Source organism: Christensenellaceae bacterium 44-20 (assembly GCA_041223705.1).
In the GTDB taxonomy this organism is placed as follows: domain Bacteria; phylum Bacillota; class Clostridia; order Christensenellales; family Christensenellaceae; genus QANA01.
The window spans coordinates 53,392-165,427 of the sequence record JBCLQU010000002.1 but is presented as its reverse complement, the minus strand read 5'-3'; the positions used below and the strand labels follow the sequence as shown (position 1 = coordinate 165,427).

At 56.6% G+C, this 112,036-nt stretch carries 111 protein-coding genes, 2 tRNA genes, 3 rRNA genes, 1 other RNA gene and 1 riboswitch; of the genes, 32 read left to right on the top strand and 85 right to left on the bottom strand.

Features of this window, described 5'->3' with window-relative positions; translation table 11 throughout:
• Nucleotides 1-17: 17 nt before the first annotated feature.
• Nucleotides 18-974: a hypothetical protein gene (locus AALG83_07755; protein ID MEY8383049.1), complete on the bottom strand. Its 957-nt coding sequence runs from the start codon at nt 972-974 to the stop codon at nt 18-20.
• Between the two features lie 189 nt (nt 975-1,163).
• Here AALG83_07755 and pepT point away from each other — a divergent pair, with 189 nt between their 5' ends.
• From pepT to AALG83_07725, 6 genes are read left to right on the top strand one after another with little or no spacing between them, the layout of a single operon-like run.
• A complete protein-coding gene (gene pepT / locus AALG83_07750) occupies nt 1,164-2,384 on the top strand; it encodes a peptidase T (GenBank protein MEY8383048.1) in 1,221 nt (406 codons plus the stop codon).
• Between the two features lie 5 nt (nt 2,385-2,389).
• Nucleotides 2,390-2,767: an MmcQ/YjbR family DNA-binding protein gene (locus AALG83_07745; protein MEY8383047.1), complete on the top strand. Its 378-nt coding sequence runs from the start codon at nt 2,390-2,392 to the stop codon at nt 2,765-2,767.
• Between the two features lie 2 nt (nt 2,768-2,769).
• Nucleotides 2,770-3,186, top strand: a complete 417-nt coding sequence (locus AALG83_07740; GenBank protein ID MEY8383046.1) for a C-GCAxxG-C-C family protein — start codon at nt 2,770-2,772, stop codon at nt 3,184-3,186.
• 1 nt (nt 3,187) lies between these two features.
• Nucleotides 3,188-3,685, top strand: a complete 498-nt coding sequence (locus tag AALG83_07735) for an SAM-dependent methyltransferase (protein ID MEY8383045.1) — start codon at nt 3,188-3,190, stop codon at nt 3,683-3,685.
• Nucleotides 3,686-3,705: 20 nt separating this feature from the next.
• Nucleotides 3,706-4,119 carry an EamA family transporter gene (locus tag AALG83_07730; protein ID MEY8383044.1) on the top strand — a complete coding sequence of 138 codons (414 nt, stop codon included), beginning with the start codon at nt 3,706-3,708 and terminating at the stop codon, nt 4,117-4,119.
• Nucleotides 4,120-4,131: 12 nt separating this feature from the next.
• A complete protein-coding gene (locus AALG83_07725) occupies nt 4,132-4,833 on the top strand; it encodes a DNA alkylation repair protein (protein MEY8383043.1) in 702 nt (233 codons plus the stop codon).
• A gap of 312 nt (nt 4,834-5,145) precedes the next feature.
• Here AALG83_07725 and AALG83_07720 read toward each other — a convergent pair whose 3' ends face one another.
• Both AALG83_07720 and AALG83_07715 read right to left on the bottom strand, forming a co-directional pair.
• A complete protein-coding gene (locus AALG83_07720) occupies nt 5,146-5,724 on the bottom strand; it encodes a phosphate propanoyltransferase (protein ID MEY8383042.1) in 579 nt (192 codons plus the stop codon).
• A 62-nt stretch (nt 5,725-5,786) separates the two neighbouring features.
• Nucleotides 5,787-6,668, bottom strand: a complete 882-nt coding sequence (locus AALG83_07715) for a LysR substrate-binding domain-containing protein (GenBank protein ID MEY8383041.1) — start codon at nt 6,666-6,668, stop codon at nt 5,787-5,789.
• Nucleotides 6,669-6,815: 147 nt separating this feature from the next.
• Here AALG83_07715 and AALG83_07710 point away from each other — a divergent pair, with 147 nt between their 5' ends.
• The 3 genes from AALG83_07710 (at nt 6,816) to AALG83_07700 (ending at nt 8,794) form a co-directional block, all read left to right on the top strand.
• Nucleotides 6,816-7,700 carry a DMT family transporter gene (locus tag AALG83_07710; GenBank protein MEY8383040.1) on the top strand — a complete coding sequence of 295 codons (885 nt, stop codon included), beginning with the start codon at nt 6,816-6,818 and terminating at the stop codon, nt 7,698-7,700.
• 101 nt (nt 7,701-7,801) lie between these two features.
• Nucleotides 7,802-8,143 (top strand): DUF2752 domain-containing protein, encoded by a 342-nt coding sequence (locus AALG83_07705; protein ID MEY8383039.1) that lies wholly within the window; start codon nt 7,802-7,804, stop codon nt 8,141-8,143.
• Nucleotides 8,144-8,329: 186 nt separating this feature from the next.
• Nucleotides 8,330-8,794, top strand: coding sequence for a TM2 domain-containing protein (locus AALG83_07700; protein ID MEY8383038.1), 465 nt, complete (start codon nt 8,330-8,332; stop codon nt 8,792-8,794).
• Between the two features lie 51 nt (nt 8,795-8,845).
• On the opposite strand, the gene AALG83_07695 is transcribed toward AALG83_07700, so the two are convergent.
• From AALG83_07695 to AALG83_07685, 3 genes are all read right to left on the bottom strand, one after another.
• Nucleotides 8,846-9,328 carry a dihydrofolate reductase gene (locus AALG83_07695; GenBank protein ID MEY8383037.1) on the bottom strand — a complete coding sequence of 161 codons (483 nt, stop codon included), beginning with the start codon at nt 9,326-9,328 and terminating at the stop codon, nt 8,846-8,848.
• 1 nt (nt 9,329) lies between these two features.
• A complete protein-coding gene (gene thyA, locus AALG83_07690; protein MEY8383036.1) occupies nt 9,330-10,160 on the bottom strand; it encodes a thymidylate synthase in 831 nt (276 codons plus the stop codon).
• A gap of 129 nt (nt 10,161-10,289) precedes the next feature.
• The gene (locus AALG83_07685; protein MEY8383035.1) at nt 10,290-10,904 is read right to left on the bottom strand and encodes a cytidylate kinase-like family protein; all 615 of its coding nucleotides are present in this window, start codon (nt 10,902-10,904) and stop codon (nt 10,290-10,292) included.
• A gap of 213 nt (nt 10,905-11,117) precedes the next feature.
• On the opposite strand from AALG83_07685, the gene AALG83_07680 reads away from it, so the two are divergent.
• Both AALG83_07680 and nifJ read left to right on the top strand, forming a co-directional pair.
• Nucleotides 11,118-12,527: a polysaccharide deacetylase family protein gene (locus AALG83_07680; protein MEY8383034.1), complete on the top strand. Its 1,410-nt coding sequence runs from the start codon at nt 11,118-11,120 to the stop codon at nt 12,525-12,527.
• Between the two features lie 362 nt (nt 12,528-12,889).
• A complete protein-coding gene (gene nifJ, locus AALG83_07675; GenBank protein ID MEY8383033.1) occupies nt 12,890-16,414 on the top strand; it encodes a pyruvate:ferredoxin (flavodoxin) oxidoreductase in 3,525 nt (1,174 codons plus the stop codon).
• 326 nt (nt 16,415-16,740) lie between these two features.
• Here the strand turns inward: nifJ and AALG83_07670 are convergent, their stop codons facing one another.
• The 7 genes from AALG83_07670 to AALG83_07640 all read right to left on the bottom strand — a co-directional run bounded on the left by AALG83_07670 (nt 16,741) and on the right by AALG83_07640 (nt 25,530).
• Nucleotides 16,741-17,934, bottom strand: a complete 1,194-nt coding sequence (locus AALG83_07670) for an MFS transporter (protein ID MEY8383032.1) — start codon at nt 17,932-17,934, stop codon at nt 16,741-16,743.
• 171 nt (nt 17,935-18,105) lie between these two features.
• The gene (locus AALG83_07665; GenBank protein MEY8383031.1) at nt 18,106-18,939 is read right to left on the bottom strand and encodes a uridylate kinase; all 834 of its coding nucleotides are present in this window, start codon (nt 18,937-18,939) and stop codon (nt 18,106-18,108) included.
• Nucleotides 18,940-19,441: 502 nt separating this feature from the next.
• Entirely contained in the window at nt 19,442-21,175 is a 1,734-nt protein-coding gene (locus AALG83_07660; protein MEY8383030.1) for a hypothetical protein, read from the bottom strand.
• Between the two features lie 154 nt (nt 21,176-21,329).
• The gene (locus AALG83_07655) at nt 21,330-22,397 is read right to left on the bottom strand and encodes a branched-chain amino acid aminotransferase (GenBank protein MEY8383029.1); all 1,068 of its coding nucleotides are present in this window, start codon (nt 22,395-22,397) and stop codon (nt 21,330-21,332) included.
• Between the two features lie 56 nt (nt 22,398-22,453).
• Nucleotides 22,454-23,095, bottom strand: coding sequence for a YigZ family protein (locus AALG83_07650; protein MEY8383028.1), 642 nt, complete (start codon nt 23,093-23,095; stop codon nt 22,454-22,456).
• Between the two features lie 27 nt (nt 23,096-23,122).
• Complete coding sequence (gene tyrS, locus AALG83_07645) at nt 23,123-24,343, bottom strand: tyrosine--tRNA ligase (GenBank protein MEY8383027.1); 1,221 nt, start codon at nt 24,341-24,343, stop codon at nt 23,123-23,125.
• Nucleotides 24,340-25,530 carry a PLP-dependent aminotransferase family protein gene (locus AALG83_07640; GenBank protein ID MEY8383026.1) on the bottom strand — a complete coding sequence of 397 codons (1,191 nt, stop codon included), beginning with the start codon at nt 25,528-25,530 and terminating at the stop codon, nt 24,340-24,342. Before AALG83_07640 ends, tyrS begins: the two co-directional genes overlap by 4 nt.
• Between AALG83_07640 and AALG83_07635 the strand changes: the two genes are divergently transcribed.
• The 4 genes from AALG83_07635 (at nt 25,529) to AALG83_07620 (ending at nt 27,985) form a co-directional block, all read left to right on the top strand.
• Entirely contained in the window at nt 25,529-25,729 is a 201-nt protein-coding gene (locus tag AALG83_07635; protein MEY8383025.1) for a hypothetical protein, read from the top strand. The two genes, AALG83_07640 and AALG83_07635, sit on opposite strands and share 2 nt — an antisense overlap.
• A 69-nt stretch (nt 25,730-25,798) precedes the next feature.
• Complete coding sequence (locus AALG83_07630; protein MEY8383024.1) at nt 25,799-26,491, top strand: iron-sulfur cluster assembly scaffold protein; 693 nt, start codon at nt 25,799-25,801, stop codon at nt 26,489-26,491.
• 11 nt (nt 26,492-26,502) lie between these two features.
• Entirely contained in the window at nt 26,503-27,501 is a 999-nt protein-coding gene (locus tag AALG83_07625) for a GGGtGRT protein (GenBank protein MEY8383023.1), read from the top strand.
• A gap of 109 nt (nt 27,502-27,610) precedes the next feature.
• Nucleotides 27,611-27,985, top strand: a complete 375-nt coding sequence (locus AALG83_07620; protein ID MEY8383022.1) for a DUF2007 domain-containing protein — start codon at nt 27,611-27,613, stop codon at nt 27,983-27,985.
• A gap of 58 nt (nt 27,986-28,043) precedes the next feature.
• On the opposite strand, the gene AALG83_07615 is transcribed toward AALG83_07620, so the two are convergent.
• From AALG83_07615 to rho, 28 genes are all read right to left on the bottom strand, one after another.
• Nucleotides 28,044-28,775, bottom strand: coding sequence for a class I SAM-dependent methyltransferase (locus AALG83_07615; GenBank protein MEY8383021.1), 732 nt, complete (start codon nt 28,773-28,775; stop codon nt 28,044-28,046).
• Nucleotides 28,776-28,810: 35 nt separating this feature from the next.
• Complete coding sequence (locus tag AALG83_07610) at nt 28,811-29,398, bottom strand: GrpB family protein (protein MEY8383020.1); 588 nt, start codon at nt 29,396-29,398, stop codon at nt 28,811-28,813.
• A 60-nt stretch (nt 29,399-29,458) separates the two neighbouring features.
• Nucleotides 29,459-29,722: signal recognition particle sRNA large type (ffs, locus tag AALG83_07605), an RNA gene on the bottom strand.
• A gap of 93 nt (nt 29,723-29,815) precedes the next feature.
• Nucleotides 29,816-30,538, bottom strand: a complete 723-nt coding sequence (locus AALG83_07600; GenBank protein ID MEY8383019.1) for an NAD(P)H-dependent oxidoreductase — start codon at nt 30,536-30,538, stop codon at nt 29,816-29,818.
• A 3-nt stretch (nt 30,539-30,541) separates the two neighbouring features.
• Nucleotides 30,542-31,114, bottom strand: a complete 573-nt coding sequence (locus AALG83_07595) for a TetR/AcrR family transcriptional regulator (GenBank protein MEY8383018.1) — start codon at nt 31,112-31,114, stop codon at nt 30,542-30,544.
• Between the two features lie 203 nt (nt 31,115-31,317).
• On the bottom strand, nt 31,318-31,938 hold the full coding sequence (locus tag AALG83_07590) for a redox-sensing transcriptional repressor Rex (GenBank protein ID MEY8383017.1): 621 nt from the start codon (nt 31,936-31,938) through the stop codon (nt 31,318-31,320).
• A gap of 40 nt (nt 31,939-31,978) precedes the next feature.
• The gene (locus AALG83_07585; protein ID MEY8383016.1) at nt 31,979-32,299 is read right to left on the bottom strand and encodes a hypothetical protein; all 321 of its coding nucleotides are present in this window, start codon (nt 32,297-32,299) and stop codon (nt 31,979-31,981) included.
• Between the two features lie 19 nt (nt 32,300-32,318).
• On the bottom strand, nt 32,319-33,914 hold the full coding sequence (locus tag AALG83_07580; protein ID MEY8383015.1) for an FAD-binding protein: 1,596 nt from the start codon (nt 33,912-33,914) through the stop codon (nt 32,319-32,321).
• 14 nt (nt 33,915-33,928) lie between these two features.
• On the bottom strand, nt 33,929-34,603 hold the full coding sequence (locus AALG83_07575) for a 4Fe-4S dicluster domain-containing protein (protein ID MEY8383014.1): 675 nt from the start codon (nt 34,601-34,603) through the stop codon (nt 33,929-33,931).
• A gap of 16 nt (nt 34,604-34,619) precedes the next feature.
• The gene (locus tag AALG83_07570) at nt 34,620-35,453 is read right to left on the bottom strand and encodes an FAD/NAD(P)-binding protein (protein MEY8383013.1); all 834 of its coding nucleotides are present in this window, start codon (nt 35,451-35,453) and stop codon (nt 34,620-34,622) included.
• Nucleotides 35,446-36,471 (bottom strand): 4Fe-4S dicluster domain-containing protein, encoded by a 1,026-nt coding sequence (locus AALG83_07565; GenBank protein MEY8383012.1) that lies wholly within the window; start codon nt 36,469-36,471, stop codon nt 35,446-35,448. Before AALG83_07565 ends, AALG83_07570 begins: the two co-directional genes overlap by 8 nt.
• On the bottom strand, nt 36,464-37,456 hold the full coding sequence (locus AALG83_07560) for a 4Fe-4S dicluster domain-containing protein (GenBank protein ID MEY8383011.1): 993 nt from the start codon (nt 37,454-37,456) through the stop codon (nt 36,464-36,466). Before AALG83_07560 ends, AALG83_07565 begins: the two co-directional genes overlap by 8 nt.
• On the bottom strand, nt 37,444-37,878 hold the full coding sequence (locus tag AALG83_07555) for a hydrogenase iron-sulfur subunit (protein MEY8383010.1): 435 nt from the start codon (nt 37,876-37,878) through the stop codon (nt 37,444-37,446). The genes AALG83_07560 and AALG83_07555 overlap by 13 nt, the downstream gene beginning before the upstream one ends.
• Entirely contained in the window at nt 37,869-39,863 is a 1,995-nt protein-coding gene (locus AALG83_07550) for a CoB--CoM heterodisulfide reductase iron-sulfur subunit A family protein (protein MEY8383009.1), read from the bottom strand. The genes AALG83_07555 and AALG83_07550 overlap by 10 nt, the downstream gene beginning before the upstream one ends.
• A gap of 15 nt (nt 39,864-39,878) precedes the next feature.
• Nucleotides 39,879-40,271, bottom strand: coding sequence for a 4Fe-4S dicluster domain-containing protein (locus tag AALG83_07545; protein MEY8383008.1), 393 nt, complete (start codon nt 40,269-40,271; stop codon nt 39,879-39,881).
• Nucleotides 40,261-41,067, bottom strand: a complete 807-nt coding sequence (locus tag AALG83_07540) for a CoB--CoM heterodisulfide reductase iron-sulfur subunit B family protein (GenBank protein ID MEY8383007.1) — start codon at nt 41,065-41,067, stop codon at nt 40,261-40,263. Before AALG83_07540 ends, AALG83_07545 begins: the two co-directional genes overlap by 11 nt.
• 25 nt (nt 41,068-41,092) lie before the next feature.
• Nucleotides 41,093-42,469, bottom strand: coding sequence for a class II fumarate hydratase (gene fumC / locus AALG83_07535; protein ID MEY8383006.1), 1,377 nt, complete (start codon nt 42,467-42,469; stop codon nt 41,093-41,095).
• Nucleotides 42,470-42,784: 315 nt separating this feature from the next.
• Nucleotides 42,785-44,068, bottom strand: coding sequence for an adenylosuccinate synthase (locus tag AALG83_07530; protein MEY8383005.1), 1,284 nt, complete (start codon nt 44,066-44,068; stop codon nt 42,785-42,787).
• A 135-nt stretch (nt 44,069-44,203) separates the two neighbouring features.
• On the bottom strand, nt 44,204-44,833 hold the full coding sequence (gene upp, locus AALG83_07525; protein MEY8383004.1) for a uracil phosphoribosyltransferase: 630 nt from the start codon (nt 44,831-44,833) through the stop codon (nt 44,204-44,206).
• A gap of 2 nt (nt 44,834-44,835) precedes the next feature.
• The gene (gene rpiB, locus AALG83_07520; protein ID MEY8383003.1) at nt 44,836-45,300 is read right to left on the bottom strand and encodes a ribose 5-phosphate isomerase B; all 465 of its coding nucleotides are present in this window, start codon (nt 45,298-45,300) and stop codon (nt 44,836-44,838) included.
• Nucleotides 45,301-45,314: 14 nt separating this feature from the next.
• A complete protein-coding gene (locus AALG83_07515; GenBank protein MEY8383002.1) occupies nt 45,315-45,764 on the bottom strand; it encodes a low molecular weight protein arginine phosphatase in 450 nt (149 codons plus the stop codon).
• The gene (locus tag AALG83_07510; GenBank protein ID MEY8383001.1) at nt 45,761-46,801 is read right to left on the bottom strand and encodes an L-threonylcarbamoyladenylate synthase; all 1,041 of its coding nucleotides are present in this window, start codon (nt 46,799-46,801) and stop codon (nt 45,761-45,763) included. Before AALG83_07510 ends, AALG83_07515 begins: the two co-directional genes overlap by 4 nt.
• Nucleotides 46,801-47,868, bottom strand: a complete 1,068-nt coding sequence (prfA, locus tag AALG83_07505; GenBank protein MEY8383000.1) for a peptide chain release factor 1 — start codon at nt 47,866-47,868, stop codon at nt 46,801-46,803. Before prfA ends, AALG83_07510 begins: the two co-directional genes overlap by 1 nt.
• 6 nt (nt 47,869-47,874) lie before the next feature.
• Nucleotides 47,875-48,720 (bottom strand): peptide chain release factor N(5)-glutamine methyltransferase, encoded by an 846-nt coding sequence (gene prmC, locus AALG83_07500; protein ID MEY8382999.1) that lies wholly within the window; start codon nt 48,718-48,720, stop codon nt 47,875-47,877.
• Nucleotides 48,717-49,718, bottom strand: coding sequence for a DUF1385 domain-containing protein (locus tag AALG83_07495; protein MEY8382998.1), 1,002 nt, complete (start codon nt 49,716-49,718; stop codon nt 48,717-48,719). The genes prmC and AALG83_07495 overlap by 4 nt, the downstream gene beginning before the upstream one ends.
• Before the next feature lie 85 nt (nt 49,719-49,803).
• Nucleotides 49,804-50,004 carry a 50S ribosomal protein L31 gene (rpmE, locus tag AALG83_07490; protein ID MEY8382997.1) on the bottom strand — a complete coding sequence of 67 codons (201 nt, stop codon included), beginning with the start codon at nt 50,002-50,004 and terminating at the stop codon, nt 49,804-49,806.
• Nucleotides 50,005-50,074: 70 nt separating this feature from the next.
• On the bottom strand, nt 50,075-50,542 hold the full coding sequence (locus tag AALG83_07485; GenBank protein ID MEY8382996.1) for a GNAT family protein: 468 nt from the start codon (nt 50,540-50,542) through the stop codon (nt 50,075-50,077).
• 26 nt (nt 50,543-50,568) lie between these two features.
• Complete coding sequence (rho, locus tag AALG83_07480; GenBank protein MEY8382995.1) at nt 50,569-52,104, bottom strand: transcription termination factor Rho; 1,536 nt, start codon at nt 52,102-52,104, stop codon at nt 50,569-50,571.
• A gap of 323 nt (nt 52,105-52,427) precedes the next feature.
• On the opposite strand from rho, the gene AALG83_07475 reads away from it, so the two are divergent.
• Nucleotides 52,428-52,844 (top strand): pyridoxamine 5'-phosphate oxidase family protein, encoded by a 417-nt coding sequence (locus AALG83_07475; protein ID MEY8382994.1) that lies wholly within the window; start codon nt 52,428-52,430, stop codon nt 52,842-52,844.
• Between the two features lie 10 nt (nt 52,845-52,854).
• The gene (locus AALG83_07470) at nt 52,855-53,277 is read left to right on the top strand and encodes a GNAT family N-acetyltransferase (protein ID MEY8382993.1); all 423 of its coding nucleotides are present in this window, start codon (nt 52,855-52,857) and stop codon (nt 53,275-53,277) included.
• Between the two features lie 54 nt (nt 53,278-53,331).
• Here the strand turns inward: AALG83_07470 and AALG83_07465 are convergent, their stop codons facing one another.
• The 9 genes from AALG83_07465 to AALG83_07425 all read right to left on the bottom strand — a co-directional run bounded on the left by AALG83_07465 (nt 53,332) and on the right by AALG83_07425 (nt 62,285).
• On the bottom strand, nt 53,332-54,945 hold the full coding sequence (locus tag AALG83_07465) for a CTP synthase (GenBank protein ID MEY8382992.1): 1,614 nt from the start codon (nt 54,943-54,945) through the stop codon (nt 53,332-53,334).
• Between the two features lie 40 nt (nt 54,946-54,985).
• Nucleotides 54,986-55,642 (bottom strand): MBL fold metallo-hydrolase, encoded by a 657-nt coding sequence (locus tag AALG83_07460; protein ID MEY8382991.1) that lies wholly within the window; start codon nt 55,640-55,642, stop codon nt 54,986-54,988.
• An 18-nt stretch (nt 55,643-55,660) separates the two neighbouring features.
• On the bottom strand, nt 55,661-56,062 hold the full coding sequence (locus AALG83_07455) for a DUF1934 domain-containing protein (protein MEY8382990.1): 402 nt from the start codon (nt 56,060-56,062) through the stop codon (nt 55,661-55,663).
• A 206-nt stretch (nt 56,063-56,268) separates the two neighbouring features.
• Nucleotides 56,269-57,573, bottom strand: coding sequence for a PepSY1/2 domain-containing protein (locus AALG83_07450; protein ID MEY8382989.1), 1,305 nt, complete (start codon nt 57,571-57,573; stop codon nt 56,269-56,271).
• Nucleotides 57,574-57,600: 27 nt separating this feature from the next.
• Nucleotides 57,601-58,254 carry a spore cortex-lytic enzyme gene (gene sleB / locus AALG83_07445; protein ID MEY8382988.1) on the bottom strand — a complete coding sequence of 218 codons (654 nt, stop codon included), beginning with the start codon at nt 58,252-58,254 and terminating at the stop codon, nt 57,601-57,603.
• Complete coding sequence (gene spoIIR, locus AALG83_07440; GenBank protein ID MEY8382987.1) at nt 58,235-58,789, bottom strand: stage II sporulation protein R; 555 nt, start codon at nt 58,787-58,789, stop codon at nt 58,235-58,237. The genes sleB and spoIIR overlap by 20 nt, the downstream gene beginning before the upstream one ends.
• Nucleotides 58,790-58,883: 94 nt before the next feature.
• Nucleotides 58,884-59,768, bottom strand: coding sequence for a phosphatidylglycerol lysyltransferase domain-containing protein (locus tag AALG83_07435; GenBank protein MEY8382986.1), 885 nt, complete (start codon nt 59,766-59,768; stop codon nt 58,884-58,886).
• A gap of 818 nt (nt 59,769-60,586) precedes the next feature.
• The gene (locus AALG83_07430; GenBank protein ID MEY8382985.1) at nt 60,587-60,751 is read right to left on the bottom strand and encodes a zinc-ribbon domain-containing protein; all 165 of its coding nucleotides are present in this window, start codon (nt 60,749-60,751) and stop codon (nt 60,587-60,589) included.
• 25 nt (nt 60,752-60,776) lie between these two features.
• The gene (locus AALG83_07425) at nt 60,777-62,285 is read right to left on the bottom strand and encodes a serine hydrolase (GenBank protein ID MEY8382984.1); all 1,509 of its coding nucleotides are present in this window, start codon (nt 62,283-62,285) and stop codon (nt 60,777-60,779) included.
• A gap of 197 nt (nt 62,286-62,482) precedes the next feature.
• On the opposite strand from AALG83_07425, the gene AALG83_07420 reads away from it, so the two are divergent.
• Entirely contained in the window at nt 62,483-64,366 is a 1,884-nt protein-coding gene (locus AALG83_07420; GenBank protein MEY8382983.1) for a peptidoglycan-binding protein, read from the top strand.
• Between the two features lie 134 nt (nt 64,367-64,500).
• Entirely contained in the window at nt 64,501-65,004 is a 504-nt protein-coding gene (locus tag AALG83_07415) for a DUF6882 domain-containing protein (protein MEY8382982.1), read from the top strand.
• A gap of 58 nt (nt 65,005-65,062) precedes the next feature.
• On the opposite strand, the gene AALG83_07410 is transcribed toward AALG83_07415, so the two are convergent.
• The 5 genes from AALG83_07410 to AALG83_07390 all read right to left on the bottom strand — a co-directional run bounded on the left by AALG83_07410 (nt 65,063) and on the right by AALG83_07390 (nt 69,645).
• Entirely contained in the window at nt 65,063-66,937 is a 1,875-nt protein-coding gene (locus AALG83_07410) for a HAMP domain-containing sensor histidine kinase (GenBank protein ID MEY8382981.1), read from the bottom strand.
• Nucleotides 66,934-67,635 carry a response regulator transcription factor gene (locus AALG83_07405; GenBank protein ID MEY8382980.1) on the bottom strand — a complete coding sequence of 234 codons (702 nt, stop codon included), beginning with the start codon at nt 67,633-67,635 and terminating at the stop codon, nt 66,934-66,936. The genes AALG83_07410 and AALG83_07405 overlap by 4 nt, the downstream gene beginning before the upstream one ends.
• 81 nt (nt 67,636-67,716) lie before the next feature.
• Nucleotides 67,717-68,295 (bottom strand): DUF3267 domain-containing protein, encoded by a 579-nt coding sequence (locus tag AALG83_07400; GenBank protein ID MEY8382979.1) that lies wholly within the window; start codon nt 68,293-68,295, stop codon nt 67,717-67,719.
• A 68-nt stretch (nt 68,296-68,363) separates the two neighbouring features.
• Nucleotides 68,364-68,495 carry a hypothetical protein gene (locus tag AALG83_07395; GenBank protein ID MEY8382978.1) on the bottom strand — a complete coding sequence of 44 codons (132 nt, stop codon included), beginning with the start codon at nt 68,493-68,495 and terminating at the stop codon, nt 68,364-68,366.
• Between the two features lie 19 nt (nt 68,496-68,514).
• Nucleotides 68,515-69,645 (bottom strand): sodium ion-translocating decarboxylase subunit beta, encoded by a 1,131-nt coding sequence (locus tag AALG83_07390; protein ID MEY8382977.1) that lies wholly within the window; start codon nt 69,643-69,645, stop codon nt 68,515-68,517.
• Nucleotides 69,646-69,820: 175 nt separating this feature from the next.
• Here AALG83_07390 and AALG83_07385 point away from each other — a divergent pair, with 175 nt between their 5' ends.
• Entirely contained in the window at nt 69,821-70,663 is an 843-nt protein-coding gene (locus AALG83_07385) for a transporter substrate-binding domain-containing protein (protein ID MEY8382976.1), read from the top strand.
• A gap of 48 nt (nt 70,664-70,711) precedes the next feature.
• Here AALG83_07385 and AALG83_07380 read toward each other — a convergent pair whose 3' ends face one another.
• The 5 genes from AALG83_07380 to AALG83_07360 are packed head-to-tail and all read right to left on the bottom strand — an operon-like array spanning nt 70,712 to nt 75,019.
• A complete protein-coding gene (locus AALG83_07380; GenBank protein MEY8382975.1) occupies nt 70,712-71,668 on the bottom strand; it encodes an RluA family pseudouridine synthase in 957 nt (318 codons plus the stop codon).
• 16 nt (nt 71,669-71,684) lie between these two features.
• Nucleotides 71,685-72,173: a GNAT family N-acetyltransferase gene (locus tag AALG83_07375; GenBank protein MEY8382974.1), complete on the bottom strand. Its 489-nt coding sequence runs from the start codon at nt 72,171-72,173 to the stop codon at nt 71,685-71,687.
• 3 nt (nt 72,174-72,176) lie between these two features.
• A complete protein-coding gene (gene dnaB / locus AALG83_07370) occupies nt 72,177-73,514 on the bottom strand; it encodes a replicative DNA helicase (protein MEY8382973.1) in 1,338 nt (445 codons plus the stop codon).
• 10 nt (nt 73,515-73,524) lie between these two features.
• Nucleotides 73,525-73,971 carry a 50S ribosomal protein L9 gene (gene rplI / locus AALG83_07365; GenBank protein MEY8382972.1) on the bottom strand — a complete coding sequence of 149 codons (447 nt, stop codon included), beginning with the start codon at nt 73,969-73,971 and terminating at the stop codon, nt 73,525-73,527.
• Nucleotides 73,972-73,999: 28 nt separating this feature from the next.
• Nucleotides 74,000-75,019, bottom strand: coding sequence for a DUF2232 domain-containing protein (locus AALG83_07360; protein ID MEY8382971.1), 1,020 nt, complete (start codon nt 75,017-75,019; stop codon nt 74,000-74,002).
• Between the two features lie 213 nt (nt 75,020-75,232).
• On the opposite strand from AALG83_07360, the gene AALG83_07355 reads away from it, so the two are divergent.
• A complete protein-coding gene (locus tag AALG83_07355; GenBank protein MEY8382970.1) occupies nt 75,233-76,015 on the top strand; it encodes an N-acyl homoserine lactonase family protein in 783 nt (260 codons plus the stop codon).
• 44 nt (nt 76,016-76,059) lie between these two features.
• Here AALG83_07355 and AALG83_07350 read toward each other — a convergent pair whose 3' ends face one another.
• The 6 genes from AALG83_07350 to rbr all read right to left on the bottom strand — a co-directional run bounded on the left by AALG83_07350 (nt 76,060) and on the right by rbr (nt 83,304).
• Complete coding sequence (locus AALG83_07350) at nt 76,060-77,307, bottom strand: hypothetical protein (GenBank protein MEY8382969.1); 1,248 nt, start codon at nt 77,305-77,307, stop codon at nt 76,060-76,062.
• 32 nt (nt 77,308-77,339) lie between these two features.
• Nucleotides 77,340-78,563, bottom strand: coding sequence for a hypothetical protein (locus AALG83_07345; protein ID MEY8382968.1), 1,224 nt, complete (start codon nt 78,561-78,563; stop codon nt 77,340-77,342).
• 69 nt (nt 78,564-78,632) lie between these two features.
• Nucleotides 78,633-79,895, bottom strand: a complete 1,263-nt coding sequence (locus tag AALG83_07340; GenBank protein ID MEY8382967.1) for a hypothetical protein — start codon at nt 79,893-79,895, stop codon at nt 78,633-78,635.
• 70 nt (nt 79,896-79,965) lie between these two features.
• Nucleotides 79,966-81,195 (bottom strand): hypothetical protein, encoded by a 1,230-nt coding sequence (locus AALG83_07335; GenBank protein MEY8382966.1) that lies wholly within the window; start codon nt 81,193-81,195, stop codon nt 79,966-79,968.
• A gap of 232 nt (nt 81,196-81,427) precedes the next feature.
• The gene (locus tag AALG83_07330) at nt 81,428-82,657 is read right to left on the bottom strand and encodes a hypothetical protein (GenBank protein MEY8382965.1); all 1,230 of its coding nucleotides are present in this window, start codon (nt 82,655-82,657) and stop codon (nt 81,428-81,430) included.
• 110 nt (nt 82,658-82,767) lie between these two features.
• On the bottom strand, nt 82,768-83,304 hold the full coding sequence (rbr, locus tag AALG83_07325; protein ID MEY8382964.1) for a rubrerythrin: 537 nt from the start codon (nt 83,302-83,304) through the stop codon (nt 82,768-82,770).
• A 109-nt stretch (nt 83,305-83,413) separates the two neighbouring features.
• On the opposite strand from rbr, the gene AALG83_07320 reads away from it, so the two are divergent.
• The 6 genes from AALG83_07320 (at nt 83,414) to AALG83_07295 (ending at nt 87,959) form a co-directional block, all read left to right on the top strand.
• Nucleotides 83,414-84,823 carry a spore germination protein gene (locus tag AALG83_07320; protein ID MEY8382963.1) on the top strand — a complete coding sequence of 470 codons (1,410 nt, stop codon included), beginning with the start codon at nt 83,414-83,416 and terminating at the stop codon, nt 84,821-84,823.
• Nucleotides 84,824-84,947: 124 nt separating this feature from the next.
• Complete coding sequence (locus tag AALG83_07315) at nt 84,948-85,208, top strand: ferrous iron transport protein A (protein MEY8382962.1); 261 nt, start codon at nt 84,948-84,950, stop codon at nt 85,206-85,208.
• A complete protein-coding gene (gene feoB / locus AALG83_07310; GenBank protein MEY8382961.1) occupies nt 85,205-87,211 on the top strand; it encodes a ferrous iron transport protein B in 2,007 nt (668 codons plus the stop codon). Before AALG83_07315 ends, feoB begins: the two co-directional genes overlap by 4 nt.
• A gap of 19 nt (nt 87,212-87,230) precedes the next feature.
• Complete coding sequence (locus AALG83_07305) at nt 87,231-87,401, top strand: FeoB-associated Cys-rich membrane protein (protein MEY8382960.1); 171 nt, start codon at nt 87,231-87,233, stop codon at nt 87,399-87,401.
• Between the two features lie 7 nt (nt 87,402-87,408).
• On the top strand, nt 87,409-87,531 hold the full coding sequence (locus AALG83_07300; GenBank protein ID MEY8382959.1) for a hypothetical protein: 123 nt from the start codon (nt 87,409-87,411) through the stop codon (nt 87,529-87,531).
• A 26-nt stretch (nt 87,532-87,557) separates the two neighbouring features.
• Entirely contained in the window at nt 87,558-87,959 is a 402-nt protein-coding gene (locus tag AALG83_07295) for a helix-turn-helix transcriptional regulator (GenBank protein MEY8382958.1), read from the top strand.
• A gap of 66 nt (nt 87,960-88,025) precedes the next feature.
• Here AALG83_07295 and AALG83_07290 read toward each other — a convergent pair whose 3' ends face one another.
• Nucleotides 88,026-88,895: a patatin family protein gene (locus tag AALG83_07290; GenBank protein ID MEY8382957.1), complete on the bottom strand. Its 870-nt coding sequence runs from the start codon at nt 88,893-88,895 to the stop codon at nt 88,026-88,028.
• Nucleotides 88,896-89,021: 126 nt separating this feature from the next.
• Nucleotides 89,022-90,416 (bottom strand): G5 domain-containing protein, encoded by a 1,395-nt coding sequence (locus tag AALG83_07285; GenBank protein MEY8382956.1) that lies wholly within the window; start codon nt 90,414-90,416, stop codon nt 89,022-89,024.
• A 212-nt stretch (nt 90,417-90,628) separates the two neighbouring features.
• On the opposite strand from AALG83_07285, the gene AALG83_07280 reads away from it, so the two are divergent.
• Nucleotides 90,629-92,692 carry a penicillin-binding transpeptidase domain-containing protein gene (locus AALG83_07280; protein MEY8382955.1) on the top strand — a complete coding sequence of 688 codons (2,064 nt, stop codon included), beginning with the start codon at nt 90,629-90,631 and terminating at the stop codon, nt 92,690-92,692.
• Nucleotides 92,693-92,859: 167 nt separating this feature from the next.
• Nucleotides 92,860-93,246 (top strand): hypothetical protein, encoded by a 387-nt coding sequence (locus tag AALG83_07275; protein ID MEY8382954.1) that lies wholly within the window; start codon nt 92,860-92,862, stop codon nt 93,244-93,246.
• Nucleotides 93,247-93,403: 157 nt separating this feature from the next.
• Here the strand turns inward: AALG83_07275 and AALG83_07270 are convergent, their stop codons facing one another.
• The 4 genes from AALG83_07270 to AALG83_07255 form a co-directional block, all read right to left on the bottom strand.
• A complete protein-coding gene (locus AALG83_07270; GenBank protein ID MEY8382953.1) occupies nt 93,404-94,171 on the bottom strand; it encodes a TatD family hydrolase in 768 nt (255 codons plus the stop codon).
• A 4-nt stretch (nt 94,172-94,175) separates the two neighbouring features.
• Nucleotides 94,176-96,122, bottom strand: coding sequence for a methionine--tRNA ligase (metG, locus tag AALG83_07265; GenBank protein MEY8382952.1), 1,947 nt, complete (start codon nt 96,120-96,122; stop codon nt 94,176-94,178).
• Between the two features lie 189 nt (nt 96,123-96,311).
• Nucleotides 96,312-96,836, bottom strand: a complete 525-nt coding sequence (locus AALG83_07260; protein MEY8382951.1) for a nucleoside recognition domain-containing protein — start codon at nt 96,834-96,836, stop codon at nt 96,312-96,314.
• Nucleotides 96,833-97,414 carry a nucleoside recognition protein gene (locus AALG83_07255; GenBank protein MEY8382950.1) on the bottom strand — a complete coding sequence of 194 codons (582 nt, stop codon included), beginning with the start codon at nt 97,412-97,414 and terminating at the stop codon, nt 96,833-96,835. The genes AALG83_07260 and AALG83_07255 overlap by 4 nt, the downstream gene beginning before the upstream one ends.
• 162 nt (nt 97,415-97,576) lie before the next feature.
• On the opposite strand from AALG83_07255, the gene AALG83_07250 reads away from it, so the two are divergent.
• The gene (locus AALG83_07250) at nt 97,577-97,819 is read left to right on the top strand and encodes an AbrB/MazE/SpoVT family DNA-binding domain-containing protein (protein ID MEY8382949.1); all 243 of its coding nucleotides are present in this window, start codon (nt 97,577-97,579) and stop codon (nt 97,817-97,819) included.
• Here AALG83_07250 and rsmI read toward each other — a convergent pair.
• From rsmI to AALG83_07215, 7 genes are all read right to left on the bottom strand, one after another.
• Complete coding sequence (gene rsmI, locus AALG83_07245; GenBank protein MEY8382948.1) at nt 97,816-98,649, bottom strand: 16S rRNA (cytidine(1402)-2'-O)-methyltransferase; 834 nt, start codon at nt 98,647-98,649, stop codon at nt 97,816-97,818. The genes AALG83_07250 and rsmI overlap by 4 nt on opposite strands.
• Before the next feature lies 1 nt (nt 98,650).
• Entirely contained in the window at nt 98,651-99,361 is a 711-nt protein-coding gene (locus AALG83_07240; GenBank protein ID MEY8382947.1) for a methyltransferase, read from the bottom strand.
• Between the two features lie 60 nt (nt 99,362-99,421).
• Nucleotides 99,422-99,592 carry a 4Fe-4S binding protein gene (locus tag AALG83_07235; protein MEY8382946.1) on the bottom strand — a complete coding sequence of 57 codons (171 nt, stop codon included), beginning with the start codon at nt 99,590-99,592 and terminating at the stop codon, nt 99,422-99,424.
• Nucleotides 99,593-99,669: 77 nt separating this feature from the next.
• Entirely contained in the window at nt 99,670-100,683 is a 1,014-nt protein-coding gene (locus AALG83_07230) for a stage 0 sporulation family protein (protein MEY8382945.1), read from the bottom strand.
• Nucleotides 100,676-101,644 carry a DNA polymerase III subunit delta' C-terminal domain-containing protein gene (locus tag AALG83_07225; protein ID MEY8382944.1) on the bottom strand — a complete coding sequence of 323 codons (969 nt, stop codon included), beginning with the start codon at nt 101,642-101,644 and terminating at the stop codon, nt 100,676-100,678. Before AALG83_07225 ends, AALG83_07230 begins: the two co-directional genes overlap by 8 nt.
• A complete protein-coding gene (gene tmk / locus AALG83_07220) occupies nt 101,629-102,267 on the bottom strand; it encodes a dTMP kinase (protein MEY8382943.1) in 639 nt (212 codons plus the stop codon). The genes AALG83_07225 and tmk overlap by 16 nt, the downstream gene beginning before the upstream one ends.
• Before the next feature lie 135 nt (nt 102,268-102,402).
• Nucleotides 102,403-103,248 (bottom strand): MerR family transcriptional regulator, encoded by an 846-nt coding sequence (locus AALG83_07215; protein ID MEY8382942.1) that lies wholly within the window; start codon nt 103,246-103,248, stop codon nt 102,403-102,405.
• Nucleotides 103,249-103,341: 93 nt separating this feature from the next.
• Here AALG83_07215 and AALG83_07210 point away from each other — a divergent pair, with 93 nt between their 5' ends.
• Complete coding sequence (locus AALG83_07210; GenBank protein MEY8382941.1) at nt 103,342-103,992, top strand: GNAT family N-acetyltransferase; 651 nt, start codon at nt 103,342-103,344, stop codon at nt 103,990-103,992.
• Nucleotides 103,993-104,211: 219 nt separating this feature from the next.
• On the opposite strand, the gene AALG83_07205 is transcribed toward AALG83_07210, so the two are convergent.
• From AALG83_07205 to AALG83_07180, 6 genes are all read right to left on the bottom strand, one after another.
• The gene (locus tag AALG83_07205; protein ID MEY8382940.1) at nt 104,212-105,294 is read right to left on the bottom strand and encodes a hypothetical protein; all 1,083 of its coding nucleotides are present in this window, start codon (nt 105,292-105,294) and stop codon (nt 104,212-104,214) included.
• Nucleotides 105,295-105,447: 153 nt separating this feature from the next.
• Nucleotides 105,448-105,564: ribosomal RNA gene (rrf, locus tag AALG83_07200) — 5S ribosomal RNA — on the bottom strand.
• Nucleotides 105,565-105,679: 115 nt separating this feature from the next.
• A 23S ribosomal RNA gene (locus tag AALG83_07195) occupies nt 105,680-108,591 on the bottom strand.
• A gap of 147 nt (nt 108,592-108,738) precedes the next feature.
• Nucleotides 108,739-108,815: transfer RNA gene (locus tag AALG83_07190), tRNA-Ile, on the bottom strand.
• Nucleotides 108,816-108,819: 4 nt separating this feature from the next.
• Nucleotides 108,820-108,895, bottom strand: a tRNA-Ala gene (locus AALG83_07185).
• A 100-nt stretch (nt 108,896-108,995) separates the two neighbouring features.
• Nucleotides 108,996-110,528 (bottom strand): 16S ribosomal RNA (locus AALG83_07180).
• Together the 16S, 23S and 5S rRNA genes with 2 tRNA genes alongside form the textbook arrangement of a ribosomal RNA operon.
• Before the next feature lie 364 nt (nt 110,529-110,892).
• A riboswitch (TPP riboswitch) is annotated at nt 110,893-110,982 on the top strand.
• Between the two features lie 78 nt (nt 110,983-111,060).
• Between AALG83_07180 and thiT the strand changes: the two genes are divergently transcribed.
• Complete coding sequence (gene thiT / locus AALG83_07175; protein ID MEY8382939.1) at nt 111,061-111,861, top strand: energy-coupled thiamine transporter ThiT; 801 nt, start codon at nt 111,061-111,063, stop codon at nt 111,859-111,861.
• Nucleotides 111,862-112,036 lie beyond the last annotated feature (175 nt).

Genomic DNA, 112,036 nt, shown 5'->3' with positions numbered 1-112,036 from the left:
CTGCCCTGCTTTTTGCTTTAGTTGCGGTCCAGAACCGTCATCTTGCCGGATGCCATATCCACTTCCTGCTTGGTCTGCGCAAACACGCCCCAAAGCCCAGCCAAAGCGAAGACCAGACCCAGCACCAAGTTGAGCAGGAAGGGCGTGAGCACTTCGGGCTCGGTCAGAATCAGCTGCGTCGTGATGCTGGTGAGCTCCCCAAAGCTGAAGAAATAGCCGTCCAGCTCGATGGCGACCTGAATCCAAACATCCACATACTGCGCCAAAACCACGCCTAAGACTGAGCAGACGATGAGCGCCACTAGCTTGGGGCGGCCCAGCTTGCCCCGGAACAGCTCGTAGCCCTTTTTGGCACAAAGACCAATTAAAAAGCCCGCGATGCTGGCGAAATATCCCATCCGGGCGATCAGCACCCAGGGAATCAGGCCGACCAGCGTGCCCAGAACCGCGCCCAGCAGACCCATCCAGTAGTTATTGCCGCTGTGGCTCTGCTGCTGAACGGCTTCCCGCTGTTCATCTGCCAGAGCCGTAATGCATGCTTCGTGCATCAGCTGCGCCTTGCCGTCCCGCAGGACGATTTTCTCGGTTCCATCTGTGGCTCCCCCGCATCTGCTGCAGCAGGCCGTTCCGACGAACCCATCCTGCGCCAGCGCGCCTAGAAGCTGGGGCAGCAGCGCCCGCAGGCTCGCCATGCCCTTGCCCGTGCCGCGGAAGCTCATCTGAACGCCATCGCTGAAAACATTGTAGCCGAGCACATTGCCCTGCGCCTTCGCCGATGCCAGAAACGCATCCAGCCGGCCCCTTCTCTCGTTTTCCTCCGGAACATCCGCGCCTGCCCTATAGTTGAGATACAGGCTGCGGAGATTATCCTGATTGGAAAGCGTGACGAGAAACCCGCCCAGCTCTCCGTAAGCACAGCCTTTCGCCATCTTCATCCCATTTTCGGCTGCAAACCGTTTGAGTGCTGCATCCATAAAAATTCCTCCGTGATTTGTGCAATTTTCTCCTCCCTAGTATAACGCAAATGCGGGTGGCTTCCAAGCAAAATTTACAGTCTTTGACATTTACTTTGCCCCGCCGCCTGCAAAATTGTATCCGCGCCCGCTTTCTCTTCCCTTCTTGCTATGCTATAATGAAGAAAGAAATTCCAGGAGGGATAACAGATGCACGTATTAGATCGTTTTTTGAAATATGTCTCTTTCGATACAGGCTCCGACGCCGCTTCTCCCGCCATCCCCAGCACGGAAAAGCAGAAGGCTTTGGGGCAGTTTCTCGTTTCGGAGATGCTGCAAATGGGCATCTCGGATGCGCATATGGATGAGCAGGGCTATGTCTACGGGAGCATCCCGGCCAACACGCAGAAGCCCGCGCCCAAAATCGGCCTGATCGCCCATATGGATACGGTCTCGGACGTCCCCTGCGGCAACATCAAGGCGCGGGTTGTGGAGCAGTATGACGGCGGCGATATTCTGCTGAACGCGGAAAAAAATATTCTGCTCAGCCCGAATCAATACCCGGATCTGCTCAAATACAAAGGGGATAGCCTGGTCGTTACCGACGGTACGACGCTGCTGGGCGCAGACGATAAAGCCGGCATCGCGGAAATTCTCTCCGCCGCCGAGGCGCTGCTCGAGGGCGATGCGCCGCACGGCGAAGTGAAGCTGGCCTTCACGCCGGATGAGGAGATTGGCCGCGGGCCGGATGCCTTCCGCGTCCCGCATTTCGGCGCAGATTACGCCTACACTGTGGACGGCGGCGAGCTGGGCGAGCTGGAGTATGAAAACTTCAACGGCGCAGATGCCAAAGTGCTGGTGCATGGGCGCAATATTCACCCGGGCGTGGCCAAGGGCCAGATGAAAAATGCCATGCTGATGGCCATGGAGTTTAACGCCATGCTGCCCTCCTTCGAGATTCCCGCCAATACCGAAGGCTATGAGGGCTTCTATCACCTGACGGATATGCGCGGCGATGTCGAGCAGGCAGAGCTTCTCTATATCATCCGGGATCACGATGCGCAGAAATACCAGCAGAAGAAACAGCTCTTCTGCTCCATTGGGGCATTTTTGAATGAAAAGTACGGCCAGGGCACGTTTGAAGTGACCGTTACAGATCGATATGCTAATATGAAAGAGAAAATCCTCCCGCATATGGAGATCATAGATCGCGCCAAGGCCGCCATGCAAAAGGCCGGCGTTCAGCCGAAGATTCAGCCCATCCGCGGGGGTACAGACGGCGCGACGCTCTCCTTCATGGGCCTTCCCTGCCCCAATCTCTGCACAGGCGGGCACAACTTCCATGGGCGCTATGAGTATATCTCCGTGCAGAGCATGGAGAAGATCACGCAGATTCTGCTCAACCTCGTCTATGGCGCGCTGGAGGAGTAACGCATATGGAGCAAATAGATAAACTCATCGAAGCTCGCTGCCTTGCCCAAAAGGGCACACAGCAGGATTATAAAGAGGAGTGGCATGCCTGGCGCTATCTCGTGGGCGGAAAGATGTATGCCATGCGCGGCGGCGATAAAGAGGGCCGCCCGATTCTGACGCTCAAGCTGCCCCCAGAGCAGGGATATGCTCTGCGGGAGCAATATGCCGGCATCATCGTGCCCGGCTACTATATGAACAAAGAGCATTGGAATTCCGTCTATCTTTTTGGCGGCATGCCTGAAGATACGCTTCGCAAACTGATTGAAACTGCATATCAAACCGTCCTGCGCTCGCTTTCCAAAAAAGCACAGGCGGAAATTTTAGAAAAAGAGGAGAAATAAAAATGGATAAAGTTCAACTGGCGGTAGAAAATTTCGCGAAGAAAAAGTATAACTGCACGCAGGCCGTCGTCTGCGCATTCTGCGAGGATTTCGGCCTTTCTGAAGTGGATGGCTTCCGGGTCGCCGAGGCATTTGGCGGCGGCATGGGCAAGATGGGCGGCGTCTGCGGCGCGGTAACAGGCGCTTATATCATCATGGGCTTGGCCAACTGCGCGGCGGACCTGCAAAACCCCACCAAATCCAAAATGGAGACGTATGCCGATGTCCGCGAGCTGACCAAAAAATTCGAGGAGATGAACACCTCCGTGCTCTGCCGGGAGCTTAAGTGTGAAAAGCCTCTGCGCAGCTGCCCGGGATGCGTGGAAGATGCGGCCAAACTGCTGACCGAGTATCTGGAAATGCGCAAACAGCGCCAATAGTATGCAGCTCCGCGTTTATCCCATCGGCGAGATTGCCCGGTGCGGAGGCAAAGTTGCCGCGCGGTTTTATCCAGCTTATGCGCCAGGCATTGCCGGCCTTTGTGCGTATAGCCATTTGCAGCTGATCTGGTGGTTTTCCGGCGCAGATGACGCCAAGAGCCGCGGCCAGGTGTACGCGCGCTGCCCTTATCTTGGGGCACCCGAAAAACTGGGCGTTTTTGCGACGCGCTCGCCGCGCCGCCCCAACCCCATCGCGCTGACCTGCTGCCGCATTCTGGCGCTGGATGCGGATGCCGGCCTCATCTGGCTGGAAAACTGCGATGCGGAGGATGGATCGCCCATCCTGGACATCAAGCCCTATGCGCCAAGCTCGGATCGCGTGGAACATCCGGCCGGCCCGGCCTGGTCTGCCCACTGGCCAAAAAGCCTGGAGGAATCCGCGGCATACGATTGGGAGCGCGAGGCAGACCCCTCTTTTGAGGAGCAGAGAGGAACATGAAACACATCGGAGGAAACCATATGTGGGCTGTCTACGCACTGCTCTCGGCGCTGTTTGCCGCGCTGACTTCCATTCTCGCAAAGCTGGGCATCCAGCAGCTCAATTCCAATCTCGCCACGGCCATCCGCACGGCTGTCGTGCTGGTTATGGCCTGGGCAATTGTGCTTTTTACGGGCAAGCAGGCAGAGATCCCGCATATCACGGGGAAAAGCTGGGTCTTTCTCGTCTTATCCGGCATCGCCACCGGGCTGTCCTGGCTCTGCTACTATAGGGCCCTGCAAATCGGCGAGGCCAGCAAGGTCATCCCGGTAGATAAGTTCAGCGTCGTCATCAGCATAGCCCTCTCCTTTTTGATTTTAAAGGAGAAGCTGGATTGGAAGGCTCTGCTGGGCGGCGGCTTTATCACTGCCGGAACCTTTCTCTTGATTTTATAGTTTGGAGGAGAGATGGAGTTTGTTCGCCAGATAAGAGAGCGGCTTTTTGCGCTCAGTGAGCCGGAGTTCCAGAAATTTTCCGCGGCGCTCATCCCGGGCGAAGAGCGCATGCTGGGCGTGCGCCTGCCGGCCCTGCGGGCGCTGGCAAAGGAGATTGCCCGCTCGGATGGCTGGGCGGATTACCTGGCCGCCGCGCCCCGGGATTATTTCGAGGAGATCATGCTGCGCGGCATGATCATCGGCGCGGTTCAGATCAGCCCGGAAGAGCGCATTTCCCGCATCCAGGCTTTCATCCCTGAAATCGATAGTTGGTCCATCTGCGATAGTTTCTGCGCCGGGCTCAAGTTTTCTGCAAAAAATAGGGAGATGGTCTTTTCCTTTGTGCGGCCCTACTGCGGCAGCCAAAAGGAATTCGAGGCGCGGTTTGGCTATGTCATGCTGCTGGATTTCTTCTTGACGGAGGAGTATATTGATGCCGTGCTTTCGCTCGTCTCCTCCTTTTCGCACCCCGCCTACTATGCGAAAATGGCCGTTGCCTGGCTTCTTGCCACGGCGCTGGCCAAATTCCCATCCCAGGCCATGCGCTGCCTGAAAACCGCCCCGCTGGACGATTTCACCTATCGCAAAACCATCCAAAAGGCGCTGGAATCCTTCCGGGTTTCGCCGGCTCTCAAGCAGGAACTGCGCGAGCTCCGGGCACAAAACGCAAAATAGCAGGCACACTGCGCAAAAAAAGAGCTGGGCAAATGCCCGGCTCTTTTTTCTAGGAAAAAGGAGCTGCCGGCTGTGGCAGCCCCTACCCTAAGAGGAAAGAAAGGAAAAATGATGATGAAGAATTTTTGTGCTTGCTTCTTCTTTACAGTCTCTATTCTACCAAGGAAATAAGTCCATTTTTCAGCCAATTTAAATATAAACTGTGAACAATCCCTCTGTTTTCCTCATTTTTTAAAGTTTTTTGCCGGCTGGCAGGCGCAGAGTTTGCCCGCAAAAAAAGCCGGGAAACTTCCCGGCTTCATTCTGGCCCTCTTATTTGACGATTTCGCCCTGGCAGCCATTTCTGGCAATGAGGGAGGCGTTGGCTTCGTCTGTATCCACATGCATGGCCAGCGCAAATTTCGGGCTGACGCGCACAACGCAGTCTCCGAAGATCACCGGGCGATCCGTATCCACCTTCACCTGGACGATCTCCTTATCCTGCACGCCCAGACGCTCTGCATCTTCCGGCGTCATATGGATATGCCGCTTTGCCACGATCAGGCCCTCGGAAAGCTCCACTTCGCCTGCCGGCCCTTTGAGCTTGATGGGGGCACTGCCCGCCAAATCGCCGCTCTCGCGCACCGGCCCGATGGCGCCCAGCGTGAAGCAGTCCGTCAGGGAGACCTCAACCTGGCTGGCCGGGCGGGTCGGCCCTAAAATGACGACATTGGCGATCGAGCGCTTGGGCCCGACGATCTCCACGCGCTCTTCGCAGACAAACTGCCCCGGCTGGGAAAGATCGCGGACATATGTGAGCGTCTTACCTGCGCCAAAGAGCTTTTCAACATCTTCCTGGGTCAGGTGCACATGACGCGCCGACACTTCAACTAAAAAAGATTTTTCGGACATAGTTTCCTCCTTATGTGACATCCCTTTTGATAATTTTATTGTCTTACACCCACCCGGATTTGTCAACTATATTCTCGTTGCAGCTGCTCTGCCGCCGCCTCCAAAAAGCGCCGCGCCGCCGGGGAGAGCTGCTCGCCCTGCCGGGCGGCGATGCCCAAAACCCGGCAGTGCTCCTGCTCCAACGGGCGAATCTGCACCTCCGCCCGGGTTTTTTCCGCCAGCAGACGCGACATGAGCGTTACCCCAAGTCCGGCCTCCACCATGGAAAAAATCGTCTCGTCGCCTTTGATGCGATAGCGGATCTGCGGCTGGCTTAGCCCTTCCTCTCTGATGACCCGCTCCACTTCCTCATCCGCGCCTTCGCAGGGGCTTATGAACGGCTCTTTGATGAGACGTTTCGCAGGGATTTTTTCCAATTTGCACAGCGGGTGGTTTTCAGGCAGAACCGCCATGACGGGATCCTCCGCAATGGGGAAAAAATCAAACCCTTCGGGCACCGGCGCAGAGAAAAAGCCCAGATCGATCTCTCCCTGCACCAGCCAGCGCCAGACTTCCCCGCGGTTGCCTTCCGAGAGCTGAATGGAGATGCCGGGATATGCCTGGGAAAAGCGCCCGATCACCCTGGGCAGCCAATGCATGGAAACGCTGTAAAAAGCTCCGATGCGCACGGCGCCCTCTTCCGCTCCGGAAATTTTGGCGGCCAGCTCCAAAACACTGCGCTCGCCCCGCTCGATCTGCCGCAGATAGGGCAGAAGCTTTTCCGCATTCTCCGTGGGCAAAACCGCATCCTTGCCCCGCCGCAGCAGCCCAAAGCCAAACTCCTGCTCCAGGGCGCGGATCATATGGCTGATGCCTGGCTGGGAATAGCCCAGCGTTTTAGCGGCTTTGGTCAGGCTGCCTTGGGCGATGGTCTCCAGCAGTGCTCTATATTTTATCGTATCCATGCTCTGCTCCTATCATTCATAATTAGAATGCAGTCTATTCGACACATTCAGTTTACTTATTTTTTTTCTCATTGTATAATAATCTCATTGCCGCTGCAAGCCCGGGCGCAAAAGCCGCTTGCAAGCCCAAAATGATAGGAGAACAACATGAATCCATATAAAAAGAGCTTGATTTATTTGCATCTGGGGACGTTTCTCTGCGCGCTTTCCGGCGTTTTCGGAAAGCTGCTGGCCCTGCCTTCCCTGATCATCACGCTGGGGCGCGTTTTCTTTTCCTCGCTGGCACTTCTGCTCATCCTGCTGGCCGGGCGCAAGCGCATCCGCCTGGACGGCGGGAAGGATTTTCTCAGCCTGGCGGCGCTGGGCGTGCTGCTGGCTGTGCACTGGGCCTCCTTTTACGAGGCAATCCAGCTCTCGACAGTTGCGCTGGGTCTGCTGGCTTTTTCCACGTTCCCCGTATTCGTTACCTTCCTGGAGCCGCTCTTTTTCCGGCAGAAACTGCGGCTGGAAAACGTAATCATTGCGCTGGTTGTCTTTGCGGGGATTGCCGTGGTCGTCCCGGAATTCAAGCTAGAAAACCAGGCCACCAAGGGAATCCTGCTGGGCATTTTCTCCGGCTTCACCTATGCCATCTTGGCGCTTTGCAACAAGCGCTTTACCGGGAAATATTCGGGCACGCAGATCAGTCTCTATGAACACCTGTTTGCCTGCATCTCGCTGCTGCCTTTCCTCTTCGTCTGCCGCCCGGCCCTGACGCTGAGGGATATCGGCCTTTTGGCGCTGCTGGGCGTGGTTTTCACCGGCATCGCCCAAAGCCTTTACGTCTCCTCCCTGCGCCATGTCTCTGCCCGGATGGCCGGCATCGTCAGCTGCCTTGAGCCCATTTACAGCACGCTCTTCGCCTTCCTCTTTTTGCACGAAGCACCTGCCCTGCGCGACTACATTGGCGCGGCCATCATCCTGGGGGCTGTGGTCTACTCGACACTGCGGGCAAACAAGGCCCAGGCAGAGCCCCTCGAGGCCAACGCGTAGCTTCTCTTTTCCCCGGCGGGCAGGCGTGATACAATAAAGCCAGGCGGCGCAGAGCACGGCTGCCCTGCACCGCTGGCTTTTTTGATCGAGGAGGAGACGCGGTGAAAGCTCTTGCAAAACGCTATGCACATAAATGGATGATTCTGGGGCTATGCGCCGCGCTCGTGGCTGTCTTTGCGCTCTCCGGCATCGGCTGCCCGTTCTACCGCATATTCGGCATCCCCTGCCCGGGCTGCGGAATGACCCGGGCATTCCTGGCCTGCCTGCGCCTGGATTTTGCCGCCGCCTGGCGGTATCATCCGATGGTCTTTTCCCTGCCCTATCTGCTGGCTCTCTTTTGGAAGGATGGGGCGGTTTTCCCAGAGAAGCGCTGGAATGCGGGTATTCTGGCGCTGGTCTGCCTGGGCTTTTTGGCGCAGTATCTCTGCCGGCTGTTTGGCTAATCTATTGTTTCCTATCCGAGCCGTCTTTTTCTGAAGGCGGCTCTTTTTTTATGCGCATGAATCATCTCCTTGCATTCGCTTCTTCCATTTTTTAGCATATTTTACATTTTTTATTTACAATGGGCATTTTTGTAACTATAATGGGATTAAATTTAAAGTAAGTATTTTACAAGGAGGATCAGCGTGATGTTTTGCAGAAACTGTGGCCAGCCCATGGACGACATGGCGGCTTTTTGCACACACTGCGGCGCAGGCAAGGGAACGGGAAGCGCCTATTGCCCAAACTGCGGGAGCACAGTCGATCCCAATGCCGTCGTCTGCGTCAAATGCGGCGTAGCTCTTGGCAGCATGGGCTATCAGAATCACCAGAATCAGGGAAACTACAACCCCTATCAGCAGAACTATAATCCCAATTTCAATCAGTCCGGGCAGCCCTTAAAATCCAAGCTGGCCGCCGGCCTTCTGGGCATTTTCCTTGGGGGCTTTGGCGTGCACAGCTTTTATCTTGGCTATGCGGGCAAGGGCGTTGCGCAGATTATCGTTTCGCTGGTTACCTGCGGCGTCGGTTCGCTTTGGGGATTTATCGAGGGGATTCTCATCCTGACGGGCAGTATTTCCCAGGATGCCAACGGCAATCCGCTTGCCGATTAGCTTTTGCGGCCAATAAAAAAGGAGCGCGGGTGCGCTCCTTTTTATTTGCTTCTAATTCTGCTTTCTCCGATACTCGCAGAAAGTAAACCCCAGCCCGCCGCTCTCCTGGCGCGGGCTTTGCTCTGCCAGGAAAAACTCCCCAGAGGCGTCTAGGTTGGGGAAGAAGGTATCTGCCTCCAAAACCGCATCCCATCTGGTAACCAAAATCCGGTCGGTATAGGGCAGCAGCAGCCGGTAGATCTCCCCGCCGCCGATGACGAACGCATCCTCCTTCTGCCCGCCCAGCAGGGCAAACAGCGCGGCAACATCCACTGCGGTTTCGACCCCTGGCGCGCAGAACCCGCCGCGGGAAAGCACGATATTGCGCCGCCCGGGCAATGCGCCGGGCAGGGATTCGAACGTCTTTCTGCCCATCACGACCGCATGGCCCCGGGTGGTTTCCCGGAAAAATTTCATATCTTCGCTGACCCGAACCAGCAGGCCGCCGTCTTTTCCGATGCCCCAGTTTTGATCTGCCGATAAAATCGCCTGCATACTACACCGCCACCGGGATTTTCCCCACGCCGCCGCAGTTCTGATACTCCTCCAGCCAGACGTTTTCCGTATTGAACGCGTAAAAATCGGTGATATCTTCCCCCATGCAAAGCTTTGGCGCGGCGTATCCTTCCCGCTCCATCAGCTTTTCTACGATGGGCACATGCCGGTCGTAAATATGTGCATCCGCAATGACATGCACAAGCTCCCCAGCCTTCAGGCCGCTGACCTTCGCGATCATCGCCAGCAGCGCCGCATATTGGCAGACATTCCAGCTGTTCGCCGTGAGCATATCCTGCGAGCGCTGGTTTAAAATGGCGTTGAGCGTATTGCCGCTGACGTTGAACGTCATGCTATAGGCGCAGGGATAGAGGTTCATCTCGTGCAGATCGGCAAACGTATAGAGACTGGTCATGATCCTTCTGCTGTGCGGGTTGTGCTTTAAATCATACAGCACGCGGTCTACCTGATCGAACTGCCCCTCGGCATACTGATGCTTGACGCCCAGCTGATAGCCATATGCCTTGCCGATGCTGCCCTGTTCATCTGCCCAGGAATCCCAGATATGGCTGGAAAGATCGCGGATATTATTGGATTTTTTCTGCCAGATCCAGAAAATCTCATCCAGCGCCGCCTTGAAATTGATCTTGCGGATGGTTTGGATGGGGAACTCTTCCTGGAGGTTATAGCGGTTGACGATGCCAAACAGCTTGATGGTATGCGCAGGCGCGCCATCCTCCCACTTTGGGCGCACCGGGCCATCCGTATCCCATACTCCGTTTTGCAAGATATCCTTGCAGTTCTGCAAAAAAATCTGATCTGCTCTGCTCATACCTGACACCTCTGTCGCATGTTTTTTTCAGTATAGCAGATCGCCGGCCCGTAAGCAAACCTTTCCTTATTTCCTGATTTTTCCTTTCCCGGCACGGAAAAAGGCGGCCTGCGCCGCCTTTGCCTTCTGCTATTTCGCCAGCAGTTTCTGCTTCCTCTCCGCGTATTGCAGAATCACTTCCACCGCGCCGTCTGCCCCGATTTTCGAGCTGTCCAACGCCAGGTCGTAGTTGCGCATATCGTTCCAATCCTGATCCGTATAGAAATTATAATAGCTGGCTCTTTGCTTATCCGTGCGCGCCAGGACGCCCTTGACATGCTTTTCGGGGACATCATACAGCCGAACCGCCCGATCCATGCGGTATTCCATGCTGGCATGAATAAACACATTGACGACATTTTTCATATGCCGCAGTGAATAGTCTGCGCATCGGCCGACGATGACGCACGGCCCGTTTTGCGCGATCTTTTTGATGGTCTCGAACTGCGCCATAAAGATGGTGTGGTTGAGCGGCGGGCGATTCGCATAGCTGCTGCCCATGGCCAGGGCATAGAGCAGGCTGTTGGTGGGCTTTTCATCGCTCTGCTCGAAAAGCTCCTTGCTGATGCCGCTCTGCTTTGCCGCCTCGCTCAGCAGCTCTTTATCATAAAAAGGCACGCCCATGCGCTCGGCCAGCTTTCTGCCGATCTCCCTGCCCCCGCTGCCAAACTGCCTGCCGATTGTGATAATCATATTGGTATTCATTGCCATCCTCCTGTCATAAACTCTCTATGGGAATTCCGCTTTTTTAATATATTCCCCGGGGCCGCTCCAAAACCCTTTTTCTTTTGGGCGGCAGAGCAGGCATAGTATTTGTATCAGCTTTACAAACAATTCACAATTTGCTTTACTCTGCCCCGGCAAAGGTATATCATATTTTCAGAAACCCACATTAATTTACATTTTTCGAGGTGCACTATGAGCTACAGATCCAGGCTGCGCCGCAGGGAGCGCAGGCGCAAGCATATCATAATTGCCGCATGCAGTGTTTTGGCAGCCGCGGTTGTCGTCGTCGCGGGCATTTTCATCATCAAGGCCGTGAAAAAGACTCCGGATAAGGAAGGGGACGCGAAACCCGTTGCCTCAGTTCTGACCTCTGCGGATGAGCTCATGCAAAGCGGAGATTTCGACGGTGCCCTGGCTCTGCTGGCCGCCACGCCGGAAGACAACGAAAACCACGCAGCCGCCATGGAGAAGATTGCCGACCTCTGCATCCAAAGAGCAGATGCCCTTTACGCCGAGGATGAGACGGCCTACGACGCCTCTATCGCCGTCTTGAATCAGGGGCTTTCCTATACGCAGAGCGAGCGGCTCAGCGCGGCGCTGGAAAAATACCAGGGAATCAAGCAGTCCAAGGAAGTCAAGCTGGTGGAGTATACAGGCATCGTGGAGCACTGGTTCACGCACGCGCTCATCGCGTTCCCGGAGATCACAGTAGAGACAAACACAGAGTATTATTGGAAGGACTGCATCACGCCCTATGAGTTCAAGCATTTCCTCCAGGCGCTCTACGACTACGGCTTTATTCTGGTCGACCCCGCCATCTGCATCGAAAACCCCAGCGGCGACGGCAAGACGTTCGCCTGGGCCGACAAGCTGATGCTGCCCGAGGGCAAAAAGCCGCTCATCATGTCGTTTGACGACGTGGTCTACGATTCGCGCAAAATGCACTGCGGCATGGTGGATAAGATCATCGTGGATGAAAACGGCGAACTGGCCTCCTACACCAAGCACTTAAACGGCGAGGAAGTCATCAGCTACGACAACGAGTTCATCCCCATCATCGAGCAGTTCTGCAAGGAGCACCCGGATTTCAGCCACAACGGCGCCAAGGGCGTCATCGCGCTGACGGGCTTTGCCGGCGTGCTGGGCTACCGGACCAACCGGCAGAGCGAAAACAGAGAATCGGAAATTGAGGAGGCCAAGAAGGTTGTGGCCGTCTTAAAAGAGCACGGCTGGACGTTTGCAAGCCACAGCTACAGCCACACCAACTTCGCCAACGCCTCGCTGGAAAAAGTGCAGGACGACACGCAGAAGTGGCAGAACGAAGTGCAGAACATCGTCGGGGAGACGCCGGTCTTCATCTGGCCCTTCGGCGCGCGCATTCCCAACGAGGATCCGCGCATCGAGGTGCTCAAAAATGCCGGCTTCAAGCTCTTCTGCGGCGTTGGCTCTAAAAACGCCATCAACTGGGAGATGAAGGACGGCACGCTGCTCATGGACCGCCGCACGATGGATGGCACGGCACTGAATGAGTATCGGGAAATTTACAAGCCATTCTTGGATGTTACCGCGGCGCGCGATCCCTTGCGCCCGGCTGGGCATTAAACCGAAAACAGAAGCGGGGCAGGCTGCCCCGCTTTTTTGCTGCCTCGGCTCATCTTTCCCCCTCCCCTGCTCAAAAACAGCTCTTTCTTTTCTTGCCGCTCCGCCCTTTTCTGCCCGCCCTCTCCGGGTTTGCGGGCCGCTTTCCCGGGCTGCCGGCCCCGCAGAAAAGCCCCTTTTTTTCCTATTTTACAGGCTTTTTCCGCCCCGTTATCCCTTGACGAAAAACCGCCGGATAAGCTATAATAAAGATGCTGATCAAAACGCAGCTTCTTTTTTGATGCAACGCGTTTTTTAGCTGTTATGTACAGGCTGCCGGGGCATCCGGCAATTTCCAAATATTCCAAATTGGAGGGCTATAATCAATGGCACAAAAATTAACGATTGATGGTAACACAGCGGCCGCGCATGTTGCTTATGCGTTTTCCGATGTCGGCGCCATCTACCCCATCACGCCTTCTTCGCCCATGGCGGAGGCATGCGATGAATGGGCTGCTCAGGGAAGAAAAAACATCTTCGGCCAGAGAATGAAGATGTCTGAGCTGCAGAGCGAGGCGGGCGCTTCGGGCGCTGTGCACGGTTCGCTGGCTGCCGGCGCATTCACTTCCACCTTCACGGCTTCTCAGGGCCTGCTGCTCATGATCCCCAACATGTACAAAATCTCCGGCGAGCTTTTGCCCTGCGTGTTCCATGTTTCCGCAAGAGCGCTGGCTGCTCACGCGCTGAGCATTTTTGGCGATCATGCAGACGTTATGGCCGCGCGCCAGACCGGCTTTGCCATGATCTGCGGCAACTCCGTGCAGGAAGTTATGGATATGGCCGCGATTGCGCACCTTTCCACGCTCAAGGCGAAAGTTCCGTTCGTCAACTTCTTCGATGGTTTCAGAACCTCCCACGAGGTTTCCAAGATCGAGATGCTGGACTATGACGATCTCGCTTCCATGATCGATTGGGATGCCGTCAAGGAATTCCGCGCCCGGGCGCTCAACCCCGAGCATCCGCATCAGCAGGGCACGGCGCAGAACCCGGATATCTACTTCCAGAACCGCGAAGCTGCAAATAAATACTACCTGGCGACGCCCGAGATCGTCCAGAACACGATGGATGAGTTCGCCAAGAAATTCGGCCGCGCTTATCACCTGTTCGACTATGTCGGCGCACCGGATGCCGAGAGAGTCATCGTGCTGATGGGCTCCGGCGCAGAGGCTGCGGAAGAGGCTGTCAACTACATGAACGCACGCGGCGAGAAGGTCGGCATGGTGAAGGTTCACCTCTACCGCCCCTTCAGCGCAAAGGCATTCGTGGATGCGATCCCGGCCAGCGTCAAATCCGTTACCGTTCTCGACAGAACCAAAGAGCCCGGCTCCCTGGGCGAGCCGCTGTATGAAGATGTCATCGCAGCGCTGTTCGAGCAGGGCCGTATGCTCAAAGTTCTGGGCGGCCGGTATGGCCTGGGCTCCAAAGAGTTCACGCCCACCATGGTCAAGGCTGTTTACGACAACATGGCCGCGGCAGAGCCCAAGAACCACTTCACCGTCGGCATCGTAGACGACGTTACGGGCACTTCCCTGGAAATTCACGAGCAGATCGACGCCGCTCCCGAAGGCTGCTTCCGCGCGAAGTTCTTCGGCCTTGGCTCGGACGGTACGGTCGGCGCCAACAAGAACACCATTAAGATCATCGGCGACCACACGGATATGTATGCCCAGGGCTACTTCAGCTACGACTCCAAGAAGTCCGGCGGCATCACGATTTCCCATCTGCGTTTCGGCAAAACGCCCATTCAGTCGACCTATCTCATCGACGTCGCAGATTTCGTCGCATGCCACAACCCCAGCTACGTCACGCGCTACGACGTTCTGGAGGGCATCAAAGAGGGCGGCACCTTCCTGCTGAACAGCCCCTGGACGCCCGAAGATATGGAGAACCAGCTCCCGGCTTCCATGAAGAGAGAGATCGCTTCTAAGAAGCTGAAGTTCTACAACATCGACGGCGTGAAAATCGCGAGAGAAGTCGGCCTGGGCGGCAGAATCAACATGTGCCTGCAGGCAGCTTTCTTCAAGATTGCCGGTGTCATTCCCGAGGCGGACGCTGTGGAATACATGAAGGCGGCCGTCAAGAAGACCTATGGCAAGAAGGGCGACGATATCGTCAACATGAACTGGAAGGCCATCGACGTGGCTATCTCCCAGGTTCAGGAGATCAACTACCCCGCTTCCTGGGCAGAGGCGACCACCGGCGCTGAGCCGGCGAAAGTCGCTGAGAACGAATACTTCAAGGAAGTCATCCACCCCATCGCGACGCAGAAGGGCGATGCACTGCCCGTCTCTACCTTCGACCCGAGAGGCTTCGTTCCCACGGGCACGACCAAGTACGAGAAGAGAGGCATTGCCGTCAACGTTCCCAAGTGGATTCCGGAAAACTGCATCATGTGCAACCAGTGCTCGCTGGTCTGCCCGCATGCCTGCATCCGTCCGTTCCTGGCCAAGGAAGAGGACCTGGCCGATGCTCCTGCTGCATACATCACCAAAGATGCCCGCGGCAAGGACGTCGCTGGATACAAGTTCCGCATGCAGCTCTCCCCGCTGGACTGCACGGGCTGCGGCAACTGCGTAGAAGTTTGCCCGGCTAAGCAGAAAGCGCTGGAGATGGAGCCTCTGGCAGAAAGCTGCAAGACGGAAGAGGCCAACTGGGAGTTCGCAGTCGAGCTGCCCCGCCCGGAGATTTCCGTCAATAAATCCACCGTCATCGGCAGCCAGTATCTGCAGCCGCTGTTCGAGTTCTCGGGCGCATGCGCAGGCTGCGGCGAGACGCCCTACGTCAAGCTGGTTTCCCAGCTGTTCGGCGACCGCATGATCATCGCAAACGCAACCGGCTGCTCCTCCATCTATGGCGGTTCCGCGCCGACCTGCCCGTATACCGTCAACGAAGAAGGCCATGGCCCGGCTTGGGCAAACTCCCTCTTCGAGGATAACGCGGAGTTCGGCTACGGCATGGCGCTGGCATATCTGCAGAGACGCGCCGCGCTCAAAGATAAAGTCGCAAAAGTTCTGGAAGACGGCATCGTATCCGGCGCGCTCAAGGAAGCGCTGGAGAAATGGGCTGCCGCTCCCAAGGATGCAGACAACACCAAGGCCTGCGCGAAGGTCATCAAGGCAGAGCTTCCCGCTGCGATTGCCGCAGCTTCCGGCGATGCGAAAGCGGCTCTTCAGGCTCTGGATGCAGATGCAGACCTGTTCATCAAGAAATCCATCTGGATCATCGGCGGCGACGGCTGGGCATACGACATTGGCTACGGCGGTGTAGACCACGTTCTGGCCATGGATGAGGATATCAACATCCTGGTTCTGGATACCGAGGTTTATTCCAACACCGGCGGCCAGGCATCCAAGTCTTCCCCGACCGGCGCAGTTGCCAAGTTCGCTGCTGCCGGCAAGAGAACCAAGAAGAAAGACCTTGGCTCTATCGCGATGACTTACGGCTATATCTACGTCGCTTCCTGCGCGATGGGTGCAAACCAGGCGCAGCTCGTCAAGGCGATGAACGAAGCAGAAGCCTACGACGGCCCGTCCCTGGTCATCTGCTACTCCCCCTGCATCAACCATGGCATCAACATGGGCAAGGCGCAGCTGGAGGAGAAGAAGGCTGTGGAAGCTGGCTACTGGCAGCTCTACCGCTTCAACCCGGCGCTCAAGGAAGAGGGCAAGAATCCCTTCACGCTGGATTCCAAAGAGCCCACCGGCAGCTACCGCGACTTCATCACCGGAGAGACGCGCTACCGCACGCTCCAGAAGATGTTCCCGCAGGATGCTGAAGTTCTGTTCGCTCGGGCAGAAGAAGAGGCAAAAGAGCGCTACGAGAATTACAAGAACAAAGCAGAGCAGAACTAACCGCTCTGTCAACCAAAAAGAATGCCGAAGAAATTCGGCATTCTTTTTTATTTGCCCGCACTGCACCACCTTTGCAATAGCACAGCGGACAACATAAATCCGACTGCCGATCTGAGCATCGCAAAAAATTAATGTATCATTTGAGCAATTCCGTACGCACCAAGTTACATTGCTATCGCCTTTGTCAGCTATTGCTTTTCTCTGCCGCTTCTGCAAGGAAGCCGAGATAAAAACTGCCGCACCCGCCGCGACAATGGCCGCTTTTTGCGGATAAAAAAGGCACGGCGCTATGCCATGCCTCGAAAACACTCTTTTCTGCTGCTCCCTCAGCTCTTGCTTCCCGAAAACAGCGCCCGCTCGGCCTGGGGCTTTGTGCGCATGAGCAGGCAGATGACCAGCCCGGCCGCCGCCAGAATCGTCGCGACTGCATAAAGCCCGGCAAACCCCTTCGCTTTCACTAAAAAGCCGCTGAACGCCTGGAACAGAATGGTTCCGATGGATTTTACCATCTCCACAATGCCCAGCGCTGTGGAGGAATATGCCTCGTCTACTGCACCCGCGGTAATCTTGATGGTTACCATCACAAACAGCATATTGCTGCCGATGGCCCGCAGCAGCACGACGCAGGCGGCAACGATCCAGTTTATGGAGATCAGCCAGCAGCCGGCAAACTGGATGCCCAGACTGCCGAACACCAGGAACAGCAGCTGCTTGCCTGAAAGCCCATCCATATACCGATGCGAAAACAGAAGCAGCGGAATTTCCATTAAAACGGCCAGCGCGAGCACCAAACCCGATTGCGGCACAGTAAACCCGCTGTCCGTCAAAAACAGCGAGAGATACGTCTCGTTCATCACAGAGAGCCCGGCGAAAATCACTGCCAGAAGCAACAGCAGAAGATACGTCTTGCTGCCCAGCAGGGCTTTGGCTGGGTGCCAGTCTTTTGGCTGCTGCTTCTTTTCCCTAGGCTGCTGCGCCATGGAAGCCGTGCTGAAGCGGCTTAAGAAGAAAATTGTCAGAAACAGCGCCGCTGCCGCCGCAAAAAAGACCGAGCGGTTCCAGACGTGCGCATATAAAATGCTGCCCAATTGAGAGGCCGCGGCAAAGCCGATGCTTCCCCAGATGCGCACCGAGCCGTAGCGATAGGGACCGGAGGTCGCGATCTTTTCAAAGATGGGCAGAAGGCTGCTCATCCCCGAGAGCACCAGGCCATCCAGCAAAAACAGCAGCCAGGTTTGCCGGGTGATGGTAAAGCAGAGTGCCGCCACCGCCGCCAGGCCCAGGATTGCGCCGCCCAGCGCCTTGCGGTTCTTGATGCGGTCGTCCAAAAAGCCCACGACGGGCTGAAGCGCGATGGCGAAAATGCCGGATGCCGAGAGTACAAACGCGATCTCCACAGGCGTCTTTCCAAGATCACTCAGATAAATCGTCAGCATCGAGCCAAAAATGCCGAAAGTAAAGTAAAAACAAAACAATAGGGCGCCGCAGTAAAAGCCCAGGCTCGCTTTCCGCTTTTCCATCTTCATTCCTCTTTCTTTTTTATACTCGGATATCTCCAGTATAACCCAAGGCCTGCATGCCCCACAAGCCTTTTTCCCTCTTTTCGGAAAATTTCGCCGCACCGCCGCTCCCGCGCCGAAATTTGGGCGCAAAAAAGGCCCCAAAGAGCTGCTCTTTGGGGCCTTTTTTGCTCAGTCGATCATCAGCCGCGTACAGCGGACTTTCCCATCCATAATATCCGAAAGCCGGTGCGCCGCGCTGGCGATGACAACATCCGTCCCATTTTCCAGAGCGCGCTTGGCAAACATCAGCTTGGCCTTGGCGCCGTTCGCCCCCACCCTGGAGGCCCCGCTGCAATAGGCCAGCATCTCATCGATTTTCGCATCGATCTCCTCTGCCGAAGAGCCGCGCACTTCCTCGATCAAAGTGGAGGCATCTTTGGGGTCCTTATAAATACCCTCTGTGGAGGTCAGAATGACCAGGCGCTCTGCCCCGACCAGCTGGCTGACGACAACCGCCGTCTCGTCGTTATCCACGCATTCCACCACTTCCCCGTCCCCTTTATTTTGGCGCAAGGACGCGATCTCAAAACGCCGCGTCTCCTCATTGCTCACAGGGTCGTTGTAGTTGACGATGGGGATGGCGTTCTGATTGGCCGCCCGGAAAAAGAGCTTGCGCAGATGCTCTGCCTTTTCCGGCTCGTTGAAGTGGCTGTGCTCCACCAGCATCTGCCGAACAGAGTATTTGGGGTCGATAAAATCCCGGTAGAGCCCCATCAAAATGGCCTGCCCCTGGGAAGAATAATCCGTCTTGATTTCTTCCAAATCGCCTTTGAGCTCGCTGCCATTGCGCTTCATATAGTCGATTCTCCCGATTTCCGCCGCGCCCGAGCTGACCAGAATATAGCCTGGCCGCAGATCGTGCGCCAATCTGGAAATGATATTATAATCCAGGTCGTTATCCTCTTTTCGAATGAGCGCCATAGACCCAATTTTCACTACGGCATCGAATGTAAAATGCGCCATCTTTTCCCCTCTTCTATCGCCCTGCCGGGCATATTACTCGTATCTTACCCTCCTGCCAATGCCGCAGCGGGCGGGCAGAAATATTATATCATGATCGGAGCAAGCGGAAGCTTGCTTCCCTCTCTTGCGCTGCGGCGAAGCGGAGCAGCGCTCATGATTCAATATTTATGGAACCCGTTTGAAATCTTCGATTTCAGTAACGGGTAGAAATATTATACTATAAAGCGGTGATTCGCGCAACGCGGCTTTTGGAGCATATAGTACATTTTTCATAAATTTATTACATTTTTGTAGTAAATTATCTTTACTTTTGTAATAAAATGTATTATGATGAAATTACAGAGAAAAAGCTGCCGATTATGCGCGATACAAAGCGCCTATTGCCTTTCAGCTCGATCAGCCCGGCCCGCCGAGGCCCGGCACAATTCATTTAGAGAACAAGTATTTTTTATTTTTTCCTCAACACAAAAAGGGCGCCCACGGGGCGCCCGCTTTTTGTCTTTTAGAAATTGTTGCGGTCTTCAAAATCCGAAGGATCTACTTTGGGAGCAACCTTCCGCCGCATAGCCGGCCGCTGCTCTTGCTCTTCCCGCAGCGTCTCTTCCTGCTCTGCCTCCGGCTCTTCCTCATCCGCTTCCAGTTCGAAATCCCGGAAATTGCCCTTGGGCTCCGGACGCTCATAGCGCTCGGAAACCGGCGAAGCGGCAGCCGCCGGCGAAACGCGCTCGACTCTCGGGCGGCGCGTCTCCGGCCTTGCGGGAGAGTTTTTTGGGGGCAGCTTTTTCTGGTTCTTCTTTTCCTTATTGACCAGGATGATGAGCGCAATGCCCGCCGCAACCATCAGAATGAATACGATCACCACAATCCAAATGGCTGTGCCCAGCCCGGAGGAAGCCTTTTTCTCTTCCTTTACTTCGACCGGAACATCGCTGCTGGAAACTGCCACTGCCTTGCCGTCCGGATCTGTGGCGCTCACTTTGAAGCGGAACACCGCATTCTCGGAGAGCTCGGCCTCTGTATCGATATCTTTTTCGCCTGGCATCAGGACGTCGTACGTCCCCAAATTGCCCAGCGTCTCTTCCGAAATCGTAACATCCGTGAATATCCCCTCGCCCTGGTTTTTGAGCACCAGCTTGAAGGTTACTTTGCCCGTCTGCGCATAGCTGCTCTGATCTACCGTTACACTTAGAGAGAGATCTTTCTGATAGTCTACTTCCTCTTTCTGCTCGACGGTGATCTCCATCTCGTTGGACTGGAAGGTATACGTCTCTCCCGAATCGTCCTCGCAGGTCGCCGTGAAGGAATAGGTCTTGCTGGCCGTCAGCGTATCCGAAACATCCGCCGTCAGCGTCGCACCCTCTTTGATGGTGGAAGTACCCAGAGGGACGGTATTGCCCGAGGCATCCTTGACGACCAGGTTCTTGAGATCCACATTGCCGTCGTTTTTGATCACCAGGTTGAACTTGGCGTTTTCCCCGGCTTCTATTGTAGTAGACTCCGCAGTTGCCGCCATGGAAAGGGAGGCCGAGGACATGGTAACCTTGAGGCTCTCCATATTGCGGCTGTAATTCTTGCCTGCGGCCGTGTATTTGAGCGTCGGCTCGACATTAATGGTCTTCATGATCGTGCCGGTATAGGTGATATACTTGACATCCCCCGGCGCGACGGAAAACGCCTTGCTGACGGCATTGCCGCCGTTGAGCACCGGCGCGGAGATCGTGCAGTTCTCGATGGTCGTATCGCCCTGGTTTTCCACGACAAAAGTAAACTCGACTTTGGTCTCCTTGGGAACGACGTTTTTATCGACTTTCACCGCCGTGCTGACTTTGACGTTCGCCTCTTTTTTGGCGACTTTAAAGCTCTTGGAGATTTTCTTGCTCTCGCCGTTATACTCATAGTTAAGCACGACCGGGATATTCGAGCCGATCTCCGAATCCTTGACTGTGTAGGAGTATTCTGCGGCATCCGAGTTGCCCGCGATAAAGCTGCTCCAGCTGGCAACCTGCTTATCGCCCACAGTTACCGTAACATTGGAGACATCGTCGCCCCGGTTGCTGACCACCGCGCGCACCTTCACCTCTCCGCTGGAAGAGAGCGAAGTCGGCGAGAATTCCACCGTCATCTCCATATTGTCGCCCGCAGCTTTTGCAGACGAAGGCATCCATAAAACTCCAAAGGCCAGCACCGCCACCAGCAGCACCGCCATCATTTTTCTAAGCGAAAAACTATGCTCCATTCTTACCCTCCATTCAGGCAACCCACGCGGGGTATTTGACGAATAAAAAATACCGTATTACCAGAAAACCTAATAATACGGTATTATTCTAAACCATCCGCGCCGGATAGTCAATTCAGGGCCGCATTTTTAACAAAACGTTAACCATGCAGCGCTATTTGATCTCCTTGACCCAGCCGAATTTATCCTCAATTCTACCATACTGGATGCCCGTCAGCGTATCGTAGAGCAGTTTGGTCGTCTCGCCCATCTGGCCGTCGCCGGGGATGATCTCCTTATCCTCCCAGAGCAGCTTGCCCACCGGGCTGACCACAGCCGCCGTGCCCGAGCCGAAGATCTCTTCCAGCGAGCCGTCCCTAGAAGCCTCATAAAGCTCCTCTGCGGAGATTCTGCGCTCGCTGACCGGGATGCCCATATCTTTTGCCAGCGTGATGATGGAATCTCTCGTGATGCCGGGCAGAATGCTGCCGCCCAGCGGAGGCGTAACCAGCTCGCCCTTGATCTTGAAGAAGATGTTCATCGCGCCGACTTCCTCGACATACTTATTCTCCTTGCCATCCAGCCAGAGCACCTGGCCGAAGCCCTTCTTATGGGCAATTTCGCCGGCCAGCAGGCTGGCCGCATAGTTGCCGCCCGTCTTGTGGTGGCCCGTGCCGCCCTTGACCGCCCGGACATATTTGCTCTCGACATAGATATCCACCGGGGACAGGCCGGAAGCATAGTATGCGCCGGAGGGAGAGAGGATGACATACAGCAGGTATTCCTCTGCCGGGCGCACGCCCACAAACGGATCCACGCCGATATACGTCGGCCGGATATACAGCGATGTGCCGGGGGAAGTGGGGATCCAGTCCTGCTCGGTTTTGATGAGCTCATACAGAGAGTTCAGGAAAAACTCGCCGTCGAAGGGGGCCATGCAGATGCGCTCTGCGGAAGTCGCCAGGCGCTTCACGTTATCCCAGGGCCGGAACATGAGCACTCTGCCATCCTCTGCGCGGTATGCCTTCAGCCCCTCAAAAACCTCCTGGGAATAGTGCAGAACCGTGGCCGCAGGGGAAAGCGAAAGGTTGGCATACGGCTCAATCGCCGCATGATACCAGCCGCGCTGCCCATCGCGCTTCATCATGAGCATATAGTCGGTAAAAATCCGCCCGAAGCCCAGTTTTGTCTCGTCTTTCGGTTTTTCCTTCAGAACATCTCTTTGGATAAACTCCAGTTTCATTGCCATCTCTCCTTTATTTTATCAATTTCATTCTTTTATTTCCCAGGCCATAGGGCTTAGCGCTCTTCGATTACCTGATAGCGCCGCTCTATCTCCACCGGCGCGGCCTTGCCCGCCGAAATTTCGCTGATGAGCTTGGCCAGCCTGCCTTCTGCGCCGAAATCCGAAAAGACCGTGCCCGAGACGGCATCCGTATACTGCACCTCGCCGATCTCGTAGCCTGCGGCCAGAAGCTGGGATTCCGCCTTGCCCCAGAGCCGGAACGGAAGTTTGAGCGAAAAGACGACCCGGGGCTTATAGCAGATTTTTTTGGCCTCGGCCAGCGCCAGCGAGACGCTGGAGCCATAGGCCCGCACCAGGCCGCCCGTCCCCAGCAGCGTCCCCCCGAAATACCGGGTAACCACGGCCAGAATATTCGTCAGGCCGCTGCCCCGCAGAGTTTCCAGCATGGGCATCCCCGCCGTGCCCTGGGGCTCGCCGTCGTCGCTGCACCGGGAAAACTCCCGCATCTGTCCAAAAATCATGGCGCTGCAGTTATGGCTCGCATCCCAAAACTGCTTTTTCAGGCCATCCAGAATTTCCTGCGCCTGCTCCATGCTCTCTGCCGGATAGAGCCGCCCATAGAATCTGGACTTTTTGATCACTTGGCAGGTGGTGCAGGGCTGTGCAATAGTCCGGTATTCTCTTAGCTCTTCCACTGCTCTGCCCCCCTCGCTTTGCCCGCGCTATTTCACCACGATCTTATGGAACACTTTCTTGCCCTTGCGGATCATGATCGCGCCGTCCTGGATATCCGCATCCGAAAGCTCTGCCAGCTCTTCGGCCACCTTCTCGCCGTTGACGGACACGCCGCCGCCGGCAATGAGCCTTCTGGCTTCGCCCCGAGATTTGGTCAGCCCGGCCAGCATCATCAGGTCGATGACCTTATTATTTTCGGCAAACTGCTCTTTGGTGATCTCCGTGGTAGGAGCCTGGCCGCCCTCTGCGCCGGCAAACAGCGTCTTGGCCGCCGCCTGGGCCTTTTTGGCCTCCTCCTCGCCGTGTACCTGGCGCGTAACCTCGTAGGCCAGCACTTCCTTAGCCTGGTTGATCTTCTCATCTTTGAGCGCGCCCAGCCGCTCCACTTCCTCCATGGGCAGGAAGGTCAGCAGCGCCAGGCAGTTGCGGACGTCTGCATCCGCGATATTGCGCCAGTATTGGTAGAACTCGTAGGGCGATGTTTTCTCGGCATCCAGCCAGAGCGCGCCGCCCTCGGTTTTGCCCATCTTGTTACCGTCGCTCTTTAAGAGCAGTGTGCAGGTCAGGCCATAGGCCTCCTTTTTCTCTTTTCTGCGGATGAGATCTGCGCCGCCCAGGATGTTGCTCCACTGGTCGTCGCCGCCCATCTCCAGCTTGCAGCCATAGCGGCGGTTGAGCTCCAAGAAGTCGTAGGACTGCATGAGCATATAGTTGAATTCCAGGAAGGTTAAGCCCTTCTCCAGCCGCCGCTTATAGCATTCCGCCGTGAGCATGCGGTTGACCGAGAAGTGCGCGCCCACTTCCCGCAGGAACTCGATATAGTTGAGATCCCGCAGCCACTCGGCGTTATCCACCATGATGGCCTTGCCCTCGCCGAAATCCAGGAACCGGCCAATCTGCTTGCGGAACTGGGCGACGTTGTGATCGATGGTCTCGGTGGTCATCATCTTGCGCATATCGCTTTTGCCCGAGGGATCGCCGATCATGCCCGTGCCGCCGCCCAGCAGCACGATGGGCCGGTGCCCCGCTCTCTGCATATGCGCCATTGCCATCAGCGCCACAAAGTGCCCCACATGCAGGCTGTCCGCCGTCGGGTCGAAGCCGATATAGAAGGTAACCTTCTCTTTGGCCAGAAGCTCTTCCAGCCCCTCGTGCGTTACCTGCTTGACAAAGCCTCTTTCTTGAAGCACTTCAAATGCGTTTTTCATCTTCTTTCGTTTCCTCCATCTGTAAACAGCTCTCCTAGAAGCTGCATTCCTTTTTCTATTTGGGCCTCATCGGCCATGGTATAGTTGAGCCTTAGTGTATTATCATGCCCGCCATACGCATAAAAATGCGTTCCGGGCACATAGGCGACTTTGCGCCGGACGGCCTCCTCAAAGAGCGCCGTCGCGTCGATGCCTTCAGGCAGCTCGGCCCAGAGGAACATGCCGCCCTCCGGCCTCACCAGCTTGGTTCCCTTGGGGAAATACTTCTGCGCCGCCGCATACATCGCATCCAGCTTGCCCGCATAATAGGCGCAGTTTGCCGCGATGCCATCGAAATAGGCGCCTTCTTTGATATATTCGCAAACCAGCCCCTGCGTCAGGTTAGATGTATGCACATCCTGCCCCTGTTTGCCCAGGTTGAACTTGGCGATAATCTCCGCCGGCGCATACGCCGCGCCCACCCGCAGGCCAGGCGAGATGGTCTTGGAAAAGCTCATGAGCTTGACCACCCGGTTTGCCCGGTCGAAGGATTTGATGGAGGGCTGCGCCTCCCCTGCGTAGCGCAGGGCAGCATAGGGGTCGTCCTCCAAAATGATGACGCCATACTTCTCTGCCAGCTGGGCAATCTGCCGTCTGCGCTCGGCCGGCAGCGTGCGCCCGGTGGGGTTCTGGAAGGTCGGAATAGTATAAATGAATTTGGGCTGATACTTTGCGATTTTCTCTTCCAAATCCGCGATCACCAGGCCATGCTCATCCATCTCAGCCTCGATGAGTTCTGCCTGATACATCTTAAACGTCTGGATAGCGCCCAGGAACGTCGGCGATTCGACGATGATGCGATCCCCAGGGTTGATGAGCGTCTTTGTTAGCAGATCGATGCCCTGGGAAGAGCCGGAAAGGATGATGAGCTCCTCCTTTTTTGGGGAAAGCCCTTCGGCCTCGAACAGCTTCTGCACCTGGCCCAGCAGATCTGCCGTGCCCAGCGTGCCGCCATACTGCAAAACGCTGTCTCCCTGCTCTCGGATCAGCTTTGCCGCATACCCTGCGAGCTTATCTGCAGGGAAGGTTTTGGGGGATGGGTTTCCGCCGGCAAAAGAGATGATCTCCGGATCGCCCAGCAGGGAGAAAATCGCCCGGATTGCGCTTCCCTCCACTCTATCAAACCGCTCTGCAAACAAATACTCCATGTTTATCGCCTCGCCTTCTGATAAAAATAAAAACTTTCTCTATAAATATTTATTATATCCAATCTCCCCGGCCATAGCAAGAAAATTTTCCCGCGCCCAGGGGCCTTGCGGCGCGTTTTTTCTCCCCCATGCAAAATTGGCAGCCACCTTGGCATTTTTTCCAAAAATCCCTTTTATTCAGGGCGGTTTATTGTTATAATAGGAGCGTATCTGTTAGTTGCGCACGAAGTCTAAGACGCACCTAGATAATTTGAAGGAGGACGTTTTCATGCAATATTCCAAAGAAGTGGAAGAAATGGTATGCGTGCAAAGAGGCCCGCATCACGGCCCCGCTCCCATCCCGGAAGAGGGCAAATGGGTTCTGGCCAAAGAGATTAAGGATATTTCCGGCTTGACGCACGGCATTGGCTGGTGCGCGCCCCAGCAGGGCGCCTGCAAGCTGACGCTCAACGTCAAAGACGGCGTCATTGAAGAGGCGCTGGTCGAGACCATCGGCTGCTCGGGCATGACGCACTCTGCCGCCATGGCCGCAGAAGTGCTCACGGGCAAGACCATCCTGGAAGCGCTGAATACCGACCTGGTATGCGACGCCATCAACACCGCCATGAGAGAGCTTTTCCTGCAGATCGTCTACGGCAGAAGCCAGACGGCTTTCTCCGAGAACGGCCTGCCCGTCGGCGCTGGCCTGGAAGACCTGGGCAAGGGCCTGCGCAGCCAGGTCGGCACCATGTACGGCACCAAGGCCAAGGGCGTCCGCTATCTGGAAATGGCCGAGGGCTACTGCCTGGAGATGGGCCTGGATGAGAACGGCGAAGTCATCGGCTATAAGTTCGTGCACCTCGGCAAGATGATGGAAGCCATCCGCAAGGGCATGGATCCCAAAGAGGCATATGAGAAAAACATCAATACTTACGGCCGCTATGATGAAGCCGTCAAGTATGTCGATCCGAGAAAGGAATAAGGAGGCGCGTCATGGTACAATTCGAAGGTTACGATAGAAGAATAAAAAAGATTGAGAAGTGCATGGCAGAATACGGCTTCTCCTCCCTGGAGGACGTTCAGGCCTATACGCTGGAGAAGGGCGTAGACGTCAGCGCGATCGTCCGCTCGATTCAGCCCATCGCATTCGAGAACGCCGTCTGGGCCTATACCCTGGGCGCCGCCATCGCGATGAAAAAAGGCTGCAAGAAGGCCGCGGATGCCGCTGAGGCAATCGGCATTGGCCTGCAGGCGTTCTGCATTCCCGGCTCTGTCGCAGATCAGCGCGCCGTCGGCCTGGGCCACGGCAACCTGGCAGCCATGCTGCTGCGCGAGGAGACCAACTGCTTCTGCTTCCTGGCCGGCCATGAATCCTTCGCGGCTGCGGAAGGCGCAATCGGCATTGCCAGAACGGCGAACAAAGTCCGCAAAAACCCGCTGCGCGTTATCTTAAACGGCCTGGGCAAAGACGCGGCACAGATCATCTCCCGCATCAACGGTTTCACGCACGTCGAGACGGAATATGATTTCTACACCGGCGAGCTCAAGACCGTCTTTGAGAAGGCATATTCCAAGGGCGAGCGCGCGGCTGTCAAGTGCTACGGCGCCAACGACGTTCTGGAGGGCGTTGCCATCATGAAGGCAGAGGGCGTAGACGTCTCCATCACGGGCAACTCCACCAACCCCACCCGCTTCCAGCACCCTGTTGCCGGAACGTATAAGAAGTGGGCTGTGGAGAACGGCAAGAAATACTTCTCCGTCGCTTCGGGCGGCGGCACGGGCAGAACCCTGCACCCGGACAACATGGCAGCAGGCCCCGCTTCCTATGGCCTGACGGACACCATGGGCAGAATGCACAGCGACGCGCAGTTCGCGGGCAGCTCCTCTGTTCCGGCGCACGTCGAGATGATGGGCCTCATCGGCATGGGCAACAACCCGATGGTCGGCGCATCCGTCGCAGTCGCGGTCGCCGTGGAAGAGGCGAGCAAGTAAGGAAAAAACACAAGTTCAAAAGAGGCGTGCACTCTGTGTACTGCCTCTTTTTTTGCCTTGACAGCCTTTGCAAATGCTCGTACCATAGAGAGGAAGAAAGGAGCGTTTGATGCAAACCTGTAGATACTGTTCATTTGAATTTGACGATACCCTCAGCCGCTGCCCGGAGTGCGGGACGAAAGTGCGCCACAAGGCCGGGGAGCAGCAGCCGGCCCCAGAGCTCTGCCTGGTGGCTTCGGCCAATTCCATGCCCGAAGCGGAAATTCTCTGCTCCATCCTGCAAAGCGAGGGCATCGCCTACCTGACGGAATGCCCGGATGGCCTCTCCTCTGTTTTCGGCGGAATCGGCGGACAGACGGATATTTACGTCGCTCAGGCGGATGAGCAAAAAGCTCTGGGCCTATTGGATGAATTCGCTTCGGCAGAATTTTCGGAAGAGGAGCAAGACGCCTGGGAAGCGGAAGAGGGAGACGGCGAAGAATAAGAATAAAAAACGGCCTTATGAAAAAGGCCGTTTTTTATTGCAAATCGCCATTAGCAAACTATTTTTTCTTTGCCGCAATCAGCAGCATCATCGGGCGGCGCATTTCATCCTTCATGCCTTCCAGGTGCATCATCTCCTCCGGCGGCTGGGGCTCCACAACGCGGCAAATCTCAAAGCCATTTTGCAGCAGCGCATCGAGGTAGGTCGTCAGCGTCCTATGGTATTTGACTACCTTCTCGCCCAAAAAGACGGCCTCCCGCTCCCCCTCGTAGTAATAGTTATCCACGGGAAAATGGAGAATTTCCCCATTTTTGCCATAATACCAATCCTGCGTGCCGTAGGCGGTAAAAACCGGGTGCTCCACAGAAAAGACAAAGCTTCCCCCCTGCCCCAGCCAGCTTGCAATCTTTGCCGCCAGCGGCTGGAAATCCCGGATATAGTGAAATGCCAGCGAGCTGAGGACTACATCGAAGCTTCCAGCCGGAAATTCCAGCTCCTCGATCGCCCCCTGCTGATACACGACGGCCGCATCCGCATTTTTTGCCCTGGCCTCCTCCAGCATTTTATGTGAAAGATCCACGCCCAGCACGCTGGCCGCTCCATGCTCTGCCGCATATTTGCAGTGCCAGCCATAGCCGCAGCCCAAATCCAGCACGCGCTTGCCCTCAAAATCCGGCAACAGCTTTTGCAGTTCGCGCCACTCACCCGCCCCTTTCAGGCCATCCTTCGATCGCGCCATCTGGGCATATTTCTCAAAAAACACCTGGTCGTCGTATCTATTTTCCTTCATAGCCTCTTCCTCTCACGCAGTGCTCTTGCGCCGCCTCACGCCTTTTGGGGCAAATATCTGCCTGGAAAAGCTTCTCTTCCCAGCTGTGTTATCTTTGCGACGAACGGCCCTTTGGCGTCGGTATAGGCGTCGCGGTCGTGCCGGAAGCGCTGGCCAAGCTGCTCCTTCAGGGCGGCATATTCTGCGGCCGCCTCCGGGTGCGCCCGGAGGTAATCCCTAAAATAGAGCTCGTCCTGATCGGCCAGATAGCGCACATGCAGGTGAAACACCTTTGGCGCAAAGCCCTGTGGGGTATATCCCTTCATCAGCATCATATGCGGCGCGGGCTTTTGCGGCTGGGGCGCATAGAGATACCCCGTGCGTTCCAGCTCGGCCACCATGCCCTCCAGCTGAGTTTTTTCAGATACTTCCAGCAAAATATCCACCGTTGGCTTGGCCAGCAGGCCGGGCACAGACGTGCTGCCGACGTGGCTTAGCCGCAACACATTCCCGCCGCCTACAGCCCGGCGAATCTGCTCCGCTTCCTGCTCATACCACTCTTTCCACGCGGGGTTATGCGATTCCAGCAGAATGGGAAACAGCGCCCACAGCTGTTCGTTGCTCATTTTGGTCAGATCCTGCATCTTTTCTTCCTTTCTATACCAAAAACAGCGCCAAAACCGGCGCTGAATTTTGCGAAAAAGCCGCACACCCACCTTCGACAGCTTCTCCCAGCAGGAATTCTGGCAGCCAGCTCAAAACAGACTGCTCTGCGGCACACATAGCTATCTACTTACTGCTGCTTCCGTCAGGACCTGACAGGGTTCATAGCGCTATGTTGCACAGGGCCCATTTCTCAACGCCGCTTACCAGCGCCATACACTGAAAAAAGAAGCCTAGGGCGGGAATTCGGTCTTGCTAGAGCGGATTGCAAGTTCAGGGCACCGCTAACTCCCCACCTAGTGCGGTTTTCTTATTATACCCTGTTTTGCGCAAGAATGCAACACCTCTGGGCCTCCCCGGGCGGCCGAATCCGCGGGCTGGCCGCATCGCTTCTCATCTCACGCGCACTTCCAAGGTCTGGAGCGGCCCAGCCAGCCCTGCTGCGCCCAGTATTTGGCATCCAGATACTCTGGGTTCTTCTGATACAGGTTTTTTTGCATTTTGCGGCAAAATTCAAACTTCACCTTCGTCATCAGACTTGTGCGCGCGGGCCAGGCATAATCGATGTGTGCAAATTTTTGGGAAAGCGCTTGTATTTTCCGCGTAAGCTTAGCCTGCCTGCGGGCAGGCAGCTTATCCCAGGCAACATCGCCCATCAAGGCGCCCGTAAACACGCCAATTTTGGAAATTCCCCACCAGGAAAGGCTATGCCTGATATCCTTTGCGGCGGACTTTGCTCCGGCGCCCAGGCACTGCGTTAAGATAACTGCGCGTTTGCCGAATAGTTCGGGAGCAGGGCGATGGGGCATCCAGCGGTAGGCGAAATGATCGAGCAGTGCTTTCATGGCGCCAGTGGCATGAAAAACATAGGCCGGAGAAGCCATGACAATCAAATCCGCCTGCAAAAGCGCGCGTTCTATGGTGCCGATTTTTTCCGCGTCTTTGCAGGCGCTCTCTCCTTTTAATACACAGCTGATGCATCCGGTGCAGAAACCCGGGCAGTCCCTTGGAAGATAAAATTCCTCAATTTCCGCTCCTTCCCTGAATGCAGACAGGAAGATTTCTTTCAGCCGGCAGGTTGCACCGTGTTTTTCTGTTCCGTTTATCACTGCAATTTTCATCGGCTACACCTCCAGAATATCGCGCAGGATCTGCGCGTGAAAAGCCTGGCGGGCTTCTTCTGTGCTCAAATCGATACCCAGCATCTGGGATACAACTTCCTGCCGCAAAAACGCTTGCTGCATGATGGTAATCAGGCAAAAGGTCTTGCGCCTCACAGTCTCTTCCTCCCAATCAGGGCGGCAGGCCGCAACCAGAGGCAGATATGCCTGATAGGTTCGATGCGTATTGTCGCCGGCCCTGGGGGTTTGCATATCGGTAAGAATGGAAATTTTAGAGATGCCATCGTGCTCAAACAGGAAGTTCAGCGTCATATTGCCAAGCAAATCCAGCTTTTCCAAAGGCGCAAGCCCGCCAATTTTTTCCTGGGCCTGCTCAAATTGCCCGACCACGCGATTGATCATGCGCTCTATGCACAGTTCCATGAGCTTCTCTTTACTGCCAAAATGATAGTTCACCAGCCCCAGCCCGACGCCCGCCCTCTTGCAGATTTCCCGGACGGTGATCTCATCCGGGCGCTTTTCTCCCTCTTCCATGAGCGCAACCGCCGCCTGCACAATCGCTTCCTTATACTCCATGCCTGCCTCCTTTGAACAATGTTCAATTCAATTTTATTGAACATTGTTCAAAAAGTCAAGGTTTCTAATAAAACAATATGAGCTGGCTGTTTGCATCTCATCCTTGCAGAAAATAAATGACAGCACCGGCGGTTTGCCAATGCTGCCATAAAGATTTTCCCGGCCTGCCCGGCTTGGCACCGAAGGCAGGCTTTCAGGCGAGATCAACCGATTTTCTTATTCAGATAGGCCAGCGAGAGCGCCATATTCTCATACTGGACTGGGATTTCCGGCGGGACGCAGAGCGCGCAGGGTGCAAAGCACCAGATGGCCCGGATGCCGCCCAGCACAAGCCTGTCGCAAACCTGCTGTGCCTGCGACGCAGGCACGGTGATAATGCCGATTTTCACAGGATGGTTTTTGCAGAAATCGTCGAAGCGCTCCATGGGGTAGATGGGTTTGCCGGAATTGCTCCGGAAGCTCTCGTCTACGGCGATATCAAAGGCCGCCGCGATTTCCAGCCCGTAATCCGCAAAGCCGCCGTAATCCAGCAGAGCCCGGCCCAGCTTGCCCGCGCCCACGATGACGACATTATCGCGCTTTTTGCCGCATCCCAGAAAAGCCTCCAGCTCCTCTATGAGCTGCTCCACAGGGTAGCCGGTTTTGGGCCTGCCCGCGCCGCTGACAGCGCCCAAATCCTTGCGCACCTGCACTTCCCCCAGGCCCAGTTCCTTGGCAAGAGCCGTCGCTGAAATGTTCCTCGTATGGCGATTGATATTTTTTAAATACTCCAAATAGATGGGGATGCGCCCCAGCGTCGCGCGCGATACTTCAGCTCGTTTCATAAACGCCTCCTCCTGGCAGAATCAAAAGCTCTGCTTTTTCCTATGCCTGATTTGCCGCCGCGGCCAGCTCTGCCGCCTCATCCAGCTTTTTATTTCTGAAATACAGGGCGACATCGATGGAGATCTCGATGAAGTTCAGCACATAGAAGAAGAAGCTGAGATAGAACAGGAAGCCCGAGCTTCCCTCCGAGACCTGGATGATCTTGCGGATGATGCCGCAGGCATAGCCGATAAGCAAAAACACCTCGAAGAACAGGCTTTTGCCCTTGGCCGTGCGGGAGATGATGGACTTACGGATAGAGATTGGCCAGGAAAGGCCAAAGCAGAAGATCGTCAATGCTTCGAGCAGATCTGTAATCATAATACTACCAACTTTCTATTTATTTTCTGCGGTAATCGGGCAGGAGTTTGGGCGAGACGGCATCTGTCTCGACGCCGGCGGCCTCGCGCTCTGCATCGAACTTTGCGATGTGATCCAGCGTCAGCTTGCCCACGCTCACTTCCCTAGCCTTGGCCGCGGCATTCGTCCCGGCGTTGCGCCCAAAGACGATGATATCTAACAGGGAGTTGCCCATCAGGCGGTTTCTGCCATGGATGCCCCCCACCGCTTCGCCGGCCACGAACAGGTTCCCGACGTTCGTCGTCATGCCGCTCACATCGATATCCAGGCCGCCGTTCTGGTAGTGCAGCGTGGGGTAGACGAGGATGGGCTCTTTGCGGATATCGATACCGTATTTGGCGAACATGCGCATCATGGCCGGGATGCGGGCTTCGATGGTGCCCTCGCCGCCAATCGCCTCGATCATGGGCGTATCCAGCCAGACTGCCTGGCCGCTGCCCGTATCCACGCCCTCCTGGCGATCCGAACACTCCCGGATGATGGAGGCCGCGGCGACGTCTCTGGTCTCCAGCGGGTGCATGAACACTTTTCCCTCCCGGTTGACCAGCTTGGCGCCCAGCGAGCGCACTTTTTCGGTTACCAGCGCGCCGAAGATCTGCTGCGGGAAGGCAGCGCCCGTCGGGTGGTACTGGAGGGTATCCGCGTAGAGCAGCTTGGCCCCTGCGCGGTAGCCCAGCACCAGGCCGTCTGCCGTGGCGCCGTAGTGGTTGGAAGTCGGGAAGCCCTGGTAGTGCATACGCCCGGCGCCGCCCGTTGCGATGATGACGGTTTTGGCCCGGGCCACCATCAGCTCCTGGGTTTCCATATTCATGAGCACAGCTCCGGCAGCGTTGCCGTTTTCATCCAAAATCAGCTCGATGGCCGAGGTGAAATCCACCACCGGGATGCCGCGGTTGAGCACTTCGTCCCGCAGTGTGCGCATGATCTCTGCGCCGGAATAATCTTTCGCGGCGTGCATGCGCTTTCTGGAGGTGCCGCCGCCATGCGTCGTAATCATCTCTCCGTCCGGCGCTTTATCGAACTCCACGCCCAAATTGTTCAGCCACTGGATGGCCTCCGGCGCATCGCAGACCAGCTTGGCCAGCAGCTCGCGCTTTGCGGCATAGTGGCCGCCGCCAAAGGCATCCACAAAGTGAATGGCCGGGGAATCGTTCGGCTTATCCGCCGCCTGGATGCCGCCCTCTGCCATCATGGTATTGGCATCGCCCATGCGCAGCTTGGTGACGATCATGGCCTTGGCGCCGGCGTTATCCGCCTCGATGGCCGCCGAAGCGCCGGCGCCGCCGCCGCCGATGATGAGCACATCCACATCGTAGCGGATATCCGAGAGATCCACATCCGCCGCGGAAATGCGGCTATGGGCCTGGAGCATCTCGCAGAGCTCGTGGGGAACCTGCTCGCCCTTGTTTGGGCCGATTTTCAGCGTCGTGAACTCGCTTTTGCGATAATCCGGGTGATAGGCGGCCAGCAGGTCTTCCTTCTGCTGGGCCGTCATCCGGGCGGGCTCATAGGCAATGTTTGCCTCTCTTGCGGCTTCCACCGCCTTTAAAGATTCCTGAAACTGTTTTGCATACATCGCTTGCGCCCTCCCTACTTCTCGATCTCTCTGTTGTTATACAGCTCTTTGAGCTCTTCCACCGGTTTGCCCATCAGCGCCTCGATGAGCTCGGTAAACGTGCCGTCTTTGATCTCCTGGACGCGGTTTTCCAGATGCTGCGTCTTGGGGGCCAGGTATTTGCCGTTGAGCCGCCGGGCCAGCATGGCGACCTGCGGATGCGAGATGCCTGCCGGGCAGCGGGAGGAACACACGCCGCACATGACGCAGTCGAAAGATTCCTCGGCGCATTTCTCGAATTCGCCGCGCTGGGCATAGGCGATATACTGCATGACGTTCAGATCCTGCGTACAGCTCTTGGTGCAGGCATTGCAGCCCACGCAGGCGTAAATCTCGGGGTAGAGCTGCATCATGATCTGCTCGGTCGGCTTTACTTTCTCGATGTCGTACACTTCCTTGACCAGCGGGAAGAAGGGAAGCGTCGCGATATACATATTATCTTCGACTTTGGTCTGGCAGGCCAGGCAGGTTTTGAGCTCTCTATCCCCTTTGATGCGGTAGATCGTCGCGCAGGCACCGCAGAAGCCGTTGCGGCAGCCGCAGCCGCGCACCAGCTGATAGCCAGCATATTCCATGGCGCGCATGATCGTCAAATCCCCCGGGACGCGATACTGTTTGCCAAACAGATAGATATTTACCATGTTTTCCATCGTTTCATTTCTCCTTTTAGTATTCATCCGGAAGCTCATCTAGCTGATCGCAGCGGAAAACCGGGCCATCTTTGCAGACGTATTTCGCGCCGATATTGCAGCGCCCGCATTTTCCGATGCCGCACTTCATGCGCAGCTCCATGGTGGTATAGACCTGGGTTTTATCGAAGCCCAGCTCCTGAAGCCCGGCAAGCGTGAACTTGATCATGATGGGCGGGCCGCAGAGCACGGCAATTTTATCCGTCGAGAAGCCCAGCTCTTTGACATAATTTGGGACAAAGCCCACATGGCCATCCCACTCGGGCTGTTCGCGGTCGATGGTCAGATAGACATTGACGCCCGCATCCTGGCTCCACTCGTCGATGATCTCCTGGTAATCTACCAAATCCTGCATACTGCGGGAGCCATAGACGATATCGATCTTGCCGTAGCGGTCGCGGTAGTGGCGGCAATAGTTGATGACAGAGCGCAGCGGCGCAAGGCCGATGCCGCCCGCGATGAACAGCATATCTTTGCCGGCGAACTCGGTATCCACCGGGAAGGCATTGCCATACGGCCCGCGGATGGTGATCTGCTGGCCCACTTCCATGGAATGCAGCCAATCCGTCACACAGCCGCATTTCTTGATGGAAAATTCCATGAATTCTGTGTTCGTCGGCGAGGAGGTGATGGAAAACATCGCCTCTCCCACCCCGGGGATGGAAAGCATCGCGCACTGCCCCGGCTTATGATCAAAGGCCTTTTTGCCCTCGGGCGTCACGACGCGGAAGGTTTTGACATCCGGCGTATCCATGCGGATATCCGTTACGACGCCAACGGCAGGGATCAGCGGCTCTTTTTGATTAGTCATTCTCGCGCCCTCCTAGTTTTTTCATGACCTTGACGATATTCATCTGAATCGGGCATTTTGCCACACAGCGGCCGCAGCCGACGCAGGAGAACAGGCCGTCGTTGTTCGTGGGATAATAGACCAGCTTATGCATGAAGCGCTGGCGGAACCGCTCCATCTGCGTCAGCCGGGGCTGGCCTGCCGACATCTTGGTGAACTCGGAATACATGCAGGAATCCCAGCACCGGAACCGCTTGACGCCATGGCCGGTGTTGAAATCTTTGATATCGTAGCACTGGCAGGTCGGGCAGACGAAGGTGCACGTCCCGCAGCCCAGGCAGGACTGCGAAAGCTCGCTCCACTCGGGGGCATCAAAAAACTCCGAGGTTTTGCCGTCGCCAAAGGCATCTGCCGAGAGGTTTGCCAGCGGGAGCTTTGCCATTCTCTCTCGAATGAGCTCCTTTTGTGCATCCACAGCCGACGCATCAGCCTCCTGCGTTACGCTCTCCAGCGCGGCCATCAGCTTCTGGCCCTTTTCCGTTTTGGCGTCCAGATAGAGGGCGTCCTCCGTCTTATGGCAGACGACATCTCCCTCCGGCGAAGCCGCATCAATGCCGAACGTGCCGCAGAAGCAGGTCTCCACCAGCTTGGTGCATGCCAGGGACAGGATGACGCCATGCTCCCGGCGGTTCTGATAGTAGGTATCTGCTGGCTCGGAGAGGAACACGCGATCCAGCACTTCAAAGCTCTTCACATCGCAGGCGCGCACGCCGAAGAGGACGAAATCCTCGCTTTCACTGCGGGTATCGATGACCTCGATGTTCTTGCCCTCCATCTTGAAATCCATCAGGTTTTCTGTCTGGGGGAAGAAGAAATCCTTGGCGCTGCGCACGGTATTCAGGGCATCGGAAAGCGTTTTGCCCGCTTCCCACCGCTCGAACTTGGCGCCAGCCTTGGTATCCACAGGTAGATACAGCGCATAAGCGGCCGCAATTTCCTCAAAGAGCGCATCCAGTTTACTGAGCGATATTTTACGCATGTTCGCCACCTCTTTCCACAGCTTCCGCCGGCTCGAGATCGTCCGTCTTATAATCCACGATGGGCGCGCGGCTGCCGGCCTCCGCCCCCGCCTGATATTCGCCGTAGAAGGAATCGATATCCTTGATGAACTTGCGGTTGAGCAGGTGCAGCGGGATATGCTGGGGGCAGACCCGGGAGCACTCGCCGCAGTCCGTACAGCGGCCGGCCACATGGAACGCGCGGATCACATGGAACATCTTCTCCTCGAAGGAGTTGGCCGCGGCCTTGTTTTCCACGCCCGAAGCCGGGTTATCGAACACGCACTTTTCGCAGGTGCAGGCCGGGCAGACATCCCGGCAGGCATTGCACCGGATACAGCGGGAAAGCTCGCCCTGCCAGAAGGCAAAGCGCTCATCCGGCGTCATGCGCTCCAGCTTTTCCACTTCATCAAACCGCGCGGAGCTGACAACCTCGCCCTCTTCGCCCAGCAGTTCGTCGTAGGCGGCGTGCTTTTTGGATTTGCAGTTGATGCAGCGATCCGGCAAAAGCGCCTCCCGATCCAGGGAGATGCTGCCGTCGTAGAGGGTATCCACGACAACCTTGCCGCCCTCTTCGCGCACAGCCGCAATGCCTTCCGCGCTCTGCCTGACTTTGCCGATATCCAGCATCCCATTGCAGGGGACGCCCACAGCATAGACCTTTTCGCGGTCGAAGCGGTGCTCGGTCAGCAGCTGGTTGAAGCTATAGGTATCGCAGGGCTTTAGGAACACCAGCACCTTATTCTCGCTTTTGCCCGTCTCTTTGATCAGGTATTTGGAGAAATTCGCGCCGCAGAAATCGTTCCAGACGAAACCATCCCTCAGCTCCTGCTCGGAGTAAAACACCGCAGGCGTGATATCGTAATCAAATTCTCCGGCTTTCCAGCCCAGCACGCGGTCTACCGTGCCCTTTTCCAGCAGTTCTGCTGCTTTGGAGACGAGAACTTCGCAGTTTATTTCTTGCATCGCAAATCCTCCAATCTCTTGTTTTCGCCCAGAGAAGCGACTTTCTCCGCGAAATCGTTCATGGTTGCGGCAAATTTTGCGCCCTCTGCCGCCGAGACCCATTCGACCCGGGTGCGCTCCCGCTCGATGCCGAGGTAATCCAGCATGGAGAAGAGCAGCGCCATACGGCGGCGCGTATAGTAGTTGCCGGAGGTATAGTGGCAGTCGCCCGGATGGCAGCCGCAGAGAATCACGCCGTCTGCCCCGCGCTGAAACGCCCGCAGAATGAACATGGGATTGACCCTGCAGGAGCAGGGCACCCGGATGATCTTGACTTCCGCCGGGTAGTTCAGCCGGTTGTTTCCGGCGAGGTCTGCGCCGGCATAGGAGCACCAGTTGCAGCAAAATGCCACAATCAGCGGTTTATATTCCTTTACTTGCATATCGCGTCTACCTCCGCCATAATCTGTTTGTTCAAAAAGCCCCGAAGATCCATCGCGCCAGACATGCAGGCCACCGTGCAGGCGCCGCAGCCCTGGCAAACCGCCTCGTTGACCACGGCAATGCGGCGGATTTTCGTCGTCCGATCCGGCATTCTAAACTCCTTCTCCTGATAGGAGATGGCGCCGTAGGGGCAGACTCTCTCGCAGGTGGAGCAGCCGTTGCACATCAGCTCATCCGAATGCGCCACGCAGGGGTTGCCCGTGAGCTTATCCTTGCAGAGCAGGCCGATGACCTTGGAGGCCGCCGCCCCTGCCTGGGAGACGGTTTCGGGAATATCCTTGGGGCCCTGGCAGGTTCCCGAGAGGAACACGCCGGCCGTCGGGCTTTCCACAGGGCGCAGCTTGGGATGCGCCTCGGTGAAGAAATCGTTGGTATCCATGCTGGCCGTGAGCATAGTGGCCAGCGGGCGGGCGGATTTGTCCGGCTCGATGGCCGCCGCCAGCACGACCAGGTCTGCATCGATATGCAGCTGCTTGCCGTCCAGCAGGTCGGAAGCCTGCACTTTCAGCTTGCCGCCCTCCGGGGAGACTTTGCCCACCATGCCTTTGATATAGTGCACGCCGTATTCCTCCACCGCCCGGCGGTAGAACTCATCGAAGTTCTTGCCCGGCGTGCGGACATCGATATAGAACACATACACATCCGTATCCGGATATTTATCCCGGATGAGCATGGCATGCTTGGCTGTATACATACAGCAGATTTTCGAGCAGTATTCCTTGCCCTTTTCCGCGCAGGCCTCACAGCGGGAGCCGACGCACTGCACAAACACGATGGTATGCGGGTGCTCGCCGTCCGAGGGGCGCAGCAGCGTGCCGCCCGTGGGGCCGGCGGCGTTCATCAGGCGCTCCAGCTCCAGGGACGTGATGACGTCTTTGGACTGCGCATAGGCGAACTCGTCGAACTTCTCCATGGAGATGGGGTTGAAGCCCGTCGCCACGACGATAGCGCCGTATTTCTCCTGAATGAACTCGTCCTTTGCCTGATAATCGATGGCCCCGGCCGTGCAGACCTTTGCGCAAAGGCCGCATTTGCCCTTTTGCAGCATGGTGCAGTAGTTCGGGTCAATCGTCGCCACCTTGGGCACTGCCTGAGCGAACGGGATATAGATGGCGCGGCGGTTATCCATGCCCAGGTTAAATTCGTTGGGCACTTTTTTCTGGGGACACTTCTCCGTGCAGGCGCCGCAGCCCGTGCAGACGTCTTCTTTCACGAAGCGCGCCTTGCGCTTGATGGTAACCTCGAAATTGCCCACAAAACCTTTGACATCCGTAACTTCCGAATATGAGAAGATGCGGACGTTTTCATTCTGGGCCACATCCACCATCTTGGGCGTCAGGATGCAGGCCGCGCAGTCCAGCGTCGGGAAGGTTTTATCGAGCTGCGCCATTTTGCCGCCGATGGTGGGCTTGGTCTCCACGATATCCACCGGGAAGCCAGCGTCTGCAATATCAAGAGCCGTCTGGATGCCGGCGATGCCGCCGCCAATGACCAGCGCGCGCTTGGTAACCGGGCTCTCACCCGGCGTCAGCGGGGCGTTCAGGTTGACTTTTGCCACAGCCGCCTTGCCCAAAATGATTGCTTTCTCGGTTCCGATGGGCATCTCCTTATGCACCCAGGAGCACTGCTCCCGGATATTGGCGATTTCCACCATATAGGGGTTGAGCCCTGCGGCGGCCGCCGTCTTGCGGAACGTCGCCTCGTGCATACGCGGCGAGCAGGAGCAGACGACAATGCCCGAAAGCTGGTGCTCGGCGATGGCGGCTTTGATGATATCCTGGCCTGCCTGGGAGCACATATATTGATAATCCGTGGAGAAGACGACGCCCGGCTCGTTTTTCAGCGCCTGGGCGACTGCTTTGACATCTACCGTCCCGGCGATATTCGTGCCGCAATGGCAGACAAATACTCCAATTCTCTGCATGTTCTGCTCTCCCTTCTACTTAGAATACTTGCGCAGGGCGCTCATGATGGCCTGCTGGGGCATTTCCTCATCCAGCAATGCCGGAATATCATTTGCCGTCAGGTGATTCGCGCCCTTTTCCCGAATGACCATCAGCCGCAGCGCTTCCACCAGCTTGGCCGGCTCGACGCCTCTGGGGCAGCGATCCACGCAGGCAAAGCAGGAAAGGCACTTATAGATGGAATCGGATTTCATCAGCGCTTCGAGGTCTCCATTCTCCACCATATAGACGAACTGATGCGGATGGTATTCCATCTCGTCGTAGGAAGGGCAGGTTCCCGAGCATTTGCCGCACCGCATACATTTGCGCGGATTGACGCCGCTCATCCGCAGAATCTGCTCCTTCTGGCGTTCCTTCTTATTCTGCATCTTCTTCCTCCTTTACGCCCAGCGCCTCGGCCAGCAGCTCGGTGAAATAGATAACCGGAACCTCGCTGCCGTTTTTCACAAGGTTGTATTTGCAGAGCGGGCAAGCCGTAACCATCAGCTCTGCGCCGTGGCTGGCCGCCCCATGGCTGACTGCATTGCTCTTTTTCTTTGCCGAAGCCGCGTCTTCCAGGGCGACATACCCGCCGCAGCACTCGTTTCTCTGGGGGAAAACCACCGGCTCTGCCCCGAGGGCGCGCAGGAAATCTTCCATGATCTGCGGATTTTCCACATCGTCGAACTGAAGCACTTTGCCCGGGCGCAGCAGCATACAGCCATAATAGGCGGCAATTTTGCGGCCGGTCAGCGGGTTTTTGACCGCGGCCTTCAGCTGCTCAAAGCCCACTTCATCCCGCAGCAGCTCCAGATAGTGATAGACCTGCGCCTCGCCGTGATAGGGGGCGGAGGGCTGCTTATCCTGGGCCATATAGGCATTGACCTTGGCGGCAAATTCGCCGTCCGTCTGCATGGCGTGGTTGGTCTGCTTGATGACATTATGGCAGGCGGAGCACACCGTGCAAAGCGGCCGCTCCTCATCCCGTGCGGCAACGAGCGCGCGCACGCTGGCAAGCTTGGATGCGATTTCATCCTTGGCGCTGATAAAGGCGCCGCCGCAGCACTGCCAATCCTGCACTTCGCAAAGCTCGATGCCCAAAGCCTCGGCGCACTTTCGCGCATAGCGATCCAGCTGCTTTGCTTTGGTGCGGAGGGTACAGCCTGGGAAATAACTAACTTTCATCGTCTACCTCCAAATTGATACGGGGTTAAACCATCTGCTCGGGATGAAAAACCTCGTCGAACTTTTCCTCCGTCAAGAAGCCGAGCGCGACGCACGCCTCTTTGAGGGAGATATTTTCTTTATATGCCTTTTTGGCCGTCTTGGCCGCGTTCTCATAGCCGATATACGGATTGAGCGCCGTAACCAGCATGAGGGAGTTGTGCAGATTGTCGTGCATCTTCTGCCGGTTGGCCGTGATGCCCGCGGCGCAGTTCTTGTTGAACGAAACGATGGCCTCGGCCAGCAGGCGCGCCGACTGCAGGAAATTATAGATGATGACGGGCATGAACACATTCAGCTCGAAATTGCCCTGAGAGGCCGCCATGCCAATGGCCGCATCGTTGCCAATGACCTGCACAGCCACCATCGTTACTGCCTCGCACTGGGTCGGGTTGACCTTGCCGGGCATGATGGAAGAGCCGGGCTCGTTTTCCGGGATGCGGATTTCGCCCAGGCCGACCCGCGGGCCGGATGCCAGCCAGCGGACGTCGTTGGCAATTTTCATCATATCGCAGGCCGCCGCCTTGATGGCGCCGTGCGCAAAGACCAGCTCGTCCTTAGAGGAGAGCGCGTGGAACTTATTTTCGGCAGTTACAAAGGGTTTGCCCGTCAGCTGGGCGACTTTCTCTGCCGTCAGCGCGGCAAACGCTTTGGGGGCGTTCAGCCCCGTGCCCACGGCCGTGCCGCCCACAGCCAGCTCATAGAGCGGGCGGACTGCCAAGCCGAGCAGCTCCTCGTCCCGCTCCAGGCTGCTGCGCCAGCCGGAAATCTCCTGGCTGAATTTGATGGGCGTCGCATCCTGAAGGTGCGTCCGCCCGGATTTGACGATGCCCTCATTCTCCTCTTCCAGGCGTTTCAGCGTGCAAATCAGCTCCTGAATGGCCGGGAGCAGCTTATCCTCAATGGCCATGACGGCAGAGATGTGCATGGCCGTCGGGAAGGTATCGTTGGAGGATTGGCTCATGTTGATATCGTCGTTGGGATGGCAGGCTTTTTCGCCCAAAATCTGGTTTGCCCGGTTCGCGATGACTTCGTTCGCATTCATGTTGGACTGCGTTCCAGAGCCTGTCTGCCAGACGACCAGCGGAAAATGGCCGTTTAACTGGCCGGAGATCACTTCGTCGCAGGCGGCGCAGATGGCCTCCATCTTTTGCCTGGTCATCTTCTCGGGCTTTAATTCGGCGTTGGCCATGGCCGCCGCCTTTTTCAGAATGCCAAATGCCCGCGTAATTTCTCTGGGCATCACTTCGATATCCACGCCAATTTTAAAATTTTCGTGGCTTCTCTGAGTCTGCGCAGCCCAAAGCCGGTCTGCCGGGACCTTCATCTCGCCCATCGAGTCGTGTTCAATACGGTATTCCATCACCTTTCCCACCTTATCTATCAAGATTTTTAAAATATATTGATAGCCGCCGCATCTTTGCCCGAACCGGGCGTTTGAAAACGGTGCTTTCCTGGCATATTACATTTTTCGCTTTATTTTACCATGCTTCGCCGAGCCGCGAAATTGCCAAATTTATATATCGGTATTATGATTATCGATATATCTATTCGCAATTTGCATGCGCTCTCTTTGCACTGGCAAAAAAGCCGCCGGGCAGGGCGGCCGGGCGGCCTTGTGGAAATTTTTGCAAAAAAAGAAAAGGCAGCCAATGCCGCCTTTTCCAAAATGCAATTGTTAGAACATATTTTTGCGCACGATGCACTCCTCGCGGTTGGGGCCGACGCCGATCATCGCCACCGGGATGCCCGTCTGCTCCTCGATGAAGTTGATATACTCCTGCGCGCCTTTTGGCAGATCCTCGAATTTGCGCACCGCCGAGAGATCGCTGCTCCAGCCCTCGAACTCCCGATAAATGGGCTTCATCCGGGAGAGCAGTTTGAGGGAGGCGGGGTAGTTATCGTAAACCTGGCCATCCAGTTCATAGCCCGTGCAGATTTTCACCGTATCAAAGCCGCCCAGCGTATCCATGCGGGAGACTGCGAAATCCGTGATGCCGCCGATTCTGGCCGCAAAGCGCAGGATGACGAGATCCAGCCAGCCGCAGCGCCTGGGACGGCCGGTAACCGTGCCGTATTCATGCCCTCGATCCCGGATTGCCTGGCCGACGTCGTCGAACAGCTCGGTCGTGAACGGGCCCTCGCCCACGCGGGTGGTATATGCTTTGACGATGCCCAGCACCTTATCCACCGCCTGGGGGCCGACACCTGCGCCGATGCCCACGCCCGAGGCTGTCGGGTGCGAGGAAGTAACGTAGGGATACGTCCCGTAGTCGATATCCAGCAGCATGCCCTGGGCGCCCTCGAAGAGCAGGTTTTTGCCCTGCTTCATGTATTCATAAACCAGAAGGGAGGTATCGCAGATGCGATCCTTCATGGCCTGGCCATAGGCGAGGTATTCCTGCAAAATCTCCTCATAGCAGAGGGGCTGGCCGCCATAGACCTTGGTGATGATCTCGTTCTTTTCGGCAAGCACAGCTTTGAGCCGCGCGGCAAACTCTTCCTCTTCCAGAAGATCGCCCATGCGGAAGCCGATTCTCGCGGCCTTATCCGTATAGCAGGGGCCGATGCCGTTGCCCGTCGTCCCAATTTTGGAAGCGCCCAGCTTTTTCTCGGAAAGGCCGTCCATGATCAGGTGATAGGGCATGATGACCTGGGCTCTATCGCTGATAAACAGGTTATTCGCAGAGACGCCGCGCTCGCGCACATACTCGATCTCCGCCAAAAGGGATTTGGGGTTGATGACCACGCCATTGCCGATGATGCACTTGGTATGCTCGGAGATAATGCCGGAAGGGATGGTGCGCAGCTTGAATTCCACGCCATTCGCATAGACCGTATGGCCCGCATTATTTCCACCCTGATAGCGGATGACCATATCCGCATCCTTGGCCAGGAAATCGACAAACCTGCCCTTGCCCTCGTCTCCCCACTGAGAGCCAAACACCACTACACCAGACATTGCTTTTTTCTCCTTGTCTTAGAGTCTTTCGTTTTCACACCGTTCTTATCATACCAAGAAGCCGCGCGTTCGTCAACAAAGGCGCCGCGCGCCCCGCAAAAAAAAGAGAAGGGATCCCCTTCTCTTTTGCAAATGCTACAGCGTTCCGAAGATGCGGTCGCCCGCGTCGCCCAGGCCGGGGACGATATAGGCGTGCTCGTTCAGCCGCTCATCGATGGCCGCGACGTAGATATCCACATCCGGATGCGCCTTCTGAACCACCTCGATGCCCTCCGGCGCCGCGATCAGGCACATGAACCGGATCTTCTTTGCGCCATGCTCTTTGAGCATGGTGATGGCATCCGCGCCGCTGCCGCCCGTGGCCAGCATCGGGTCTACCAAGATGACCTCCCGCTCGGCAATTTCCGAGGGCAGCTTGCAGTAGTATTCGACGGGTTTTGTCGTCTCGGGATCGCGGTACAGGCCGATATGGCCGACTTTGGCCGAGGGAATCAGCTTCCAAATCCCGCTCACCATGCCAAGGCCCGCCCGCAAAATGGGCACGATGGCCGGCGCACGCCCGGCAAGGACTTTGGCCGTCATCCGGCAGATAGGCGTCTCAATTTCCTTGTCCTCCAGCGGCATATCCCGCAGCACTTCATAGCCCATGAGCATGGAGATCTCCTCCAGCATTTCGCGGAATTCCTTCACATCCGCCTCTTTCGAGCGCATAAACGAGAGTTTATGCTGGATCATGGGATGATCGACGACGACAACTTTCCCCATTGTTATTTTTCCTCCCGGGAATATTTTCTCTCGATAGCCGAGATTTTCTCTACGCGCTTGACGTGGCGCGCTTCCTCCTTCAGAAAATCCGTATGCAGGAAAGCATCCACCAGCTCGATGGCCAGGCCGGGCCCGATGACGCGGGCGCCCAGCGCCATCATGTTGGCGTTGTTATGCTCCCGGGTGCGCTTTGCGCTGAATACATCCGAAACCAGTGCACAGCGGATGCCCGGCACTTTGTTGGCCGAGATGGAGATGCCGATGCCCGTCCCGCAGATGATGATGCCAAGATCTGCCTTGCCCTCGGCAAGATACTCGGCCGCGGCCTGGCCGATATCCGGGTAATCCACCGCTTCGCTGGTGAACGTGCCGACATCGTGATATTCATATCCCTGCGCTTCCAGATATTTGCGGATCTCTGCCTTGAGCTCAACGCCGCCGTGATCCGCGCCAATGACTAATTTCATATCAAAACCTCCTGTTATGAATCTGCTATTTTCTTTAAGATGGCCGCGCAGAGCGGTTCCAATTCCTCTGCGCACCTCTGATAGACTTCCAAACTGCCGCCAAAGGGATCCGAAACGTCTCCCTCTCCTCCGGCACAGCGCCGAATTGCCCAGATTTTACCCTGCTGCTCCGGGCAAAGGCGCCCAAGCTGCTCGGCCTGCCCCTGCGTCATGCACAGCACCAGGCTCGCCTCTTCCAGCATTTTCCGGCTCAGCGGGCGCGCTCTGTGTTCCTCCAAGCTCAGCCCCATTTGCTTTGCCACAACGCGCATCTCGCCCGAAGCCGGGCTTTGGGGCAGGGCATAGAGCCCCGCGGATTCCGCCCGGGCCGGCACTGCCCCGCGCTCTGCCAGCGCGTTGAAAATTGCCTCTGCCATCGGGCTGCGGCAAGTGTTGCCCGTGCAGACGAATAAAACTTTTTTCATACTTCTAAAATATCAAACCCCGCCGCACGGATGATGCGGTTGCTCACGGCAAGCCCCATGCCTGCCTCGCCCACATCCTCGAACAGGATAATTTCCACGCCCCGGCTATCCGCCCGGCGCAAAGCGGCGAAAAGATTTTGCGCCAGCTCTTCCAGGTTTCTGCCCAGCCGGCAGATGTTTCTTTCCCCATAGGCAGGGGCATGGGCATCCAGGCAGAAAATCTCGACTTTTTTGCCTTCCTGCCCCTTCTTATCATACAAGGCTCGGACGCCTTTTGCAAGGGCAGATTCTTCCTTCGCCTTCACGACGTACACTTTCGCGCTGGGCGCATAGTGCTTATATTTCATGCCGGGGGAAGCCGCCGCCTCTCCCTTCGAGAGGCCATGCAGAACGGCGTGGGCAATCTCCACTTTTCCGCATTCCCGGCGGATCATCTCTGCCGTGATGCCGCCTGGCCGCAGGATGACGGGGACTTCCCCCGTCAGATCGCAGACGGTGGATTCCAGCCCCACCGCCGCCGGCCCGCCATCCAGGATGACGGGAACCAGGCCGTCGAAATCTGCCGCGACATCGGCGGCAGTCGTCCCGCTGGGCTTGCCCGAAAGATTCGCGCTGGGCGCGGCAATCAGCTTGCCGCTGCGGCGGATGAGCTCCCGGGCCACGGGGTCGCCGGGCATGCGCAGCGCCACGGTGGGCAGCCCCGCCGAAACCTCAGCCGGCAGCAGCTCCCGGCTTTTTAGCACCGCGGTAAAGGGCCCTGGCCAAAAGGCGCTTAACAGTTTTTCCGCCAGCGGCGAAAGCTCAGCCGCCGCATAGACCTGGCTCATTTCGCAGACGTGCGCGATGAGCGGGTTATCCATGGGCCGGCCCTTGACGGCGAAAATCTGCCGGACGGCCTGCACATTCTGCGCATCCGCGCCAATGCCGTAGACCGTCTCTGTCGGGAAAATCACCAGGCCGCCCCGGGCAATCTCCTGCGCCGCGGCAGAGAGCCCCTGCTCGTATTCCCGGCGCAAATCAAACACTCTCGTCTGCATTATTCCACCTGGGAAAGGCTCTTTTCCTTGGCATCCAGAATCAGCGCATCGATGATCTCATCCATATCGCCGTCGATAAACGCATCCAGCTTATAGAGCGTGAGGCCGATGCGGTGATCCGTCACTCTGCCCTGGGGGAAGTTATACGTGCGGATGCGCTCGCTGCGATCCCCGCTGCCCACCATGCTCCGCCGGTTCTCCGCCTGCTCGCTGGCCGCCTCGGTGAGCGCGTTATCGTAGAGCTTGCTCATGAGCACCTTCATGGCCCGCTCCTTGTTTTTCAGCTGGGAGCGCTCGTCCTGGCAGGTTACCACCAGGCCGGTGGGCAGGTGCGTGATGCGGATGGCCGAGTCCGTCGTGTTGACGCCCTGGCCGCCGTGGCCGCCGGCGCGGTAAATATCAATGCGCAGGTCTCCCGGGTTTATTTTCACGTCCACTTCCTCCGCCTCGGGCAGCACGGCCACCGTCGCCGCGGAAGTATGGATCCGGCCGCCGGATTCTGTCTCGGGAACGCGCTGCACCCGGTGCACGCCGCTCTCGTATTTCAGGCGGGAGAATGCGTTTTTGCCCGAGATGAGCACGACCATCTCCTTGACGCCCCCAAGCTCGGTCATATTCGAGGAGAGCGTCTCCATCTTCATGCCATGCCGCTCGGCATAGCGGGTATACATGCGCAGCAGATCTGCGCCGAACAGCGAGGCTTCGTCGCCGCCCGTGCCCGCGCGAATCTCCAGAATGACGTTTTTGCCGTCGTTCGGGTCTTTGGGGATGAGCAGGAATTTCAGCTCCTCCTCGGCTTTCTGCATCTTCTCTTCCAGGGAGGCGATCTCCTCCTGGGCCATCTCGCGCAGCTCGGCGTCGTCTGCGGTTTTGAGCATCTCCCGCAGTTCGGGCAGTTCCTCCTGCATGGAGAGATAGGCCTCGTAGGCCGAGACGATCTCCTCCAGGTCTGCGTGCTCCTTCATCAGCTTGCGCCAAAGCTCCTGATTGGCGATGACCTCGCTTTTGGAGATCTCCGCCGAAAGCTCTTCATATCTTTTTTTAATGGATTCCAGTTTTTCAAACATCTATTTTTACTCCCAAGCTAAATTCCATTCCGCAAAGACCATCCGATCCAGCCCGGCATAATCTTTGGCCAGCTCTATTTTATCAAAGCCTTGTTCTGCAAGCAAGCGGCAAACTGCCTCCCCCTGCTCATAGCCGATTTCCAGCGCCAGCTGCCCGCCTTTTGCCAGGTGCCCCCGGGCCTGCGCCGCGATGCGCCGGTAAAACGCAAGGCCGTCCGCCCCGCCGCGCAGCGCCAATGCCGGCTCCTGCTCCCGCACGCCCGCCTCGACGGCCGCATATTCCGCATCCGAGATATAGGGTGGGTTGCTGACGATGAGATCATACGGCCCCTGCGCTTTTTCCAGCAAATCCGACGCAAAAAAATGCACGTTCGCGCCCAGTTTTTCCGCATTGCCCCGGGCAACGGCCAGCGCATCCGGGCTGATATCCGAAGCCGAGACGGCCGCCGCCGTGTGCTTTGCCAGGCAAACGGCAATGCACCCGCTGCCCGTGCAGAGATCCAGCGCGGTTTTTAGGTTCTTTCTCTGAATGATTTGGATACAGCGCTGGGCCAGCAGTTCAGTCTCCTGCCGGGGGATGAGCACCGCCCGGGAAACGGCAAAGCGCATCCCATAAAACGCCCGGCTTCCCAGCAGATAGGCTAAGGGCTCCCCGGCCTTTCTGCGGCAGGCCAGCTCCTGCAAGGCCAGAGCCTGCTCTTCGGGCAGTTCCCGGCCCGGCTCCAGCAGCAAATCCTGCGCGGAGACTTGGCAAAGCACTTCCAGCGCTTCCCTGGCTTCGGCCTCCGCCTCGCCCGGCCCCAGATGCGCCAGCTCCTGCCTAAGCTGCCGATAGGCTTGCAGACGGTTCATGCCTGCCCTGCCTCCTGGTTCCCGGTTTCCTGCTCCTTTTTATGCGAAAACTGCTCCCTCAGCGCGGCGAGCTCCTCGAGGCTCTTTTCTTCCAGCGCCGTCTCAAAGGCCAGAATGCCAATCTCGATCATCTCATCCGTGGGCTCGGCAGTCGTCAGCCGCTGAAGCTGCATCCCCGGCCAGCGCAGGGCTCGCACGAGAATGCAGTCGCTCATGGCCAGCAGTTTGAGCACTTCGTATGCCACCCCCGCGATGACGGGCAGCATGAGCAGCCGCAATCCCAGGCGCAGCAGCAGGTTGTCGCTCCACCCGAAGAAGGAGTAGACCAGCACCGTCACCAGCATGACCAGCAGCAGATAGCTGGTGCCGCAGCGCGGGTGCAGTGTGCGGTATTTGCGCACGTTTTCCACCGTCAGCTCCTCCCCGGCCTCATAGCAGGAGATGGTCTTGTGCTCGGCGCCGTGATAGCGGAAAACATCCTTGATATCTTTCATCAGCGTACAGCTCAGCATATATAGGATGAGGATGGCGATGCGGATGAGCCCATCCGCCAGGTTGAGCAAAAGCGGGCTTTGGATGGCGCCCCTCAGCAGGCTGGTTAGGAACGTGGGCAGCATGAAGAAGAGCAGAACCGCCAGCACCAGCGCGATGGCCACGGCAAAAAACATCATGACATCCTCCGCCTTTTTGCCCAGCTTTCCGGCCACGAACTTCTCAAACCTGCTGGGCTCGAACTCCTCCGTTCCCTCTTCGCTCATCTTGGCCGCGTCCATCAGCACGCCCACGCCCGTAAAGAGCATATCGACAAAATTGATGACACCGCGCACCACGGGCAGCCGGGCAAACCAGCTCTTCTTCTGCTCCACTTCCCACGTTTTTACGGCGATAGCGCCATCTTGTTTGCGCACGGCCAGCGCCGCCTTTTTGGGAGAGCGCATCATCACGCCGCCCAGAACGCCCTGGCCGCCCACCGTGCTTCTCTTTGCTTGTTTGTTCATAAAAATTCTCCGGCTCAGCCCTTCTAAAACTCTCGAAACAGCCTACAAAAAAACAGAGCGAAGCCCGCTCTGTATTTTTCGTAAACTATTTGAGACCGTATTTCTTTTTGAAACGATCCACACGTCCGCCGGTATCGACCAGCTTCTGCTTGCCTGTAAAGAACGGATGGCACTTGGAGCAAACGTCCACTTTCATCTCTTTTTTAACAGAACCTGTTACGAAGGTTTCCCCGCAAGCACATTTCACAACACACTCTCCGTAATTCGGATGTATATTAGGTTTCACAGAACTCACCCCTTCTCTATAAAGTCGCAGTTATTAGTATATCATAAACCCGCCATATTGCAAGCTTTTTTCAAGTTTTTTCGAAAAAAGCCTGGACGGGCATCTCCATGCGGATAAAATCCACGGCGCTCCCGCCGATTTGCCAGCACTCCCGGCCAGTCTCCCGAAAGCCCGCCGCCTGATACAGCCGCCGCGCCCGCCTGTTCCATGCCGCCACATGCAAGGCGAACTGTTCCGGCAAAAAAAGCTGCCGCGCCTGCGCCAGCACACAGGCCAAAAACGCGCGGCCATTGCCTTTTCCCGTGAGATCCGGCCGAAGCGCAACGCCAATCTCCACAGTCTTCCCCCTGCAATGCAGTTCAAAGTAGCCAGCCATTTTTCCGCCGCGGTACACGGCATAATAGCAATCCCCCGGCGCGGGCCGGCACATCGCTTCAAGTTCCCGCCCCCACAGCTCGGGCGCGATATTGTAAAAATCATAAGGCGGCTCATACTGCCAGCCAAGGTATTCCCGCGCATCCTCCGCCGTGATGGGCAAAGCCTCCCATTCCGCGCCCGGCATGGCTAATAGCGGCCGCCCTGGGTGAGCTTAAAGCCCTCTTTCTCCCAGATATTCAGCCATTCCTGCAGGCGGATGAGGAACTCCTCGTTGGTCTGCGTGCGCACCAGCATGCTGATGAGCTGCTCGGTAACTTCCGCCGTATTGCCCGAGGAGAGCACTTTGCGGATGGCCCAGATGCCTTCCCGCTCGGTATTGCTGAGCAAAAGCTCCTCTCTTCTGGTTCCGGATTTGGCCAGATCCAGCGCCGGGAAAATGCGCTTTTCGGACAGCCGGCGATCCAGATGCAGTTCCATATTGCCCGTGCCCTTGAACTCCTCAAAGATGATCTCGTCCATGCGGCTGCCCGTCTCCACCAGGGCCGTGGCGATGATCGTCAGGCTGCCGCCGTTTTCGATGTTTCTGGCCGCGCCAAAAAACATCTTGGGCTTATAGAGCGAGCTCGGATCCAGGCCGCCCGAAAGCGTGCGCCCGGAGGGCGGCACCGTCAGGTTATATGCCCGGGCCAGCCGGGTGATGCTGTCCAGTAGGATGACGACATCCCTGCCATGCTCCACCAGCCGCTTTGCCCGCTCGATGACCATCTCGGCCACCCGCGTGTGGTTATCCGGCTTTTCGTCGAACGTGGAGTAGACGACTTCGCCCTTAATCGAGCGCTGCATATCCGTCACTTCCTCCGGCCGCTCATCGATGAGCAGCACAATCAGCTCCACATCCGGGTAGTTGCGCGTGATGCTGTTGGCAATTTTCTTGAGCATGATCGTCTTGCCGGCCTTGGGCGGCGCGACGATGAGCCCTCTCTGCCCCTTGCCGATGGGCGAGACCAGGTCGATCAGGCGAATGGCCATATCCCGGGATGCCCGGATATTCTCCAGCTTAAAGCGCTGGTCCGGGTAGATGGGCGTCAGCTCCTCAAAGGGTTTGCGCCCCGTGCATTCTTCGACGGGCCCGTCGTTGACGCTCTCGATATACAAAAGCGCCAGCAGTTTTTCCCCTTCCTTTGCCGGGCGGGTTTTCCCCTTGACTTTATCGCCGGTTTTCAGGCTGAATTTGCGGATCTGCGCCATGGAGACATACACATCGTTTCGGCCGGGCAGATAGTTGTTGCTGCGCAGAAAGCCATAGCCATCCTGATGCACTTCGAGCACACCCTCGGCATCTTTGCATTCGCCCGTGGCCAGCAGCTCGTTGACGGCATCGTTGCCCTGGACGTATTCCACAACCCGCCTTCTGGCAGAGGTCTCTTCCCCTTCCTGCTCCTCATAGTGCAGTGCGCTGCGCTCTGGCTCCGGCCGCCCTTCTTCCTCCTGCCCCGGCTCTTCCTCTTCAAAGATGCCCATGGGCAGGTCGTCCTCCTCCGGGGCCAAAGGCGCAGGCTCCGAGGCAGTCTGCGGGTTTTGGGCCTGCTGCTCCTGCTCCAGCCCAAAAAGAATTTCCAGCAGCTCGCCCTTCTTATACGTCGTAACAGATTTTACGCCGGCAAGTTTGGCAATCTCTCTCAGATCGCTCAATGTTTTGCTTTTGAGTAATTCAAGGTCCATAAACTTGCTCTTCCTTTCCAGCTTTTGCCGCACGAAAAAGCAGGCAATTTTGCGCGTATGCAAAAGCCAGGTTTGTATTGTGTTTTTTATACTTGAAAAGTCTGATGGACGAGAAACATCAAACTATATCGACAAATTAAAAATGGGAAAATAAAATATTTCTGGTATTTATATTATGTAGAATCAAAATCGCTTTGTCAAGCGCTTTTTCCGCCTATAATCCAATTATTCACAGCCCTGCCATTTCCTATACACATTTTTCCGCACGCCTTGACCCAGCCCCGCCGCCATGCTATTTTATTGCTATCAAAGGAGAGCATTTTATGAAAAATTGGTGCCAAAAGGCCGAGCAAATCATGGCCGAGCGGTTTGGAAAAGACACGGTAGTTGCGCTGGCTACGGCGGAGGGCGGCATCCCCTTCGTGCGGTATATCAACGCCTACTATGAGGACGGCGCCTTCTATCTCATCACCCACGCGCGCTCCAATAAGATGCGGCAAATCCGGGACAACCCGGCTGTGGCCATCGCCGGCGAGTGGTTCACCGGCCACGGAACGGGCAGGAGCCTGGGATATTTTGGCAGGGAGGAAAACAGCGCCATTGCCCAAAAGCTAAAGAAAGCCTTTGCCGCATGGATTGACAACGGCCATAGCGACCTTGGCGACCAGAACACCACCATTCTTTGCATCACTCTGACAGACGCTCTGCTGCTCTCGCACGGCACAAGATATGAGTTTTAAGGAGGGCCCCATGATTCGCCCATTTCAGGCGGCAGATCTCGCCGCTGTGGCCGAGATTTGGCTGGATACCAACCAAAAGGCGCACGATTTTATTCCTGCGGAGTACTGGCAGGATCATTTCGAGCAGGTAAAGCAGATGCTGCCCTTGGCGGAAGTGTATCTCTATGAAGAGCAGGGAGAAATCCAGGGGTTTATCGGGCTGGACGGCAGCTACATCGCGGGCATTTTCGTCTGCGGGCAGGCGCAGTCCCGGGGGATAGGCGGGCAGCTGCTGGATTATGTGAAAGCCAGAAAAAAGCGGCTGAATCTGCGCGTCTATCAGAAAAACGCCAGAGCCATCGCGTTTTACCGCAGAGAACAGTTTCAGATTCAGGGCGAATGCCTGGACAGCGATACCGGCGAAAAAGAATATCTCATGGCCTGGGAGGCTTAGCGCTTCCCGCAAAAAAGCCAGAGGCGCTTTGCCTCTGGCTTTTTTATCAAATTTCTAGTTTTGCTCTGCCGCGGCGCTCACCAGCCCGGCAAACAGCGGATGCGGGCGATCCGGCCGGGATTTGAACTCCGGGTGGAACTGCGCGCCCACATAGAAGGGGTGATCCGGGATCTCCACAATCTCCACCAAATCTCTCTCCGGGTTGACTCCCGCCACCCGAAGCCCCGCCCGCTCCAGCTGTGCGCGGTAGGCGTTGTTGAACTCGTAGCGGTGGCGGTGGCGCTCAAAAATGGTGCTCTGGCCATAGGCCGCCTGGGCCGCACTGCCCGCCGCCAAATCGCACTGGTATTTTCCAAGGCGCATGGTTCCGCCGAGGTTTTCCAGGTTCTTCTGATCCTGCATCACATCGATGACGGGATGCGCCGTGCCCGCGTCGAACTCGGTGGAGTTGGCATCCGCCCAACCCAAAACATTGCGCGCGAACTCGATGGTTGCGATCTGCATCCCAAGGCAGATGCCCAGATAGGGGATGCGGTTCTCCCGGGCATATTTGGCCGCAAAAATCTTGCCCGCAATGCCCCGCTCGCCAAAGCCGCCGGGCACCAGGATTCCCTGCGCGCCGGCCAGCAGTGCCGCCGGGTCTTCGCTCTGCTCCAAATCCACCGCCGAGACCCAGCGGATGCAGACGTTCACGCCCCGGTGCATCCCGGCATGAGCCAGGGATTCGACGACGCTCAAATACGCGTCGTGCAGTTCGATATATTTGCCCACCAGCGCGATCTCCACCTTCCCCCCCTCAAGGGCGCGCTGCTGCAGGCCGACCAGCTGGTTCCAGACCCCAAGGTCTGCCTGGCGGCCGAGATCCAGCCCCAGCTTCTCGCACGCCCGGATATCCAGCCCCTCTTCATGCAGCACCACGGGCAGCTGATACAGGCTGTCGCAGTCCGGGTTGCTGATGACGCAGTCTTTTCGGACATTGCAGAACAGCGCCAGTTTTTCCTTGATGCTCGCGGAAAGCGGCTGGCCGCACCGGCAGACCAGAATATCCGGCTGGATGCCCAGCGAGCGCAGTTCCTTGACGCTGTGCTGGGAGGGCTTGGTCTTAATTTCGCCGACTTTGTTCAGATAGGGGATGAGCGTTACATGGATAAACAGGCTGTTGCCTTCGCCCAAATCCCATTTGAGCTGGCGGATGGCCTCCAAAAACGGCTGGGATTCGATATCGCCCACCGTTCCGCCAATCTCTGTGATGACCACATCCGCGCCCGAGTGCTCGCCCACGGCGCGGATGCGCTCCTTGATCTCGTTGGTTACATGAGGGATCACCTGCACAGTCCCGCCAAGGTAGTCTCCCCGGCGCTCCTTGGTGATGACGCTGTGGTAAATCTTGCCGGAGGTGATGCTGCAATCCCGGAAGCAGTTTTCATCCGTAAAGCGCTCATAGTGGCCGATATCCAAATCCGTCTCCGCGCCGTCGTCGGTTACGAACACTTCGCCATGCTGGAAAGGGCTCATGGTTCCAGGGTCCACATTCAGATAGGGATCGCATTTCTGCATTGCGATTTTGTACCCCCGGCTCTTGAGCAGCCTGCCAAGGGATGCTGCCGTGATGCCTTTGCCCAGCGAAGAGACGACGCCGCCTGTAATGAAGATGTATTTGGTTGCCATAACTGTTTCCTCCGAAACGATAAGATACCCTTTAGCCGCGCTATTCTTCCAGCGCCGGATTCATCAGGAAAATGCGCGTGCGCTTTTTACGATCCGCCGCAATATAATTGAAGCTGGATTCGCCCAGAACCGATCTGTCGAAATAGCCCTTGGTCGCCTGGATAAACCCGGCCGCCGGCGCGACGTCTACGCTGAGCGAAGGCGTGCGGTAGTGCATGGGCAGGATGACGTTGGGCTCCAGCTGTTTGCAGATTTCAAAGGCCTGCTCTGCATCAATCGTATAGTTGCCGCCCACCGGGATCATCAGCACATCCACATCCGAAAGCTGCGCGGCCGTCTCCGGGCTGAGCAAATGGCCGAGATCGCCCAGATGCGCCAGCGTAACGCCCTCTGCCTTCACTTTGAAGATGATGTTGTTGCCCCGCTTTTGGCCCTGGGCATCGTCGTGCCAGCAGGGGATGCCGTCGATGCTGAGTTCCTCTGCCTCATAGTGGCCGGGCGCGTTAAACAGCGCAAAGCCCGGCTCTATGCCCTGCGTGCCGTTGTGGTCGAAGTGGTCGTGGCTGCAAAACACATAGTCCGCCGCCATGCGCGGCATCTGATAGCCGATGCCCTCCGCAAACGGATCGAACACCAAAACCTTTCCGCTTGATAATGTAATATGAAAGCACGAATGCGCAATCCACTTGATTTTCATTTTCTTTTCCTCCCTTATTTAACATTCTTCATAGCAGAGGCTCAGCTGGGTAACCACCTGCGCCCCTGCGATATTCATGACATATTCCAGGCCGATTTTCCCGCCGTGCTCTTCCAGCTTTACCTGCACATGCGTCGGGAAGATCGTGACGTCCATAGAGCCAAAAGGCGTTTTATACAGCGTCGAGCAGCTTTTCCCCTGCTCAAAGATAAACTCCGTCTCGATGGTGCCCTTCTTCTGCATGCTGACCATCCCCTTCTGCATGGTGATGATGGTCGCGTCGCCCGTCTCCATATCGGTATATTCTATCACCCGGGCCTCGCCCTGCTTTTGCAGCGTGCCCTGCAGTTTCATCTCGGTATGGTCCTGCTCGCCGCAGGCCGCCTGCTTGCTTTCGATACTGATGCGTACTTCCTGCATTTCGCCCTTCCTTCCGCTTTCTGGCAGAAACCCCTCTGCATATTGGCTAATTTTATCACACAAGGCCGGCCGGGCGCAATATTTTTCTGGAGAATTTTGCAACATTTTTGAAACTTTTTATTTTTTTCCTGCATTTCGTTTTGCAAAACCCAAAAAGAACGCCGGTTTTCGGCGCTCTTTTCTTCTGTTTTGCAATTTTTGAATTCTTATCTTGTCAAAACGCCGTCGTTGACATGCACAATCTCCAGAATATCCTGCACGCTCCCATCTGCCGCATCCAGATAAAGAATGGCCTGCCTGCCCTCATATTCGCAGAAGAATTCACAGCAGTAGACCTCCTGCCCCGTCTCTTTTGGGATGACGGCCATGGCGCAGTCTGTCTCCTTTGCCGCAGACGGAAGCTGGGCGCGGGCTTCGGATAGGGAAATGCCCTGCGCAAAGCTCCTCTGCTTATGGTTTTTGACATATGCCCAGGCATCCATGCCCACAACCTGCATATCATCCGCCCGAATCCACAGCTTGATGAGATCTGGGTAGAGCCGCACGCCATCCTGCAGGGGGACGAAATTGAGTAGAGCATCCCCGCCGTAATACTGCGCATAGGAGAGCTCGGCCTCGGGATAGCCCTTCTGCCGCAAAAACTCCAGGCCAGCCTGCTTTAACTCTTCGGCTCGCTGCGGGGTGGGCTGAACGGAGATATCCGTCTGCCGCGGAAGGCTCCAGGACAAAATCCCGCCGCCCTGCTCGGCCACCGAAACCAGCGTGCCGCTCTGGCCGGAAAAGGAGAAAAAGGGAACTTTCGCTTCCTTATTATATCCGGCAAACTCCAGGCTCTCCCCTGCAAATTCCTCGGCCAGCTGCTGTGCCTGCTCCTGGGAAACTTTCGCCGCATCTTTGAGGGCGGGCGCACTCTCCAGGCTCTCGGAGAAGGGGCCGTCGTAGATCAGCCGGGGGTATTCCTGGGCGGAGAAATTTTCGGTATAGCCAGAATCCTCCGGAAAGAAGGAGACCAGCGCGCCGCCCCCGGCATATCCCGCCTGCCACGCACCCTCCAGGTTCTGCTCCAGCTGCGCGCAGGCGCCTTGCAGTTTTAAAATCTGCCCGGCATCCTCCTGCTCCAGCGCGCCGCCCCCGGCCGAGCGCAAAAACAGCTGTTTTGCATAATCCCCCGCCTGGTTCAGAAAGGTGAAAATCGCCTGATGAATCTCGTCTCCCAAATTCAGCGCGGCCAGATACCCGTTCAGCTCACCCGTCTGCCGCCAGATATCCGCCAGCAGGCCGGATGTCTGCGCCGAATTGGGCATGAGCGAGAGCTTATACAGCTTGCCCTCCAGAGAGGCGATGCCCTGGATGAGCTCGCCATAGGCCGCCTCCTGCCGGGCGGCATACTGCTGCTCCAGCCGGGCTGTGCGCCGGTCTGCAAAAAAGGCATAGCACGTGGCCGAAATGACGATGGCCACCGTCGCAGTAACCGCAATCCACTTCAAATACTGCATTTTCTTTTCCTGCATCATACTTCTCCTTCGCCTGCCCAAAGCCTAGTAGCAAAAGCTGTGATTGCCGATGACCACGGCCACGGGCTTGCTGAGCATATAGGAATTGGACGTCTTTTTGGGGTTATAGTAGAAGACACATCCGCCGGTTGGATCTGCGCCTGCCAGGGCATCCTTTGCCGCGCGCAGGGCCTCGGCATCCGGCGAGAGCGATATCTGCCCATCCGAGATGACCGAGAACGCCCCCGGTTGATAGATGACGCCCGAGATGCTGTTTGGAAACGCCGAGCTGCGCACCCGGTTGAGCACCACCGCCGCCACGGCCACCTTGCCCTGATAGGGCTCGCCCCGGGCCTCGGCATAGACCAGCTTGGCCAGCAGATAGGCGTCCGTCCCCTCCTCCTTGCCCGAGGAGAGCTGAATGCCCAGTTTTTCCGCCGTCCTGCTGCCCACAATGCCGTCCACAGCCAGGCCGTTTTTGCTCTGGAAATAGCGGACGGCCCGGTAGGTCTGGTCGCCGTAGATGCCGTCCACATTGCCGCTGTAGTAGCCCCAGGCCTTGAGCCGCCGCTGAATTTCCTTCACATCGCTGGCCGGCAATTTGGTATACGTCGCCCCCAGCGCCGAAAGCCAAAAGGCCGCCGCCAGCAGGGCGATCAGCACCACTGCGGCGCTTCTTTTAAGAAACTGTCTTTGCATCGTTTGCCTCCTTTTCTCCGCCCCCAAACAGGGATTGCAGCCATTCCCACGCCAGAGAAGTGTATTCCACTTCCTCCTGCTCTAAAATCTCCTCATTGACGATGCACAGCGGCGGAAACATGACGCACCACCAGTTCTGCCCATCCCCCTGGCCCAGCACCAGGCGCAGGGCATCATACTCTCCGGCGGGGTAGGTTACGTCGCCATACGTCTTATCCGGGAATTCGAACCGCCCCAGATAGGCCCGCGCGGTATAGCCAAAGCCGTTTTCCGCCAGCACCTGGTTGGCGCAGGCTTCCAGCTCGGATAGATGCTCGCGCATATAGTGCTCCGCCTGCTGTTTATCCCGGCAGGCAGTGGCCTGATCCGCGGTATATTCCAAAATGGCATCCCGCACCATCAGCTTGACCTTCTGATCCGCCGCGCCGTCGCTGTTGGCGATGATGTGCAGCCGGAAGGGCTCCTGCGCCCGGGCGGAGATACAGCTTAAAAGCAGAATTGCCGCCAAAAGAAGATACATCTTTTTTGCTCTCATAAAAAAACACCTGTCATTTCGCTTTTGTTAAAGCTAGTATGGACAGGTGCCTTTTCTTTTAAACTTGTTTTTTCCAGATTTGGAAATTTTTTGGCTAGACGCGGATGGCGTTGAACACTTTGTTCTGGAAGACGGGATGATAGGATTGCTTTGCCTTGCGCAGGCCCTCCACGCCCATATCCTCCTCCCGGTTGACCAGCTTGGTGCCCGCCCATTCGTGCTCCAAAAACTTCTGGTTGATGACGGCATACAGCCCCGGATAATCGATATCCGCCTTTTCGATGATGATATGCGCGGTATCCGGCGGCAAAAATTCGCCAATCGTCATGGCGCGGATTTTCCCGTCGATTTTGATGGCCGCCCCCTTAAGGCCCAGGGCATCGAAGTTGTTCAGCAGCTCCAAAATTGCCTCCTGCTCATCGAAATAAAAGAGCATCTTCTCTTGGTGCCGCGCAAACCACTCCTCCAGCGCAGGCAGGCATTCCATCGCGTTGCCGCCCGTCAGCGGCATATATTCATAGGAATAGTTGGCCTCGAAGCGGTTGACAAAGTTGCGCTTGGAGTGATATTTCTTGCCGGAAAGCGAGATGAGCTTCTCGGTTTCGTAGATATAGTCCTCATCGTCCACCGATTCCTCTTTGCGGAACATCCCCGGGCAGTCCGAAAGGAGTTTGTCCACCATGGGCTCGGAAAGCTCGTAGTAATTCACCTTGCCGCCAAATTTCTCCTCCGCCGCCCGCACCAGCGGAGCCGCGCTCTGCCCTTCCTTGACGAAAAAGCCCAGGCCATAGGGCGGCACTTCCAGCCTTGGCATGACGGAATAGATGCTCATGGCCCCTTCTTTTTCGCCGTAGCGCAGCGCCATGCACCCCCGGGACATGAAAATATTGGGGAAACGCAAAAATGAAAGCTTTTCATATTCCGCAAAGCTTTCATACCTCTCTTTGAGACCAAGCGTAATCTCTTCTAATTGTAGCATATAAAATATTTATCCTCGTTTTTATGTTTCGCGCGTTTATGCCAATCCGGCATTCCGCAGATTTATTATACCATAATTGTCAAGCCCCTAAAAAGCGGAGCAGGCCGAAAATATTTTTTATAAAAAAGAAGGAACGGCGGGTTTCTCTGCGAATATTATAAGTAAGAGAAGCAAAACTCCATAGAGCAAAAGCATTTTCGCCGCTGGGAGCAGTGGGTTTCCAAAAATAAGCGAGGGTGGTTTTGCGATATAAGAAAGCCGCAGGGTTCCAAGCGGCGGGAGTGCAGATTCTCAACTATGGCATGAGCAGAAGGGAGCGATTCCAATGAACAGTGAAGAGCCAAAGAGCAGCCAGGGGATAGGCTGCGGCGCATTTCGCCGGGCAGCTGGCATCGCGCAGAGCCCCAGCGCCTAGGCGCGAAAAACAGGCATCCCTTTTGTATATTCCGGCAAAACTTTATTTTATCTTCTTCTATAAAATACAAAGCGTGCCCCAAAAGCGACGCAGGAAGCAGGCCACGCAAACCCTTTTATTCCTGCTTCAGGTTTTCCGGAGAAAAAAGATATCGCTGGCTTGCGAATTTCGCGGCGGCCCGGCGGGCTTTCTAATCACGGCCCGGGCGGCAGCCTCAAAAATCACCAAAAAAGCCGGGCGATGCAAACCCGCGGCAATGATTTGCCATAAGGATGGATCTTCCAAAAGCAGACTGCCAAAACTCGTATGCGCCGCGCCATATCCCAAACAACAAATACAAACGCATGCCCCGCCAATCGGCGGGGCTTTTTTATTGCGCAGAGGCGGCGCGGCCGCCTCCTGCTTATCTTCTCTTTTGGCCTGCCTTCTCCTGCCTTCTCGCTTTCCGGCAGGCCGGGCAGCGCACGGGCTCTTTTTCAAAGCCTTTCTCCCTGAAAAACAACTGCTCTGCCTTTGTAAACACGAATTCATTGCCACAGTCCCGGCAGACCAGCATCTTATCTCTCATTTGCTCTTTTTGCATTTTCCGCCCCTCACTGTTTTTGATAGCCCAGCATGGGCATATTCGCGCTCTGCACGAACCCGACATTTCTGCCGCACGAGATATGGATGCCGTGCGGCGTAAATTCAACCTCAAAATCGCTGATATAGCACTGCTCGGTATAGGCGATGCGCAGGTGGTATTTTCCCTCCTGCCATGCGCCCGAGCAGGCCGCCGCAGAGAAGACCAGCTGGTTATGCGCATCCATAAACTCGTTTTCTATGAGCGGCATTTTGCCCCGGAGAAAGGCGCCGTATCCGATGGCCAGGCGGCTGCTTCGCCGCCCCATCTGGATTTCCACCTCGTCCCGCTCCCCAAACCAAAAGCGGATGCCCGTCAGCCCCAGGTAGTTGGGCGCCAGGGCATATTCCCTGCCGGAATAGCGCGCGGCCAGCGGCTCCTGCCAGGAGGGCGCCCCCTCTGTTGGAGCGATTCTCGCCTCCCCTGCCAGCTGCGCCAGTTCCCGCTCTGCCGCCGCGTCTGCGTCCCCTTGGCCGACTGCCCTGGGGAATTTCTTGCGCAGTATTTGCAGTGCGCGCAGATATTGCATACTCCCGCCCAGCAGCACGGCTACGGCCTGCTGTTCCGGGAACACGACATATGCCTGCCCAAAGGCGCCCACGCCGCTGTAAATTCCCTGCTCACCCTCTACCCAAACCTGATAGCCGAACTGCTCGGGCTGTTTCCGGCCGGGCGTATGGATGAGAATTTGGCATTGGCTCATCTGCCGGATATACCGGGCATCCAGCAGTTGCCTGCCCTGCCAGCGCCCTTCCTGCAGCATAAACTGCGCAAACTTGGCCAGGCTTTCGGCGCAGAGCGAGAGGCCCCACCCGCCGGTGCAGACCCCTTCCGGGCATTTTTGCCATGCGGCATCCGCAATTTCCAGCGGCTCAAACAGGCGCGGGCGCAAAAATTCCAAAAGGTTCTGGCCGCTGATGCGCTGCAAAATGGCCGAGAGCATATACGTGCAGGCAGAGCAGTATAGGAAGCGCTCCCCCGGCGCGTGCTCCACGTATTTATGCAGGAAATCGCCGGCCCAGTCCGTCTGCGGCTGGTAGACAAAATTCTCGTAGGAATAGGGAAAATCGTTTACCACATCGTCCAGATGCGGGTATTTGAAATCGTGCGGCGCAGCGGAAAAGCCCGGCGCCATCATCATCAGATGCCGGACCGTCATGGCCGCCATATTCGTGCAGGGCGGCGACGGCAGTTTATCCGGGAAAAAGGAGACGACCCGGTCTTCCAGCCCAAGCAGGCCTTCCTGAACGGCAAAGAGAACGGCGATGGCCGTAAAGCTCTTGGAGACGGAAAACAGGCTGTGCCGCTCTCCCTTCTCATAGGGCGCAAAATAGCTCTCGTAGATCACCTTTCCCTGGCGCAGAAACATCAGCGCATGCAGACCATACTGCGGCTTTTGCAACTCCCGGCAGAGCTCCAGCAGCCGCCTGGCGTCTACCCCGGCCTGCCCGGGCGCGCACCGCTCAAAATACTCTCTCATGCCCAAAACCTCCTGATTTCTTCCAGTATAGCATAAGCAAAATGCCGCGTCATAAAAAATTCAAAATTTGCGTTTTTCTTGTCTATAATCGGCCGGGGCGCGCGCCGCCCGGCCGCCCTCTGCGCCGCGATGTATACAAAATGTTAAATTTATCGTATAATGCAAATCAAAGTATTCTTATTTAGGAAAGCAGGACTATGAAACAATTTTTGAGAAAAATCAAGCTTTTCTGGAAGCAAATGCTCCTGAACCTGAAACGGAGACGGCGCATTTCCAATTACCGGCGGACAAGCCCCCGGCGCAGAGCCGCCAGCGCCATCAAAAGGGCTCCTCTTTCGGCGCCCAGGCAGCAGGCAGTGCAGGACAAGGCGCCTATCGCCGCGCCCAGAGCGCCCAAGGCAAAGCCGGCCTCTGCCAAAGCCTTTTTCGCGCAGGTTTGGGCCAGCGTTTGCAGTTTCTTTGCAGGCATTCCCGCCTTCTTTGGCAAGATGCCCGCATTTTTCCGCAAAGTGCCGGGGTTCTTACGCAAAATCCCGCAGCTGTTTGCCGCTCTTCCGGCGAAGTTTGCGGCATTTTTCCGTGAAACCCCGTCCCTCTTCCGCAAGATGAGCCGCAAGGCCATCGTCTCGCTGGCGACGGCGCTGGTGCTCATCGCCGCGGCGCCCATCGCGGTTTCTGCGGCGGTCAAAAGCTCCGAACAAAAATCCGAAGAGCAGGCGCAGGCCGCGCTCTCCACTGCCGTGCTCACCGCGCCGCAGCCGGAGGAGCCGCCCCGCCACGCAGAGCCTGGCATGACAAACCCGGTCGTCTCTAAAATTCAGAGCAGGCTTACCGAGCTGGGCTATATGGGCGAGGACGAGCCGACGCTGACCTACACCGAGCAGATCGGCACGGCCGTCGGCCTGTTCCAGCGCAGCAGCAGCCTGGAGCAGACGGGCATCGTCGACGAGGGGACTTATACCGCCCTGTTTGCCGAAGATGCGCCCAAGTATGCCGTCTCGGAAGGCATGGACGGCGACGACGTCACCGAATTGCAGCATCGTCTCTGGGACCTTGGCTATATGAGCAAGGCCACCGGCCATTATGGCAGCGAGACGACGGCGGCTGTCCAGAAATTCCAGGAGCGCAACGGCCTGGCGGTGGATGGCGCCATCGGCGAGCAGACCCGCGAGCAGCTGTATTCCGAAGAGGCCAAGGCCAACGTCCTGGCCAAGGGCGAGGTCAGCGAAGATATCCGCTCCTATCAGAAGCGCCTGAAGAATTTGGGCTATCTGACGACCGAGCCGGACGGCAAATACGGCGACGACACGGTTGCCGCAGTCAAGCGGTTCCAGATGGTCAACGGCCTGATTTCGGACGGCTATATCGGCCAGGAAACCCGGCTGATGCTGCTCTCGGATAACGCGGAGTATAACTCCATCTCCATCGGCGCCAGCGGCGACGACGTTACCCGCATTCAGGAGCGGCTCAAAGAGCTGAAATATATGTCTAAAGTAACGGGGTACTTTGGCGAGGATACCAACAATGCGCTTAAATCCTTCCAGAAGCAAAACGGCCTGACCGTGGACGGGAAGTTCGGCGCGCAGACCAACGCCAAGCTGTTCTCGGACAGCGCGAAGAAAGCGCCCGCCGTCTCGAGGCCGAGCAAGGGCGGAAGCAGTGGTAGCGGCAAAAAGCCCAGCGATCCCGGCTCCTCCAACAGCGCGGGCGTCGAGGCATTTATCGCAGCGGCGCGCTCCAAGCTCGGATGCCGCTATGTGCTGGGCGCCAAGGGCCCCAACCAGTTCGACTGCTCGGGTCTGGTCTACTGGGCGCTGAACAAGGCGGGCGTCAAGCAGGGTTATATGACCTCTCACGCATGGCGCAGCACTTCCCGCTATCAGCGGCTCACCAGCATGAGCAGCATTCGCCGGGGCGACGTCATCGTCTTTAAGATGGGCGCGACCCGCGGGCATGTCGGCATTGCGGTTTCGGGCGACACCATGATCGACGCCTCGACCAGCAACGGCAAGGTTGTCCAGCGCTCCTTCCGCACTTCCTATTGGAATAAATACTTCTACTGCGCATACCGCATCTTCTAGCGCAGAGAGTGCCCAAAAGCCCTGCTTTATTTTCAAGGCAGGGCTTTTCTTTTCCCGGGAAATCCGGCTTCTGGGCAGGAAAAGGCAGGGCGGGGCGCGAATATTAACAAAATCACAAACAGCAGGAGAAAACCATGGCCGAGGAACAGAAAACCATAACCGAAGAGCAAAAACAGCAAAGCCTGGCGAAATTTGAAGAGTATATCAGCCGGGCTGCCAGCTATTATAACCAGCGCGCCGCGGCGCTTTTTGAGCAGTACCATTTAAAGGAGCTGGGCGTGCAGTCCATCGGCTGCGACCTTTCCAAAGGCGTGCTGGCCTTTAAGAAAGATGGCCAGGCGGTGCTCAGTTTTTCCGCACAGCCTCTCTTTTTTTGGGACGAGGCAGAGGGCAGCATCCTTTGGAGCTGGGCAGACGGCAGAGTGGGCGGCGCGCTCAGCGAGCAGATGCTGCGCTTAAAAGAGCTCTATGCCTACACCGACTGGGATATTTTCCTCTCGGATACGGCCGCAACCTCCTCCGAGACAGTGATGGGGCTGGTTGCGCTGTGTATGTATCACCTGGGGGCGCTGGCCATGTTTCCGCTGGAAGTAGACGGCGGAACCATGTTTTTGGCGCTGACCAAAAAGCTTTCCTGATTTTGGCAAATAAAAAGAGGGTATGCAAAAGCATATCCTCTTTTTTGATTGCCCCGGCCTAGATGAGCGGCGCCGCCGGGAAACAGATCTGCACTTTAAAGAGATCGCCGTCTATCTCGATATCGAAGGTGCCGCCTTGGAGCTCGGTCAGGCTGCGGGCGATGGAAAGCCCCAGGCCGCTGCCCTCCGTGCTGCGGGCGGAATCGCCCCGCACAAACCGCTCCATCAGCTCGCCCGGCGAAATATTCAGCCGATCCCTGGAGATGTTTTTCAGCGAGATGGCCACATTCTGCCCGGCGAACGCCAGATCCAGATACACCCGGGTGCCTTTCTGGGCATATTTGCAGATATTGCCCAGCAGGTTATCCAGCACCCGGAAAAGATACCGGCCATCCGCGTAGATATAGGCTTCATCCGGCAGCTGCGCGATGAGCTCCAGCTCCCGGGCGCTCAGCCGGTCGGTATATTCCCCGGCCGTCTGACGGCAAAGCTCGGCAACGTCCGTCAGCTGCAAATCCACCTGCAAATTGCCCGTGGATGCCTTAGATGCCTCCACCAGATCTTCGATGAGCTTTTTGAGCCGCTGAGACTGCCGCTCCAACACCGCCAGATACTCCTGCGCCCTCTCTCCCGGAATCTGCTCCTTCCCCAGCAGATCCACATAGTTGACGATGGAGGTCAGCGGCGTTTTGATATCGTGCGAGACGTTGGTGATCAGCTCAGTTTTCATGCGCTCGCTCTGCATCCGATCTTCCACAGCCCGGGAAAGGCCGCCCCCGATATTGTTGAGCGTCTCGGCATGCCCGCGCAGTGCCCGGTTCATGCCCTCTGCATTGATTTTATAATCCAGCGCGCCGTCTGCAATGCGCTCCCCGCCCCGAAAAATCTCCTGAAGCTGGATGCCGCCGCGGCAAAGCCAGATCAGAACAAAGAAGTTCCCCGCCAGCGTCAGAATCACGAAAAACTCGTTCCCCTCTGCCGCGGCAATCAGCAGCAAAAAGCCATTGGCAAAAAGATAGGCCAGAAAAGTCAGCGCGATTTTCCATGTCAGCTTAAAATTAGAAAATACTTCCCGCAAGCGCAGGGCGAGCCAGCGCCCCACGCGGTATACAACCGCGCTCTGCCACCATTTCCCGGCTTTGAGCCGGGTTGCCATGCTCAGGCAGGCATCCAGCGCCAGCAGCAGCCAGGCCAGGCAGAAAGGCACGGCGCCCAGGAAAAACCCGGAGATCCTGCCGAGATCCATTTGATACAGCACTCTCTCCGTCAAAAATGCCAGCATTAACCCCAGAGTGAGTATCAGCGCGGCAAAGAGATCCAGCGGGATGCGATCCTGCCAGTTTTGCACGATCTCCTCATGCCCGGCCTTATGCCCGGCCGCGCAGAAAAGGAAAATTACCATGCCCAGCGCCCCTGCCGCAAAGATGCCCAGCCAGACGATCATCGAATGCTTTTTGGGCGCCAGCTGAGAATAGAGCAGGTAGCTTTGATAATAATCGTCCTGCGCCGTGATCTCCCGGACAAACCCATATTGATGATACACCGTCCCGTCCGGCATGATATATTCGCCGTAATCCACAGTCTGCTCCGGCTCTCCCTCAAAGTTTTTCAGCAGAATATTGCCGGATTCATCCGCAACATAAAAGCAGTAGTTGGTCTCGCCCTGCATGAGCCGCTTTTCCAGGTATTCCCGAAGATACTCGGCATTCTCCTGCTGCCCATAGCAAAGCTCCAAGTATTCGAAAACCTGCGCCACATAATTTTCTGTGATATTTGCCGCCTGCCGCGAATCCAAAAAGCTCTCGCTCTCATAATAGCCGCAGCCCTCCATATAGGCGATGCCCGAGCCCGCGCACAGGCAGCCCACGACAAAGAAGACGAGCAGCAACAGCGCCGCGATTTTCGCCGGCAGGCTATGCGTCAGTTTTTTCACGTCGAAACCTCTCTTTCAAACTTATAGCCCAGCCCCCATACGACCTTCAGATAGCGCGGATCCGCAGGATTGATCTCGATTTTCTCCCGCAGGTGGCGGATATGCACGGCAACCGTCCCCTCCTGTCCGAAAGCCGGGTCTTTCCAGACGTTTTCATAGATCTCCCGGATGGAAAAGACTTTGCCCGGGCTCTGGATGAGCAGCCGCAGAATGTTGTATTCGATGGGCGTCAGAGAGACGGGCTCCCCATCCACCGTAACCTGCTTGCTCTCGTCGTCCAGGCAGACGCTGCCCACTTCGATGCGCGCCGAGCCGGGCATCTGGATGCCGCCCAGGCGCGTATAGCGCCGCAGATGCGATTTGACCCGCGCCACCACTTCGATGGGGTTGAACGGTTTTGTGATATAATCATCCGCGCCAATATTGAGGCCCAGCACTTTGTCGCCGTCCTCGCTTTTGGCTGTAAGCATGATGATGGGGATATTGCTCGTCTCCCGCAGTTTGGCCGTCGCCGTGATGCCATCCATTTCGGGCATCATCAAATCCATCAAAATCAGGTGAACCTCCTGCGCGGCCACAGCTTCCAGCGCCTGCTTTCCGTTATACGCTTCCAAAACTTCATACCCTTCGGCCGTAAGGTAGATCTTCAGCGCGGATACAATATCCCGATCGTCGTCGCAAACCAAAATATGATACATCACAAACCTCCTGCCAATATGGTAGCATTTCAGATTTTAAAAACACAGTAGGCAAAAAATTGCGTTTCCTTTAAAATTTATTTAACAATCTTCTTTTTTGAGATAAAGCCGCATGGAGACGCCGTCGTCGTTCACCAGCAGCCCGGCCGGCGCGCGCAGGCAGAGGCACACCACATAGAGATCTCCCGCCGCGCCCGAAAGGTTCATGGCCTGAATGAAATACGCCGCCAGAAACCAGGGCCCCTGCGCCAGCGCACAGAGAACTGCCAGCACAGCGCCCCAGATGGCCACCGGCGCCAGGGCAATCACGAGGTAATGCGCCTTGCAGAAATAGGCATCCCCTCTGCCGGCAAAGGCATAAAGGCCGGTGAAGCCATAGTTTGCCTTTTGGCCGCAGAAAATGCGGATGAAAATGCCGTGCACCCATTCATGCGCAATCGGATAGACAAACGTGCCCAGCAACAGAGCCAAAAGCGGCAGCAGCGGCACACCGCCCCAAAGCACCGAGCCCAGCATGGGCAATACGGGCGCCAGCATGGCCAGCATTGCCGCGCCCGCCGCCATATTCAGCCAAAATGCCAGTTTCTTATCCTTCTGCAAATCGATTTCCCGGATGAGCCCATAGCCCTCCGGCAAGCCGATATCACTTTGCGCCCTCATCTGCCTCCTCCATAAGAAAAGCGGCGGGGCAAATTTCCCCGCCGCCTTTGCCCAAATTGCTTTGCGCGCTATGCGTCTTTTTTCTTGCGGGCAAAAACCGCGCGCATGGCTGCGACGCCCGCATAAATTGCGCCCATGGTGGCAAACAGGCCCAGCATGCCGTATGCCATCAGCAGCAACGAATTGACAAATCCGTCCATGTTCTTCTCCTCCTTATGCTCAGCCGAAAATGCCGGATGTTACCAGGTTGATGAGCAGGCCGCCGGCGATAACCGAGGCGATCTGCCCGGCGACGTTTGCGCCGGCCGCGTGCATGAGCAGGAAGTTATTCGGGTCTTCCTCTCTGCCCATCTTATGCACAACCCGGGAGGCCATGGGGAAGGCCGAAATGCCTGCCGCGCCGATCATCGGGTTGACTTTCTTTTTGGTGAAAAGGTTCAGGAATTTCGCAAACAGCACGCCGCCCGCCGTATCGAAGATAAAGGCGATGAGGCCCAGGCCAAGAATTGCCAGCGTCTCCAGATTCAGGAATTTATCCGCCTGCATCTGCATGGCAACCGTGATGCCCAGCAGCAGCGTGATAAGGTTTGCCATGACGTTTTGCGCCGTCTCGGAAAGCGAGCGCAGCACGCCGCACTCCCGGATGAGGTTGCCGAACATCAAAAAGCCCACCAGCGAAACCGACTTTGGAGCGACGAAGCCCGCGATCATCGTAACGAACACCGGGAACATGATCTTGACGATCTGGGGAACATCCCTCTGCTTATATTCCATGCGGATTCTGCGCTCTTTTTTGGTCGTCAGCAGCCGAATGACAGGCGGCTGGATGATGGGCACCAGCGCCATATACGAATAGGCCACGACCATGATCGCGCCGACTTTTCCGGAGCCCAGCAGGTTTGCCACGAACAGCGCCGTCGGGCCGTCTGCCGTGCCCACAGAGCCGATGGCCGCCGCATCCGCCATGTTGAAGCCGAGCAGGGTCGCCAGCGAGAGCGTCACGAAAATTCCAAACTGCGCCGCCGCGCCAAAGAGCAGCATCTTGGGGTTGCTCAAAAGCGGGCCAAAATCGATCATCGCGCCGACGCCGATGAACAGCACCAGCGGGAACAGCTCGTTGGAAATGCCGGCCGCATCCAGCACGTTTAGCACGCCCACTTCCGCCCCCTGGGTGATGGCGCCCGAGAGGGGCAGGTTGACCAGAATCGTGCCAAAACCGATGGGGAGCAGCAGCGAGGGCTCCATCTCTTTTTTGATGGCCAGATAGATGAGCAGCGCCCCGATGAGCCACATCACAACCTGCTGCCACGTAATGTTTGCAAAATTGCCAAATAATACGTTAAAATCCATTTTCCTCTTTCCTCTACTTTTGTATTTCAATCAGGCAGTGTTTCTTCGCTTATTCTAACATTTCCAGCAAAATTATTCAACACACTTCTCTCCTCCTTTGCGGATTTCCCAGCTCTTTGCCCCGCATTGCGAAAATTTGTGAAAAATGCTAAACTAGAGGCAAAGTGAGGATGCTATGAGAAGATACCGCCAACAACCGAAATTTCGCCTGGAAACTTTGTTTAACCGATACACCTATAAATACTGGATCATCGGCGCGGCCGCCGTTCTGCTGGCCGTGGCCGGCGCTCTGTTCTGGAAAAGCGCAAAAAAACTGCGCCCGGCAGAGACGGCCATGTATGCGCAGGAGGAGATCACCATCGGCATCGCCAATTCCCGTTTCTCCAGCCCGGGAGAGGATGGCCTCCCATCCGGGTTCGACCGGGATGCCGCCGAGGAAATTATTCACGCCGTCTACCCGGATGCCAAGCTGAATTTCGTCGTCATCCCGGCAGAAGAAGCCTCCTATCAGCTCAAAATCGGGGAGATCGACCTGGCCATGGGCGAACTGACATATAACGTGCTCAAGACCCAGGGGCTCTCACTTTCGGACGGCTATTTCCGAGACAGCGTCCATGCCTACGTTGCCCAGGGCAGCCCGGTTTCCATCGGCTCGCTGAACGATGCGCGCCTGCTGGTGATGACCAGCGAATTGCAGCGCGCGGATATCCGCAGCGCGCTTTCCGAGCGGGAGATTGCCGCCTCCGAGTTTCTAAACTGCTCCTCCTACCCGGATGCCATCGCCGCCGTCAACGCCAAAACCAGCAATGCCGTCATCGCGCCGCGCTGTAAGATGCAGGAATTCGAGCACGACCTGGTCATGGTGGAAGAGCCGCTCTGCGGCATTTCCTACCGCATTGCCGCCTGGAAGAGCAATTCGGATGCGATTCAGCTTTTCAATGCCGCCATCGCCTCCAAGCGGACAGACGGCACCATGGATGCCATCGCGCAAAGATATGGGCTGGAGCAGTATCAATAGGCCGGTTGGATCGGCGCAAAAAAGAGCAGGCAAGATGCCTGCTCTTTTTTATTCCCGCCCATCCTGCAAAACTACGCACTCCGCGCCGGCTTCATCCAGCGTGGGCAGATAGGGAAAGCCGATGCGGTCCGTGGCGAAAGAGCGCCCGTTGAGATAGGCCAGCGTGTTGTTATTGCCCGTCTCAAACAAAATCCGATACGACCACAGCGCCTGGAATTTGACGCCATAGCGCTTGTTCATCCGGCGGTTGCCGTATTTATCGTCGCCCAGAATCGGGAATCCCGCCCAGGCCATCATGGCCCTGGCCTGATGCGTGCGCCCGGTAACCAGCTCAAGATCCACCTGCGCAATGCCGTCGCCCAGTTTTTCCAGGGCATAGCGCGTTACTGCCGGCTTCGCGCCCCTGGCCGGAGCCGGCAGCACCCGCACTTTGGCCTTGCCCGCGTCTTTGATGATGTAAGCCGAGAGTGTCTCCTGCCGCTTGGGCCTGCCGCAGACGATGGCCTTATAGAACTTGCGCACCCGCCGCTGGGCAAACGCCTCCACCAGCGCCTCATACATATCCTGGTTTTTGGCCACCAGCACCAGCCCGCCTGTATAGTGATCCAGCCGATGGCAGACGAAGGGCATGCGCCCAAAGCGGGGATCGTAGTCCCCGTTTTCCCGCATATATTCCTCGGCCACCGAGAGCAGCGTGGGCTTGCCATCCGGCTTATCCTCCAGGCAGGAAAGGCCCGGGGGCTTATTGAAAATCAGCAGGCCGTCGTCTTCATAGAGCAGGCCGACGTCCGGCAGATAGTCCTTATACTCCTTTTCCACATAGAGATCTAAAATATCGCCGGCCGCCAGCGGGATATCCTTCCTGGCCCGCACGCCGTTGACGCGCACACAGCCCTTGCGCAGCAGGCTTTCGGCCTCGCTTTTTTTCATGGCCGCCAGCATATCCTGCATACAGCTCTTTAAATTTTTCCCATCCTGCCCCTGGGGCACAACTAGTTGTATCATCTTCGTGTCTTGCTGTTTAGTGTATGGTGTTTTTGGCGCAGTCTTCCCCGCATTTGGACGGGAAGCGCGTCTCCTCTTTTTTCAGGCGCATGAGCACATGCTCCTGCCCCTCCTCCAAAAACGGCTCGCCCTCCGCTTGGAAGCCATAGCGCTCGTAAAAGCCTTTGGCCTGCATTTGGGCGTGGAGATAGATCTCCTTTGCGAAATCGAACCCGCGCAGGATCATCAGCCGCGTCATCAGATCCCCGATGGATTGGCCGCGGTATTCCTTCAAAACGCAGATGCGCCCGAGAAACAGCTTTGCGCCGTCGAAATACAGCCGCCCGGTGGCCACAGGGGTATCGCCGTCGAACATCAGGGCGTGCATGGCCTGCTCGTCGAACGCATCCCGGTCTGCCTCCGCCGGGAAGCCCTGCTCCTGCGTAAAAACCTTTTGGCGGATCTCCATCACAGCCGTCAGATCCTGCTGGCCGGTGATCCATTTTCCCGTAATCATTGCTTGCATATGCTATTCATCCTCCCGGAAATCCACTTCCAGGTATTTGGTCTGCTCGCCCTTCCACATGACGTTGATGGTTCCCGTCGGGCCCGAGCGCTGCTTGGCGATGATGATGCTGGCATCGCCCTTATGCTGCTCGTCGTCGGAATAGTAGTCCTCCCGGTGCAGGAACAGGACGACGTCTGCATCCTGCTCGATTGCGCCGGATTCCCGCAAATCCGAGAGCATGGGCCGCTTGTTTTCCCGCTTCTCTGTGGCACGCGAGAGCTGGGAGAGCAGCATGATGGGCACCTGGAGCTCCTTGGCCGCGACTTTGAGCGAGCGGGTGATCTGCGAGATCTCCTGCTGGCGGTTTTCCGAGCGCCGGCCCGTATCCATCAGCTGCAAATAGTCGATGACGACCAGCCCGATATCCCCGACCTGCTGGCGCAGCCGGCGCAGCTTTGCCATCATCTCCGTCGGGCCGATGATGGCCGTATCGTCGATATAGATGGGCGCGCCTTCCAGCGGCACCATGGCGTCTGCCAGGCTGTAGAAATCCTTCTCCGAGAGCGCGCCCGTTCTGGCGTTCTGCGAATCTACCTGGGCTCCGGCGCAGAGCAGCCGCATGCCCAGCTGATCCCGGCTCATTTCCAGCGAGAAAATGGCCACCGGCCTGCCCTCTTTGACGGCCACATGCTCGGCGATATTGAGCGCAAAGCTGGTTTTACCCATGCCCGGGCGGCCGGCCACGACGATGAGCTGGGAAGGCTGGAAGCCCGAGAGCTTTTTATCCATGAGCGGGAAGCCCGTGGCCACGCCCATCAGGCCGTCTTTGGATTTGGCCGCTTTGGAGATGAGCTCATAGCTCTCCATCAGCGCCGTGCGGACGTGCACCAGGCTGCGCTCGGTCTGCTCGTCTGCGATTTTATAGACGAGATCCGAGGCGATATTGAGCACTTCCGCTGCGGGTGCCTCGGCCTTATAGCTTAAATCCGCGATCTCCGCGCAGGCAGCAATCAGCCGGCGCAGGCGGCTTTTTTCCTTGATGATGCCGATATAGACATCAATATTGCGCGTGGAGGGCACGGCCTGGGTGAGATCCGAAAGATAGGTCAGCTCTTCCAGGCTGAGCGGCGCGCCCTGCTCCATCCGCTCGGTTACCGTAACGAGATCGACCGGCTTTGAGAGCGCAGAAAGATCGTACATCGCCCGCCAAATGCGCCGATGGCTCTCCACATAAAAATCCTCTTCCCGCAGTTTTTCCACCGCGGCAAGCACGCAGTTTTCGCTGAGCAGCATTGCGCCCAGCACAGATTGCTCCGCCTCCATGCTGCTGGGGGGGACGCGCCGAATCACCTCTGGCATATGCTCTCCCCTACGCCCGGACGACGTCTACTTTGATGGTCGCGGAAACCTCGGCATAGACTTTCACGGCGACGTCGTACGTCCCGAGCTCTTTGATGCCGCCCGAAAGAGCGATTTTCTTCTTATCCACTTCGATGCCCATGCTCTGCTTGAGCGCCTCGGCAACCTCCGCCGCCGTTACCGCGCCAAACAGCCGGTTTCCCTCGCCGCATTTTGCCTTTAGCTGAACCGTCTTGCCCGAGAGCTTTTCAGCCAGGGCCAGCGCCTCTGCCTTTTCCACGAGTTTTTTATGCTTGGCCGCATCCTGGGCGACTTTGGCCGCGTTCAGGTTCTGCGCCGTCGCCTCCTTGGCCAGGTTTTTGGGGAACAGGAAGTTGCGGGCATAGCCATCGCTGACGTTTACAATCTCGCCCTTCTTGCCCTTCCCTTTGACATCCGCGTTTAAAATAACTTTCATGATAAAAACCTCCTATTATCCTAAGCTTCTATAATTTGATCACCTTGATATGCCTTCTCAGCTGCATTCCCTGCTCCACGGCCCCGGCCGTCATGAGCAGATAGGGCGCCAGCAGATAGAGCACGGCGATGATCGCGCCCCTGCCATAGGGGTTTTTGATCTTCAGCCGCAGCAGAAAATCCACGAACGACATGCCCTCGATGGCGAAAACCGCCGTTACCAGCCCAAAGAGCATATCCCCCATCAGCAGGAGGGATTCCCAGCCAAACAGCGAGGGCAGCATAGACGCCGCAAACAGCAGGATCATGTAGACGCCCTGATCCTTTGGCAGAAAGAACTCGGAGAACGCCGGAACCGGGGAGACTTTGCCGCCGCTCCGCCTGCTCAGCGCCCGGCTGATGAAATACGTCAGCGCGCCGCCATAGACGCAGTAGTTGACGCTTAAAACAGGCAGATACCCCGAAAGCACGGAGCGCAGCGCATTGAGCTGCTCGCCCGCCGTAACATACGCGACAACCTCTTCCATGGGCGTCAGCAAAAACGTCTCCAGCGAAAACGCGCCGGCCGAGATCTCCCCAGCATGGAACAGGCAGTAGGCCAGGCTGGATGCCTGGGCGTCGTTGGCGAAAAGCCAGGCCAGGTAGTCCACGATATAGCTGACGGGATCTTTGCCCAGCAGAAACTGCACGGCCCAGATGCCCGCGCCCACCGAGAGCGCCATCGCCCCGCCCATGACGATCAACCCGTCATACGAGCGGCGCACCAGGCGCACGGCAATAGAGCCCAGCAAAAAGACGGGCAGCGCGATGGCCACCAGAAATGCCCCGCTTTGCCCCAGAAGCAGGCAGGCCGCAAAGCCGCTGAGCACGGCGCATGCCGCGCCCCAGCCAAAGCCATGCCGCGCCCCGATGAACACCCCGGGAATGGCCATGATGGGCAGCGTAATCCAAACCGCCCTGGAGATACAATATAGCGCAATCTGGGCCGCCAGCGCAATGGCAAGCTCTAAAACCGCGCTGCCCAGTTTTTTTGTCGTCGTCTGTTCCACTTCTACCTCGCGAGTGATATATCAATTCTATCTTATCATAACACAACTTTGCCCCCGCCGCCACAATGCCGGCGCAATATTTTTGCGCCGCGATTGACATCTTCGCCCAAACCCGGTAAGCTCTAATCAAAGGAGTTCTTCTCTCCTTCTCTTCTTTGTGCAAAATGAAAAATGAGATGCCTGCTTTGCAGGCGTGCGTGAAAGGAAAAGAGTATGAAGTTTTATGTGCTGGATACGGGATATTTGGATGGCGAAAAAGACAGCGTCGTGCACGATACCAGCCGGGAGCCGGATAAGAGCCTGCTTCCCATGCCTGTGCTGGCCTTTCTCATCGAGCATCCGGACGGCCTGATTCTCTATGATACGGGCAGCAACCCCAAGGCCATGGAGGGATATTGGTCCAAAACCATGCAGAGAAAATTCGCCCTGCACCAAACGCCCCAGCAGCGGCTGGAGGCACAGCTGGCGCTCATCGGCGTGCGGCCGGAAGAGATTGGCCGCGTCATCCTCTCGCATCTGCACCTGGATCACACGGGCGGCCTGCCGCTCTTCCCTCATGCGGACGTCTATGTCCCAAGCGCGGATTATGTGAACGCCCTGCTGACCATCCATTCCAGCTCGGACCCTGAACAGCACGGCGGCTATATCTGGGGAGATTTGACGGCTCCCCTCAAAAAAGTGCACCTGATAGAGGAAGACGGCGAATTTTTGCCCGGCATCGAGATCGTCAATCTGCCCGGCCATACGCCCGGCCTGCTCGGCCTGGTTCTGCACTGCGAAAGCGGCGTCTATCTGCTGCCCCAGGATGCGGCATACGTCTCCGCCAACTATGAGCGGCCGCCCATCCTGCCCCGCAGCCCCTTCGACCGCGCGCTGTATGCCGCCTCCATCGAAAAGCTGCACCATCTCCAGGAGAAATACGATGCGACCATCATCTTCCCGCACGATATCGGGCAGTTCGCCTCCCTGCGCAAAGCGCCGGAGTTCTACGAATAAAGCCATAAAAAAAGAAGCGGAGCTCCGCTTCTTTTTTGTTTGCTCTATACCGGCTTTGGCTCCAAATCCATCGGGTCCCAGTCCAAAATCTCGTAATAATGCCCGCGCACCATTTGCAGGAGCAGCTTTTCCTGCTCATTTCCCAGATCCAGCTGGCAGTATTTGCCGATGGCCGCGTCGATGCCCTCTTTTTCTATGCAGGCGGCAATCTCCATGGAAGCCGCATCCTCCGGGTGGCGGTAGAAAAAGGCATAGGCGATGGCGCGCGTCAGGAAATAGGGCAGAATCCCGTGCTTCAGGCAGCAGAGCGCCGGGCCGGTCAGCCGGTCTTTTCTGGAAAGCTTGCGGATGGGGTCGTTGGCGACGCGGAAAATCGCATCCGGCATACCGTCGGCCAGCATGCGCGACCACCAGTCCTCGCCCTTCTGCGCCCGGGCGCCCAGGGCCAGTTCTTCCCGGGTAAAGCCGTATTCCAGCAAAACCGCCTGGGTGGCCTCTTCCTGGCAGGAATCCACGCATTTACGGATATAGGCGACGCCTGCGCCCTCGTTCGTGTAGGTGAAGCCCCATTTGGCCGAAAGCATGGCCAGCGAGCAGCTGCGCACATTGCCGCACCAGACTTTGGCCACAGCTCTGCCCACCATCTTATCCATCAGCCGCAGGTTGACGCCCTCCGGAATCTCTCCCTTAAACCCTTCTTTATCTACGGGCAAATCCGGGTAATCCGAGGCCCAGACGGCCAGCTCATCCTCGGCCAGCTGCTCGGGCTTTGGAATAAAGCCGCCGCGGTAGGTCAGCGTGCGGACCAGGCCGATATACTTCTCATAGTATGCCTGCTCCTGCGGCGAGAGCTTTGCGCGGATGCGGGAATCGAACTGCTCGAACGCATCGATGACGTTGACGCAGAGCAGCACATCCAGCGTATCCTCTAATCCCAGGGCACAGCGCTTTTTGACGGCATCCGCCAGCAGCTCTGCCAGCTCGGGGAAAGCCCCGGGGTAGGTGTGCAGGGAAGCGTAGTTGGTTTTGCAGAGCGCATCCACGCACTGCTCCCGCTCTGTGGCCGTGCAGAAGGCCTCATAGCCCGAGACTTTCTGCTTTACCGTCTCCCCCGACTGCTCGCCCGTAACGAACAGCGTATAGTAGCCCTGATCCCGCATTTTCTGCGTCTGCACCGGGCTGTGCACCAGAAACGTCAGCGAATAGCCCGCGCTTCCGAATAAATCCGCCAGGTAGCCGCAGCCGATTTTGCCCGCGCCAATCAGCACCAGGTGTTTCTTGCATTTTTCCACTCTCTTTTCTCCTCTCATCCGTTCGGGCAGGGCTAGGCCTGCCTGCTGTACGCCAGCTCCTCATACTGCGCGCAGACCAGCTGCCGCAGCAGCCGCTCCTCCGGCTCTGCATCCGAAAGCCCGCAGTATTTTTCCAGCGCCGCCCCCACGCCGTTTGCCGCGATATACTCCTGCAATTCCACAGCCGAGGCATCCGCATCGTTATGGAAGAAGCACATGAGCGCGATGCTTCTGGCGATGAAATAGGGAAGCTTGCCATGGCGCAGGCAGGCCAGCGCCGGGCCCACCAGCCGCTCCTGCTTTTGCAGTTTGCGGATGGGGTCTGCCGCCACCCGGTAAACCGTGTCCGTATCCTCCGGGTTCATGCTCTTTTCCCACTGCCTGCTGCTATCCTCCTGCGTGCGGGCAGAGAGCTTCAGATCCTCATCCGTAAAGCCGAACTCCGCCTTGATGGCGAAATCGCTCTCCCTTCTGGCCGCATCCACGCAGGCGCGGATATACGGCTGCACGGCGCCTTTCCACAAAAGCTCGTGCCCGGCAAACTGGGTATAGGCGGCAAGCGTGCAGTGCCAGAGGTTGATGCCCCAGAGCTTTGCCGTCAGATGGCCGGTAAAGCGATCCAGTTTGCGGATCTGGATGCCTTCGGGCAGCTCACCCCGAAACGCCTCCGCATCCACGGGCAGATAGGGATAATCCGAAGCCGCAACGGCAATCGGGTCCTCCGCCAGCATTTCCGGGGTCGCCCCGTTGCCGCCTCGATAGGTCAGCGTGCGGATCAGGCCGACTTTCTCCTCCAGATACGCCCGCTCCTCCTCCGTCTCAAGCCGCTCCAGAATGAATTTTTTGATCATCTCGTCCGAGCCGAAGAAGTTGACGCACATCAGAACATCCAGCGTCTTCTGCACGCCGTTTTTCACCCGCAGGCGGATGCCCTCGCCAATCAGATGGCCCACATCCGCGCAGGCGTTCGGGTAGATATGCACAGTGGCATAATCTGCCTGGGCGATGGCCTCGGCGCACTGCTCCTGCTCGGTTACGGTGCAATAGGCCGCATAGCCGTCGATGCGCACTTTGCGCATCTCTCCCGTGGCTTCGCTGGTCTGAAAAATCGTATAATACCCCTGATCGCGCATTTGCTGCGTCTGAACTGGGCTATGCACAAGAAACGTCAGCTCATACCCGGCGTGATAGAGAATATCCCCCAAAAAGCCGCGGCCAATTTTTCCCGCGCCAATCAAAACTGCCTTCTTTGCCATGCTCTTTCCTCCTAATTCCTTTTTGCATTGATGAAATTAGTATAGCAAGAAAATTTCTTTTTTACAACACTAATTTGCAACTATACTCGTATCGTTTCTTTTGGGAAACGCATTTCTGGCCGCCTTTTGCAGCTGGAAATCCCGATCCTGCGCGGCAACCAGCTGTTTTAGCAGCTTCTCTTCGGGGACATCGTCCGAAAGGCCGGAATACTTCTCCATCGCGGCCATCAGGCCATGCTCCCGGATATACTCCTCCAGCTCCACCGCCTGCTCATCCTTCTCGTTGCGGAAGCGATACATGAGCGCGATGCTTTTGGAGATAAAGTAGGGCAGGCGGCCATGGCGGATGCAGGCCAGCGCCGGGCCCACCATGCGCTCTTCCTTTTCCAGCTTGCGGATGGGATCCGCCGCCACGCGGTAGACCGAATCCTTATCCTGCTTCTTTTGCAGCTTTTTCCAGTATTCCTCATAGCGCATATCGTGGCTGCCCTCGCTCAGCTCTTCCAGCGTGAAACCAAACTCCCGGGTAACGGCAAAGAGCGCCTCCTCCCCGGCCTCGTCGATGCACATGCAGCTATAGGGATCCTGCGCCACCCTCCACATCTGCGTTCCGCCCAGGAACTCGGAATACAGCGCCATAGAGGCATGACGCATATTGCCGCTCCAAAGCTTATTGATCAGCCGCCCCTCAAAGCGATCCAGCAATTTGAGCGGTGCATCCGCCGGAATCTCGCCCTTAAACGCCTCCTGGTCCGCAGGCAGATCCTCGCTCCCGCTGACGATGACGGCATTGGGATGTGCCTGCAAAAACCGCTCATCCGGCTCGTAGCCGCCGCGGTTGGTCAGCGTCTCGATTAGGCCAATATTCTTCTCGAAATACGCCCGCTGTTCTTCGGTTTCCAGCTGCTCCAAAATCAGCTTTCTGAACACCTTCGCCGGGCGAATGGAGTTGACGCAGAGCAGCACGTCCAGCGTGCTCTCCTCGCCCTGCTCCACCTTGCGCTTCACCACCCGCGCAAGAAGCTCCGCAATATCCGGATAGGATTTGGGATAGAGATGCACAGAGGCATACTGCGTCTCGCAGAGCGCCTGCACGCACTGCTCCCGCTCCTCGGCCGTGGAATACACCTCGTAGCCCGAGATAAAGCGCTCCTGCATCTCGCCCTCATCCGAAACCTTATAGAACGGGTATTTCCCCTCGCGGCGCATGCTCAGCGTCTGCCGCATGCTGTGCGCCAGAAAAACCAGTTTGTAGCCCCGCGAATAGAAGAGATCCGCGATATATCCCTTGCCAATGTTGCCCGCGCCAATCAGCACGATCTTTTTCTGCATTTTTTATCTCCCCTCTTATTTCCAGCCATGCAAAAAACCCGGCAGCTAAGCCAGCTGCCGGGCCCGCGTTTTAATACTCAATATCGAACGGATCCATCTCGCCTGCCTCGTAGTAATGGCCGACGATCAGCTCCTTTAAGAGCCTCTCGCTGGGCTCATCATCCGAAAGGCCGGAATATTTGGTTACGGCGTCCCAGATGCCGTTCTCGGCAACATAGGCCAGAATCTCGCAGGCGGCCGGGTCGTTCTCGTTTTTGAAGTAGTAGCCCATGGCCGCGCCGCGCGCCAGATAATAGGGCATTCTGCCGTGCCTCATGCAGGCCAGCGCCGGGCCGATAAACCGGTCGCCCTTGGCCAGCTTGCGGATGGGGTCTGCGCCGATGCGGTCCAGCAGGTCTTTTTCCGAGCGATCCACCTTATCCGGGTCAAACCGCTCCTTCTTCTCGGGGAAGATTTCCTTCAGCTCCTGCATGGTGAAGCCAAATTCCGCGCAAAGCGCAAAGTTGGCCTCGCTGGCCGCCAGATCCCGGCAGCGGACGATATACAGGTTGCTGATGGATTCATCGTAGTAGGTATAGCCGAACTTGCGGCCGTAGTAGGCCGTGCAGCAGTGCCGCATGTTGATATTCCAGATTTTCTGCGTCAGGCGGCCTTCCATCTTGTCGATGAGATGCAGGTTCATGCCCGCCGGCGGCTCGCCCTTAAAGGCTTCGCCGTCCGCCGTCAGGTGCGGCGTATCCCCGGCATAGACGGCAATCGGGTCTTTTGCCAGCTGCTCCGGCGTGGGGACCATGCCGTTGCGGTGCACCAGGCATTCCGAGAAGCCGACTTTCTCCTCCAGGTATGCCCGCTCCTCAGGCGTGGAGAGCACTTCGTTAATATAGCCTTTGAGAATCTGCGTGGGCTTTAGGAAGTTGACGCAGATGAGGAAATCCAGCGTCTCCTGGTTGCCCTCTGCGATGCGCAGCTGAATGGCCTTGCCGATCATATGCCCGATGGATTCGCATGCCCCCGGAAACACATGGATGCTGCCATAGTTGGTATCGGCAATCGCCCGGACGCACTGCTCCTCTTCCGTCTGCGTGCAGAAAGCGTCGTAGTTTGAAATTTTGAACACCTCGTCCGGCGCATCCGCGTGCGCCATGTTGACGGTGTAATACCCCTGCTCCCGCATTTTTTTGACGAGCTCCTCGCTGTATTCGAGAAACGTCAGGTGGTAGCCGATTTGTGAAAAGAGATCAGCAAGATAGCCGCGGCCAATTTTACCCGCGCCAATCAAAACAGCCTGTTTTTTCGCCATTGTTTTATCCTCCTATGAAATTCAAATCTCTTTCTTATTATATAACAACCGCCCGGCTCTGTATAGAGCATGGCCCTACGATATTTTTTTACTGATTTCCCGCCGCCAAGCGGCGCATCAAAAAAACGGCCCCGAAAGGCCGTCTTTTGATGCTGTCCAATCAACTGGAGGTTATGCCCCCGCTGACTAGAAAATGACACCCGCCCAAGAGGCAGGTGTCATCTTTCCTAAGCTATATTTTCTTGTAGTAGGGCATATCGAAGCAGTCGCCCTCGTTTACATCGAAATACTGTGCCAGGATGAGCTGGAAGAGCATCTCCTCTTCCTTTTTCGAACGATCCAGCTGGCAGTATTTCTCGATTGCCTTCTCGATGCCGTTTTCCTTCAGGTATTCCTGAATCTCGACGGCCGCCGCATCCTTCGGGCTCTCAAAATAGAACATCATCGCCGCGCTGCGGGCCAGGTAGTAGGGGATTCTTCCATGCTTGAGGCACAGAAGCGCCGGGCCGACCAAGCGGTCGTTTCTGGCGAGCTTGCGCTTGGGATCCTGGGCGATGCGCGTCAGCGGATCTTCCACATCCGGGTTGACGGAAGCGGGATCGAAGCGCTCCTCTGGATGCTCGCGCAGATTCGTCTCCTCCATGCCAAACTCCGTCGCGATGCCCCAGCTGGCCTCTCTGGCGCAGAACGCCGCGCATTTTCTCACATACGGATCGTTCTGGCTCTGCCAAGCCCACTGATAGCCCTTTCTCTGGCCGAAAGAAGCGTTGGCCAGGTGGCTCGTGTTGCCCGCCCAGATTTTATACACCAGCCGCGCCGGCATATGATCGCGCACAGGCAGCTTGACGCCCTCCGGAATCGTGCCCTTCCATTCGTCGCCCACGGGCAGATAGTCGTTGTCGCCCGAGAGGATGGAGAGCTCGTCTTCCGCGCGCATATCGGGCATCGGGTCTGCCCCCAGGCGGTAGACCAGGGATTCCACAAAGCCCACATGCTCCTGCATAAAGGCGGCCTCTGCTTCATTCAGCCGCTCCAGCATATACTTTTTGAAGATATCGCCGGGGTAGACGAAGTTGACGCAGAACAGCAGATCCAGCGGCTCGGTATTGCCGTTTTGATAGCGCAGCTTGACGGCATCGCCCAGCATATGCCCGATGGATTCGCATGCCCCCGGGAAAACGTGAATGCTGACGTAGTTGGTATTTGCGATGGCGTTCAGGCACTGCTCGTATTCCGTCTGGGTGCAGAAAGCGTCATAGCCCCGGATGACCGACTTATCATAGCCGGGCTTATCGCTGTGGCTGCGGAAAACAGTATAGTAGCCCTGTGCGCGCAGTTTTTGCACCAGCGCTTCGGAATATTCCAGGAAAGTCAGCTTATATCCCGCGTCGTTGAACAGATCGGCGATATAGCCCCGGCCGATTTTGCCGGCGCCAATGAGAACGAGTTCTTTTTTTGCCATAGTAATCCTCCTGTTTGGTTTTCAAATCTCCCCTTCAGTTTAACATAAAAGTTTTCAAAAAAAAAGAACCCGGCAAAATTTTGCCGGATTCTTGGTGCCAATCTGCTGTTTTAATAGTTCTTTGCCTCGATCTCGAAATACGCCTTTGCATGCGAGCATACCGGGCAGACTTCCGGGGGCGTCTCTCCCGTATGGATATAGCCGCAGTTTTTGCAGACCCATACCGCGCCTTCGTTTCTGGAGAAAACTTTTCCCTCTTTGATGTTCTCGTGCAGCTTTTTATAGCGCTCCTCATGGGATTTCTCGATCTCGGCCACCATCGTGAATTTATGGGCGATCTCGTCAAAGCCCTCCTCTTTTGCCTGCTCTGCGAACTGGCGGTACATCTCCGTCCACTCATAATTCTCGGTCTTTGCGGAATCCTTCAGGTTCTGCTCGGTCGTGCCGATGCCGCCCATGATGTATTTGAACCAGATTTTCGCATGGGCGCCCTCGTTTTTGGCCGTCTCATGGAAGATAGAGGCGATCTGCTGGTAGCCGTCTTTTTTGGCCTGCGCCTCAAAAAAGCCGTATTTGCCCCAGGCCTGTGTCTCCCCGGCAAAGGCCGCATACAGGTTTTCCAGTGTCTTTGAATCTTTCAGTTCCATAAAAAGTCTCCTTTTGCTTGGTTTGTTTTCCTATTTTTCCCGGTTTTTTGGTTTTCATACGCATAGCGGCGCCGATTTCGCGCATTTTAAGAGGGAACGGAGGTTTTTTATGCAGACAAAGTGGCAAGAGCAGATCGCATCTTTCGACGACCGGATGCGCACGGAAAAAAGTTTCGATATCATCAAGCGCCGGCTGGACGTCCATGGACATACGGCCTATCTTTATATGATAAACGGGTTTGCCAAAGACGACATTTTGGAGAAGGTTACCCGGTTTATGCTCTACGAGACCAACAGCGATATTCCGCAGGATATCACGCCCAGCCAGTTTCTGGAAAAATATATCACATATACCGAGGCCAGCGTCTCGGGCAATTTTGACGACATCTCCCGCCAGCTTCTGACGGGCTCTATCGTGCTGTTTATCGACCTCTTCCCCGAGGCGATTCTGATGGACGCCTGGGCCTACCCCAGCCGGGGCATCGAGGAGCCGGAGGATGAGAAAGTGCTGCGCGGCTCCCACGACGGTTTCAGCGAAATTCTGGTGCAGAACACCGCGCTCATCCGCCGCCGCATGCGCACGGAAGATCTCGTCATGGAAAAGCACATGGTCGGCTCCCGCTCCAAGACCAACGTCGTGCTGGCCTATCTGAATGAAAAGGTGGACCAGGATTTCCTCAAAAAACTGCAGGATAAAATCGATCATCTAAACGTCAATTCCCTGACTATGGCGCAGGAGAGCCTGAACGAGGCGCTGATGGACAAAGGCTGGTATAACCCGTTTCCCAAAGTGCGCTATACCGAGCGGCCGGATGCGGCCGCCGCCAGCATTGCCGAGGGGAGCATCGTCGTTATTATCGACAACACCTCCTCCGTCATGATTCTGCCCGCCTCCTTTTTCGATTTCATGCAGGACAGCAACGACTACTGCTTCCCGCCTGTGGTCGGGACGTATCTGCGCTTCGTGCGCTCCTTCGTCTTTTTCATGACGATTTTCCTGACGCCCATCTGGTATCTGCTGGTCAAAAACCCCGCGTGGGTGCCGGATTGGCTGGCCTTCGTGCAGATCGAGACGCCCAACTCGGTGCCCATCATCGCCCAGCTGCTCTTTTTCGAGTTTGCGCTCTCCGGGCTCAAGCTGGCCTCGCTGAACACGCCAAACTCGCTCTCCAACTCCTTCAGCGTCATCGGCGCGCTGATTTTGGGCGATTTCGCCGTGCAGGCGCACTGGTTCGTGCCAGAAGTCATCATGTATATGGGCCTGGTGGCCGTGGGCAACTTCGCCCAGCCCAGCTATGAGCTTGGCTATGCGTTCAACCTCTGCCGCATCATGCTGCTGGTGCTCATCTGGCTCTTCAATCTATGGGGCATGATCCTGGGCGTCCTCATCATCGTGCTGCTGCTGGCGACCAACAGGACCGTCTCGGGCAAGAGCTATCTGTATCCGCTCATCCCCTTCAACGGCGCCGCCTTAAAGCGGCTGCTCGTGCGCTGCCGCATGAGCAATAAAAATAGTTAAAATCCGCCATGCTTCTCCTTGACAGCGCCGGAGCCAGCGTGTAAACTGATAAACGGGCAAGAAATTCTTGCCCGTTTATCGGCACAGAAGTTAGCCTCGGCTAACACTTTGGAGGAGGCATCGTATGACACTCGACAATCTGCAAATCGGCCAGGGCGGCACCATCGCGGCCGTGGGCGGAGAAGGCGCATTGCGGCGCAGATTTTTGGATATGGGGCTCACGCCGGGCACCAAGGTTTTCGTGCGCAAAATGGCGCCGCTGGGAGACCCCATCGAAATTCACCTGCGCGGCTATGAGCTGACGCTGCGCAAGGAAGACGCCCAGCGCATCCAAATCGCGGATGTGCAGAGCGCGCCCGCCCAGCAGAAGGGAGGCCGCGCATGATCTTCGCACTCGCCGGCAACCAGAACTGCGGCAAAACCACCCTGTTTAACCAGCTGACGGGCAGCAACCAGCATGTGGGCAACTTCCCGGGGGTTACCGTCGAGCGCAAAGAGGGCATCGTCAAAAAGCACCCGGAGATGATCGTGGTGGACCTGCCCGGCATCTATTCGCTCTCCCCCTATACTTCGGAGGAAGTCGTCACCCGGGATTTTCTGCTGCACGAGCACCCGGACGCCATCATCAATATCATCGACGCGACGAATATCGAGCGCAATCTCTACCTGACGCTCCAGCTCCTGGAGCTGAATATTCCCATGGTGCTGGCGCTGAATATGATGGACGAAGTCCGCGCCAACCACGGCAGCATCGATCTCGGCAAATTTTCGGCCGAGCTGGGCATCCCGTGCGTTCCCATCTCGGCCAGCAAAAACGAGGGCATCGAAGATCTCGTCTCTGCGGCCATCGCCGCGGGCGAGAAAAAGCGGCTGCCCCGGCGGCTGGATTTCTGCTCCGGGCCGGTGCATAAGGCCATTCACGCGCTCTGCCATCTCATCGAAGATCACGCCGAGGCCAGCAAAATTCCCGTGCGCTTTGCGGCGACCAAGCTGGTCGAGGGCGACGAGCCGACCATAGCCGCCCTAAACATCAACGAAAACGAGCTGGATATTGTGGATCACATCGTCCGGGAGATGGAGAGCGATCTGGGCACAGACCGTTTGGCCGCTCTGGCAGATATGCGCTATTCCTATATCGAGGAGCTCTGCGAGAAAACCGTGGTGAAAGCCCAGCAGAGCCGGGAGCAGCTGCGCTCGCTCAAAATCGACAGCCTGCTGACGCACCGCATCTGGGCGCTTCCCATCTTCGTCGCCATCATGTTCGGCGTATTTTGGATCACGTTCGGCCCCATCGGCATTTTCTTCCAGGATTTGCTGGCAGAGGGCGTTCAGCTGGCCATCGACGGCTTTGAGAGCCTGCTCATCTATGCCGAGATCAACCCCATTTTGCAGTCTCTGCTCATCGACGGCGTCTGCGCGGGCGTGGGCAGCGTGCTCTCGTTTTTGCCCGTCATCATCATCCTGTTTTTCCTGCTCTCGCTTCTGGAGGACAGCGGATATATGGCCCGCATCGCCTTTATCATGGATAAACCGTTGCGCCGCCTGGGGCTTTCCGGGCGCAGTTTCGTCCCCATGCTGGTGGGCTTTGGCTGCTCTGTCCCGGCGATTTTATCCACGCGCACGCTCTCCTCGGATCGGGATCGCAAGATGACCATCCTGCTGGTTCCCTTCATGTCGTGCAGTGCCAAGCTGCCCATCTATGCCATGTTTGCCGCCGCCTTCTTCCCGGGCTATGCCGCGCTGGTTACCATCGGCCTTTACATATTCGGCATTCTGGCCGGCATCATAGCCGCACTCATTTTAAAAGGGACCAAATTCCGGGGCAACCCGGTTCCCTTCGTCATGGAGCTGCCCTCCTACCGCCTGCCCTCGGCCAAAAGCGTTACCCTGCATATGTGGGAAAAGGCCAAGGATTTCCTCAAAAAGGCGTTCACCGTCATCCTGCTGGCGACGGTCATCATCTGGGTTTTGCAGAGCTTCGATTTCCGTTTCAACTATGTGCAGGATAGCGAAGTCTCCATGCTGGGCAGCATCGGCAAGCTCATCGCGCCCATTTTCGCGCCGCTGGGCTTTGCGGATTGGCGGGCGGCCAGCGCGCTGATTACCGGTTTTTCCGCCAAGGAGGCCGTGGTCAGCACGCTCTCCATCCTCACGGGCTCCTCGCTGGAGACGCTGCCCGCGGTTCTATCCGGCATGTTCTCCCCGCTCTCGGCCCTCTCTTTCCTGGTTTTCACGCTGCTCTATACGCCCTGCGTTGCGGCAGTCGGCGCCATGAATCAGGAGCTGGGCAAGCGCAGCTCCACGCTGGGCGTCGTGATAACCCAGTGCGCGGTGGCATGGCTGGCGGCATTTTTGGTCTATACCATCGGGCTCATTCTGGGATTTTAGCCCAGCGAAAGGATTCTGCATGAATATCTGGGATTATCTGCTCATCGCCGCGCTGGCCGCCGCCTGCTTTTTCGCCTGGCGCTTCGTCAGAAAACACGGCGCGGGCTCCTGCGGCGGAGACTGCTCGGCCTGCGCTTTCTCTGCCCAGTGCAAAAAGCGGCCCAAAGGCAAAAATCCCGAGGAAAAATAGAGCAAAAATGCGGCGCAAGTTTTCCGGCTGGCGCCGCATTTTTTTGATGGCCAGCATCGGCCTGCCGCTCAACCAGCGGTTTACCCGTGGAAACTGGCCGTCGGTTGCGTTTGCAAAAGGGAAAGCGTAAGATAAGGGCAGCAAGGAGGGAGCATTATGGCAATCAGGCATATGGGAGAGCGCATCCGCGGTTTGCGGACGGCGCTGGGCATGACGCAGGGTGATTTGGCAGAGAAAATGAACGTGACGGACAAAGCCGTCTCCAAATGGGAGCGGGGGTTATCCCGCCCGGATATCGATTCTCTCCCCAAGCTGGCGGAAACCCTTGGGACGACGGTTCAGGAGCTGTGCAATGCCCCGGCAAAAGGGCGGCGCACCCGGGCGGAGGAACTGCTCGGCATTGCTTTGCCCGGCATCGGCCTGGCGATGGGCATCTGCGTCGTGGTTACGTCCATTCTCGGGCAGGCAGACGCCGCCCAATCCACGGCTCTGCTGGGCATCGGCATGAGCAGTCTCGCTCTCCACTTACTCAGAACAAGGCAGAACGGGGAAAAATAGCGCGGGCAAAGAAAAAGGAACTGCATCCTGGCAGTTCCTTTTTTTGTTCTTCCCACGCCCGGGTTGCTACTTCCCGCTCTCTTTTGCCGCCTTTTGCAGAAAAGCCTGAAGCTCGGGCCAGCAGCGCTGGGCATCGGCATAGCCCTCCTCATAAAGCGCCCAGAGTTTTTGGCGGTTTTTCTCCACCCGGCCAATCTGCACGGGGTGCCTCGGCTGGATGAGAAAGGCGTTGCCCTTCTCCTTCTCCTGCCTGGCCAGCTCCAGCGCCTGGTTATAGCGGATATGCCGGGTGCGCGTCGCCTCCACCAGGCCAGGGTATTTGCGGTATTTCATGGCAATCAGCCCCATGGCCCGGTTGGGCCCTTTGGCATAGCCGTCGTGCTGGGTTAGGATGAGGACGTTTTTGCGGTTGCCGTCTGCCATGGATTTTTGCAGGGGAATGCTATCCGCCATGCCGCCGTCCAGGTATTTTTGCCCATCGATTTCCACCATCCGCGCCAGCATGGGCAGAGAACTGCTGGCCTGCACTTTGATGATATCCCGCTTCATATCCAAAATGGGCAGGTATTCAGCCTGACCCGTCCGGCAGTTGGTAACGGCGGCGAAAAATCGCGTGGGGTTTGCGGCATAGGCGGCGTAATCGTATAAATTCAGCTGGTTGGGGATGATGTTATAGAGCATATCCGCGCCGAACAGGTCTCCCGTTCTAATCAGGCTATGGAGGCTGCAATAGCGCTTATCGCCCAGATAATCCAGATTGATGGCCACGGCGCGCCCCCTCTGGCCGGAAAGAAAGCTGCAAAGATGCCCCGCCCCGGCCGATACGCCATAGGCCGCCGCAAAGCAGAGCTTTTTATCCAGGAAAAAATCCATCACGCCCGCGGCATATACGCCGCGCATCCCGCCGCCTTCCACAATCAGAGCTGCCGATTCCATTTGCTTCTCTCCCTTTCTTTTTGAGCAGTATAGCACACGGCTGCCGCGAATGCAAACCGCTGCCTGCGCGTTTTCCGGCGCTTTGGGGAAAGAAAAAAGCAGAGCGCACTGCCCTGCTTTTTTGCGTTATTTGAGAATATAGACTTTCCAGCTGCGCTTGACGCCCCAGTTTCTGCAATCGCTCTCGCTGTACATAAACAGGTCGAACTGCGTATACGATGCGTTGCGGAAGCCGCCGGTATCCTCGATGCGCCCGTATCCGTATCCCGGGACATAGACCTTGGTTCCATACGGGAAGCGTTTGGGGTCTGCGGCAATCGTCCCCATGCGGGGATAGGTGCCCGTGGCGGTGGCGTTGCCCGTATCCGTATAGGCCGTAATCTTATCGATGACCACCGTCTTTGCGATGATAGAGGAGGCCGGCGGCGCCGCCTGGCCATGCTCATAGAGGTTGCCCTGATGAATCTCATCCACCGAGGGCACGCTGGTGCGCTTGCCCGAATCGTCCGTCGGCTCGCTGGCGGCATCTCCGCCGCCGGTGGGGTTGCTGGGCTTGCTGGTGGAAGAAGGCTTTTGCGGCTTGCTCACCGGGGCGACGTACGTCCCGATATGGACCACCTTATCCACCGGCTGCTTGACGACTTCCACGCCAATCTCTGTGCGCGAGACCTCGATGCCGTTTTTATAGACGATTTTGATGGTATGCCGCTGGAGGCCGTTTTCCCCTTCGGTCACCACCTGCTTCTTGCCTTTTGCCAGCTTGGAATCGCTCTTGGTGATTTCCTTGTAGTAGAGCGTCTCGTCTTCCGTGATGGTCTGCTCGGTCACTTTGATGATGTTGATGGTCGTGCCCGAGCTGACATACGAGCTCATGGCCGGGTAGACTTCATCGCTCTCGCTGACCTCTACGCCTGCCCGCTCCAGCGCCTCCTGGACGGTTCCAGCCAGCAGCTTAACCTGCGTCTCCTCACCGCCGTTGACGATGGTCAGCGGCAGCGCCCGCCGGATGACGATCTCCATGCCGTCGGCAATGGGTGTATCCGCAGCGACTTCCAGCACATCCCCTTCTTCCAGGATGATCTGGTTCTTTTCCAAAAACTCGCCCACCGTCTTGGCCCGGGTATCCGCCGAGACGATTCTGCCCGTATCGTTGACGGTAATCTGCGCCTTGGGCGGCTCCAGAATGCCGGATGTGCAGACCAGCGTGATGGCGATGAGCGCCGCCGCGCTTGCCGCGACGCTGACATAGAACCTGCGGTTATCCCCGCCGGCCTCATAGCCCCTTGTAAAGCTTCTCAGGCCAGCTTTGGCCTTGGCGAAAAAGGCGCCTACCCTGCCCGCCGCGCTTTGCAGCAGGCTCATCAGTTTGCCCAGTTTTGCTTTCTTTTTCTCTTGTGCTCGTTTCTTGTCGGCGAGGGTGAGCTCCCGCTCTGTAACCGTCGGCAAATTTGCGCGGTAGAGGATGCCCGAATAGACATTCTCTTTTTTTACAGAGACGTTCCGCTCTCTTCTCCTTTTCATAAAATCCTCCGAAACTTTCATTTTTCAGTGCAACAAGTATATACCGGCCGCGGTAAAATGTCAAATTTTTGCCCATTTAAAGCCATTTTTGGTATAATTGCACTGCATTATTATATACACGGCCTGCCGGTTTTATACCTTTCCGCATTTTGCATTTCCCCCTGATATCGTATATAATAAAAGGAACATTTCAAAAAGGATGCCTGCAAGCGATGAAAAAAATCTCGTTTTTCCTAGCCATACTCCTGCTGCTCTGCCTGGCGCTGCCAGCCTGCTCGCTCGGGGGGACTGCGGAGGACGTCTCCGCCGCCTATGCCGCCGCCATTTCCGCTCTGGATTTCGAAAAGGCGCACGGCTGTCTTTGGGCCAAGGGCGACAGCGAAGTTTCCCAGGAAGATTTCGTCCGTAACTATGAATATGTCGTATCTGCGCTGGGCGTGAAAAGCATCGAGGTTTTGGATCGGCAGATTCAGATAGAGGGTGACGCCATCTACCTGACCTTCCGCCTCTGCTATGCGGCGGATGCCTTCACCATCGAGCACGAGGTGCGCACCCGCATCATCAAGGATGAGGGCGTCTACCATATTCAGTATTCTCCCGAGCTCATCCTGCCCGGCTATGCGCTGGATAATAAGCTCTCCATCCTCAAAACCAAGGGCAAGCGCGGGGAAATTTTCACCGCAGACAACGCCTGCGTCGCCCAAAACAGCTATTCGGATACCGTCGTCATCTCCGTGCAGGAGGGGCAGGATATCAACGCCATCATCTCCTCTCTGGGCACGCTGGTCGGCATGGACGACGACGCCAAGTCCCAGCTGCGCCAGCGCTATAACTCGGCTGTGGACAACCATTACGGCACTGTCGTCGCCTATACTGCCCCAAAGGACAGCCTTGCCAGCCTGGAAGCGCAGATTTTGGCCATCGACCCGTCCCTCAGCATCGACCGCTCTTCCGTAACCCCCCAGCGCTACTACCCCTACGGCTCGCTCTATGCGCACGTGGTGGGCTATGCCTCCACGCCAAACGAGAAGCAGCTGGCCGAGCTGGAGGAGAAGGGCTTCGCCGGGGCGACGCTGGTGGGCAAATCCGGCATCGAGTTGAAGTATGACGAATACCTTCAGCCCAAAGACGGCCTGCGCGTCAACATGTATACCAAAGACGGGCAGTACGTCTCCACCATCTATGAAAACCCCGCGGAAAACGGCGCGGATATTTTCCTGACCATCAACCACGATTTGCAGCAGCGGGCCTACTACGCCCTTTCCAGCAATCTTCTGGAAAACCAGACCGGGACAAGCGTCGTCATGGATCCGACGACGGGCTTCGTGCAGGCCATGGTCTCCCTGCCCTCCTTCGATGCGAACATCTTCTCCTTCCCCGTCTCGGACGAGGTGTATAACCAGTTAAACAGCGAGGAGGCGGGCGCGCCGCTCTTCCCCAAGGCCACGCAGGGGCTCTATCCCCCGGGCTCGCTCCTAAAGCCCTTTACCATCGTCCCCTCCCTGGAAAACGGCATTGTGGATGCAAGCACTGTGTTCCCCTATGAGGTTACGGGCAATTCCTGGAAGCCGGACGGCGTCTGGTACTGGGACAGGGTTACCCGCAACGAAACGCCGGACGGGCCGGTCAACCTGGAGATGGCCTTCCGCTTCTCGGATAACATCTATTTCTCCTGGGCGACGCTCAACCTGGGCCAGGAGAAATTTCTGGAATATATGAACCGCATCAGCATCGACACGGCCATCCCCTTCGATTTGCCCACGGCCAAGGGCAACCTCATCAACGAGGGCACGGAAATCAACCGCAAGCTGGTTTCGGATATGTCGTTCGGCCACGGCGAAATTCTGCTGACGCCCGTTCAGGCGGCCAGCATGTATACCGTCTTCCAGAACAACGGCGATATGCTGGCCCCCAAGCTGGTGGGCAGCATCCGCAAATATTCGGATGCACTGCACTATGAGACGCTCTACCAGGCCGAGCGGGAGGTTTACATGCAGGGCATCATGCGGCAGGAGACCATCGAGACGCTCCTCTCCTGCCTGAGAGCGGTCGTCAAATCCGGCACGGCGCAGTCTATCCAGATTAAAGACGTTCCCATGGCAGCCAAGACGGGCACAGCCCTGCGCGGCGCGGAAAAGACAGAGAAAATCTCCTGGCTGGCGGCATGGTGGCAGGATGCCCCCCAGGGCAACCGATTGGCCGTTACCATGATCGACAGCCCCAGAGGCATGATAGACCATAAACACGCCGTTACAAAAGAATTGCTGCGGCCCTGATGCCGCCTTGCAGGAAAAAAGCCGCCGGGAGACCGGCGGTTTTTTTCTGCGCCGCCTTGCCCGAGAAAAATTTTCCTCCGCTACTGTTGTTCTTTGCCAAAACATGCTATAATAGTGTTATTACCCATGGCGATTGCCATACAAATGAATATCAGGAGGGTTCTTCTATGAAGCTTAAAGAGATGCTCAAAGAAAATGGATGCTATGCGACGTTTGACAATATGGGATTCGGCGCAGAGAAAGTTTTAGGCGGCCTGACGGAAGAGGCCAGCGAGCAGTACTGCAAATATCAGTGGTTCGACGGCAAGTTCATCGTGCACGCGGTTCCCACGCCGGATATGCTGGAAGCCGGCTTCCCCTGGGAAGAGTGGTATAAAGACCCGAATACCGGCTCCTACGAGCACCACGTGCTTTATCTGAAAAAGACGGATAAATGCGACATGACCTTCGACGGCACCAACCTTCCCCCGGAAGACGGCCATCCCGATCCCACCAAAGGCCACTTCTGGTATCTTTACAACGATGAAGATGCCCGCCTGCTCTATGCGAGATAATGAAATCAAAAAGAGGATGCAGCTGCATCCTCTTTTTTCATTTCAGGAAAAGCTCCTTTTTGCCGTTTGGGGCATTCCCTGCCATCTGCACCGCCGAAAACCGCATATTCCCTTTGCACACGCCCATCAAAAAAGCGCCGGAAAACCGGCGCTCTCTTTAAAATCCAAACAACGCTCTGGCATTGGCGTTTGCCGCCTGCACAACCTGCTCCACAGAAATGCCCTTGATTTCTGCCAGCTTTTCCGCCACATAGCGGGTGTTGGCCGGGTTGTTGCGCTTGCCGCGCAGGGGCACCGGCGCCAGATAGGGGCTATCCGTTTCTAGAAGGATGCGATCAAGCGGCGCATACGCCGCAGATTCCACACCCTTGCGGTTGTTTGAAAAGGTCAGCGCGCCGCCAAAGCCCAGGTAGTAGCCCAGGTCCAGCAGCGTCCGCGCCGTCTCCACGCTGCCCGAAAAGCAGTGCATGACGCCTCTTTGCCCGGGAAATTCTCCAAGAAGCGCCAGCATATCCCCGGTGGCCTCCCGGTTATGCAGGATGACAGGCACGTCCTGCTCCCCGGCCAGCGCCATCTGCGCGCGCAGAACGCGCTGCTGCAATTCCCGCTTTTCCGGGAACCAGTAGTAATCCAGCCCAATTTCGCCGATGGCCAGAATTTTCGGCTGAGCCAGCAGAGCGCGGATGCGCTCCGGCGTTTTTGCATCAAAGCGCTCGGCATCCGTCGGGTGCACGCCCACCGCGCCGTAGATCAGCGCATAGCGCTGGGTCAGCGCCAGAATTTCCTCAAAATCTTCCGGAGCGGAGGCGCATTCGATGACCGCCTCCATCTCCTCCGAAAGCGTTTCTATCAATTCCCCGCGATCCGCATCGAACTTTTCATCCAGCAAGTGCGCATGCGAATCGATTCTCTTTGGCATCTGCATTTTTTCAGCCCACATCCAGCCCATCGGCCATGGGTTTATCCGTGGTCAGAAGAGCCAGCTCATCCCCATCGCCCACGGCCAGAATCATGCCCTGGGAGAGCACGCCGCAGAGCTTGGCCGGCTTGAGGTTTGCCACGATGACGATGCTCTTGCCCACCATCTGCTCTGCCGTATACGAGCCCCGGATGCCCGAGACGATGGTGCGCTGTTCGCCGCCCACCTGAATGGTCAGCTTGAGCAGCTTGCGGCTTTTCTCGATGTTCTCCGCCGCCAGCACTTTGGCCGTCTTGAGCTGAATCTTATCGAACTCGTCGATGGTGATTTCAGGCTTTACTTCCTCTGCCTTTGGCTCTTCGGCCTTCTCAGGCGCCGCAGGAGCCTTGTTCATGGCTTCCAGCTCTGCCAGCTCTTTGGCGACGTCGATGCGCGGGAAGAGCGGCGCGCCTTTGCAGACCTTCGTCCCCTCGGGCAGGCCGCCATACTTCTGCACGCTCTGCCAATCATACTGCGCCGCATCCACGCCCAGCTGAACGCGGATGTTCTCCGCCGTATCCGGCAGGAAAGCGGCCAGCAGAACGCCCACAATGCGCAGGCCCTCGGCCAGATGATACATCACGGTTGCCAGGCGGGCTTTGTTGGCCTCATCTTTTGCCAGCGCCCAGGGGGCCGTGATATCGATATACTTGTTGAGCGAGCCGACGTATTCAAAAATCGCCGTCAGCGCGTCGGCAAATCTCATGCCGTCCATCAGCTCTTCCACTTTGCCCGGAAGCGCCGCACCCATGGCCGTGATGGGATCATCCTGCTCGGCATTGGGGCAGGATGGCGCGCCGATCACGCCGCCGAAATATTTCTCGATCATGGCCACCGTGCGGGAAAGCAGGTTGCCCAGGTCGTTTGCCAGATCCGAGTTGATGCGGTTGATGAGAATCTCGTTGGAGAACAGGCTGTCGCTTCCAAGGGGCATCTCCCGCAGCAGGAAATAGCGCAGGGCATCCACGCCGTAGCGCTCTGCCAGCTTGACCGGGTCGATGACGTTGCCCTTGGATTTGCTCATCTTGCCGCCTTCCAGAATCACCCAGCCATGCCCATAGACCTTCTCGGGCAGCGGTAGGCCCAGCGCCATCAGCATGATGGGCCAGATGATGGTATGGAAGCGGATGATCTCCTTGCCCACCAGGTGCACATCCGCCGGCCAGTACTTCTTAAACTTGGAATCGTCTTCCGAAAGATAGCCCAGCGCCGTGATGTAGTTGGAGAGCGCATCTACCCAGACATAGACCACATGCCCTTCGTCGAAGGTAACCGGGATGCCCCATTTGAAGGAGGTTCTGGAAACGGCCAGATCCTCCAGGCCGGGCAGCAGGAAGTTTTGCAGCATCTCGTTGCGCCGGGAGACGGGCTGAATGAAATCCGGGTGATCCTCGATGTATTTGATGAGCCTGTCCGCATATTTGGAGAGGCGGAAGAAATAGCTCTCCTCCTTGGCCTTCTGCACGGGCCGCCCGCAGTCCGGGCATTTGCCGTCCACCAGCTGGCGATCCAGCCAGAAGGATTCGCAGGGCGTGCAGTACCAGCCCTCGTATTCGCCTTTGTAGATATCGCCCTGGTCGTAGAGCTGTTTAAAAATTTTCTGGACGACCTTCTCATGGCGCGGCTCTGTGGTGCGGATAAAGTCGTCGTTGGAGATATTCATGAGCCGCCAGAGATCCTGAATGCCCGCCACGATGCCATCGACATACTCCTTAGGCTGCATGCCCTTCTCCCTCGCGATTTTCTCTATCTTCTGGCCATGCTCATCCGTCCCGGTCAGGAACATGACATCATAGCCCGTCTGCCGCTTGAAGCGCGCCATGGCGTCTGCGGCCACTGTGCAATAGGTGTGGCCGATGTGCAGCTTGTCGCTGGGGTAGTAGATAGGCGTTGTGATGTAAAACGTTTTCTTACTCATGGTTTCTCCTTCTGGCGCACTGCGCCCATATTTGAAACGACCGGCAAGGCCGGATATCGTTTTCTTCCAAATGGCTTGTCCCAGGCTCAAAAAATTCGATGCCGTAGCTTTTATTATACTCCAAGCCGCCTTTTGAGTAAAGCAAAAGCAGGCTTCCCGCCTGCTTTTTGCCCAAAAAACTTGAAACACTTAGAAAAACCTGCAAACCAGGCAGGAGAGCGCCAGGCCGAAGCAATCCGAGAGCAGCGCCGCTGGGATGACATAACGCGTCTTTTTCACGCCCACGCTGCCCATATACAGGGAGACGACGTAAAACAGCGTCTCCGCGCTGCCCATATAGACGCAGGCCACCCGGCCGATATAGCTATCCACGCCGTATTCTGCCAAAACTCCGGCCAGAAGCCCCAGCGTCCCGCCGCCCGAAAAGGGCCGCAGAATCGCAATGGGGACGACCTCAGGCGGGATGCCCAGCGGCCCCAGGACGGGCGCCAGCAGCCTGCCCACCGCCTCGAACAGCCCGGAAGCCTTGAAAATTTCCACCGCGAATACCATGGCGACGACATAGGGCATGGTCTGGAATACCAATGCCGCGCCGCCCTTGGCTCCCTGGGTGAACGCCTCATAAGGGTCTCTTTTCTTCGCAAAGGAATAGCCCAGCGTCAGCAGGATGAAGATGGGCAGGGCGGCCGTGGAGAGCCAGCGCAGGGCGCTCATGGCCGCCTCCCCAGCGCGGCGCAGACTCTGGCCAGCAGCACCGTGAAAACCGCCGTTACCACCGAGACGACCAGCGTGGGCAGTGTAACCCAGGAGGCATCTGCCGAGCCGCAGGCCGAGCGCAGCGCGATGACCGAGAGCGGAATCAGCTGAACAGAGGCTGTATTGAGCACGGCAAACATGCACATATGGTCGCTGGCCCGCTCCTTATTTTTATTTTCTTTTTGCAGCTCCTCCATCCCTTTGAGGCCAAAGGGCGTGGCCGCGTTGCCCATGCCCAGAAAATTCGCCACCATATTCAGCGCGATATAGCTCTTGGCCTTCTGATTTTTCAGGCCGGGAAAGATAAACCGAAGCGGAGCGGCGGCGCGGCGCGCCAGGCTCCTTACGGCCCCGGCATCATCCAGCACGCCCAGCAGGCCCATATAGAGCGCATAGGCCCCGAGCATGGAGAGGCAGAGCTCGGCCGCCGTTTTGGCGCCATCCGTTACCGCGGCAGAGACCGCCTCGCCGTTTCCCGCGGCGATGCCGGTGATAAGCCCGGCCACAATTAAAAATGCCCAGATATATTTCAGCATAGAGTCCCCCTGCTGCAATATACGGGCAAAAACGAGAAAAAATGACAGGAAATGCGCCGTCATTCCTGTGCCATTTTAAAAACACTTTTTGATTGATATTGACGAATTTTATAAAAATCGATATTATTTATTCTATAAACACTAATTTGTCGGAGGTCAGTTATGAAATCTACAGGCATTGTACGTCCAGTGGATACGCTGGGCAGAGTCGTTCTCCCGGTCGAACTGCGCCGCACACTGGATATCGACATCAAGGATTCACTGGAAATATTCGTGGACGGAGAGTTCATCATGCTCAAAAAATACCAGCCCTCCTGCATTTTCTGCGACAGCATGGATGATATCATCTCCTATCACGGCAAAACCGTCTGCAAGAACTGCATCGACAAGCTTGGCAAGCTCTAATTTCCCAGCGTCTTTATCATAATTTCATAGGCTCTGTTCTTATTGATGCCCAGCTGCTGGGCGGCAGTTTTGGCGGCGTCTTTGTTTTTCATACCTTTTTTGGCATAATCCCGGATGAGAAGCGCGATCTCCTCGTCTGGGATTTCTTTTTTTGCCTCCTCCGGCGCCCCGGCCAGCACCAGCACATATTCGCCCCGGGGCTGATGGCCAGCAAAATGCTCTGCCAGTTCCCGGACGCTGCCGCGCAGCACGCTCTCGTGCAGCTTGGTCAGCTCTTTGCAGAGGGCCATCCGGCGATCCGGGCAGATTTTCGCCAGCTCGCTCAGCGTTCGGCCAAGCTGATGCGGGCTCTCGTAGAGGATTGTCGTATACGGATGCGAGCAGGCCGTCTCCATGGCCTGGCGGCGCGTCTTATCCCGGGGCAGGAAGCCCTCGAACACGAATTTTTCCGCCGGAATGGCCGAGACCGTCAGCGCGGCAATGGCCGCGCACGCCCCGGGTACGCTTACAATTTCAATGCCCCGCTCTGCCGCCAGCGCCGTCAGCGGCGCGCCGGGATCTGAGATGATGGGCGTTCCGGCATCCGTGCAGAGGGCAACATCCGCTCCGCCTTCCAGCAGAGCGAGAATCTCCTCCATGCGCCCCTGGCCGCTGTGCTCATGGCAGCTGATCAGCCGGCCGCGTATCCCAAGGCTGTTTAACAGCGCCAGCGTGCGCCGCGTATCCTCCGCCGCGATGTAGTCTGCCGCCTCTAAAACCTCCGCTGCGCGCCGGGTCATATCCCCCAGGTTTCCAATCGGCGTCGAGACAATATACAGTTTTCCGGCCATGCTAATCCTCCATATGATAAATCGCCCGCAGCTCTGCCGTATAGGCCCCCTGCTGCAAAATATTCAGCTGCGGCAAAACGCGCATTCCCTCGGCCGCATCCCGCACGCCCTTGATCAGAATATAGTTTGGCTCTGCCTGGGCATCCGGGGCAACCATGCGCAAAAGCTTGGGTTCCAGCCTGGCCTGCCGCATCTCGTGCATCACTTCCGCCAGGCGGCCCGCCCGATGGATGAGATAGAACCGCCCGCCCGTCTGCAATAGCCGCGCCGCGCTCTGCACCACCTCATGCAGATTGCAGGCGACTTCGTGCCGCGCGATGCGGATGGCCTCCTGCTGGCTCTGCCCGCCGGATCCCAGCTTATCGTAAGGCGGGTTTGCGACCACAGCCTGCACCGGCGGAATTTTCTTGGAAATTTCCCGGAAATCCCCTTCCAGAATGCGGATGCGCGCCTCTAACCCGTTTAGGGCGACGTTCCTTCTGGCCAGCTCTGCCGCGGCCGCTTGCAGTTCAATGCCGATGAAATTGGCCGCACATCTTCCCGCGAGCAGAACGGGCAGAATGCCGCTGCCCGTCCCCAGATCCACCACCGTCTCGCCCTTTTTGGCCTGGGCGAAGGAGGCCAGCAGGACGGCATCCGTCCCGAAGCGGAACACGCCGTCGTTCTGGAGAAACCGCAGGCCTGCAAAGCCCAGATCCTCTATCTTTTCCATATTTTCCCTAAATAGAAAAGCCCGTGCTCACGCGCGGGCTTTTTTTGCCTTTCCAGCTTTTTACTCCTCGACGATTGCATCGTTGGGGCAAGTTGCTGCACAGCTGCCGCATTCGATACATACATCCGGATCGATCACATAAATATCGTCGCCCTCTTTGATTGCCTCAACGGGGCAAGCCTCTGCGCAAGCGCCGCAGCTAATGCATTCGTCTGTAATTCTATATGCCATGGGAAAGCACCTCCTATAGTATTGACGCTTTTATTTTATCATGCTTCTACTAAAAAGCAATATCTTTTTTCAATTTTCTACATTTCTCCTTTTGGGCTCTCCTGCCGGCGTTCCGGCCGAGGGCCGCGGGGCGGCCTGCTTCCCCTTCTGGAGCGCTCCTGGCGGCGCGGCTTTTCGGCCTTTTTCTCCTCCGCCTTCTCGGCCCGGGCGGGCTCTTTGGCCTTTGGCGCCTCGTTGCCTTTTTCCGGAGCATCCTGCTTTTCCGGCGGACGCTTGCCCCGGCGCTGGACGGTAATTTCCCCGACGGGGTATTCGCGCACATCGAACTCATCGCCCACCGCGATCTTCACCTTCACCAGCTGCCGAAGCGGGTTGGACTCCATGACGACGCCTGCGCCGTCCGGCGTCTGCACTTCGCTGCCGTTGCGGGGCAGAATGGCTGCCAGCTCCTTATAATACTCATGCTCATACCCCAGGCAGCACATCAGCCGGCCGCAGAGGCCGCTGATCTTGGTCGGCGAGAGCGAGAGGTTCTGCTCCTTCGCCATCTTGATGGAAACCGGCTGGAAATCCCCCAGAAATTCGGCACAGCAGGCCGGCCGGCCGCAGGGGCCCAAGCCGCCCAGCATTTTGGTTTCATCGCGCACGCCGATCTGCCGCAGCTCGATGCGCGTTTTGAAGACAGACGCCAGATCTTTGACCAGCTCCCGGAAATCCACCCTGCCCTCGGCCGTGAAATAGAAGACGATTTTGCTGTTGTCGAAGGTATATTCGACGTTGATCAGCTTCATATCCATGCCGTGCTTTTTGATTTTCTCCTCGCAGACGGCAAACGCCTCTTTTTCCTTGCGCTGGTTTGCCTCTATGCGGGCATAATCTTCCTCATCTGCCCGGCGGATCACCGGCCGCAGAGGCTTTTGCAGCTCTTTTTGCTCGATCTCCCGCGCGCCGATGACCACCTCGCCAAACTCGATGCCCCGGGACGTCTCTACAATGACGCCCTCGCCCGCCTCGAAGGGGATGCTCAGCGGGTTGAAATAGTATATCTTGCCGGCCTTTTTGAACCGGACTCCTATCACCTTGTCAGACACTTTTCGCCTTTACCTCCAATATATCAAACAGCAGCCCCATGATGATGAGCTTGCTGCGCACCTGCGGATAGCGCCGCTTTCGCTCACAGCGCTCCAATGCTAGTTTCATTATACCGTAGAGTTGCGCCTTTGTAAAACTGTGGGCCAGAGTTTGCACTGTGCCCGGATCATCCGGGTTCATCAGCTGCAAATTGCCCGCCTGATAGTAGATCGCGTCGCGCATGAGCGTAGCGATGGCGTAGAAAACCTCGTCCATGCGCGCTTCCTGGCGCATGATCTCCTTCTCCATCTCGAAAACAGAGGGGTTCTTCTTAGTCGCCAGGCGGATGCAGACTTTTGCCGCGCTCTGGCGCACTTCCGCCAGCTCCTGATCGCCGGCGATCTTCTGCGCCTGAGCATAGGAGCCGCCCGACCACGCCGCCGCAAAAGCGGCCTGCTCCCCGCCCATGCTCTGCTCCAGCTGGCGCTCCAGCTCCTTTTTGGGAATGGGCCGGATGCGGATTTCGATGCACCGGGAGCGCACCGTGGGCAGCAGGCGCTCGCCCTGGGCCGCAGAGAGCACGAACACCACGCCCGCCGCCGGCTCTTCCAGGCTTTTGAGCAGATAGTTCTGCTCCTGCACGGTCAGGTCGTCCGCATTTTTGAGGAAAATGCACCTTGCCCCGCCTTCCTGCGCCCGGTTGGCCAAAAACTCGGGGATGCGGCGCACTTCTTCCATCTTGATGCCGCCTTTGGCATCGATTTCCAGATAGTCTATCAGGTTGCCGGCCTCAAACTTGCGGCAGGCCAGGCAGGCCCCACAGGCCGTTTTTTTCTCGCAGAAAATCCGCTGTACGATCTCCCGGGCCGCCAGATGCGCGTCTTCCTCTCCTGCCGAGGTTACCAGATAGGCCGCGGCCATGCGCCCCTCTAAGATATCCCGGTGCACAGCCCGCTCCTGCTGCCCTATATACCTTGCCACTGCTCTAAAACCTCGTCCACCTTTTCCCGCAGTTCCGCCCAGACCTGCTCCACGCTCCTGGCCGCATCGATGACGCGGATGCGCTTCTCCTGCTGGGCCAGCCTGTGAAACCCAAAATCCACCCGCTCAAAGAAACCGCGGCTCTCCTGCTCCAGGCGATCCGTGCTCTCCCGCCCCTGCCGGATGCGCTCAAACGAGCGATCCACCTCCAGCAGGAAGAGGAAGGTCGCGTCGGGCAGGCAGTGCTCCTGGGCATACCAGTTGATTTGCCGCACTCTCTCCTCGCCCAGCCCCCGGCCATAGCCCTGGTAGGCGATGCTGGAATCCAAATAGCGGTCGCAGAGCACCACTTTTCCGGCCTCCAGCGCCGGCAGGATTTTCTCCGCGATATGCTGGGTGCGGGCAGCGGCATAGAGCAGCATCTCGGTCTCGGCGGACATCTCCCGGTTTTCCGGGTTCAGCAGGATTTGCCGCACCTGCTCCGGGATGGCGCAGCCCCCCGGCTCCCGGGTCAGCAGCACATCCAGCCCTCTTTGCTTCAAATATTCAGTCAGAAAGGCCAGCTGCGTAGATTTGCCGCAGCCGTCTACGCCTTCCAATGTCAAAAACAATCCTCGTTTCATGCGTATACCACCGTTTTTCTCTCACTAAAATTATATCTGGTATTCAGATTGCTGTAAAGCTGTAAATGTTGCCTGAAGCGCCGGGCGCGGGTCGTTGCACCCTTTTTTGCGCCGCTGGGCCCATCTGCGGGCGCCTTATCTGTGCCCATGCGCCGCCGGCTCCACCTGAATGCAGATTTGGATGACATATTCGCTGGGATCCGGCACGGCAAAGTAGCTCAAAAGCTCGTGCTCATAGGCGTGCCCGCAGATGCGCAGCCCCTGCTCTGCGATATAGGCTTTGAGGGCTTCATAGGAATCGTCCATACTCTCATACGAGCCTCGGTGCTCGATGATGGCATAGCTGCCCGCTGGCTTTTGAAAAAACCGCTCTCCCCCATACTGCCGATCCACCCGGCTGAAATACCAGCTCTCCTTATACCAGCCTTTTTCCAGGTTCTTTTGTTCGATAATCGCCCCGAAGGGAAGCTCATCGCCCACCATATGCTCATCGCAAAACTGGAAGTGATCCCGGATTTTGGGCATGTGGTTCTTGGTCGAGCCCTGCTCGGCCGAATCGATGCGCACGACGATAAGGTATTCCTCCGGGCATTGCTCCACCCGCGCCCGGCCGCAGGCCGCGGCAATTCCCTTCTGCGTGCGCTCCCGGGTATTGGCGATAAAGCGCTGTACCTGGGCAATTTTCTGCTGCTCTCGGGCGAGATAGGCGCTTTTTTCCTCCAGCAGTTTCAGAAAGCCTTCCGGGCTCCTGCGGGCAATATAGTCCCGAATTTCGCCCAGAGTTGCCCCGGCCTTTTTGAGCGCAGAGATGATATCGAACAGGAAAAACTGGTTGATGGAATAATAGCGGTAGCCGTTTTCCCGCACGATCTCCGGCCTTAAAATGCCAACTTGGTCGTAGTGAAAAAGCGTGTCTTTCCGGACGCCGCAAAGCCGGGCGAATTCGCCCGTGGTAAAATAAATTTGTGAATTTTCGTACATAATTCTCTTCGCCCCCTTGACTATTGGGTTACACCATACTCTATTCTAAAGCTAGACGGCCTGAAGTGCAAGGCAAATAAACGAGGAGGATTTATGGATCAAATCGAGTTCCGCCAGGTTACCCGGGCGGACTACGCAAAACTGGAAACACTCATACGAAAGACCTGGGGCGGAAAAACAAGCTATCCCGCGCCCATCGAGCGTGCACTGCGCAAAATTCAGCTCTACCACTATCTATCCGAACAAAACTACAGCTGTCTTGCCATCCGGCAAGGCGAGGTCGTGGGCGTCATCCTGGGCAGGAGCGAGTATCTGCCCTATCTGCCGGGCAAGCTGCGCTGTCTGGCGCCCCTGCTCTGGAACAAGGCAAAACTTTTGGCATACCCGAGCGGCCGGCGCATTCTGCGCAACAATCTGGCCGAAACCCGCGCAGACCGGGCACTGCTGCGCTCCGCAAAGAAGGAGTTCGACGGCGAACTGGTGCTGTTCATTACAGACCCGCGCATCCAGCGGCACGGCATTGGCAGCGCGCTGCTGCGGCGTTTCTATCAGTTCATGCGGCAAAGCGGCTGCCAAAATCTCTATCTTTTTACAGATACCAGCTGCAATTACGGCTTTTACCAGAAAAAGGGCTATCGGCGTATTGCAGAAAAATGCGTCTGCTATCAGAGCGCGAACGGGCCCAAAAAAGAAAATCACTTTCTCTATACCAAGAGCCTAGAGAGCGGCGAATGCCGCAAATAGGGGCATGGAAAGCGCAAAAAGGAGCAAGCTGACTGGCTTGCTCTTTCTTTAAATTGGGCAAAATGGCGTCCGATCTTACATGGGGACGACAAGCGGAGAATACAGCCGCGTGTGAACGGCGGGCATTCTATTTGGCAAAGGATCTCCATCCCTCTGCCAAATGCAAACAGAATCTGCTTTCCTCTGTAGAGGCTAGGCATATTCGCAAAGTACCGCCAGTTACCCGCATACTTTGCAGAGATCGCGCCCGCCTGCCTGGCTGATGGTGCCCGAGTAAATTTTCTTGGAACGTGCAAGGGTCGGGCAGCCGTCAGTCGTGTGATACTTTTTTCCCTTGAGAACCCAGTAAACAATTCTTCCCGAATCGCTTGGTTTGGAAGGGGGTTCCGGCTCCTGGGCGGCCGGGGAGGAAGGCTTTGGCTTTCCCGGCTCTTCCGCCGCCTGCGCCTCTTCTGCTTTCTTTTGCCCCAAAAGCCGCTCAGCCTGCTCCAGCGCCTGGTAGTTCTTGACCAAGGGGCGAACTGCTTCTGGTAGGCTATTATAATATTCTCTGGCCGCAGTAATGGCATCCTCGCTCTCCAGCCCCGCCTCGCCTATGGCGTCTATCCTGTCCTGCGCCTCTTCGGCCTGCCGCCAGGCCTCCTCCTGAAGCTGCTGGAGCGCCTGTTCTGCCGCCAGCAAGTCGCCATAATTGCTCACAAGCGCCGCCGCATCCTCCTCCAGCGCATCGTAGGCCTGCCGGGCGATGAGAATCGGCTCACCGCTTTGCAGGGTTACTTCGCCAATCTGCACAATGGCCTGCTCAGCCGCGAAAGCCTGGCTCTCCATTTTTTCGCGGTCCAGCACATGGATCTTGACCGCATTGGACTGCACTTTGCCGCAGTAGACCATGAAATCCGCATTGCCCTCCTGCTCTGCGCGCAGCTCATAGCAGTATACGCCTTCGCTTTTCCGCTTGAGCGAGGGCGTCGCTACATTGGCATCGCTGATCCAGGTGACCAGTTCGGATGGCTCCGCAGATTCGGGCGCAAGCGCAAGCTCCACTTCCACCGTTTCCCCAAGGCCAATTTTAACTTCCTGGCTTAAAAGGCTAATTTTTGCCGGCAAAACCGGCCGTGAAAGCCCTGAAGCCAAAAGCGCCGCACACCAGAGGGCACTGGCCACTGTCGCTCCAATTTTGAGCCCCCTGCCCCATTCCAATTGGTATTTCCATAGCAGATAGATGCCCAGCGGCGGGAATAGAACCAAAAACAAGATGCAGACCCACTTTTGACCAAGCCATTCCATTTCTCTATCTCCCATTTATTACACTATTTTCCATTTATGGATGTTTCTATAATAAGTGCGGGATGGAGCAGCGTCAATGCGGTCGCCGCATAACGCAGGATAATGGCGGCCTAACGATAGTAAAGAAGCAAAAAAAGAGATTCTCAAAAGAGAATCTCCAAAAATAGAAACCGGCAGCTACCTAGTCTCCCACACCGTTGCCAGTGCAGTACCTTCGGCGTATAAGAGCTTAACTTCTGTGTTCGGGATGGGAACAGGTGTATCCTCTTAGCTATCGCCACCGGAAACTTTATGCGCTTGTCATATAGTATGCCATCTTCGACTTGAAATATACCACATACTCCAAATCTTTGTCAAGCACACTCAAAACTATATAATATCCTACTCCAAACTAATTTGTATGATCAAGTCCTCGGCATATTAGTATCAGTCAGCTAAACACATTACTGTGCTTACACCCCTGACCTATCAACCTCATAGTCTACAAGGTGCCTTACTTCCTTTAAGGAATGAGAAGTCTCATCTTGAGGGAGGCTTCACGCTTAGATGCTTTCAGCGTTTATCCCGTCCGCACATAGCTACCCAGCGGTGCTCTTGGCAGAACAACTGGTACACCAGTGGTGCGTCCATCCCGGTCCTCTCGTACTAGGGACAGCTCCTCTCAAACTTCTAACGCCCACGATAGATAGGGACCGAACTGTCTCACGACGTTCTGAACCCAGCTCGCGTGCCGCTTTAAATGGCGAACAGCCATACCCTTGGGACCTACTCCAGCCCCAGGATGCGACGAGCCGACATCGAGGTGCCAAACCTCCCCGTCGATGTGGACTCTTGGGGGAGATAAGCCTGTTATCCCCGAGGTAGCTTTTATCCGTTGAGCGACGGCAATTCCACTCTCATACCGCCGGATCACTAAGCCCGACTTTCGTCTCTGCTCGACATGTCTGTCTCGCAGTCAGGCCCCCTTATGCCTTTGCACTCTAACGCATGATTTCCGACCATGCTGAGGAGACCTTTGGGCGCCTCCGTTACCTTTTCGGAGGCGACCGCCCCAGTCAAACTGTCCACCTGGCAATGTCCAACGCCCAGTTCATGGCACGTTGTTAGAGTTTCAACATTAGAAGAGTGGTATCCCAATGGCGGCTCCCTGCCTGCTGGCGCAAGCAGTTCCTAGCCTCCCACCTATGCTGTACATCCAATGCCGAAATTCAATACCAAGTTACAGTAAAGCTCTACGGGGTCTTTCCGTCTAGTCGCGGGTAACCGGCATCTTTACCGGTACTACAATTTCACCGAGTCCCCTGTTGAGACAGTGACCAAGTCGTTACGCCATTCGTGCGGGTCGGAACTTACCCGACAAGGAATTTCGCTACCTTAGGACCGTTATAGTTACGGCCGCCGTTCACTGGGGCTTCAATTCACTGCTTCGGTTGCCCTAACAGTTCCTCTTAACCTTCCAGCACTGGGCAGGCGTCAGCCCGTATACTTCATCTCTCGATTTCGCACAGACCTGTGTTTTTGCTAAACAGTCGCTTGGCCCTATTTACTGTGACCTATTGCTAGGCACTCCTTATCCCGAAGTTACGGAGTCATTTTGCCGAGTTCCTTAACAGGGGTTATCTCGCTCATCTTAGGATTCTCTCCTCGCCTACCTGTGTCGGTTTGCGGTACGGGCGCCTCTTCGCTCGATAGCAGCTTTTCTCGCCAGCGTGAATTCAACCACTTCCATACTTATGTTCTGTCCCCATCACATCCCAGCCTTAAAGGGAGACGTACTTCACTATCTCCCAAGCCTCAATGCTTGGACGGGTTCTACCATCAACCCGCTTGGTCTATCCTTCTGTGTCACTGCTTCTCTCAAACGCTAAAGGCGGTACAGGAATATCAACCTGTTGTCCATCGCCTACGACCATCTAGTCCTCGGCTTAGGTCCCGACTTACCCTGGGCGGACGAACCTTCCCCAGGAAACCTTAGGCTTTCGATGGTGGGGATTCTCACCCCACTTTCGTTACTCATGCCAGCATTCTCTCTCCTGTGCAGTCCACCACTCCTTTCGGTATGGCTTCTATCCGCACACGACGCTCCTCTACCACTTGTTAATACAAGTCCATAGCTTCGGCGGTAGGTTTTAGCCCCGGACATTTTCGGCGCAAGATCACTCGACTAGTGAGCTATTACGCACTCTTTGAATGAGTGGCTGCTTCTAAGCCAACGTCCTAGTTGTCTAGGCAATCTCACATCCTTTTCCACTTAACCTACACTTTGGGGCCTTAGCTGATGATCTGGGCTGTTTCCCTTTTGACAATGAAACTTAGCTCCCACTGTCTGACTCCCACTCAGTAATATACGGCATTCGGAGTTTGATAAGGTTCGGTAAGCTTTGAGGCCCCCTAGCCCATTCAGTGCTCTACCTCCGTATATCTTCAAGTGAGGCTAGCCCTAAAGCTATTTCGAGGAGAACCAGCTATTTCCGAGTTCGATTGGAATTTCACCGCTATCCACAGGTCATCCCCTAGATTTTCAACTCTAGTGAGTTCGGTCCTCCACGGTATCTTACTACCGCTTCAACCTGCCCATGGATAGGTCACCCGGTTTCGGGTCTACATCATGCAACTATCGCCCTGTTCAGACTCGGTTTCCCTGCGGCTTCGGCGCTGAACGCCTTAACCTCGCTGCATAACGTAACTCGCTGGCCCGTTCTTCAATAAGTACAACGTCACACGCTCTAATCGTGCTCCGTCTGCTTGTAAGCGTAAGGTTTCAGGTTCTCTTTCACTCCCCTCCCGGGGTACTTTTCACCTTTCCCTCACGGTACTATTCCGCTATCGGTCATCAAGTAGTATTTAGCCTTGGGGGGTGGTCCCCCCTGCTTCCCACCAGGTTTCACGTGCCTTGTGGTACTCTGGTACCGGCCGCCCGATCTTCTCTTTCACTTACAGGACTTTTACCTTCTTTGGTGCCGCTTTCCAACGGTCTTCAGTTAGATACCTTCGATGGCTTACGCCGGCCCACAACCCCGGACGTCCGAAGACTTCCGGTTTGGGCTCTTCCCCGTTCGCTCGCCGCTACTAAGAGAATCGTTCTTACTTTCTTTTCCTCCGGCTACTTAGATGTTTCAGTTCACCGGGTTCCCTCTGCAAAGCTATGGATTCACTTTGCAGTGACAGGCTTTTACACCTGCCGGGTTTCCCCATTCGGACATCTGCGGATTAACGCTTGTTTGCAGCTCCCCGCAGCTTTTCGCAGCTTACCACGTCCTTCTTCGGCTCTTGATGCCTAGGCATTCACCCTACGCTCTTGTTCACTTGATCATTTTTTCCTAAGACTTTTCAGATAATTTCCTTACTCTCAGCTTTTTACAGCAAAATTGTATTTCTTTTACCCTAAAAGTTTTTTTAGTTTGTTTTGCATATTATATAGTTTTCAATGTGCTTTTCTTCAAAGGCTTCCACCCTTGATGGTGGGCTCAAGTGGACTCGAACCACCGACCTCGCGCTTATCAGGCGCGCGCTCTAACCGGCTGAGCTATGAGCCCCTAATGGTGGAGATGAGCGGAATCGAACCGCTGACCCCCTGCTTGCAAGGCAGGTGCTCTCCCAGCTGAGCTACACCCCCAAAAGAGTGTGGTTTCCTTCTTCTTTACCTTGACAATATGAGCGTAAAAAATACTTGACTTAAAACAAGCTTCCCTACTAGTTTGGTTGTTACACCTTAGAAAGGAGGTGATCCAGCCGCACCTTCCGATACGGCTACCTTGTTACGACTTCACCCCAGTCATTGGTTTCACCTTAGACAGCTCCCTCCTTGCGGTTAGGCCACTGGCTTCGGGCGCCCCCAACTTCCATGGTGTGACGGGCGGTGTGTACAAGGCCCGGGAACGCATTCACCGCGGCATGCTGATCCGCGATTACTAGCAACTCCGACTTCATGTGGGCGGGTTGCAGCCCACAATCCGAACTGAGACCGGCTTTTTGAGATTCGCTTACTCTTACGAGCTCGCCGCTCTTTGTACCGACCATTGTAGCACGTGTGTAGCCCAAGACATAAAGGGCATGATGATTTGACGTCGTCCCCACCTTCCTCCGAGTTATCCCCGGCAGTCTCATTAGAGTTCCCATCCGAAATGCTGGCAACTAACAATAGGGGTTGCGCTCGTTGCGGGACTTAACCCAACATCTCACGACACGAGCTGACGACAACCATGCACCACCTGTCACCGATGCTCCGAAGAGAAGGCGTATCTCTACGCCGGTCATCGGGATGTCAAGCCTTGGTAAGGTTCTTCGCGTTGCTTCGAATTAAACCACATGCTCCGCTGCTTGTGCGGGCCCCCGTCAATTCCTTTGAGTTTCAGCCTTGCGGCCGTACTCCCCAGGCGGAATACTTATTGCGTTTGCTCCGGCACAGAAGTCTTATGACCCCTACACCTAGTATTCATCGTTTACAGCGTGGACTACCAGGGTATCTAATCCTGTTTGCTACCCACGCTTTCGTGCCTCAGCGTCAGTTACAGTCCAGTAAGTCGCCTTCGCCACTGGTGTTCCTCCTAATATCTACGCATTTCACCGCTACACTAGGAATTCCACTTACCTCTCCTGCACTCGAGCACAGCAGTATCAGAAGCAGCCCCGGGGTTAAGCCCCGATATTTCACTTCTGACTAACTGCGCCGCCTACGCACCCTTTACGCCCAGTAATTCCGGACAACGCTTGCTCCCTACGTATTACCGCGGCTGCTGGCACGTAGTTAGCCGGAGCTTCCTCCTATGGTACAGTCACTTTCTTCTTCCCATAGGACAGAGGTTTACAACTCGAAAGCCTTCTTCCCTCACGCGGCGTTGCTGGGTCAGGGTTTCCCCCATTGCCCAATATTCCCCACTGCTGCCTCCCGTAGGAGTCTGGACCGTGTCTCAGTTCCAGTGTGGCCGATCACCCTCTCAGGTCGGCTACTGATCGTCGCCTTGGTAGGCCGTTACCCTACCAACTAGCTAATCAGACGCGAGCCCATCCATAAGCGATAAATCTTTGACCCCTCTGCCATGTGGCAATGTGGTCTTATGCGGTATTAGCAGCCGTTTCCAGCTGTTATCCCCCTCTTATGGGCAGGTTGCTCACGCGTTACTCACCCGTCCGCCACTAAGTAACTAAAAATTCCTTCCGAAGAATTCCTTCTTAGTTCTTCGTTCGACTTGCATGTGTTAAGCACGCCGCCAGCGTTCGTCCTGAGCCAGGATCAAACTCTCAATTAAAATCTTAACAGTTCTGCTTTCGCTTCCCTGCTTTTTCCTTCTTAAGAGTAGTCCAAGCTCGTCTTTTTGTCTTTCTTTTTTACGCTATATTGTTTTTTCAAGGTCCGCTCCGAAGAGCGCTTCTCTATATTACCAAACACCCTCCCCTTTGTCAACTGGTTTTTTGCATTTTTTCTGAAAAATAATCATTTTTTTGAAAAAAACCGCAAAACAGGCAAAAAAACGCCTGTTTTACCTGGCTGACACCCATATACCAGCATGATAAATTCATCACAGCCAGTTATTTTTCCGCAAAAAGTTTGCGGTGGAGAGAAAATTTGACAAACCTGCCGCCGCATGACATAATATCTCCAGAACCAAATAATGTTACCGCTGGGGGCGCCTTCGGGCTGAGAATGTACCCTTCGAACCTGATATTGATAATGCATTCGTAGGGAAGCGGAACCGAGAAAATGGATCGTTTGCCCCGCAGCCATGCTGCGGGATTTTTTTCGGGATTTTCAGGAGCGCTCCTCCGGCAAAGGAGGAAACAATGAAGGAACAAAAGAAGAACTCGGGCGAGCTGCGCACATGGCTGCTGCTCGCGGGCATCGCACTCATCCTGGCCGCGGCCGGGCTCATCGCATTTTTTATCAGCGATGGCTTTGGCGGCGTAGAGGAGGAAGTTACCTTCCAGGTCTTTTTCGAGAAGATTGGAGAGAATATCTGGTGGGTGCTGGGCAGCCTGGCCGTCATGGCCGCGGGCGTGGGCATTCTATTCTACTATAATAAGAAAAAAGACGCCGGCCTCTCCCGCTCTGCCTGGACGATCCGGGAAATTGCCGTGGCGGCGCTCTGCATCGCGCTGGCCTTCGTGCTCTCGTATATCCGGCTTTGGAAAATGCCCAACGGCGGCTCGGTTACGGCGGCCAGTATGCTGCCCATCCTGCTGTTTTCCTATATCTACGGGATGCGCAAAGGGCTTTTGGCCGCCATCGCCTTCGGCATCTTGCAGTTCATCCAGGAGCCTGTTTTCCTGAACTGGATGCAGTTCGTGCTGGACTATCTGCTGGGCTTTGGCGTGCTGGCCATCGCAGGCGCTTTCCGCAAAAACCTCTATCCCGGCATGGCCCTGGCCTGCCTGGCGCGCTACTTCTGCTCCTTCCTTTCGGGAGCCATCTTCTTTGGGGAGTATGCCCCGGCAGGGCAATCCGCCTGGGTTTACTCTCTGGGCTATAACGCCAGCTATATGCTGCCCGAGGCCGTCATCTGCATCGCCATCGCGCTCATTCCGGCCATGCGGCACAACATCGAATCCCTCAAAGCCCAGGCTTCGGCCAAGGCTGCCAAATAGCATCAGGCAAAACGAGCGCACCGCAGACTGCAAAACTGCGGTGCGTTTTTCTTTTCCTACATTATATATAGGAAATCATATGTTTTTTCGGCGCTCGCATTTCTCATCGGCGGCCAGGCTTGCGGAGCCCCGGTTTTGGCGCAACAAAAAAAGGCCGCGGAACACCGCGGCCTTT

Excerpts from the sequence above, each read along its gene's own strand:
- AALG83_07755 (MEY8383049.1), bottom strand. The coding sequence starts at position 974 with ATGGATGCAGCACTCAAACGGTTTGCAGCCGAAAATGGGATGAAGATG.
- pepT (MEY8383048.1), top strand. The coding sequence starts at position 1,164 with ATGCACGTATTAGATCGTTTTTTGAAATATGTCTCTTTCGATACAGGC.
- AALG83_07745 (MEY8383047.1), top strand. The coding sequence starts at position 2,390 with ATGGAGCAAATAGATAAACTCATCGAAGCTCGCTGCCTTGCCCAAAAG.
- AALG83_07740 (MEY8383046.1), top strand. The coding sequence starts at position 2,770 with ATGGATAAAGTTCAACTGGCGGTAGAAAATTTCGCGAAGAAAAAGTAT.
- AALG83_07735 (MEY8383045.1), top strand. The coding sequence starts at position 3,188 with ATGCAGCTCCGCGTTTATCCCATCGGCGAGATTGCCCGGTGCGGAGGC.
- AALG83_07730 (MEY8383044.1), top strand. The coding sequence starts at position 3,706 with ATGTGGGCTGTCTACGCACTGCTCTCGGCGCTGTTTGCCGCGCTGACT.
- AALG83_07725 (MEY8383043.1), top strand. The coding sequence starts at position 4,132 with ATGGAGTTTGTTCGCCAGATAAGAGAGCGGCTTTTTGCGCTCAGTGAG.
- AALG83_07720 (MEY8383042.1), bottom strand. The coding sequence starts at position 5,724 with ATGTCCGAAAAATCTTTTTTAGTTGAAGTGTCGGCGCGTCATGTGCAC.
- AALG83_07715 (MEY8383041.1), bottom strand. The coding sequence starts at position 6,668 with ATGGATACGATAAAATATAGAGCACTGCTGGAGACCATCGCCCAAGGC.
- AALG83_07710 (MEY8383040.1), top strand. The coding sequence starts at position 6,816 with ATGAATCCATATAAAAAGAGCTTGATTTATTTGCATCTGGGGACGTTT.
- AALG83_07700 (MEY8383038.1), top strand. The coding sequence starts at position 8,330 with ATGTTTTGCAGAAACTGTGGCCAGCCCATGGACGACATGGCGGCTTTT.
- AALG83_07695 (MEY8383037.1), bottom strand. The coding sequence starts at position 9,328 with ATGCAGGCGATTTTATCGGCAGATCAAAACTGGGGCATCGGAAAAGAC.
- thyA (MEY8383036.1), bottom strand. The coding sequence starts at position 10,160 with ATGAGCAGAGCAGATCAGATTTTTTTGCAGAACTGCAAGGATATCTTG.
- AALG83_07685 (MEY8383035.1), bottom strand. The coding sequence starts at position 10,904 with ATGAATACCAATATGATTATCACAATCGGCAGGCAGTTTGGCAGCGGG.
- AALG83_07680 (MEY8383034.1), top strand. The coding sequence starts at position 11,118 with ATGAGCTACAGATCCAGGCTGCGCCGCAGGGAGCGCAGGCGCAAGCAT.
- nifJ (MEY8383033.1), top strand. The coding sequence starts at position 12,890 with ATGGCACAAAAATTAACGATTGATGGTAACACAGCGGCCGCGCATGTT.
- AALG83_07670 (MEY8383032.1), bottom strand. The coding sequence starts at position 17,934 with ATGGAAAAGCGGAAAGCGAGCCTGGGCTTTTACTGCGGCGCCCTATTG.
- AALG83_07665 (MEY8383031.1), bottom strand. The coding sequence starts at position 18,939 with ATGGCGCATTTTACATTCGATGCCGTAGTGAAAATTGGGTCTATGGCG.
- AALG83_07660 (MEY8383030.1), bottom strand. The coding sequence starts at position 21,175 with ATGGAGCATAGTTTTTCGCTTAGAAAAATGATGGCGGTGCTGCTGGTG.
- AALG83_07655 (MEY8383029.1), bottom strand. The coding sequence starts at position 22,397 with ATGAAACTGGAGTTTATCCAAAGAGATGTTCTGAAGGAAAAACCGAAA.
- tyrS (MEY8383027.1), bottom strand. The coding sequence starts at position 24,343 with ATGAAAAACGCATTTGAAGTGCTTCAAGAAAGAGGCTTTGTCAAGCAG.
- AALG83_07635 (MEY8383025.1), top strand. The coding sequence starts at position 25,529 with ATGTTTATCGCCTCGCCTTCTGATAAAAATAAAAACTTTCTCTATAAA.
- AALG83_07640 (MEY8383026.1), bottom strand. The coding sequence starts at position 25,530 with ATGGAGTATTTGTTTGCAGAGCGGTTTGATAGAGTGGAGGGAAGCGCA.
- AALG83_07630 (MEY8383024.1), top strand. The coding sequence starts at position 25,799 with ATGCAATATTCCAAAGAAGTGGAAGAAATGGTATGCGTGCAAAGAGGC.
- AALG83_07625 (MEY8383023.1), top strand. The coding sequence starts at position 26,503 with ATGGTACAATTCGAAGGTTACGATAGAAGAATAAAAAAGATTGAGAAG.
- AALG83_07620 (MEY8383022.1), top strand. The coding sequence starts at position 27,611 with ATGCAAACCTGTAGATACTGTTCATTTGAATTTGACGATACCCTCAGC.
- AALG83_07615 (MEY8383021.1), bottom strand. The coding sequence starts at position 28,775 with ATGAAGGAAAATAGATACGACGACCAGGTGTTTTTTGAGAAATATGCC.
- AALG83_07610 (MEY8383020.1), bottom strand. The coding sequence starts at position 29,398 with ATGCAGGATCTGACCAAAATGAGCAACGAACAGCTGTGGGCGCTGTTT.
- AALG83_07600 (MEY8383019.1), bottom strand. The coding sequence starts at position 30,538 with ATGAAAATTGCAGTGATAAACGGAACAGAAAAACACGGTGCAACCTGC.
- AALG83_07595 (MEY8383018.1), bottom strand. The coding sequence starts at position 31,114 with ATGGAGTATAAGGAAGCGATTGTGCAGGCGGCGGTTGCGCTCATGGAA.
- AALG83_07590 (MEY8383017.1), bottom strand. The coding sequence starts at position 31,938 with ATGAAACGAGCTGAAGTATCGCGCGCGACGCTGGGGCGCATCCCCATC.
- AALG83_07585 (MEY8383016.1), bottom strand. The coding sequence starts at position 32,299 with ATGATTACAGATCTGCTCGAAGCATTGACGATCTTCTGCTTTGGCCTT.
- AALG83_07580 (MEY8383015.1), bottom strand. The coding sequence starts at position 33,914 with ATGTATGCAAAACAGTTTCAGGAATCTTTAAAGGCGGTGGAAGCCGCA.
- AALG83_07575 (MEY8383014.1), bottom strand. The coding sequence starts at position 34,603 with ATGGAAAACATGGTAAATATCTATCTGTTTGGCAAACAGTATCGCGTC.
- AALG83_07570 (MEY8383013.1), bottom strand. The coding sequence starts at position 35,453 with ATGACTAATCAAAAAGAGCCGCTGATCCCTGCCGTTGGCGTCGTAACG.
- AALG83_07565 (MEY8383012.1), bottom strand. The coding sequence starts at position 36,471 with ATGCGTAAAATATCGCTCAGTAAACTGGATGCGCTCTTTGAGGAAATT.
- AALG83_07560 (MEY8383011.1), bottom strand. The coding sequence starts at position 37,456 with ATGCAAGAAATAAACTGCGAAGTTCTCGTCTCCAAAGCAGCAGAACTG.
- AALG83_07555 (MEY8383010.1), bottom strand. The coding sequence starts at position 37,878 with ATGCAAGTAAAGGAATATAAACCGCTGATTGTGGCATTTTGCTGCAAC.
- AALG83_07550 (MEY8383009.1), bottom strand. The coding sequence starts at position 39,863 with ATGCAGAGAATTGGAGTATTTGTCTGCCATTGCGGCACGAATATCGCC.
- AALG83_07545 (MEY8383008.1), bottom strand. The coding sequence starts at position 40,271 with ATGCAGAATAAGAAGGAACGCCAGAAGGAGCAGATTCTGCGGATGAGC.
- AALG83_07540 (MEY8383007.1), bottom strand. The coding sequence starts at position 41,067 with ATGAAAGTTAGTTATTTCCCAGGCTGTACCCTCCGCACCAAAGCAAAG.
- fumC (MEY8383006.1), bottom strand. The coding sequence starts at position 42,469 with ATGGAATACCGTATTGAACACGACTCGATGGGCGAGATGAAGGTCCCG.
- AALG83_07530 (MEY8383005.1), bottom strand. The coding sequence starts at position 44,068 with ATGTCTGGTGTAGTGGTGTTTGGCTCTCAGTGGGGAGACGAGGGCAAG.
- upp (MEY8383004.1), bottom strand. The coding sequence starts at position 44,833 with ATGGGGAAAGTTGTCGTCGTCGATCATCCCATGATCCAGCATAAACTC.
- rpiB (MEY8383003.1), bottom strand. The coding sequence starts at position 45,300 with ATGAAATTAGTCATTGGCGCGGATCACGGCGGCGTTGAGCTCAAGGCA.
- AALG83_07515 (MEY8383002.1), bottom strand. The coding sequence starts at position 45,764 with ATGAAAAAAGTTTTATTCGTCTGCACGGGCAACACTTGCCGCAGCCCG.
- AALG83_07510 (MEY8383001.1), bottom strand. The coding sequence starts at position 46,801 with ATGCAGACGAGAGTGTTTGATTTGCGCCGGGAATACGAGCAGGGGCTC.
- prfA (MEY8383000.1), bottom strand. The coding sequence starts at position 47,868 with ATGTTTGAAAAACTGGAATCCATTAAAAAAAGATATGAAGAGCTTTCG.
- prmC (MEY8382999.1), bottom strand. The coding sequence starts at position 48,720 with ATGAACCGTCTGCAAGCCTATCGGCAGCTTAGGCAGGAGCTGGCGCAT.
- AALG83_07495 (MEY8382998.1), bottom strand. The coding sequence starts at position 49,718 with ATGAACAAACAAGCAAAGAGAAGCACGGTGGGCGGCCAGGGCGTTCTG.
- rho (MEY8382995.1), bottom strand. The coding sequence starts at position 52,104 with ATGGACCTTGAATTACTCAAAAGCAAAACATTGAGCGATCTGAGAGAG.
- AALG83_07475 (MEY8382994.1), top strand. The coding sequence starts at position 52,428 with ATGAAAAATTGGTGCCAAAAGGCCGAGCAAATCATGGCCGAGCGGTTT.
- AALG83_07470 (MEY8382993.1), top strand. The coding sequence starts at position 52,855 with ATGATTCGCCCATTTCAGGCGGCAGATCTCGCCGCTGTGGCCGAGATT.
- AALG83_07465 (MEY8382992.1), bottom strand. The coding sequence starts at position 54,945 with ATGGCAACCAAATACATCTTCATTACAGGCGGCGTCGTCTCTTCGCTG.
- AALG83_07460 (MEY8382991.1), bottom strand. The coding sequence starts at position 55,642 with ATGAAAATCAAGTGGATTGCGCATTCGTGCTTTCATATTACATTATCA.
- AALG83_07455 (MEY8382990.1), bottom strand. The coding sequence starts at position 56,062 with ATGCAGGAAGTACGCATCAGTATCGAAAGCAAGCAGGCGGCCTGCGGC.
- AALG83_07450 (MEY8382989.1), bottom strand. The coding sequence starts at position 57,573 with ATGCAGGAAAAGAAAATGCAGTATTTGAAGTGGATTGCGGTTACTGCG.
- sleB (MEY8382988.1), bottom strand. The coding sequence starts at position 58,254 with ATGCAAAGACAGTTTCTTAAAAGAAGCGCCGCAGTGGTGCTGATCGCC.
- spoIIR (MEY8382987.1), bottom strand. The coding sequence starts at position 58,789 with ATGAGAGCAAAAAAGATGTATCTTCTTTTGGCGGCAATTCTGCTTTTA.
- AALG83_07435 (MEY8382986.1), bottom strand. The coding sequence starts at position 59,768 with ATGCTACAATTAGAAGAGATTACGCTTGGTCTCAAAGAGAGGTATGAA.
- AALG83_07430 (MEY8382985.1), bottom strand. The coding sequence starts at position 60,751 with ATGAGAGATAAGATGCTGGTCTGCCGGGACTGTGGCAATGAATTCGTG.
- AALG83_07425 (MEY8382984.1), bottom strand. The coding sequence starts at position 62,285 with ATGAGAGAGTATTTTGAGCGGTGCGCGCCCGGGCAGGCCGGGGTAGAC.
- AALG83_07420 (MEY8382983.1), top strand. The coding sequence starts at position 62,483 with ATGAAACAATTTTTGAGAAAAATCAAGCTTTTCTGGAAGCAAATGCTC.
- AALG83_07415 (MEY8382982.1), top strand. The coding sequence starts at position 64,501 with ATGGCCGAGGAACAGAAAACCATAACCGAAGAGCAAAAACAGCAAAGC.
- AALG83_07405 (MEY8382980.1), bottom strand. The coding sequence starts at position 67,635 with ATGTATCATATTTTGGTTTGCGACGACGATCGGGATATTGTATCCGCG.
- AALG83_07400 (MEY8382979.1), bottom strand. The coding sequence starts at position 68,295 with ATGAGGGCGCAAAGTGATATCGGCTTGCCGGAGGGCTATGGGCTCATC.
- AALG83_07395 (MEY8382978.1), bottom strand. The coding sequence starts at position 68,495 with ATGGACGGATTTGTCAATTCGTTGCTGCTGATGGCATACGGCATGCTG.
- AALG83_07390 (MEY8382977.1), bottom strand. The coding sequence starts at position 69,645 with ATGGATTTTAACGTATTATTTGGCAATTTTGCAAACATTACGTGGCAG.
- AALG83_07385 (MEY8382976.1), top strand. The coding sequence starts at position 69,821 with ATGAGAAGATACCGCCAACAACCGAAATTTCGCCTGGAAACTTTGTTT.
- AALG83_07380 (MEY8382975.1), bottom strand. The coding sequence starts at position 71,668 with ATGATACAACTAGTTGTGCCCCAGGGGCAGGATGGGAAAAATTTAAAG.
- AALG83_07375 (MEY8382974.1), bottom strand. The coding sequence starts at position 72,173 with ATGCAAGCAATGATTACGGGAAAATGGATCACCGGCCAGCAGGATCTG.
- dnaB (MEY8382973.1), bottom strand. The coding sequence starts at position 73,514 with ATGCCAGAGGTGATTCGGCGCGTCCCCCCCAGCAGCATGGAGGCGGAG.
- rplI (MEY8382972.1), bottom strand. The coding sequence starts at position 73,971 with ATGAAAGTTATTTTAAACGCGGATGTCAAAGGGAAGGGCAAGAAGGGC.
- AALG83_07355 (MEY8382970.1), top strand. The coding sequence starts at position 75,233 with ATGAAGTTTTATGTGCTGGATACGGGATATTTGGATGGCGAAAAAGAC.
- AALG83_07345 (MEY8382968.1), bottom strand. The coding sequence starts at position 78,563 with ATGGCAAAGAAGGCAGTTTTGATTGGCGCGGGAAAAATTGGCCGCGGC.
- AALG83_07340 (MEY8382967.1), bottom strand. The coding sequence starts at position 79,895 with ATGCAGAAAAAGATCGTGCTGATTGGCGCGGGCAACATTGGCAAGGGA.
- AALG83_07335 (MEY8382966.1), bottom strand. The coding sequence starts at position 81,195 with ATGGCGAAAAAACAGGCTGTTTTGATTGGCGCGGGTAAAATTGGCCGC.
- AALG83_07330 (MEY8382965.1), bottom strand. The coding sequence starts at position 82,657 with ATGGCAAAAAAAGAACTCGTTCTCATTGGCGCCGGCAAAATCGGCCGG.
- rbr (MEY8382964.1), bottom strand. The coding sequence starts at position 83,304 with ATGGAACTGAAAGATTCAAAGACACTGGAAAACCTGTATGCGGCCTTT.
- AALG83_07320 (MEY8382963.1), top strand. The coding sequence starts at position 83,414 with ATGCAGACAAAGTGGCAAGAGCAGATCGCATCTTTCGACGACCGGATG.
- AALG83_07315 (MEY8382962.1), top strand. The coding sequence starts at position 84,948 with ATGACACTCGACAATCTGCAAATCGGCCAGGGCGGCACCATCGCGGCC.
- feoB (MEY8382961.1), top strand. The coding sequence starts at position 85,205 with ATGATCTTCGCACTCGCCGGCAACCAGAACTGCGGCAAAACCACCCTG.
- AALG83_07305 (MEY8382960.1), top strand. The coding sequence starts at position 87,231 with ATGAATATCTGGGATTATCTGCTCATCGCCGCGCTGGCCGCCGCCTGC.
- AALG83_07300 (MEY8382959.1), top strand. The coding sequence starts at position 87,409 with ATGCGGCGCAAGTTTTCCGGCTGGCGCCGCATTTTTTTGATGGCCAGC.
- AALG83_07295 (MEY8382958.1), top strand. The coding sequence starts at position 87,558 with ATGGCAATCAGGCATATGGGAGAGCGCATCCGCGGTTTGCGGACGGCG.
- AALG83_07290 (MEY8382957.1), bottom strand. The coding sequence starts at position 88,895 with ATGGAATCGGCAGCTCTGATTGTGGAAGGCGGCGGGATGCGCGGCGTA.
- AALG83_07285 (MEY8382956.1), bottom strand. The coding sequence starts at position 90,416 with ATGAAAAGGAGAAGAGAGCGGAACGTCTCTGTAAAAAAAGAGAATGTC.
- AALG83_07280 (MEY8382955.1), top strand. The coding sequence starts at position 90,629 with ATGAAAAAAATCTCGTTTTTCCTAGCCATACTCCTGCTGCTCTGCCTG.
- AALG83_07275 (MEY8382954.1), top strand. The coding sequence starts at position 92,860 with ATGAAGCTTAAAGAGATGCTCAAAGAAAATGGATGCTATGCGACGTTT.
- AALG83_07270 (MEY8382953.1), bottom strand. The coding sequence starts at position 94,171 with ATGCAGATGCCAAAGAGAATCGATTCGCATGCGCACTTGCTGGATGAA.
- metG (MEY8382952.1), bottom strand. The coding sequence starts at position 96,122 with ATGAGTAAGAAAACGTTTTACATCACAACGCCTATCTACTACCCCAGC.
- AALG83_07260 (MEY8382951.1), bottom strand. The coding sequence starts at position 96,836 with ATGAGCGCCCTGCGCTGGCTCTCCACGGCCGCCCTGCCCATCTTCATC.
- AALG83_07255 (MEY8382950.1), bottom strand. The coding sequence starts at position 97,414 with ATGCTGAAATATATCTGGGCATTTTTAATTGTGGCCGGGCTTATCACC.
- AALG83_07250 (MEY8382949.1), top strand. The coding sequence starts at position 97,577 with ATGAAATCTACAGGCATTGTACGTCCAGTGGATACGCTGGGCAGAGTC.
- rsmI (MEY8382948.1), bottom strand. The coding sequence starts at position 98,649 with ATGGCCGGAAAACTGTATATTGTCTCGACGCCGATTGGAAACCTGGGG.
- AALG83_07240 (MEY8382947.1), bottom strand. The coding sequence starts at position 99,361 with ATGGAAAAGATAGAGGATCTGGGCTTTGCAGGCCTGCGGTTTCTCCAG.
- AALG83_07235 (MEY8382946.1), bottom strand. The coding sequence starts at position 99,592 with ATGGCATATAGAATTACAGACGAATGCATTAGCTGCGGCGCTTGCGCA.
- tmk (MEY8382943.1), bottom strand. The coding sequence starts at position 102,267 with ATGAAACGAGGATTGTTTTTGACATTGGAAGGCGTAGACGGCTGCGGC.
- AALG83_07215 (MEY8382942.1), bottom strand. The coding sequence starts at position 103,248 with ATGTACGAAAATTCACAAATTTATTTTACCACGGGCGAATTCGCCCGG.
- AALG83_07210 (MEY8382941.1), top strand. The coding sequence starts at position 103,342 with ATGGATCAAATCGAGTTCCGCCAGGTTACCCGGGCGGACTACGCAAAA.
- AALG83_07205 (MEY8382940.1), bottom strand. The coding sequence starts at position 105,294 with ATGGGAGATAGAGAAATGGAATGGCTTGGTCAAAAGTGGGTCTGCATC.
- thiT (MEY8382939.1), top strand. The coding sequence starts at position 111,061 with ATGAAGGAACAAAAGAAGAACTCGGGCGAGCTGCGCACATGGCTGCTG.